Annotated in this window: 120 protein-coding genes (2 of these 120 running past the window's edge); 57 read left to right on the forward strand and 63 right to left on the reverse strand. The window is 41.0% G+C overall.

Annotation, left to right across the window (positions count from 1 at the left end; all coding sequences use genetic code 11):
• The 5 genes in view from J0X14_RS06445 to J0X14_RS06465 are tightly spaced (at most 35 nt apart) and all read left to right on the forward strand, a layout consistent with a single transcriptional unit that may run on beyond the window.
• Positions 1-187 carry the 3' portion of a ubiquinol-cytochrome c reductase iron-sulfur subunit gene (locus J0X14_RS06445; protein ID WP_207096946.1) on the forward strand. Its footprint begins 269 nt before the window's first position, so only the last 187 of its 456 coding nucleotides appear in the window; the start codon falls outside the window, past its left edge; its stop codon occupies positions 185-187.
• Between the two features lie 20 nt (positions 188-207).
• On the forward strand, positions 208-645 hold the full coding sequence (locus J0X14_RS06450; RefSeq protein ID WP_207096947.1) for a thioredoxin family protein: 438 nt from the start codon (positions 208-210) through the stop codon (positions 643-645).
• Between the two features lie 35 nt (positions 646-680).
• Positions 681-1,640 (forward strand): FAD:protein FMN transferase, encoded by a 960-nt coding sequence (locus J0X14_RS06455; RefSeq protein WP_242527940.1) that lies wholly within the window; start codon positions 681-683, stop codon positions 1,638-1,640.
• Positions 1,641-1,649: 9 nt separating this feature from the next.
• The gene (locus J0X14_RS06460; protein ID WP_207096949.1) at positions 1,650-1,859 is read left to right on the forward strand and encodes a DUF4266 domain-containing protein; all 210 of its coding nucleotides are present in this window, start codon (positions 1,650-1,652) and stop codon (positions 1,857-1,859) included.
• 16 nt (positions 1,860-1,875) lie between these two features.
• A complete protein-coding gene (locus tag J0X14_RS06465; RefSeq protein ID WP_410548701.1) occupies positions 1,876-3,189 on the forward strand; it encodes a DUF3570 domain-containing protein in 1,314 nt (437 codons plus the stop codon).
• Here the strand turns inward: J0X14_RS06465 and J0X14_RS06470 are convergent.
• Entirely contained in the window at positions 3,176-3,835 is a 660-nt protein-coding gene (locus tag J0X14_RS06470) for an ATP-binding cassette domain-containing protein (protein WP_207096950.1), read from the reverse strand. The genes J0X14_RS06465 and J0X14_RS06470 overlap by 14 nt on opposite strands.
• A gap of 350 nt (positions 3,836-4,185) precedes the next feature.
• Here J0X14_RS06470 and prfA point away from each other — a divergent pair, with 350 nt between their 5' ends.
• On the forward strand, positions 4,186-5,262 hold the full coding sequence (gene prfA, locus J0X14_RS06475) for a peptide chain release factor 1 (protein ID WP_207096951.1): 1,077 nt from the start codon (positions 4,186-4,188) through the stop codon (positions 5,260-5,262).
• A gap of 77 nt (positions 5,263-5,339) precedes the next feature.
• Complete coding sequence (gene pyrF, locus J0X14_RS06480) at positions 5,340-6,164, forward strand: orotidine-5'-phosphate decarboxylase (RefSeq protein WP_207096952.1); 825 nt, start codon at positions 5,340-5,342, stop codon at positions 6,162-6,164.
• A 1-nt stretch (position 6,165) separates the two neighbouring features.
• Here pyrF and J0X14_RS06485 read toward each other — a convergent pair whose 3' ends face one another.
• From J0X14_RS06485 to purU, 5 genes are all read right to left on the reverse strand, one after another.
• Entirely contained in the window at positions 6,166-6,351 is a 186-nt protein-coding gene (locus tag J0X14_RS06485) for a hypothetical protein (protein ID WP_207096953.1), read from the reverse strand.
• 470 nt (positions 6,352-6,821) lie between these two features.
• On the reverse strand, positions 6,822-7,526 hold the full coding sequence (locus J0X14_RS06490) for a DUF4197 domain-containing protein (RefSeq protein ID WP_207096954.1): 705 nt from the start codon (positions 7,524-7,526) through the stop codon (positions 6,822-6,824).
• 122 nt (positions 7,527-7,648) lie between these two features.
• Complete coding sequence (locus J0X14_RS06495; RefSeq protein ID WP_207096955.1) at positions 7,649-9,757, reverse strand: IPT/TIG domain-containing protein; 2,109 nt, start codon at positions 9,755-9,757, stop codon at positions 7,649-7,651.
• 133 nt (positions 9,758-9,890) lie between these two features.
• On the reverse strand, positions 9,891-12,827 hold the full coding sequence (locus J0X14_RS06500) for a tetratricopeptide repeat protein (RefSeq protein ID WP_207096956.1): 2,937 nt from the start codon (positions 12,825-12,827) through the stop codon (positions 9,891-9,893).
• A 110-nt stretch (positions 12,828-12,937) separates the two neighbouring features.
• Positions 12,938-13,786 carry a formyltetrahydrofolate deformylase gene (gene purU / locus J0X14_RS06505; RefSeq protein ID WP_207096957.1) on the reverse strand — a complete coding sequence of 283 codons (849 nt, stop codon included), beginning with the start codon at positions 13,784-13,786 and terminating at the stop codon, positions 12,938-12,940.
• Positions 13,787-13,928: 142 nt separating this feature from the next.
• On the opposite strand from purU, the gene J0X14_RS06510 reads away from it, so the two are divergent.
• Complete coding sequence (locus J0X14_RS06510) at positions 13,929-17,387, forward strand: methylmalonyl-CoA mutase family protein (RefSeq protein ID WP_207096958.1); 3,459 nt, start codon at positions 13,929-13,931, stop codon at positions 17,385-17,387.
• A gap of 6 nt (positions 17,388-17,393) precedes the next feature.
• Here the strand turns inward: J0X14_RS06510 and J0X14_RS06515 are convergent, their stop codons facing one another.
• The gene (locus J0X14_RS06515) at positions 17,394-17,795 is read right to left on the reverse strand and encodes a hypothetical protein (protein WP_207096959.1); all 402 of its coding nucleotides are present in this window, start codon (positions 17,793-17,795) and stop codon (positions 17,394-17,396) included.
• Between the two features lie 122 nt (positions 17,796-17,917).
• Here J0X14_RS06515 and J0X14_RS06520 point away from each other — a divergent pair, with 122 nt between their 5' ends.
• Together J0X14_RS06520 and J0X14_RS06525 are read left to right on the forward strand one after the other, a co-directional pair.
• Positions 17,918-18,370, forward strand: coding sequence for an Lrp/AsnC family transcriptional regulator (locus tag J0X14_RS06520; RefSeq protein WP_207096960.1), 453 nt, complete (start codon positions 17,918-17,920; stop codon positions 18,368-18,370).
• Positions 18,371-18,436: 66 nt separating this feature from the next.
• A complete protein-coding gene (locus tag J0X14_RS06525; RefSeq protein ID WP_207096961.1) occupies positions 18,437-19,852 on the forward strand; it encodes an alpha/beta hydrolase in 1,416 nt (471 codons plus the stop codon).
• Here the strand turns inward: J0X14_RS06525 and J0X14_RS06530 are convergent.
• On the reverse strand, positions 19,839-20,576 hold the full coding sequence (locus J0X14_RS06530) for a DJ-1/PfpI family protein (RefSeq protein WP_207097506.1): 738 nt from the start codon (positions 20,574-20,576) through the stop codon (positions 19,839-19,841). The genes J0X14_RS06525 and J0X14_RS06530 overlap by 14 nt on opposite strands.
• Before the next feature lie 59 nt (positions 20,577-20,635).
• Between J0X14_RS06530 and J0X14_RS06535 the strand changes: the two genes are divergently transcribed.
• Positions 20,636-21,274, forward strand: a complete 639-nt coding sequence (locus tag J0X14_RS06535) for a DUF1684 domain-containing protein (RefSeq protein WP_207096962.1) — start codon at positions 20,636-20,638, stop codon at positions 21,272-21,274.
• Between the two features lie 61 nt (positions 21,275-21,335).
• On the opposite strand, the gene J0X14_RS06540 is transcribed toward J0X14_RS06535, so the two are convergent.
• The 5 genes from J0X14_RS06540 to J0X14_RS06560 form a co-directional block, all read right to left on the reverse strand.
• The gene (locus tag J0X14_RS06540; protein ID WP_207096963.1) at positions 21,336-22,376 is read right to left on the reverse strand and encodes an outer membrane beta-barrel protein; all 1,041 of its coding nucleotides are present in this window, start codon (positions 22,374-22,376) and stop codon (positions 21,336-21,338) included.
• A gap of 133 nt (positions 22,377-22,509) precedes the next feature.
• Positions 22,510-23,790 carry an ammonium transporter gene (locus J0X14_RS06545; RefSeq protein ID WP_207096964.1) on the reverse strand — a complete coding sequence of 427 codons (1,281 nt, stop codon included), beginning with the start codon at positions 23,788-23,790 and terminating at the stop codon, positions 22,510-22,512.
• 32 nt (positions 23,791-23,822) lie between these two features.
• Positions 23,823-24,161, reverse strand: coding sequence for a P-II family nitrogen regulator (locus J0X14_RS06550; RefSeq protein WP_067037582.1), 339 nt, complete (start codon positions 24,159-24,161; stop codon positions 23,823-23,825).
• Positions 24,162-24,430: 269 nt separating this feature from the next.
• Positions 24,431-24,805, reverse strand: a complete 375-nt coding sequence (gene crcB / locus J0X14_RS06555; protein ID WP_207096965.1) for a fluoride efflux transporter CrcB — start codon at positions 24,803-24,805, stop codon at positions 24,431-24,433.
• 16 nt (positions 24,806-24,821) lie between these two features.
• A complete protein-coding gene (locus J0X14_RS06560; protein ID WP_207096966.1) occupies positions 24,822-25,001 on the reverse strand; it encodes a hypothetical protein in 180 nt (59 codons plus the stop codon).
• 342 nt (positions 25,002-25,343) lie between these two features.
• Here J0X14_RS06560 and J0X14_RS06565 point away from each other — a divergent pair, with 342 nt between their 5' ends.
• Positions 25,344-25,730 (forward strand): nucleoside triphosphate pyrophosphohydrolase family protein, encoded by a 387-nt coding sequence (locus tag J0X14_RS06565; protein WP_207096967.1) that lies wholly within the window; start codon positions 25,344-25,346, stop codon positions 25,728-25,730.
• Between the two features lie 34 nt (positions 25,731-25,764).
• Here J0X14_RS06565 and J0X14_RS06570 read toward each other — a convergent pair whose 3' ends face one another.
• The gene (locus tag J0X14_RS06570) at positions 25,765-26,832 is read right to left on the reverse strand and encodes a branched-chain amino acid aminotransferase (RefSeq protein WP_207096968.1); all 1,068 of its coding nucleotides are present in this window, start codon (positions 26,830-26,832) and stop codon (positions 25,765-25,767) included.
• A gap of 106 nt (positions 26,833-26,938) precedes the next feature.
• Here J0X14_RS06570 and J0X14_RS06575 point away from each other — a divergent pair, with 106 nt between their 5' ends.
• The 10 genes from J0X14_RS06575 to J0X14_RS06620 all read left to right on the forward strand — a co-directional run bounded on the left by J0X14_RS06575 (position 26,939) and on the right by J0X14_RS06620 (position 36,416).
• Positions 26,939-27,409, forward strand: coding sequence for a DUF4920 domain-containing protein (locus tag J0X14_RS06575; RefSeq protein WP_207096969.1), 471 nt, complete (start codon positions 26,939-26,941; stop codon positions 27,407-27,409).
• 2 nt (positions 27,410-27,411) lie between these two features.
• Positions 27,412-28,074, forward strand: a complete 663-nt coding sequence (gene mnmD / locus J0X14_RS06580) for a tRNA (5-methylaminomethyl-2-thiouridine)(34)-methyltransferase MnmD (protein ID WP_207096970.1) — start codon at positions 27,412-27,414, stop codon at positions 28,072-28,074.
• Between the two features lie 137 nt (positions 28,075-28,211).
• Positions 28,212-29,174, forward strand: coding sequence for a TIGR01777 family oxidoreductase (locus J0X14_RS06585; protein WP_207096971.1), 963 nt, complete (start codon positions 28,212-28,214; stop codon positions 29,172-29,174).
• A gap of 131 nt (positions 29,175-29,305) precedes the next feature.
• Complete coding sequence (locus J0X14_RS06590) at positions 29,306-29,881, forward strand: nucleotide exchange factor GrpE (RefSeq protein ID WP_207096972.1); 576 nt, start codon at positions 29,306-29,308, stop codon at positions 29,879-29,881.
• A 6-nt stretch (positions 29,882-29,887) separates the two neighbouring features.
• The gene (gene dnaJ, locus J0X14_RS06595) at positions 29,888-31,006 is read left to right on the forward strand and encodes a molecular chaperone DnaJ (RefSeq protein ID WP_207096973.1); all 1,119 of its coding nucleotides are present in this window, start codon (positions 29,888-29,890) and stop codon (positions 31,004-31,006) included.
• 183 nt (positions 31,007-31,189) lie between these two features.
• Positions 31,190-32,128 (forward strand): ABC transporter ATP-binding protein, encoded by a 939-nt coding sequence (locus J0X14_RS06600; protein ID WP_207096974.1) that lies wholly within the window; start codon positions 31,190-31,192, stop codon positions 32,126-32,128.
• The gene (locus J0X14_RS06605; RefSeq protein WP_207096975.1) at positions 32,118-33,449 is read left to right on the forward strand and encodes an ABC transporter permease; all 1,332 of its coding nucleotides are present in this window, start codon (positions 32,118-32,120) and stop codon (positions 33,447-33,449) included. The genes J0X14_RS06600 and J0X14_RS06605 overlap by 11 nt, the downstream gene beginning before the upstream one ends.
• A 3-nt stretch (positions 33,450-33,452) precedes the next feature.
• The gene (locus J0X14_RS06610) at positions 33,453-34,340 is read left to right on the forward strand and encodes a mechanosensitive ion channel family protein (RefSeq protein ID WP_207096976.1); all 888 of its coding nucleotides are present in this window, start codon (positions 33,453-33,455) and stop codon (positions 34,338-34,340) included.
• Between the two features lie 43 nt (positions 34,341-34,383).
• Positions 34,384-35,241, forward strand: coding sequence for a DUF6268 family outer membrane beta-barrel protein (locus J0X14_RS06615; protein WP_242527942.1), 858 nt, complete (start codon positions 34,384-34,386; stop codon positions 35,239-35,241).
• Positions 35,242-35,252: 11 nt separating this feature from the next.
• A complete protein-coding gene (locus tag J0X14_RS06620) occupies positions 35,253-36,416 on the forward strand; it encodes a sigma-54-dependent transcriptional regulator (protein ID WP_207096978.1) in 1,164 nt (387 codons plus the stop codon).
• Positions 36,417-36,418: 2 nt separating this feature from the next.
• Here the strand turns inward: J0X14_RS06620 and J0X14_RS06625 are convergent, their stop codons facing one another.
• Positions 36,419-37,132, reverse strand: coding sequence for a hypothetical protein (locus J0X14_RS06625; RefSeq protein ID WP_207096979.1), 714 nt, complete (start codon positions 37,130-37,132; stop codon positions 36,419-36,421).
• A gap of 181 nt (positions 37,133-37,313) precedes the next feature.
• On the opposite strand from J0X14_RS06625, the gene J0X14_RS06630 reads away from it, so the two are divergent.
• Both J0X14_RS06630 and J0X14_RS06635 read left to right on the forward strand, forming a co-directional pair.
• Entirely contained in the window at positions 37,314-38,198 is an 885-nt protein-coding gene (locus J0X14_RS06630) for a PPK2 family polyphosphate kinase (protein WP_207096981.1), read from the forward strand.
• Positions 38,195-39,592 carry a M20/M25/M40 family metallo-hydrolase gene (locus J0X14_RS06635; protein WP_207096982.1) on the forward strand — a complete coding sequence of 466 codons (1,398 nt, stop codon included), beginning with the start codon at positions 38,195-38,197 and terminating at the stop codon, positions 39,590-39,592. Before J0X14_RS06630 ends, J0X14_RS06635 begins: the two co-directional genes overlap by 4 nt.
• 5 nt (positions 39,593-39,597) lie before the next feature.
• Here J0X14_RS06635 and J0X14_RS06640 read toward each other — a convergent pair whose 3' ends face one another.
• The 12 genes from J0X14_RS06640 to J0X14_RS06695 all read right to left on the reverse strand — a co-directional run bounded on the left by J0X14_RS06640 (position 39,598) and on the right by J0X14_RS06695 (position 49,742).
• The gene (locus J0X14_RS06640; RefSeq protein ID WP_207096984.1) at positions 39,598-40,029 is read right to left on the reverse strand and encodes a DUF1801 domain-containing protein; all 432 of its coding nucleotides are present in this window, start codon (positions 40,027-40,029) and stop codon (positions 39,598-39,600) included.
• A 5-nt stretch (positions 40,030-40,034) separates the two neighbouring features.
• Entirely contained in the window at positions 40,035-40,412 is a 378-nt protein-coding gene (locus J0X14_RS06645) for an iron chaperone (RefSeq protein ID WP_207096985.1), read from the reverse strand.
• A gap of 15 nt (positions 40,413-40,427) precedes the next feature.
• A complete protein-coding gene (locus tag J0X14_RS06650) occupies positions 40,428-41,036 on the reverse strand; it encodes a PepSY-associated TM helix domain-containing protein (RefSeq protein WP_207096986.1) in 609 nt (202 codons plus the stop codon).
• A gap of 170 nt (positions 41,037-41,206) precedes the next feature.
• Positions 41,207-41,761, reverse strand: coding sequence for a hypothetical protein (locus tag J0X14_RS06655; protein ID WP_207096987.1), 555 nt, complete (start codon positions 41,759-41,761; stop codon positions 41,207-41,209).
• A gap of 188 nt (positions 41,762-41,949) precedes the next feature.
• The gene (locus J0X14_RS06660; RefSeq protein WP_207096988.1) at positions 41,950-42,495 is read right to left on the reverse strand and encodes a DUF7010 family protein; all 546 of its coding nucleotides are present in this window, start codon (positions 42,493-42,495) and stop codon (positions 41,950-41,952) included.
• Positions 42,496-42,638: 143 nt separating this feature from the next.
• On the reverse strand, positions 42,639-43,208 hold the full coding sequence (locus J0X14_RS06665) for a GNAT family N-acetyltransferase (RefSeq protein ID WP_207096989.1): 570 nt from the start codon (positions 43,206-43,208) through the stop codon (positions 42,639-42,641).
• Positions 43,209-43,348: 140 nt separating this feature from the next.
• Positions 43,349-43,900: a hypothetical protein gene (locus tag J0X14_RS06670; RefSeq protein WP_207096990.1), complete on the reverse strand. Its 552-nt coding sequence runs from the start codon at positions 43,898-43,900 to the stop codon at positions 43,349-43,351.
• A 161-nt stretch (positions 43,901-44,061) separates the two neighbouring features.
• Positions 44,062-44,505, reverse strand: coding sequence for a DUF6326 family protein (locus tag J0X14_RS06675; RefSeq protein ID WP_207096991.1), 444 nt, complete (start codon positions 44,503-44,505; stop codon positions 44,062-44,064).
• 165 nt (positions 44,506-44,670) lie between these two features.
• Positions 44,671-46,803 carry a hypothetical protein gene (locus tag J0X14_RS06680; protein WP_207096992.1) on the reverse strand — a complete coding sequence of 711 codons (2,133 nt, stop codon included), beginning with the start codon at positions 46,801-46,803 and terminating at the stop codon, positions 44,671-44,673.
• Between the two features lie 74 nt (positions 46,804-46,877).
• Positions 46,878-48,146: a glycoside hydrolase family 27 protein gene (locus tag J0X14_RS06685; RefSeq protein WP_207096993.1), complete on the reverse strand. Its 1,269-nt coding sequence runs from the start codon at positions 48,144-48,146 to the stop codon at positions 46,878-46,880.
• Positions 48,147-48,281: 135 nt separating this feature from the next.
• Positions 48,282-48,722 carry a hypothetical protein gene (locus J0X14_RS06690; RefSeq protein WP_207096994.1) on the reverse strand — a complete coding sequence of 147 codons (441 nt, stop codon included), beginning with the start codon at positions 48,720-48,722 and terminating at the stop codon, positions 48,282-48,284.
• A gap of 159 nt (positions 48,723-48,881) precedes the next feature.
• A complete protein-coding gene (locus J0X14_RS06695; protein ID WP_207096995.1) occupies positions 48,882-49,742 on the reverse strand; it encodes an alpha/beta hydrolase in 861 nt (286 codons plus the stop codon).
• Positions 49,743-49,937: 195 nt separating this feature from the next.
• Here J0X14_RS06695 and J0X14_RS06700 point away from each other — a divergent pair, with 195 nt between their 5' ends.
• A complete protein-coding gene (locus J0X14_RS06700) occupies positions 49,938-50,870 on the forward strand; it encodes a peptidylprolyl isomerase (RefSeq protein WP_207096996.1) in 933 nt (310 codons plus the stop codon).
• 467 nt (positions 50,871-51,337) lie between these two features.
• On the opposite strand, the gene J0X14_RS06705 is transcribed toward J0X14_RS06700, so the two are convergent.
• On the reverse strand, positions 51,338-51,532 hold the full coding sequence (locus tag J0X14_RS06705) for a cold-shock protein (protein ID WP_036379291.1): 195 nt from the start codon (positions 51,530-51,532) through the stop codon (positions 51,338-51,340).
• A gap of 88 nt (positions 51,533-51,620) precedes the next feature.
• Complete coding sequence (locus J0X14_RS06710; RefSeq protein WP_207096997.1) at positions 51,621-52,259, reverse strand: peroxiredoxin; 639 nt, start codon at positions 52,257-52,259, stop codon at positions 51,621-51,623.
• A gap of 165 nt (positions 52,260-52,424) precedes the next feature.
• Here J0X14_RS06710 and J0X14_RS06715 point away from each other — a divergent pair, with 165 nt between their 5' ends.
• On the forward strand, positions 52,425-52,967 hold the full coding sequence (locus J0X14_RS06715) for a YfiT family bacillithiol transferase (RefSeq protein ID WP_207096998.1): 543 nt from the start codon (positions 52,425-52,427) through the stop codon (positions 52,965-52,967).
• A 1-nt stretch (position 52,968) separates the two neighbouring features.
• Here J0X14_RS06715 and J0X14_RS06720 read toward each other — a convergent pair whose 3' ends face one another.
• From J0X14_RS06720 to J0X14_RS06745, 6 genes are all read right to left on the reverse strand, one after another.
• Positions 52,969-53,496 carry a GNAT family N-acetyltransferase gene (locus J0X14_RS06720; RefSeq protein ID WP_207096999.1) on the reverse strand — a complete coding sequence of 176 codons (528 nt, stop codon included), beginning with the start codon at positions 53,494-53,496 and terminating at the stop codon, positions 52,969-52,971.
• Positions 53,493-53,816, reverse strand: a complete 324-nt coding sequence (locus tag J0X14_RS06725) for a cupin domain-containing protein (protein ID WP_207097000.1) — start codon at positions 53,814-53,816, stop codon at positions 53,493-53,495. The genes J0X14_RS06720 and J0X14_RS06725 overlap by 4 nt, the downstream gene beginning before the upstream one ends.
• A gap of 15 nt (positions 53,817-53,831) precedes the next feature.
• Entirely contained in the window at positions 53,832-54,392 is a 561-nt protein-coding gene (locus J0X14_RS06730) for a thioredoxin family protein (RefSeq protein WP_207097001.1), read from the reverse strand.
• Between the two features lie 61 nt (positions 54,393-54,453).
• A complete protein-coding gene (locus J0X14_RS06735) occupies positions 54,454-56,982 on the reverse strand; it encodes a M14 family metallopeptidase (RefSeq protein ID WP_207097002.1) in 2,529 nt (842 codons plus the stop codon).
• An 87-nt stretch (positions 56,983-57,069) separates the two neighbouring features.
• Positions 57,070-57,444 (reverse strand): PUR family DNA/RNA-binding protein, encoded by a 375-nt coding sequence (locus J0X14_RS06740; protein WP_207097003.1) that lies wholly within the window; start codon positions 57,442-57,444, stop codon positions 57,070-57,072.
• 78 nt (positions 57,445-57,522) lie between these two features.
• Positions 57,523-59,274, reverse strand: a complete 1,752-nt coding sequence (locus J0X14_RS06745; protein ID WP_207097004.1) for an ABC transporter ATP-binding protein — start codon at positions 59,272-59,274, stop codon at positions 57,523-57,525.
• A gap of 180 nt (positions 59,275-59,454) precedes the next feature.
• Here J0X14_RS06745 and nusB point away from each other — a divergent pair, with 180 nt between their 5' ends.
• The 5 genes from nusB to J0X14_RS06770 all read left to right on the forward strand — a co-directional run bounded on the left by nusB (position 59,455) and on the right by J0X14_RS06770 (position 63,563).
• On the forward strand, positions 59,455-60,402 hold the full coding sequence (gene nusB, locus J0X14_RS06750; RefSeq protein WP_207097005.1) for a transcription antitermination factor NusB: 948 nt from the start codon (positions 59,455-59,457) through the stop codon (positions 60,400-60,402).
• A gap of 38 nt (positions 60,403-60,440) precedes the next feature.
• Entirely contained in the window at positions 60,441-60,920 is a 480-nt protein-coding gene (locus J0X14_RS06755; RefSeq protein WP_207097006.1) for a DUF1573 domain-containing protein, read from the forward strand.
• Positions 60,921-60,932: 12 nt separating this feature from the next.
• Positions 60,933-61,223 (forward strand): preprotein translocase subunit YajC, encoded by a 291-nt coding sequence (gene yajC, locus J0X14_RS06760; RefSeq protein ID WP_207097007.1) that lies wholly within the window; start codon positions 60,933-60,935, stop codon positions 61,221-61,223.
• Between the two features lie 91 nt (positions 61,224-61,314).
• On the forward strand, positions 61,315-62,664 hold the full coding sequence (locus J0X14_RS06765) for a Gfo/Idh/MocA family protein (RefSeq protein ID WP_207097008.1): 1,350 nt from the start codon (positions 61,315-61,317) through the stop codon (positions 62,662-62,664).
• Between the two features lie 146 nt (positions 62,665-62,810).
• Positions 62,811-63,563: a type 1 glutamine amidotransferase domain-containing protein gene (locus J0X14_RS06770; RefSeq protein ID WP_207097009.1), complete on the forward strand. Its 753-nt coding sequence runs from the start codon at positions 62,811-62,813 to the stop codon at positions 63,561-63,563.
• A 63-nt stretch (positions 63,564-63,626) separates the two neighbouring features.
• On the opposite strand, the gene J0X14_RS06775 is transcribed toward J0X14_RS06770, so the two are convergent.
• Both J0X14_RS06775 and pepT read right to left on the reverse strand, forming a co-directional pair.
• The gene (locus tag J0X14_RS06775) at positions 63,627-64,217 is read right to left on the reverse strand and encodes a YdeI/OmpD-associated family protein (protein ID WP_207097010.1); all 591 of its coding nucleotides are present in this window, start codon (positions 64,215-64,217) and stop codon (positions 63,627-63,629) included.
• A gap of 2 nt (positions 64,218-64,219) precedes the next feature.
• On the reverse strand, positions 64,220-65,449 hold the full coding sequence (gene pepT / locus J0X14_RS06780; RefSeq protein WP_207097011.1) for a peptidase T: 1,230 nt from the start codon (positions 65,447-65,449) through the stop codon (positions 64,220-64,222).
• Positions 65,450-65,546: 97 nt separating this feature from the next.
• Here pepT and J0X14_RS06785 point away from each other — a divergent pair, with 97 nt between their 5' ends.
• The 6 genes from J0X14_RS06785 to J0X14_RS06810 all read left to right on the forward strand — a co-directional run bounded on the left by J0X14_RS06785 (position 65,547) and on the right by J0X14_RS06810 (position 70,401).
• Complete coding sequence (locus J0X14_RS06785; protein WP_207097012.1) at positions 65,547-65,966, forward strand: hypothetical protein; 420 nt, start codon at positions 65,547-65,549, stop codon at positions 65,964-65,966.
• 54 nt (positions 65,967-66,020) lie between these two features.
• On the forward strand, positions 66,021-67,061 hold the full coding sequence (locus J0X14_RS06790; protein ID WP_207097013.1) for a quinone-dependent dihydroorotate dehydrogenase: 1,041 nt from the start codon (positions 66,021-66,023) through the stop codon (positions 67,059-67,061).
• A gap of 76 nt (positions 67,062-67,137) precedes the next feature.
• Positions 67,138-68,001 (forward strand): hydroxymethylglutaryl-CoA lyase, encoded by an 864-nt coding sequence (locus tag J0X14_RS06795; protein ID WP_207097014.1) that lies wholly within the window; start codon positions 67,138-67,140, stop codon positions 67,999-68,001.
• Positions 68,002-68,121: 120 nt separating this feature from the next.
• Positions 68,122-69,300 carry a hypothetical protein gene (locus J0X14_RS06800; RefSeq protein WP_207097015.1) on the forward strand — a complete coding sequence of 393 codons (1,179 nt, stop codon included), beginning with the start codon at positions 68,122-68,124 and terminating at the stop codon, positions 69,298-69,300.
• A gap of 76 nt (positions 69,301-69,376) precedes the next feature.
• The gene (locus J0X14_RS06805) at positions 69,377-69,907 is read left to right on the forward strand and encodes an FMN-binding protein (protein ID WP_207097016.1); all 531 of its coding nucleotides are present in this window, start codon (positions 69,377-69,379) and stop codon (positions 69,905-69,907) included.
• On the forward strand, positions 69,907-70,401 hold the full coding sequence (locus tag J0X14_RS06810) for a hypothetical protein (protein WP_207097017.1): 495 nt from the start codon (positions 69,907-69,909) through the stop codon (positions 70,399-70,401). Before J0X14_RS06805 ends, J0X14_RS06810 begins: the two co-directional genes overlap by 1 nt.
• Positions 70,402-70,408: 7 nt before the next feature.
• On the opposite strand, the gene J0X14_RS06815 is transcribed toward J0X14_RS06810, so the two are convergent.
• Positions 70,409-70,759 carry a DUF6686 family protein gene (locus J0X14_RS06815; protein ID WP_242527944.1) on the reverse strand — a complete coding sequence of 117 codons (351 nt, stop codon included), beginning with the start codon at positions 70,757-70,759 and terminating at the stop codon, positions 70,409-70,411.
• Between the two features lie 145 nt (positions 70,760-70,904).
• Here J0X14_RS06815 and guaB point away from each other — a divergent pair, with 145 nt between their 5' ends.
• Complete coding sequence (gene guaB, locus J0X14_RS06820) at positions 70,905-72,377, forward strand: IMP dehydrogenase (RefSeq protein WP_207097019.1); 1,473 nt, start codon at positions 70,905-70,907, stop codon at positions 72,375-72,377.
• Between the two features lie 312 nt (positions 72,378-72,689).
• On the opposite strand, the gene J0X14_RS06825 is transcribed toward guaB, so the two are convergent.
• The 3 genes from J0X14_RS06825 to lysA all read right to left on the reverse strand — a co-directional run bounded on the left by J0X14_RS06825 (position 72,690) and on the right by lysA (position 74,937).
• The gene (locus tag J0X14_RS06825; RefSeq protein ID WP_207097020.1) at positions 72,690-73,205 is read right to left on the reverse strand and encodes a thioredoxin family protein; all 516 of its coding nucleotides are present in this window, start codon (positions 73,203-73,205) and stop codon (positions 72,690-72,692) included.
• A 69-nt stretch (positions 73,206-73,274) separates the two neighbouring features.
• Positions 73,275-73,688 (reverse strand): DUF3995 domain-containing protein, encoded by a 414-nt coding sequence (locus J0X14_RS06830; RefSeq protein WP_207097021.1) that lies wholly within the window; start codon positions 73,686-73,688, stop codon positions 73,275-73,277.
• 10 nt (positions 73,689-73,698) lie between these two features.
• Positions 73,699-74,937, reverse strand: coding sequence for a diaminopimelate decarboxylase (gene lysA, locus J0X14_RS06835; RefSeq protein WP_207097022.1), 1,239 nt, complete (start codon positions 74,935-74,937; stop codon positions 73,699-73,701).
• A 161-nt stretch (positions 74,938-75,098) separates the two neighbouring features.
• On the opposite strand from lysA, the gene J0X14_RS06840 reads away from it, so the two are divergent.
• From J0X14_RS06840 to J0X14_RS06855, 4 genes are all read left to right on the forward strand, one after another.
• Positions 75,099-75,737 carry an LON peptidase substrate-binding domain-containing protein gene (locus tag J0X14_RS06840; protein ID WP_207097023.1) on the forward strand — a complete coding sequence of 213 codons (639 nt, stop codon included), beginning with the start codon at positions 75,099-75,101 and terminating at the stop codon, positions 75,735-75,737.
• A gap of 129 nt (positions 75,738-75,866) precedes the next feature.
• A complete protein-coding gene (sucC, locus tag J0X14_RS06845; protein ID WP_207097024.1) occupies positions 75,867-77,060 on the forward strand; it encodes an ADP-forming succinate--CoA ligase subunit beta in 1,194 nt (397 codons plus the stop codon).
• Between the two features lie 168 nt (positions 77,061-77,228).
• Positions 77,229-77,630, forward strand: coding sequence for a TerB family tellurite resistance protein (locus J0X14_RS06850; RefSeq protein WP_207097025.1), 402 nt, complete (start codon positions 77,229-77,231; stop codon positions 77,628-77,630).
• Between the two features lie 120 nt (positions 77,631-77,750).
• Positions 77,751-78,176, forward strand: coding sequence for an Hsp20/alpha crystallin family protein (locus tag J0X14_RS06855; RefSeq protein WP_207097026.1), 426 nt, complete (start codon positions 77,751-77,753; stop codon positions 78,174-78,176).
• Positions 78,177-78,275: 99 nt separating this feature from the next.
• Here the strand turns inward: J0X14_RS06855 and J0X14_RS06860 are convergent, their stop codons facing one another.
• The 6 genes from J0X14_RS06860 to J0X14_RS06885 are packed head-to-tail and all read right to left on the reverse strand — an operon-like array spanning position 78,276 to position 88,074.
• A complete protein-coding gene (locus tag J0X14_RS06860) occupies positions 78,276-79,811 on the reverse strand; it encodes a M20/M25/M40 family metallo-hydrolase (protein WP_207097027.1) in 1,536 nt (511 codons plus the stop codon).
• A complete protein-coding gene (gene uvrB / locus J0X14_RS06865) occupies positions 79,808-81,793 on the reverse strand; it encodes an excinuclease ABC subunit UvrB (protein ID WP_207097028.1) in 1,986 nt (661 codons plus the stop codon). The genes J0X14_RS06860 and uvrB overlap by 4 nt, the downstream gene beginning before the upstream one ends.
• Positions 81,794-81,842: 49 nt before the next feature.
• A complete protein-coding gene (locus J0X14_RS06870; RefSeq protein WP_207097029.1) occupies positions 81,843-83,576 on the reverse strand; it encodes a T9SS type B sorting domain-containing protein in 1,734 nt (577 codons plus the stop codon).
• Between the two features lie 13 nt (positions 83,577-83,589).
• Positions 83,590-86,304 carry a T9SS type B sorting domain-containing protein gene (locus J0X14_RS06875; protein WP_207097030.1) on the reverse strand — a complete coding sequence of 905 codons (2,715 nt, stop codon included), beginning with the start codon at positions 86,302-86,304 and terminating at the stop codon, positions 83,590-83,592.
• A gap of 28 nt (positions 86,305-86,332) precedes the next feature.
• On the reverse strand, positions 86,333-87,166 hold the full coding sequence (locus tag J0X14_RS06880) for an ABC transporter permease (protein WP_207097031.1): 834 nt from the start codon (positions 87,164-87,166) through the stop codon (positions 86,333-86,335).
• A gap of 11 nt (positions 87,167-87,177) precedes the next feature.
• Entirely contained in the window at positions 87,178-88,074 is an 897-nt protein-coding gene (locus J0X14_RS06885) for an ABC transporter ATP-binding protein (protein ID WP_207097032.1), read from the reverse strand.
• A 74-nt stretch (positions 88,075-88,148) separates the two neighbouring features.
• Between J0X14_RS06885 and J0X14_RS06890 the strand changes: the two genes are divergently transcribed.
• Positions 88,149-89,225 (forward strand): hypothetical protein, encoded by a 1,077-nt coding sequence (locus tag J0X14_RS06890; protein ID WP_207097033.1) that lies wholly within the window; start codon positions 88,149-88,151, stop codon positions 89,223-89,225.
• An 86-nt stretch (positions 89,226-89,311) separates the two neighbouring features.
• On the opposite strand, the gene J0X14_RS06895 is transcribed toward J0X14_RS06890, so the two are convergent.
• Genes J0X14_RS06895 through J0X14_RS06920 form a run of 6 tightly spaced genes read right to left on the reverse strand, consistent with a single transcriptional unit; the run spans position 89,312 to position 94,779 of the window.
• Positions 89,312-90,370 carry a nucleoid-associated protein gene (locus J0X14_RS06895; protein WP_207097034.1) on the reverse strand — a complete coding sequence of 353 codons (1,059 nt, stop codon included), beginning with the start codon at positions 90,368-90,370 and terminating at the stop codon, positions 89,312-89,314.
• 46 nt (positions 90,371-90,416) lie between these two features.
• Positions 90,417-90,914, reverse strand: a complete 498-nt coding sequence (locus J0X14_RS06900; RefSeq protein WP_207097035.1) for an IS1096 element passenger TnpR family protein — start codon at positions 90,912-90,914, stop codon at positions 90,417-90,419.
• Between the two features lie 43 nt (positions 90,915-90,957).
• Positions 90,958-91,971 (reverse strand): COX15/CtaA family protein, encoded by a 1,014-nt coding sequence (locus J0X14_RS06905; RefSeq protein ID WP_207097036.1) that lies wholly within the window; start codon positions 91,969-91,971, stop codon positions 90,958-90,960.
• Positions 91,968-93,398 (reverse strand): CCA tRNA nucleotidyltransferase, encoded by a 1,431-nt coding sequence (locus J0X14_RS06910; protein ID WP_207097037.1) that lies wholly within the window; start codon positions 93,396-93,398, stop codon positions 91,968-91,970. The genes J0X14_RS06905 and J0X14_RS06910 overlap by 4 nt, the downstream gene beginning before the upstream one ends.
• A 1-nt stretch (position 93,399) precedes the next feature.
• Positions 93,400-93,960, reverse strand: a complete 561-nt coding sequence (locus J0X14_RS06915; RefSeq protein WP_207097038.1) for an L-threonylcarbamoyladenylate synthase — start codon at positions 93,958-93,960, stop codon at positions 93,400-93,402.
• A 3-nt stretch (positions 93,961-93,963) separates the two neighbouring features.
• Positions 93,964-94,779, reverse strand: a complete 816-nt coding sequence (locus J0X14_RS06920) for a glycosyltransferase family A protein (RefSeq protein WP_207097039.1) — start codon at positions 94,777-94,779, stop codon at positions 93,964-93,966.
• Between the two features lie 66 nt (positions 94,780-94,845).
• Between J0X14_RS06920 and J0X14_RS06925 the strand changes: the two genes are divergently transcribed.
• A complete protein-coding gene (locus tag J0X14_RS06925; protein ID WP_207097040.1) occupies positions 94,846-95,679 on the forward strand; it encodes a glycosyltransferase family 2 protein in 834 nt (277 codons plus the stop codon).
• On the opposite strand, the gene J0X14_RS06930 is transcribed toward J0X14_RS06925, so the two are convergent.
• Entirely contained in the window at positions 95,661-96,464 is an 804-nt protein-coding gene (locus J0X14_RS06930) for a glycosyltransferase family 2 protein (RefSeq protein ID WP_207097041.1), read from the reverse strand. The two genes, J0X14_RS06925 and J0X14_RS06930, sit on opposite strands and share 19 nt — an antisense overlap.
• 212 nt (positions 96,465-96,676) lie before the next feature.
• On the opposite strand from J0X14_RS06930, the gene J0X14_RS06935 reads away from it, so the two are divergent.
• Positions 96,677-97,351 (forward strand): class I SAM-dependent methyltransferase, encoded by a 675-nt coding sequence (locus J0X14_RS06935; RefSeq protein ID WP_207097042.1) that lies wholly within the window; start codon positions 96,677-96,679, stop codon positions 97,349-97,351.
• Here the strand turns inward: J0X14_RS06935 and J0X14_RS06940 are convergent.
• Both J0X14_RS06940 and J0X14_RS06945 read right to left on the reverse strand, forming a co-directional pair.
• Positions 97,310-98,386: a glycosyltransferase family 9 protein gene (locus J0X14_RS06940; protein WP_207097043.1), complete on the reverse strand. Its 1,077-nt coding sequence runs from the start codon at positions 98,384-98,386 to the stop codon at positions 97,310-97,312. The genes J0X14_RS06935 and J0X14_RS06940 overlap by 42 nt on opposite strands.
• A gap of 9 nt (positions 98,387-98,395) precedes the next feature.
• Positions 98,396-99,211 (reverse strand): 2,3,4,5-tetrahydropyridine-2,6-dicarboxylate N-succinyltransferase, encoded by an 816-nt coding sequence (locus J0X14_RS06945; protein WP_207097044.1) that lies wholly within the window; start codon positions 99,209-99,211, stop codon positions 98,396-98,398.
• A 100-nt stretch (positions 99,212-99,311) separates the two neighbouring features.
• Between J0X14_RS06945 and ruvX the strand changes: the two genes are divergently transcribed.
• From ruvX to J0X14_RS06960, 3 genes are read left to right on the forward strand one after another with little or no spacing between them, the layout of a single operon-like run.
• Positions 99,312-99,722 carry a Holliday junction resolvase RuvX gene (gene ruvX, locus J0X14_RS06950; RefSeq protein WP_207097045.1) on the forward strand — a complete coding sequence of 137 codons (411 nt, stop codon included), beginning with the start codon at positions 99,312-99,314 and terminating at the stop codon, positions 99,720-99,722.
• A gap of 3 nt (positions 99,723-99,725) precedes the next feature.
• Positions 99,726-100,316 (forward strand): peptide deformylase, encoded by a 591-nt coding sequence (def, locus tag J0X14_RS06955; RefSeq protein WP_207097046.1) that lies wholly within the window; start codon positions 99,726-99,728, stop codon positions 100,314-100,316.
• A 53-nt stretch (positions 100,317-100,369) separates the two neighbouring features.
• On the forward strand, positions 100,370-100,816 hold the full coding sequence (locus tag J0X14_RS06960; protein WP_207097047.1) for a DUF5606 domain-containing protein: 447 nt from the start codon (positions 100,370-100,372) through the stop codon (positions 100,814-100,816).
• Here J0X14_RS06960 and J0X14_RS06965 read toward each other — a convergent pair whose 3' ends face one another.
• Genes J0X14_RS06965 through J0X14_RS06975 form a run of 3 tightly spaced genes read right to left on the reverse strand, consistent with a single transcriptional unit; the run spans position 100,817 to position 103,951 of the window.
• On the reverse strand, positions 100,817-102,391 hold the full coding sequence (locus J0X14_RS06965; RefSeq protein WP_207097048.1) for a family 20 glycosylhydrolase: 1,575 nt from the start codon (positions 102,389-102,391) through the stop codon (positions 100,817-100,819).
• 14 nt (positions 102,392-102,405) lie between these two features.
• Complete coding sequence (locus J0X14_RS06970) at positions 102,406-103,050, reverse strand: GDSL-type esterase/lipase family protein (protein WP_207097049.1); 645 nt, start codon at positions 103,048-103,050, stop codon at positions 102,406-102,408.
• Between the two features lie 25 nt (positions 103,051-103,075).
• Positions 103,076-103,951, reverse strand: a complete 876-nt coding sequence (locus J0X14_RS06975; protein ID WP_207097050.1) for an alpha/beta hydrolase — start codon at positions 103,949-103,951, stop codon at positions 103,076-103,078.
• Positions 103,952-104,113: 162 nt separating this feature from the next.
• On the opposite strand from J0X14_RS06975, the gene mazG reads away from it, so the two are divergent.
• Positions 104,114-104,896 (forward strand): nucleoside triphosphate pyrophosphohydrolase, encoded by a 783-nt coding sequence (gene mazG / locus J0X14_RS06980; RefSeq protein WP_207097051.1) that lies wholly within the window; start codon positions 104,114-104,116, stop codon positions 104,894-104,896.
• A gap of 19 nt (positions 104,897-104,915) precedes the next feature.
• Here mazG and J0X14_RS06985 read toward each other — a convergent pair whose 3' ends face one another.
• Entirely contained in the window at positions 104,916-105,560 is a 645-nt protein-coding gene (locus J0X14_RS06985) for a hypothetical protein (protein ID WP_207097052.1), read from the reverse strand.
• Between the two features lie 252 nt (positions 105,561-105,812).
• Between J0X14_RS06985 and J0X14_RS06990 the strand changes: the two genes are divergently transcribed.
• From J0X14_RS06990 to J0X14_RS07005, 4 genes are read left to right on the forward strand one after another with little or no spacing between them, the layout of a single operon-like run.
• The gene (locus J0X14_RS06990) at positions 105,813-107,213 is read left to right on the forward strand and encodes an MATE family efflux transporter (RefSeq protein ID WP_207097053.1); all 1,401 of its coding nucleotides are present in this window, start codon (positions 105,813-105,815) and stop codon (positions 107,211-107,213) included.
• Positions 107,214-107,216: 3 nt separating this feature from the next.
• Positions 107,217-107,444 carry a hypothetical protein gene (locus J0X14_RS06995; protein ID WP_207097054.1) on the forward strand — a complete coding sequence of 76 codons (228 nt, stop codon included), beginning with the start codon at positions 107,217-107,219 and terminating at the stop codon, positions 107,442-107,444.
• Positions 107,444-108,013 (forward strand): phosphatase PAP2 family protein, encoded by a 570-nt coding sequence (locus J0X14_RS07000; protein ID WP_207097055.1) that lies wholly within the window; start codon positions 107,444-107,446, stop codon positions 108,011-108,013. Before J0X14_RS06995 ends, J0X14_RS07000 begins: the two co-directional genes overlap by 1 nt.
• Positions 108,010-109,668 carry an ArnT family glycosyltransferase gene (locus tag J0X14_RS07005; protein ID WP_207097056.1) on the forward strand — a complete coding sequence of 553 codons (1,659 nt, stop codon included), beginning with the start codon at positions 108,010-108,012 and terminating at the stop codon, positions 109,666-109,668. Before J0X14_RS07000 ends, J0X14_RS07005 begins: the two co-directional genes overlap by 4 nt.
• On the opposite strand, the gene J0X14_RS07010 is transcribed toward J0X14_RS07005, so the two are convergent.
• From J0X14_RS07010 to meaB, 3 genes are read right to left on the reverse strand one after another with little or no spacing between them, the layout of a single operon-like run.
• The gene (locus J0X14_RS07010; RefSeq protein ID WP_207097057.1) at positions 109,665-110,537 is read right to left on the reverse strand and encodes a lysylphosphatidylglycerol synthase transmembrane domain-containing protein; all 873 of its coding nucleotides are present in this window, start codon (positions 110,535-110,537) and stop codon (positions 109,665-109,667) included. The genes J0X14_RS07005 and J0X14_RS07010 overlap by 4 nt on opposite strands.
• Positions 110,518-111,480 (reverse strand): glycosyltransferase family 2 protein, encoded by a 963-nt coding sequence (locus J0X14_RS07015; RefSeq protein ID WP_207097058.1) that lies wholly within the window; start codon positions 111,478-111,480, stop codon positions 110,518-110,520. Before J0X14_RS07015 ends, J0X14_RS07010 begins: the two co-directional genes overlap by 20 nt.
• A gap of 35 nt (positions 111,481-111,515) precedes the next feature.
• Entirely contained in the window at positions 111,516-112,559 is a 1,044-nt protein-coding gene (gene meaB, locus J0X14_RS07020) for a methylmalonyl Co-A mutase-associated GTPase MeaB (protein WP_207097059.1), read from the reverse strand.
• Positions 112,560-112,767: 208 nt separating this feature from the next.
• Between meaB and J0X14_RS07025 the strand changes: the two genes are divergently transcribed.
• The 4 genes from J0X14_RS07025 to J0X14_RS07040 all read left to right on the forward strand — a co-directional run.
• The gene (locus tag J0X14_RS07025) at positions 112,768-113,193 is read left to right on the forward strand and encodes an organic hydroperoxide resistance protein (protein ID WP_207097507.1); all 426 of its coding nucleotides are present in this window, start codon (positions 112,768-112,770) and stop codon (positions 113,191-113,193) included.
• A 152-nt stretch (positions 113,194-113,345) separates the two neighbouring features.
• Positions 113,346-113,888, forward strand: coding sequence for an RNA polymerase sigma factor (locus J0X14_RS07030; protein ID WP_207097060.1), 543 nt, complete (start codon positions 113,346-113,348; stop codon positions 113,886-113,888).
• Positions 113,872-114,477, forward strand: a complete 606-nt coding sequence (locus tag J0X14_RS07035) for a hypothetical protein (protein WP_207097061.1) — start codon at positions 113,872-113,874, stop codon at positions 114,475-114,477. The genes J0X14_RS07030 and J0X14_RS07035 overlap by 17 nt, the downstream gene beginning before the upstream one ends.
• Positions 114,449-115,343 carry the 5' portion of a hypothetical protein gene (locus J0X14_RS07040; RefSeq protein ID WP_207097062.1) on the forward strand. 560 nt of this gene lie beyond the right edge of the window, so only the first 895 of its 1,455 coding nucleotides appear in the window; the start codon lies at positions 114,449-114,451; the stop codon falls past the right edge of the window. Before J0X14_RS07035 ends, J0X14_RS07040 begins: the two co-directional genes overlap by 29 nt.

A 115,343-nucleotide genomic window follows, 5' to 3' on the forward strand; every position in this document is an offset into this window, starting at 1 on the left:
GATCTGTAGCCATCAAGGAACCGAGGAAATCCGTTTTATATCTGAAGATGGCGGCGTATTTCATTGCACCACACATCAATCCAGATTTGCTCAAGATGGCACATCTCTTAATTTGAACACTACCAGCAACCCGTTGAAAATTTTTAGCACAGAACTCGACGGTACCATACTTCGGGTTTTTGAGTAATCGGGTTTGACCAAAATCGTATGAAGAAGTTCTTAACCATAGTATTTTTATGTTTCGTTGGCGTTATGCATGCCCAAGAGTGGCAAGATAATTTCAACGATGCTGTGGATTTGGCCATTCAGGAAGACAAACCCATTGTTTTGGTCTTTTCAGGGTCTGATTGGTGTGCTCCCTGCATCCGGCTAAAACGAAATATTTTGGATTCGGATGAGTTCAAAAGCTATGCTTTTTCCCATTATGTGCTCTATAATGCCGATTTTCCCCGAAAGAAAAAGAACCAACTTCCCGAAGATAAAACAGCAGTCAATAAAACCTTAGCTGAAAAGTACAATCCAAAGGGATATTTTCCTTTGGTAGTAGTGTTGGATAAGAACCAATCTGTTTTGGGCAAGACAGGTTTTAATGTAAGGGCCACCCCAGAAAAATATATTGCAGTACTCAATGATTTTGTAAAATGAAAACGCTCACAGTCCTTTTTTGCAGCCTGTTTTGTATGCTGTCGCAAGGACAGTTGGTGCAGCGTGATATTACGGTAAAAAAGACCCTGAAACTGATGGGTACCCGGTTTGAAATTACCGTTGTAGCCCCAAATGAGGAAATTGGCTATCTGGATATTGATGAAGCGGTTTCGGAAATAGAGCGGATAGAAAGAATGATCTCCTCATGGGATGAAGCTTCCGAAACTTCCAAAATCAACAAAAATGCAGGAATACAAGCTGTAAAGGTGAGCCCAGAATTATTTCGTTTGATAGAGAGAGCGATAAAAATTTCCGAAATCACAGATGGAGCCTTTGATATTACCTACGCATCCATGGATAACATCTGGAAGTTTGATGGCACCATGGACTGTATGCCTGCAGAAGTGGATATTAAAAATTCCATCGCAAAAATTGGATATAAGAAAATAGTATTGGACCCAGAAGCGCAAACTGTGTTTTTAAGTGAACCCGGTATGAAAATAGGCTTCGGCGCTATTGGTAAGGGGTACGCTGCGGACAAGGCCAAGGAGCTTTTAACCTCCAAACAGGTTAAGGGGGGCATTATCAATGCTTCGGGCGATTTAACCACTTGGGGCACCAAAGTAACCGGGGAAAAATGGTTGGTCGGTATTGCCAATCCCTTGAGCAAGGAAAAGGTGTTTAGTTGGTTACCTGTAGTGGAATCTTCAGTGGCCACATCGGGCAATTATGAAAAATACATCACCCTAAATGGCAAAAAGTACTCCCATATTATTGACCCACGTACCGGATACCCTACTAATGGTATCAATAGTGTATCGGTTTTTGCCAAGCATGCCGAATTATGCGATGCCTTGGCCACAGCAGTCTTTATCATGGGAAAGGACACAGGGATACACATGATTAACCAGATTGATGGGGTAGAGGTCGTTGTAGTGGATTCAGACAATAAAATACACAAGAGTTCAGGAATCATTTTCGATACGAATCCGTAAATTTATTCCATGGGAAAACTTCTTTTTTTCTTTCTTCTTTTAATTTTTTCCAGTTCCTGTGTTGCGGTTCGGGAATATGAAAAGGTGTATGTAAGTGATGCTGAGATGCAACTGGGAGCGAGACCTTGTGAACGCTTTGAGACCAACTTTCATATCTATCGCGAAGCTTCATCCGGAGCCAACGGGGGAAAAACAGGTGGGGGCTGTGGATGTAACTAAAATGATAGCCCTTGAGATGGAGAACAATCCAAAAATTCAACATTCCAACAACTTAAAAAATGCATTGATACTGATTGTATGTGCTTTGGGTATGGTTACGGGATGGGCACAACAAACCGATACTTCCTACAAGCGACGCGTGTTGGAGACCAGTGAGGTTGATGTGCTGTTCAGTTATTACGACCAAGATGGGCGACATGCCGCCGTAACGGGTGGAGAAGGTACGGAAGATTTAACCGACGCCACTTCAACCTTGGTATTACGCATGCCCATGAACGAAGATGACATCCTTACGGTAGATGTGGGATTGTCAGCCTATACCTCAGCATCTTCCAGTAATGTCAACCCTTGGGATGGGCGTAGGGAAGGCAACCCTTTTGATGCTTCATCAGGCGAATCCAGAAAGGATTTGTTGGCCTACATTAACCCTAGTTACCAGCATAGTTCAGAGGATCGGAATACCATTTGGAGTGGCAATATCTATTTTTCTTCGGAATACGATTATTTTTCTTTTGGTTTTGGCGGAAGTTATACAAGACTCTTCAATGAAAAGAACACCGAATTTACATTCAGCAGTCGTGTTTTCCTAGATAAATGGAATGCCATATATCCAATAGAACTTAGAGATGGCTTTTTTGATGATAGAATCACAGGTATCGGAACCTATAATCCAAATTTTACCGAATTTGGAAAGGAAAATCGGAATTCCTACTCCTTATCATTTAGTTTTTCCCAGATTTTGAGCCGGAAATTGCAAGGCGCTCTTTTTGTGGATCTTGTAACTCAAAATGGGTTGTTGAGTACGCCATTTCAACGGGTGTATTTTGCAGATAACAACGATTTTTTCATTGAGGATTTTCAATTGGCGGACAATGTAGAGCAACTACCCGACAAGAGGTTAAAGGTTCCTGTTGGTGGGCGCCTTAACTATTATGTGAACGATTTGTTGGTGCTGCGGTCCTATTATCGCTATTATTGGGATGATTGGGGGATTACTTCGCATACCGCCAGTCTTGAAACTCCCTTTAAGTTGACGGACAGGTTTACGCTGTATCCTTCGTACCGCTACTACACCCAAACTGCGGCAGATTATTTTTATCCCAAGGAGGCAGCTTTGTCATCTTACGAGTTTTATACTTCAGATTATGATTTATCCGAATATGATGCCCATCAATATGGGTTTGGTGTTCAATACAAGGATATTTTTGCAAGTGCCTCTATTTTCAATTTTGGACTCAAGACCATTGACCTCCGCTTTAGTCAGTATGACCGCAGTGATGGGTTGAATGCCTTTATCATCACTTTGGGAACTACATTTATCGCGAATTAGGCCTTACATAACCTTCGCTTACCAAATCTTCAACACTCTTAATCGATTTGGAACATCCGTTAGCAAGAAAATAAATGTTGTCACTGACCTCTAGAATATCTTTATAAAAATGGTCTGTTATTAGGATTGCACTGTTCTTTTTTCGTACTTCAATTATGGATTTTATCTTCTGTATATAAAGCGGCGAGATAAATGAAAAAGGTTCATCAAGTAAGATGATCTCTTTGTTCTGATGTAAAATAAGATAGGTCTCCAAAACCTTGATTTCCCCACTTGAAAGCTCAGATATAGTTAGGTTTTGGTAAACTTTAAAGCTTTCAAACTCCTTTTTAAATTTATTCCAATCCACATCAAAAAGATTGAAGGCGGTTTGGATTTTCATGGAATTTGGCAAAAGTTGATGTTGTGGAAGATATGCCACTTTATTGGTTTGGAAGAGCTTTTTTTGAATGACTTTACCGTCAATGCGAACCGATTTATATTTTGATGCCAAACACCCGAAGATAATCTTTAAAAGAGAAGTCTTTCTAGAACCGTTCCTTCCCAATATGCCAGTCACATTTCCATGCTGTGCACGAAGATAAATGCCAAAAAGAATCCGTTTGGCACCAAAATTCAGTTCTATGTTGTCTACCTCAAGAATCATTGAAAGAAAACGAAATAAATAAGGATAGAGGTAAGAAGTTCCATCAAAAAAGAAAGGCAAAAAAGATGCGTTTTGGAGAGGCCAAAATTGTTGTAGAAAACTAGGCTCTGTTTTGACTCACCATCTTGTAATTTCAGAAAATAAATTCCCAATAGCATCAATTTAAAGCACATCACTGAGAAAAAGGAAACCTTGAAGACAAACAGGAAAATTGTGATGGTATTGGATAGAACAAAAATCGTCTTATAGAACAGAAAGACAAGCCGATACGTTTTAAGGCGGAACAATAACCAAGGCATTTACTAAATGTACAAATTAATCGTAAATTCGCAGTCTTAGTGGAAGGAGATATGCTCGATAAACTCAACATTGTAAAACAACGTTTTGATGAGGTCGCAGACCTTATCATTCAGCCTGATATCATTTCGGACCAACAGCGGTATGTAAAACTGAACAAGGAGTACAAGGACCTTAAAGTATTGGTTGATAAGCGGGATCAATACATTGAACTTACCAATAATATTAACGAGGCAGAGGAAATTATTGCAGATGGCAGTGATGCCGAGATGGTGGAAATGGCCAAGATGCAACTGGAAGAGGCCAAAGGTGCCTTGCCCCAATTGGAAGAAGAAATAAAGTTTCTGTTGATTCCGAAAGACCCTGAAGATGCAAAGGATGTGGTTATGGAGGTCAGGGCAGGAACTGGAGGCGATGAGGCCAGTATTTTTGCTGGGGACCTATTCCGAATGTATACCAAATACTGCGAATCCAAAGGCTGGAAGACCAATATTATCGATTTAAGTGAGGGAACCAGCGGTGGATATAAAGAAATCCATTTTGAAGTAAGTGGGGAAGATGTGTACGGCACCTTAAAGTTTGAAGCTGGAGTGCACCGCGTACAACGGGTGCCGCAAACCGAAACCCAAGGCCGGGTACACACCAGTGCTGCCACCGTCATGGTAATCCCGGAGGCAGAGGAATTTGATGTTCAAATTGACCCAAAAGATGTACGGATAGATTATTTCTGTTCTTCAGGACCTGGAGGACAGTCCGTGAACACCACCTATTCCGCGGTACGATTGACACACGTTCCAACAGGGATTGTAGCCCAATGTCAGGATGAAAAATCGCAGCACAAAAACAAGGATAAAGCCTTTAAAGTGTTACGTTCCCGTTTGTACGACATGGAATTAGCCAAGAAGCAGGCAGAAGATGCGGCCAAAAGAAATTCGCAGGTGAGCAGTGGAGATCGCTCGGCAAAGATTAGAACGTACAACTATCCACAAGGTAGGGTCACGGACCACAGAATTGGACTTACACTTTACGATTTGCAGAACATCATGAATGGCGATATCCAAAAAATTATTGACGAGCTAATGTTGGTGGAGAATACTGAGAAATTGAAAGAGGCTTCTGAGATATTTTAGTTTTCAGAAGTCAGAAGTCAGAAGTCAGAAGTCGGGAGTCAGTGGTCAGTTTGAGCGCGGTCAAGAACCCTCAATAAATGAAAATAGAACAATTAATTTCCCAAATCCATCAAAAGAAATCCTTTCTCTGTGTAGGGTTGGATACAGATTTGGAAAAAGTTCCCAAACACCTTCTAAAGGAAGAAGACCCCATTTTTGCTTTCAACAAAGCCATTATTGATGCTACCCATCCCTATTGTGTGGCTTATAAGCCCAATATTGCGTTTTATGAAGCCTATGGCCTGCAAGGTTGGAAATCTTTGGAGCGTACCATGGTGTATTTGAATGAGAAACATCCTGAAATCTTTACCATTGCTGATGCCAAACGGGGGGACATTGGCAACACCTCCACCCGATACGCCAAAGCTTTCTTTGAAACCTTAAATTTTGACTCGATCACCATTGCGCCTTATATGGGTAAGGATTCGGTTGAGCCCTTTTTGGAATTTGAGGACAAGCATACCATTTTATTGGCGTTGACGTCCAATCAGGGAGCTTTCGATTTTCAAACCAAAAAAATTGAAGGGAATGAGCTCTACAAAGAAGTTTTGAAAATTTCCAAAACGTATAAAAATACAGAGCGATTGATGTATGTTGTGGGAGCTACCAAAGCATCGTACCTCAAAGAAATCAGGGAGATTGTTCCAAACAGTTTTCTGTTGGTTCCTGGAGTAGGGGCCCAAGGTGGTAACTTGCAAGATGTATGTGCTTATGGAATGACCAAGGAAGTGGGATTATTGGTCAATTCCTCACGCGGAATATTGTACGCTTCAACAGACCGCGATTTTGCGGATGCTGCAGCGGAGCAAGCCAAAAAAATACAGATTGAAATGAAGGTTGAATTGGGGAAAGTCCACAAATAATTCAGCCTAAGCTTTCCAGTACTTTTTTGATGCTCTGCGCCTTCCTTTTGAAAAATTCAACCAAGTGGGAGTCACCATTGGCCGCTTTTTCAATAAAATTTTTATATCTGAACTCCAAAATGGTAATCGCTTGACTACCGCTGGTGATTGGAGTCACTGTTCCAACTCTACAATACTGATTATTCATAACTCAAGATTTGTTATATCAAAGATACGTTGAAAACTCAGGGATGGATTACAAGGAAATAGGGTATACGTCTAGAAATCAGGTTATTTATCTAAAATTTAACAGAATCGCTGCCTTCTTGATCATTCCCTTACCTTTTGGGTGTAAAAACTTAACTTACATTTGGGAAAACAATTTTGTTGGGCACATGACTTAGTTCATGTCTTAAGAATTTGTGCTGGGAACCTTTTTCTTTGCCTACGAAGCCAACCAAAATAACACTTTTACCCACAAAAAAACCGGTGCGAACACCGGTTTAAACTAACTAACTCAAAAAAATGCTAACTCAGATAATTTCTGTTTACAAAATTCCTGTTTAACCTTCAGGTCAAGGTTAATTTAACTTTAGGAATTTGTTATAATTGTCTCGTATAATTGATTTTATAACGACAACATTTTTAACTTATTGCACTATTCTGAAAAAATTATGATTAATCTTGCAAAGCGAACACTTTTTTTAACAAATCTGTTGTTCTGGAAGAAATTTTAGTCCTGATTTCTTTCTCTTCCACCGCGATCATGGTGTAAACACCTTCCAATGCTTCATTGGTGGTATAGTCTGTTAAATCTGGATTTACATCGTTGGTGAGCGGCAAACTGTTGTAACGGGTTATAATGTTGCTCCATATTTGGTCCGCCCCAACCTTTTGGAACGAATTTTTAATGATCGGATTGAATTTATCGTACAGTCTAGCCTTTGTGGACGACTCCAAATATTGTGTTGCAGCATTGTCATTCCCCAACAAAATTTGTCTCGCGTCATTAAATGTAATTCCTTTAACAGCGTCAACAAAAATGGGAGTGGCCTCGCCAACAGCATCTTCGGCAGCCCTGTTGATGATTCTAAGTCCTTCATCAGCCAAATTTCCAAGGCCTACATCCCGAAGGGTCTTGTCCACCTTTTGTAGCTCTTCTGGAAGCAGAATTTTAACCAACTCATTTCTAAAGAATCCGTTTTCCAGGGCCAGTTTGTTCACCTGTTTTTCAATCCCCATATTCAAGGCTTCCCTGAGTCCTTGGGCAATTTCAGCATTTCCGATTCCAGTAGGTCCTTGGGGCAATTGGTTCACAACTTGCTGCAGTTCTGTGCATCCAGCAAGCTGAAAAACCAATACGCATAGCAGTATTCGTTTCATGGTAAATTTTTTATAGTTAGGGTGAAATTTACTACGAAACCTTAAAACATCTTGGGATATACAATTTTAATTGCGGTCTTTTTTAAAATCCAATTGGATATTACTGGAAAATCATAGCTTGATCAATTTGAGGCAGTATTACCCGATGAATTGTTCTCAAATGTGTTATTGGACTGTGATAGGCTGTTGCCTCCCTGAACAAAATCGATACCCCACCCGGCACTGTCTTTTATGGTACTGTTTTCAATGGTAAGGCTTCCTTCACAATGAATAACGATGTTTCCTTGGCCACCGGCATTGTACATTTGCTCTGCACCACCACCCGAAACAACACAGTAATTCATAAAATTTGTTCCTGTACTGGAGTTGATGCCTATTCCCAACCAAGTACCCTGACCTTCCGTAGTTCCCCTGAACAGTATTGGTTCATCTGAAGTCCCCTGGGCATTCAAAGAACCAGTGGTGGGAATACAATCCACTCCAGGACTTCCCAAGACCAGGCCTGCCCCAGTTTCAAACTCCAATATTGTTCCCGCTTCTATGGTAATGGCTTTTTCCACATAGGTTTCCCTTCCTGATTCCTCTGTTTCTATTCGGTAAGGGACTTCCAATTTTTTGATTAGGAGATCCGCTTCGGTAATAGCATCTCCTTCTACTTGAATGTAGGGTCTTCCGTTACCTTCGGCATAAGTTGATGCTCCATCCAATTGATCCACTTGAGGAAGATGCATCCAAATCGGGGCCAATTCATTATTGATTAATGTATTCTCTTGAAAATCCTCCAGTAGGGCATCATCATCCAACATGTAAATGCCAAATCCACCACTGTCCGTTATTTCTGAGTTTTGAATAGTCGCCCTGCTATCGCATTGTAAAGTAATATTGGCATTGAAGTCGGATGCATTGTATAACTTACTACTGCCTCCACCCGAGATATTGCAATAAATCAATTTGTTATTTGGGCTGGATGAGTTGAAACCGATTCCCAGCCAAGTGCCTTTCCCAGCTGTTACACCACGGAAGGTTATGGGATTTTCCATGGTTCCTGAAGCATCCAAAGATCCTGATGTGTTTGCGCAATCAGAAGATTGTTCTCCTAATCGAAACCCAGCTCCATTGGAAAATTCCAAGACATTCCCTGCAGCGATTACCAACGCATTTTTGATGTTGTATTTTTTGCTTTCCACAAACCGATACGGAACGTTTAAGAAAGGCATGTTTACACCATCATCCTCAATTTCATTCTCGCGGACCTCCACATAATCATTTCCGTTACCCTGATAATCAGAATCATCATCCAAAGCTCCCAACTGATTGAAGAAAAGTCCAACCGGTGCATCATCATTGTCCGAAATCATATTATTGGAGAAAACCTCAAGATCGCTTTCATCGGTCACAAAAAGTCCATACCCGTCATTATCCATAATGGTACAGTTTACAATGGCGGCTTTGGAGTCTTCCTGTCTCGACAATTGTACGGCTCCTTTTTCTCCAGATTGACCTGAGGCTGAACGACCAGCATGCATTACGGTTACATATTCCAAACGATTTTCAGGATGGTTGGAACCGAAATAGACACCCTTCCACACCCCTTTGTTTTCAGATGTTCCGATAAACTTGATAGGGTCTGACTCGGTGCCGATGGCTTTTAAACCTCCTCCTTCACTGGTGAAAATCCCGCTATTGTCACCTTCAAAAGCTATAATTACTCCTGGTGCTATGGTCAATAGGGCGTTGTCCATTATCGAAATTTCACATTGTACCACGTAATCAATTTCATTCCCTGGAACCACATCTTCCCATGTAGTATTTTCAGTAATGGTACTTTGGTCGCACAACGAAGCGTTTGCTGTTATTACAGTGAAGGATGGCCCATTTGCGGTTTCACCATCAACCATAACTGAAATAGGTCCCGAAGTGGCATTATCAGGTACATTAACTACCAATTGCGTTGTTGAACTGGATGTAACAGTGGTGTTTGTACCATTGAACGAAACAGTATTTTCACTAGTGGTATTACTAAAATTGGTGCCGGTTATGGTGACTTCAGTACCTACCAACCCATTTGTAGGGGATATCCCAGTAACAGTAGGAGTGGTGTTTACAGGTTCATCATCTACTACAGGCTCGCTATCACCGCTGGAACTACAACTCACTATAATAAAGCTAATTATAAAGCCCATCAATTTGCCAAGTCCAAACCTTCTCCTTTTTACTAATGAATTTTTCATAATTATAGTATTTGTTAAATGGAGGGGACTTTTTACTTCCTTACCAAAGCTATGGTGATGGAAGCTTTTTGACTGACAGTACAGTTCCAAAAAATAACACTGGGGTGCCAAATAATGTACTTACCCTTCAAAATCAATAGGAAGATGGGGGTACACCGTACAGGTCTTTGAAGCATTTGGCAAAATAGGAAAGGTTGCTGAACCCTACTTGGTAGGCCACTTGAGTAACGGTATCTGCTTTTTGTGATAATAACTGAGCCGCACGTTTTAATCGAAAATTTCGGAGCAATTCCCCTGGGGATTCATTGGTAAGTGCTTTTAATTTTCTATGGAGCTGTGTTTTGCTCAAGGCCAATTCTTGTTGCATTTGAGGTACTCCAAAATTACTGTCAGTATGATTTTCCTCCAACAGACTGATAACCTGCTCCAGGAACTTTCTATCCAGCGAAGTGATTGTAATTTTTTCCGGATTAACAGTAAGATGGCTACTTTTATAATGTTCCCACAGACGTTCCCGTTGATGGATAAGATTATCCACTCTTGCCAACAGTTCCTTGGCATCAAAAGGTTTTGTTAAATACTCATCGGCACCAGTTTCCAGCCCTTCAATTTTGTTTTGGACACCTGCGCGGGCCGTTAACATGATGACGGGAATATGGCTGGTTTCCAAATTGGTCTTTAAAGTTTTGCACAGCTCCATACCATCCATTTTGGGCATCATCAAATCGGTGATGAGCAGGTCAGGTATTTCTGAAGTTGCCATTTTTAATCCTTCCATCCCGTTTTCCGCCTCAAGGATTTGATACTTTTTAAAAAGTTGGTTTTTAATCAACTGGCGCATGTCATCATTGTCTTCAACAAGTAAAATTTTTGGGAGCTTTCGCAGATCTTTCTTTGGTAATTCAAAGGTTTTTCTTTTGGAGATGGATATGGGCTCACCGCGCTCGGCCAAGTGCTCTTGTATTTGGGGCGCCTTTATTTTTACAATAGGAATTTGTACCGTAAAATAGGTACCCTTGCCCACTTCACTGGAAACCGTAATCGTTCCATCCATTAATTCCACCAAATCTTTTGAAAGGGACAGCCCAATGCCTGAACCTTCTTGGTCTTTTGTAGGACTACTGTCCACTTGATAGAATCGGTCAAAAATAAAAGGTAATTTATCTTCAGCGATACCACGACCAGAATCAAAAACTTGAACGACGAGTTCTTCTCCATTATGCGATACGTTTAAGGATACCAATTCACCATCATCACTGAATTTAAAGGCATTACTCAAGAGGTTGTATATGATTTTCTCCAATTTATCACGATCAAACGCAGCCCATAAAGTTTCATGGGGGATTTCTACCCGGTAGTCCATGTTTCGCTGCGCCGCATGTGAATTAAAAGAGGATGCGGCAGTCCTCAAGCATTTAAAGACATCGCCTTCTGTGGATTTTAGCTGTAGTTTACCTTGATCTATTCTGGATAGATCTAACAGTTGGTTTACCAGTCCCAAAACCTTGTTGGTATTGCGCCTGATCATTTTAACCTCTTCGACACTAAGTTTTTCCTCTGGGTTTTGCTCCAAATGTTCAATAGGATTCTTAATTAAGGTCAATGGTGTTCTAAACTCGTGGGAAATGTTGGCAAAAAAGTTGGATTTCATATGATCCAACTCCTGAAGTTCTTTATTGGCCCTTTGCTTGATTCGATATTGATTGTAAATAAGACCGGCCAGCAACAGAATAAATATGGCCAGTACAATAATGCCGTTTCTCTCGTTCTTCCTTTTGCTCAGTTGTAGGGCTTGTACCTCTTTCTCGGAGGCCAATAAAGATATTTCCCTGGTTTTTTGGTCGTTCTGATATTTGGCCTCTATTTCCTCTGCTAGATCTCGCTTTTCTATATTATAAAGACTATCCCTTGCAGTTTGGTACTTAATGATGTAATCGTAGGCACTTTTATGGTTGGAATTAGCATGATAGACCTGGGCAAGTGTTTTATAACCATCCATGGCAGTAAGGTTTGCCCCAATCGCTTCTGCCACTTCAATCGCCTTTTTTGCGTATGTTTCCGAACTGTCCAACTTTTGTATACGTAAATATTCCAAGCCCAAGGATTGACTGGCCATACCAATGTTAATGGAATCGGATATTCCTTTTGCAATTTGAAGGGATTGCTTGTAGTGTTGGATGGCCTCTTGTGATTGCCCTTTGTCTGAATAAATATTACCAATGTTCTGGTATACTTGGCTCATCTCTCGTTTTCTATCCATTTTTTCATAGCTCTTGAGCGCAAGATTGTACTGTTCAATAGCATCGTTGTAATTGCCTAGATTCCTGTATACAATGCCCATGTTTTTGAGAACAAAGGTCCGTCCCGGCAAAAAATCAAATTTTTTGAAGAGACTGTCACTTTTCTTGTAGTAAGCAATGGCTTCCTCATAATTGTTTAATTTCTGATGGATAAGCCCAATATTTGCCATGTTTATTCCTGAATTTTTCTCATTTCCAATTTCGCTGTTCATTTGGGCCGCAAATGTGTAGGACTCCATGGCTTTTTTGTATTCCCCTTTTTCATTATAGATGTTTCCTAAATTATTGTAGGAACTGGCCATGCCTTCTCGATCACCAATTTCTTTGGCAAACTCAATATTGAGCCTGTGAAACTCTTCCGCTTTTTCTAAGTTCCCTTTGCTCAGATAGGCATTCCCCAAGCCAATCAGGGCAATAGCTTTGCCCGAATTATATTGGATACGATTGGAAATGGTCAAAGCATTTTGGTAAACTGATATTGAAGAATCATTACTTGACCTATTGTTGAGAAGATCTGCAAAACTGTTCAATGCCATTACATGATATTTCTTAGCGCTAATATTTGAAGCAATATCTATGGCCTTAAGAACATTTTCTTCGGCCTTTATCGGATTTTCATAGCGATAAGCATCGAATAGACCCAAAAGAAGATTGACCTTTAGAGAGTCTACTTTTTCTACTTGGAGCCTTTCCTCCAAACTGTCAATCTTTGATTGCGAATAGCCTGCAAAAAAGGATAGTAGTACAATGGATAACAGAAGTCTTGCCATTGTTAAATTTAGGAATTATCGTCTGTATCACAAGTGATTACGGAGAAGTATTTACATTATTTTCTCTAGTTTGTCAGCGAAGTGGAAATGCGGTGGAAGTAGCAATGAAATTAGGAGAAAATAACAGTCTTATTGTTGTAAACCATGGTTTTTCGGGCCACATGGAGTTGTACCGCCCGTGAAAGCACAATTCGTTCCAAATCCCTTCCTTTGGCAATAAAATCCGTAATGGAATGCGAGTGCGAAACTGCGGTCACGTCCTGTTCAATAATAGGCCCAGCATCCAATTCCGAAGTGACATAATGGCTGGTGGCTCCAATGATTTTCACCCCTCGTTCAAACGCAGCATGATAGGGCTTTGCCCCCACAAAAGCAGGAAGAAAGGAATGGTGAATATTGATGATTTTCTGCGGATATACATCAATCAATTTTGGAGACACAATCTGCATATATCGAGCGAGCACAATAAAATCCACTTCGTGCTTTTTGAGCAATTCCAGTTGTTTGCTTTCGGCTTCTTCTTTGGTTTGCTTGGTCACCGGCACATGGTAAAACGGAATCTGAAACTGTTCTGCTACATATTCCAAATCTCGGTGATTGCTCAAAATAAACGGAATGTCCACAGATAGTTCCTCAGAATTGTATCGACTTAAAAGGTCATACAAACAATGGTTGTATTTGGACACGAAAATGGCCATTTTTGGTTTGTAGGCCCCCAAATAAATGTCCCACTCCATGTGAAATTTTAAGGCGAGTTCCTGCTCGAAACCCTTTTTAAATTCCTCCAAAGAAACTTCCTTTTCAAACTCACTTTCCAACCGCATAAAAAAGACTCCGGCCTGTTTGTCCACATGTTGATCTAAATAAACCACGTTGCCCACTTGCTGATGCACAAAAGTGGTGACGGATCGTATAATGCCAGATTGGTCTGGGCAATGGATAAGAATAGTTAGCTTCATGATGCAATTTTGGCCGAGTAAAATTAGGGTATTCAAAAAAGGATGGCCAAGCTTTTTCAATTTTTTGTAATATCCTGAACAAAATCTAATTTGACTTGCATTTTCTGTAAATTGCAGGGCGAAAACAGACCTTTTATTGCAAATGGAACAACAGAAGCCCCACAAGCCTAAGTATAAAATCAGAATAGTGACAGCAGCCTCCCTTTTCGATGGGCATGATGCCGCCATTAATATTATGAGGCGTATCATTCAGGCCACAGGTGTTGAGGTGATTCACTTGGGGCATGATAGAAGTGTTGCCGAGGTGGTGGATTGTGCCATTCAAGAAGATGCCAATGCCATCGCTATGACTTCCTACCAAGGTGGACATAACGAGTATTTTAGATATATGTTCGATTTGCTTCAGGAAAGGGGCGCAGGGCACATCAAAATTTTTGGTGGAGGTGGAGGTGTAATCCTGCCAGAAGAAATCAAGGAATTGATGGATTATGGCATCGAACGGATTTATTCTCCAGATGATGGCAGGCAAATGGGGTTGCAGGGAATGATCAATGATTTGGTAGAGCGATGCGATACAGCAGTGCCCGATTTGCAAATCCCAAAAGGTGAAAAATTGGAAGGTTTGTTGAGTGATAAAGATTCAAACACCATTGCTCGATTGATTTCCCTCGCCGAAAATCGTCATACAGAATTTGAAAAATATCAAGATGGAATTCAAAATTCCCAAAGCACTATTCCCGTGCTCGGCATTACAGGTACTGGAGGTGCCGGAAAATCCAGTTTGGTAGACGAACTGGTGCGCCGATTTTTGATTGATTTTCCCGAAAAGCATATAGGGATTATCTCTGTGGACCCTTCCAAACGAAAAACAGGTGGGGCGTTGTTGGGGGACCGAATCAGGATGAACTCCATCAACAATGAGCGGGTGTACATGCGCTCCTTGGCTACCCGCCAATCCAATTTGGCCTTGTCCAAACATGTTTCGGAAGCCGTGCAAGTGCTCAAAGCGGCACAATACGACTTAATTATTTTGGAAACCTCGGGAATAGGACAATCCGATACTGAAATCTTGGAACATAGCGATGTGTCTCTTTATGTAATGACCCCCGAGTTTGGTGCAGCTACCCAACTGGAGAAAATTGATATGCTGGATTTTGCAGATTTGGTAGCTATCAATAAGTTCGATAAGAGAGGGGCGTTGGATGCACTTCGGGATGTGAAAAAGCAATATGCCCGAAATCATGGATTGTGGCATGCTTCGGAGGATGAGTTGCCCATTTATGGGACCATCGCATCCCAATTCAACGACCCAGGAATGAACAATCTCTACAAAAAAGTCATGGATACCTTGGTTGAAAAAGCAGATTCCAAATTGGTATCCACTTTAAAGGTGAGTAAGGAAATGGCGGAGAAGATCTACGTGATTCCACCATCACGGACCCGTTATTTATCCGAAATCGCCGAAAACAACAGGTCGTATGACGCTAAGGCCGAAGAGCAATCCAAAGTAGCACAACAACTTTATGGTATTTTCTTGACACTAACTTCCATTTTAGGAATGGAAGCTGAAAAAGCTGAAGAACATTTTTTGGATAAATCTGGTTTAAAGGAGAATGAAGTTCTTTCCAAAATCAAAAGTGTCAATGAAAAAGAGTTGGTGGGTCTACTGGTCAAAGAATTTGATAAAATCAAAATGAATTTGCTGCCCCAGCATTGGGGCATCCTTTTAAAATGGAAAGAAAAAGTAAATCGATACAAGTCTGATGTGTATTCTTTCAAGGTGCGGGATCGTGAAGTTAACATAAAAACGCATACGGAATCCTTATCCCACAGCCAAATTCCTAAGGTGGCCTTGCCCAAATACAAAGCGTGGGGCGATATTCTTCAATGGATATTACAAGAAAATGTACCAGGGGAGTTTCCCTATACCGCTGGATTATACCCGTTCAAAAGGGAAGGGGAGGACCCCACACGAATGTTTGCTGGTGAAGGAGGTCCTGAACGTACCAATAGACGGTTTCACTACGTGAGTTTAGACATGCCTGCAAAGCGATTGTCCACAGCATTCGATTCGGTGACCCTTTATGGCAATGACCCGGACCACAGACCGGATATTTATGGTAAAATTGGAAATGCAGGAGTTTCCATTTGCTGTTTGGATGACGCCAAAAAACTGTATTCCGGTTTTGATCTCAGCAATCCCATGACTTCGGTGAGTATGACCATTAATGGTCCGGCACCGATGCTGCTGGCTTTTTTTATGAATGCGGCCATTGACCAGAATTGTGAGAAATACATTCAAGAAAATGGGTTGGAAAATGAGGTGAAAAAGAAAATCGAAGCACTATATCAAAAGAAAGGGGTTCCACGTCCCACCTATTTTGGAAAACTTCCCGAAGGGAATAATGGCTTAGGTCTTATGCTTTTGGGGGTAACTGGAGGCCAAGTGTTGCCCAAGGGAGTATATGCCAAAATAAAGGAAGAAACCTTAAAGCAAGTTCGGGGAACGGTCCAGGCCGATATTTTAAAAGAGGACCAAGCTCAAAACACTTGTATTTTTTCCACGGAATTTGCACTGAAGTTGATGGGTGACGTGCAAGAATATTTTATTGAGCAGCAGGTTCGGAATTTCTACTCGGTTTCCATATCAGGCTATCACATTGCAGAAGCTGGAGCCAATCCCATTACGCAATTGGCATTTACCCTTTCCAATGGTTTTACTTATGTGGAGTATTATCTGAGTCGAGGGATGGATATCAACAAATTTGGTCCCAATCTGTCCTTCTTTTTTTCCAATGGAGTTGACCCAGAATACGCCGTAATTGGAAGGGTGGCAAGGCGAATTTGGGCCAAGGCCTTAAAAGAAAAATACGGAGCAGACCCACGAGCACAAATGTTAAAATATCACATTCAGACCTCGGGGAGGAGCCTACATGCGCAAGAAATTGACTTTAATGACATCCGAACCACTTTGCAGGCACTTTATGCCATTTACGACAATTGCAATTCCTTGCACACCAATGCCTATGATGAGGCCATTACCACGCCCACGGAAGAATCAGTGCGGAGGGCTATGGCTATTCAGTTGATCATTAATAAGGAATTGGGATTGGCCAAAAATGAAAACCCCTTGCAGGGCTCGTTCATCATTGAGGAGCTTACCGATTTGGTAGAAGAGGCGGTTTTATTGGAGTTTGACCGAATCACGGAGCGAGGTGGCGTATTGGGCGCCATGGAAACCATGTATCAGCGCTCCAAAATTCAGGAAGAAAGTTTGCATTATGAAACCTTAAAACATTCAGGGGATTATCCCATTATCGGGGTAAACACCTTTTTGAGTTCCAAAGGTTCTCCCACAATTTTACCTGCTGAGGTGATCAGGGCCACGGAGCAGGAAAAGAAAAATCAAATTAAGACCTTGCAAAATTTGCATCAACGGGAAAAAGATGCAGCCGAAAAACAGCTGAAGGAATTGCAGCAGACAGCCATCAACAATGAAAATATCTTTGAGAAATTGATGGAAGTGGCCAAACATTGCTCATTGGGACAAATCACCAAAGCCCTCTTCGAGGTTGGAGGTCAGTACAGAAGAAATATGTAGAAGGGGTTAGTCGTTTCTGTTGTGAAAGGACTTTCTCCATTTTTTAAAAGAGGTTCTAAAGATTTTGATTTCCCTACGGAGGAGGTTGAGATATTCCTTCTCCTTAACACCATCACGTTCCAAGCCATTGCAATAGGCCAGAATATTTCGTGTCATAATGTTGATGAAAGTTAAACTTCTCATTCGTACGGAGTAGGAATTGCTTAAGGCCGCTTGCTCCACCTCTTTAGTAATCAAGGAAGCATCATTGAGCAATGATGCAGTGATGTCATCACGAAAACTATCAATTTTTCGCCAGGACAATTTTTCCCGGTTATGTGAGAAATAAGAGGCCACGGCTTCGCTCATGTCTCGAAGAGCCAACGATTTGCGGTACACAACCAAGGAATTAAGAGAGTTTCTCTCCATGATTTCAAAGCAATTTTGAATTATAAAATTACATACGAAATCAAAATTTCGACTTTAGTTTTAAAATTAAAAAATAGATTATACCTTTAAATATAAATTTTTATGAAGTTATTTCCTTTAATATGAAGATAGATGCACTTAATTGGCAAATTTTAGACCACTTACAGAAAAATGCAAGGGAATCTTTTACTCATATAGGCCGAGAAGTGGGCCTTACGCCACCTGCAGTGGCCGAGCGTGTAAAGAAGATGGAAGACTTGGGAATTATAGAGGGTTATGGAGCCAAAATTTCATATGTGAAGGCTGGTCACCAGTTTAAGGCAATCATTATGTTGAGGGCCTTTATGGGAAAACTCAAACCCTTTTTGGATAAGGTGAAATCGCTTCACGAAGTGGTGAATTGTTACCGAATCACGGGGAACGAGAACATTATTATGGAGGTGGTGCTCCGCGATCAATCCCACTTAGAAAAGTTTATTGATGAGCTTATCGTCTACGGTGAGTGCAGGACCCACATTGTGCTGTCCAACGTGGTGGCCCATGCCCCAATTAAAAGTGGCACGCAGGGAAAATAAATTCCACTAACTTTATATGACCAAAGCAGTAACTTGTTTTGGCTAGATTTTTGCTATGATAGAATTATGAAAAAAAAACAGCTACTATTTTTTCTCTCCTTGGTTTGTTTGACTTCAGCTTCGGCTCAGCAAATGGTTCTAAAAAAAGGGGAGATCATGGATTCCATTCCTGTTCAAGATTCCATTCCAAGTTCATTTTCGTTGTATTTGCCCAGAGATTTTTCCACAGATAAAAAGTGGCCCTTGCTGCTGGTTTTTGATTTGGAGGGTAAGGAAAGACAAACCATGTCCATATTTGTAGGCCCTGCGGAAAAGGAGGGCTATATTTTGGCGGCACCAAAAGTGAAAGATACGGTGTCGTTGACCAACAATATGATCGTTACCAATAACGTACTGGAAGAAATTGTAAATCTATTGCCCATTCAAAGGGAGCGAATATACACAGCGGGTGCTTCGGGTGGGGGACGCTTTGCGGGCTTGGTCCCAATTTTTATTAGGGGCGTTTCCGGGACCATTTCAATAGGAGCTTCCCTGACCAATACGGACTTGTTGAATGTGAGGCAGCCGTTTCATTTTATTGGGATGGTCAGTAAAGAGGATTACAACTATCCCACTATGTTGGAGGATGAAAAGCTATTGGACCGGTACAAATTTCCCAACCAAATAGTGTTGCATGAGGAAAAGAACACCTGGCCGCAAATAGAAGATCTGCAAAAAGGATTACAGCTGTTTACCTTGGCCGCAATGGGTAGAAAGTTGGTTCCTATGGATTCCATGTATGTCGATACGGCTTATAAAGAGGATATTGCGAAAGTGAATCTGTTGAAAAATTCGGGCCGTTTAATTTGGGCAGAGCAGTATCTTGGAGAAATGATGTCCATGTACGGTGCCCATAAGAATTTGGATTCCCTACGGGAAGTCCAAAAAGAATTACGAAGGGACAAACAGTTTAGGGCTATGAGACGTTCAGAAAATGCGGCTTTTTCCAAAGAGATATTGCTCAAGGAAAATTATCAGTACGATATGGAAGAGGATATGTTTGCCCATAACTTTAAAAACTTGGGTTGGTGGAATTATCAGATGGACGAGATTGATAAGTTCATCAACGGTTCCAATATCCATGAACAAGAGATGGGGCATCGGCTAGTGGGCTTTTTGAATGCATTGGCGGAGGATAATATTGCGCTGGTACAGTCAGGGCAGGTGATTGATGAGGACGCCTTGGCCTTTATGTATATGTTGAAAACCATCTTGGAGCCTGAAAATTTTGAGTTTTATTTAAAGACCATTTCGCTGAGTGCCAAGAATGAAGATTTTGGAACCGCGCTGTTTTATTTGGAAGAAGCTTTTCAAAAAGGATTCAAGGATAGGGATAAACTATACAGTTTGGAGGATACCGCACTGCTTCGGATTACCCCAGAGTTCAATAAAATGGTGGAAAAGTATCTAAAAGATGCCCGGTACGATATTATTGAGCAATAAACTTGGGGACTTCGTCCAGGTTCCAATCAATGACCAATCCACCGGCTATGGACTGGGCAATCTCCTTTCCATATAAATATTCGCAAAGATAAAGAGCGGCTTCAAAGCTTTTGGCTCCACCCGCTGAAGTGATGAATTTGCCATCATGGACAAATAACACACTGTCCTTTACGTTTAGGTGGGGGAACATCTCTTTATAGGTTACAATGTCACTCGGGAAGGTGGTGGAAGCCACTTCATTCAACAATCCGGCTTTGGCTAAAACAAAGGCGCCATCACAATGGGAAGTTACAAAAAGCGCGTCCTTGGCCACTTTTTCCACGAAATTCAACATGACCGTGTCCTTTAAATCACTATCCAAGTGGTGTTCAGCACTTGGCACCACCAAAATATCGATTTTGGGAATGGAGTCTTGGGTATAATCAAAATCAGGGAGGATTCGGATACCTTCAAATGAAGTAATGGGCTCTAGCGTATTGGCTACGGTGAAGGTGTTCATGGCTTTGATTCCTTTTCGATATTGGGTATGTTGAAAAATATCAAAAGGAGCGGTAAATTCAGTATTGTACACCCCGTCCATGATCAAAAAGGCAGTGTTGTAACGGTTGGGCTGTATTTGAGGAAGTGTTCGCTCCGCTGTTTTTGCATGTTTCTCGGAATTTTTCTTTTCTGAACAAGCCAATAGCAAAACAAGTAGACCAAATAAGAGTACGTTTTTCTTCATCATGGTACTAAGGTAGCATTAAGAATGATTTCTGCTACTTTTGCAATAAAATTACACGTATGAAATATCCAATTTTGGTTTTTGCTTTGTTGATACTGTCCTGTGGAAGAGGTAAAAAGTATCATGATGAAATATCAGAAGAACAACCAAAATCTGTACTGGTAGCCGATATTTTGGAGTTTCAAAAGGAGATGAACGAAAGCATGAAAGATCCTGAAAGTTCTCCATTGCCCGATAGACATCGAAAGGATTTTGAATCATTGGATTTTTTTGAACCTGATACCTCGTATGTGGTCAAGGCCAAGTTTGTCCGAACTCCAGATGCCATCCCTTTTTTAAATCCCACTACAACCGATAGAAAAACAGAGGAAGTGGTTTATGGCGTTGCCCATTTTACTTTGAATGGAAAGGAACACCAGTTGGAAGTGTACCAAAGTTTGGGTTTGTTGGATCAAGAGGAATATAAGGACTATCTGTTTTTGCCTTTTTTAGACGACACCAATGGAAATGAAACCTATGGTGGTGGGCGTTATATAGATTTGTCTATTCCCGAGGGTGATACGTTGGTCATCGACTTTAATAAGGCCTATAACCCATACTGTGTGTATAATAAAAAGTACTCCTGCCCTCTAGTGCCAAGGCAAAATTATTTGAGAACTAATGTGAGAGCAGGAGTGAAAAACTTTTTAAAAGACTAAAAAAGCCTTAATCCCGGGGGAGTAAGGCTTTCTATTAGCATTAAAATTTAATTTCTTGGGCCTAGAAAGAGTAGATTGCTGCAATCAAGAAAGAAGCCTGATTGCTAGTTACGGCTCCGTCGCTATCAAAATAGGGCTCAACATCATTACCCCAAGTGTCCAAACGAACTTCAGGTTTTATGATCAGATTGTCCTTTGTAAAGCTGCCAGTAAGTGTCAATCCAAGAACAGGAGCATCTTCATCACTTGCATCATCAGTAAAGGTCATATACTCCCCACGTAGTCCAAGAGCAAAGCTGTCAGATGTGGTAATCTGTGGGTAAATGGCTGCGCCATAAAATCCGGTTCCAGTTTCTGAGTTATCGTTATAGGCAGCGTTGATTCCAAAGAAAAAGTCCTCAGTAATATCAAATCCACCGGTGTAATCGATTTCAAAACCAAGACCACCGCTTTTTCCGCTGTCGTAATACAGGTTCAAGAATTGGCCATAAAAACCTAATTGACCACCTAAGGAATACTCCCCGGTACCACTAATGTCGTTAGTATCCCATGGATTCATTACGGCAAGCATAAGGCTTACATCATCAGATAGTGCAAAATCTGCTTTTACCCCCAAATGTGAAAAAGGTCCGTTGGAGAATAAGTAAGAAACACTATAGTTGAAGTTAGCCTGAGGCGCTATTACCTCATATCCTAAAAATGTATTGAAACGACCCATGGTAAGAGTAGTTCCTTCAGATACATTCCAGTATACATAGGCCTGATTGATGATACCGTTAAGAACATCGTTTTCAAAAGTGGCTTCGGTACCTCTAGGTCCAAAAACCAAGTCAACTACAACACCCGTATCTCCCATGTCGTAGGTACCTACCAAATTGGCCATACCCAATGCAAAACCAGTTTGATTTGCGAATGAAGTAAAGCTGCCAGTTGTAGCTTCACCAGCATCATGGAACGTTGTTCTAAAGTAGGCATCTACAGAGCCACCGATGGATAGTTTTGGTGATTCTTCCTCTTCTTGTGCAAAAGCACTAACAGAAATCAATGCCAATGCGGCGAAAGCTAATTTTTTTACGAAATTTGTTTTTATAATCGTTTTCATATCATAATCATTTTAAGTTGTCCCTTTGGGACAGAGTTGTTTAAACTGTGAGTTGTGTTTGAAAAGGTTATACAACGGAGCGTTTGGCAGAACGCTCCGTTACCTTTTATACTTATTGAGTTGTGTTTGAATTTTATTTGTCCTGTGAAATGTGCTCAGGATAGGCTTCGATTCCGTGTTCATGGATATCCAACCCTTCAACTTCTTCTTTTTCAGAAACACGTAGTCCGATGGTCTTTTTCAAGATGAACAGTACAACGAATGAAGCTGCAGCAGCCCAAAGGATGTATGACAAGGAACCATAGGTCTGTACCCAAAGAAGTTTTGCACCTCCTCCGTAGAACAATCCGCCGTCCAAGGCAAAAAGTCCGATCAATACGGTTCCTAGGAAACCACATACACCGTGTACGGAAATAGCACCTACAGGATCATCGATTTTTAATTTCTTATCGATGAATTCAATGGACAATACCACTACAATACCGCATGCCAATCCTATGGCCAATGCGCCCCATGCGCTTACAGAACCACAGCCAGCGGTAATACCTACCAATCCGGCCAAAGCACCGTTCAAAGTCATGGAAATATCAGCCTTACCATATCTTGCCCATGTAAAGAATAGAGCACCAATGGCGCCAATGGCAGCGGCAAGGTTAGTGTTGATGATCACGCTGGTTGCACCAACAGTGTCACTTCCGCCCCAAGCCAATTGCGATCCTCCGTTAAATCCAAACCATCCCAACCAAAGGATAAATACACCCAAGGCGCCAAAGGCCATATTGTGACCTGGAATGGCTTTCGCTTCTCCATCTACATATTTTCCAATTCTTGGACCCACCAAAATGGCAGCCACCAATGCAGCAGCACCACCAACGGCGTGTACTACGGATGAACCTGCAAAATCAACGAAACCAGCTACGTTCAACCAAGCATCGTCATCAAAAGGCCAGTACCAGCTACCAGAAATTGGGTAAATCAATGTGGTCAATACTGCCGAAAAAATCAGATAGGTTGAAAATTTGGTTCTTCCAGCGATGGCTCCAGAAACAATGGTTGCTGCTGTAGCACAGAATACGGTCTGGAAGAATAGGTTGTACCAATCATCGGCACTAAAAAACCAATAACCTTGGTCTGCGGGGCTTGAACGGAAGAATCCACCGCCCACTAAATCGCTACCGTACATAATGGCATATCCAAATGCCCAAAACATTACTGAACCTACGGCCAGATCCATAACGTTCTTCATAATAATGTTCCCGGTATTTTTGCTACGGGTAAACCCTATTTCCAACAAGGTGAACCCAGCTTGCATGAAGAATACCAAAATGGCAGCTAAGGTAATCCAAAGCGCTCCCATATCGCCGGTGATTGCTTCCACGGCTTTATCTATTGCTTCTTGTTCTTGTACAATCATAATCTAAGTTTTTTGAGTTTTTGGTTATACTTTTAATTGATTCCAGCACTACCGCTTTCCTTGGTTCTGATTCTGTACGCTTGGATCACATCTGAGACGAAAATTTTTCCATCTCCCACATTTCCTGTGCTTGCTGTGTCCAACAATACATTTACGGTCTTGTCTAGAAAGTCATCTGATACTACGATAACCAAATACCTCCGCTGTATATCGCTGGTACTATAGGAAATACCACGATACACATGTCCTTGTTTCTCATTTCCAACCCCAGTTACATCCCAGTAACTGAAGAAGTTAACCTCAATTTGATGAAGGGCTTTTTTCACCTCATCAAATTTGGATTTTCTAATAATTGCCTCGACTTTTTTCATAATTAAGTAGTTAATTGATCACTCAAATATATGTTAATTCAATCAAGACCATGAAAAAATGGAGGGTATTGATGGGATTTTTATGGTTATAAAAAAAATACCCCACATATTTTAGGGGTATCGGATTTTAATCTATTGTTTGTTAAAAATTTTTTGATTTTTTCTTAACATTTAGATTATATGCATTATGATTTCATATCAAAATCATCGATTTCGATACTTTATGTTTAGTTTTTAACAAAAATTAACTATAAAAATGAAATTTATAACTATTCCCCAAGTTTGGAGAGCCATAATCCCAAAACAACGGCTAAAATGCCAATGACAATACTTGAGATCATGTAAATGGAGAAATGGAACAGTTCACTGTTCTTCAGAAGAAAGTGTTTTTCAAAAGCAAAGGCAGAGAATGTTGTAAAGCCACCACAAAATCCTGTGGCTAAAAACAGCGTACTGTTATAGGAAAGAATATTACCTCTTGCCGACAGCCCTAAAACGAGCCCAATGAGAAGGCATCCAATGATGTTAACCAAGAAAGTTCCAAAGAAGAAATTTGGAGATAAAATATTTAGGGGTTTGGAAATCAAGTAACGTAGTACGCTACCAAATCCCCCACCCAGAAAAACAAGAAGAGCCTGTTTCATCCCCTAAAGGTACAAACTATACGGCTTCTTTGTATTCGGTTTCGGAGGCCTCGCGGGGGAAGAGTTTGGTAATCGTAGTCTCCGAAATTTTCTGAATTGGTTTTCTAAACCTTTCGCCAGCTCCGTTGACGCTAAAAATCAACAGAAGTGCATTAATAGCAAGCAAAATGAAAAGAACGCTAAAAATTGTGGTCATTTGATGTGCTAAATTAATGTTAAACAAAAGTACGTTTTTTCCTATAGTTTGCGAACAAAAGTGATAGTATAGTTGTGAAACCCATCATTTTTGTTGCGTATGCAATCTGGCTGTTAATTTTTGAGGAAGTACTTAATCAAAAAGAGAATAATTATAAAAGTCACAAACGAAACGAGTATCCACAGAACACCTTTGTAGTTTTTTTTGTGCAGCTTTTTGTCCTTTTTATACGAAAAAGAGATGATTGCAATAAAGACGATCAAAAAAAGTGCTGCAAAAATTAACTGCCCGGTGCTGAACATATTTTATATTTTTACGCAAAGCTAAATCAAAATACCTGCAATGGAAAGTAAAATAAAAGCGGTTGAACTGTTTCACAACTCCTTTGGTCTTGGCGTTTCGCAACAACCCAAAGCCAACTTAGGTGAAGAAAAGAACCAATTGCGGTTCAATTTAATGGATGAGGAGAACAAAGAATATCTGGAAGCTGCCAATGAGGGCGACTTAATTGAGGTGGCCGATGCCCTGGGGGATATGTTGTACATTCTTTGTGGAACCATACTGGAACATGGCATGCAATATAAAATTGAAGAGGTCTTTGAAGAAATCCAACGCAGCAACATGAGTAAACTGGGAGCCGATGGAAAACCTATTTATCGTGAAGATGGAAAAGTACTGAAGGGCCCGAATTATTTTAAACCGGACATTCAAACCATAATGGACAGATAAAAAAAGCACCTTATATATAAGGTGCTTTTTTGTTTTAGACGACTTCGTGTCGCCATCCAAATTTATCTTCAGCCCTATTATATTGAATATCGGTGATGCGTTTTTTCAGCAAAGCGGCGTAGCTATCCTCTAATTCAGGAAGGTCATAATCCACCCCTTCATAACCAAAGGCTGATATGGGCGATACCACCGCAGCGGTACCCGCACCGAACATTTCTTTAAGTGAGCCATTCTTGGCAGCTTCCACCACTTCCTTCACAGAAACTTTTCGAATCTCGGTCTTGATGCCTTCATCTTCGGCAATGTCCAAGATGCTTTTACGAGTAATCCCATCTAGGATACGGTCATTAGTGGGAGCAGTCAATAAAGTATCATTGATTCTAATGAAAACATTCATGGCACCGGCCTCTTCAATAAACTCGTGGTTGTTGTCATCGGTCCAAATCACCTGTTGGTACCCTTTTTCGGCAGCCAAACGAGTTGGATAGAACTGACCCGCATAATTTCCGCCAGTCTTGGCAAATCCAACACCACCATTAGCGGCTCTTGAATATTGTTTTTCGATAAGTACCTTCACTTTTCCAGAGAAATAGGAGCCAGAAGGTGCAAGGGCTATAATAAATTTGTATTCATCGGCAGGAGAGGCATGAAAACCGTTACCCGATGCAAACATAAATGGTCTAATATATAAGGAACTTCCAGCGCTCTGAGGAATCCAGTCACTGTCCACTTGCAAAAGTGCTGTGAGCCCATCCATAAAAGACGATTCAGGAAGTTCTGGCATGGCCATTCTTTTGGCCGACTTGTTCAGGCGCTTAAAATTTTCCAATGGTCGAAACAACCAAACACTGCCACTTTCATCTTTGTAAGCCTTCATTCCTTCAAAAATGGATTGACCGTAATGGAAAATTTTTGAAGAGGGATCTAGCGTAATGGGCTGGTAAGGAACAACCTTTGGCGCTTGCCACTGCCCGTTCTTATAATCACAGACGAGCATATGGTCGGTAAAAATGCTTCCAAAGGAAAGGTTATCAAAATCTACATCTTTAATTTTTGATGTTTTGGCTTTCTCGATTGTTACGTTGTTCATTACTGCTTCCATATCACTAACTTTTGGAAGGTTAAAATTAGCTATTTATCACTAGTTTTTGTTATTTCATGTTTGTAATTTCAATTCTTGACGAAGAATTTCTCAAAAGCTGATAAAAATGAGACCTTTTAACATATATCCTGTCGTTTTCTTACTGTTTTTGATGAATATGGCAATGGCCCAAGAGACTGTATCGGGGAATTATTATGGCGAAGCCTTTAAAATTCAGGAAAGTATAAAGGAAAGAGCAACCATTTATAATCACCTGGCGGTTACTGATACGCTCATGACCCAAATGACGGGAACAATTAAAGAAGTTTGTCAAGTGAAAGGTTGCTGGATGAACATTACCTTGGATTCTGGGGACGAAGTTTTTGTGCGATTCAAGGACTATGGCTTTTTTGTTCCTACCGACGCTACCGAAAAGACCGTTTTTATGAACGGACTGGCTTTTTTGGAAGAAATGTCAGTGGAGGACCAAAAACACTATGCAAAAGACAGTGGTGCATCGGAAGAAGAAATAGCCCAGATTAAAGAGCCGGCCCATATTCTTCGTTTTGAAGCGGACGGTGTACTCATCAAAGATTGAGTTTGAAACGTAGAATCATTACCACAGGCGACGGCTCAAAAACCATCCAAATAGAGGATTGGGATGAGCAGTATCATTCCAAGCATGGTGCCATTCAAGAAGCCTACCACGTTTTTATAGAACACGGTCTTCGATTGTTCAAAAATGACCATATCAAACTCTTGGAAATAGGTTTTGGTACTGGACTGAATGCCCTTATCACTTTTTTGGAAGCTCATAAGCAACAACTCAAAATAGACTATGTTGGTGTAGAGGCCTTTCCGGTTTCCATGGATGAAGTCAACCAATTGGATTATAGTGCACAGCTGCATGCAAATGAACATCAACAGCTGTTTAAAAAAATGCATCAATCCCCTTGGGAAGAGAACATATCCATTTCCGAGGCTTTTTCATTGCTAAAACAACAAAAGGATTTTATGGAAATAAGTGAGGATGATTTGTTCAACCTTATCTATTTTGATGCGTTTGGCGCTCGTGTGCAGCCTGAGCTTTGGACTGAGGAACTTTTTGAAAAAATGTTTAGGGCATTAAAAAAAGACGGGATATTGGTCACCTATGCTGCCAAAGGCAGTGTAAGAAGGGCATTGCAAGCTGTAGGCTTTGCCGTGGAGCGCTTACCCGGTCCACCGGGCAAACGAGAGATGCTCAGGGCGACAAAAAAGTAAGGTTTTGCCAATGTTGTGTTAATAGCACACGCATGGACACTCTTAAAATCATTTAAAGTTTAAACATTTGTGTTAAACCTAAATTAATACCTCAAAAACAGTCACTTAAACCGCTAAATTTGTATCAAAATGACTGTATGAAGGTGTTGATCACAGGGGCAACGGGGTTAGTAGGACAGGCAATTGTCGGTGTCCTGCACTCTAAAGGTATAGCCGTTAATTATTTGACTACCCAAAAAGATAAAATATCCCATTCTGAAACCTACCAAGGATTTTATTGGAATCCCAAAAAGGGAAAAATTGACCTAGATTGTTTCAAGAATGTTGGCGCTATCATCAATTTGGCAGGTGCCAGCATTGCCAAACGATGGACACCTATTCGCAAAAAGAAAATACTTTCCAGCAGGATCAATAGTCTCAGAACATTGTATCGAGGTATGGAACAGGTGGACATATCTTTAATGGATTCATTTGTCTCCGCTTCCGCCATTGGTATTTATCCCGATTCCCTTTCCAAGTTTTATGATGAAAATATAACAGAAGTGGACGATAGTTTTGTGGGAGAAGTGGCCCAAAAATGGGAAAAAGAGGTTGATGTCTTCGAAAAATTTGACATTAACGTTTCCAAAGTGCGCATCGGTATTGTTTTGTCTATGGACGGTGGGGCATTACCACAAATGATGGCGCCCATTAAAAATTTTGTAGGGGCCCCTTTGGGAAGTGGTGATCAATGGCAATCTTGGATACATATTGAAGATTTGGCCCAAATGTTTGTATTTATTCTAGAGAATGATTTAAAAGGCACCTATAATGCCGTGGCTCCAAACCCTATCACCAATGCCAAAATGACCAAGGAATTGGCAAGGGTAATGGACAGACCGTTATGGATGCCCAATGTCCCAAAGTTTGTGCTGAAGACGCTCTTGGGAGAAATGGCGTATTTATTGTTTTCCAGCCAGCGGGTGAGTAGTAAAAAAATTGAAAACGAGGGATTTGGTTTTCAATATCCCAATATATGTGTGGCCCTTCAGGAGCTTTACGCTGAGAAAGATGAAAAGGAAAACGCTCCCATAGATTCCACGAAAAAAGAATTTGTCTAGGCACTGTCATTACAATTCTTTCGATACAAAATCCGCCTAGGCGGGTTTTTTTATGTTTTGTGGTGACATTTTGACATTTTTGGACAATTGGCAGTACTTTTGCCACTTCAAAAAGGATAAAATAAACGTATATGAGCAAGAAAAGTAAGGTTGAGGAAATGGATGAGGCAGCACAAGAGGCCCAAACAGTAGAAAATCCTGAGCTGAACGAGAAACATATAGATACGGAAAACGCGACGGAAGAAAAGGAGGAAATTTCAGTGGAAGATCAGTTGCGTGAAGATTTGGCCAAGGAAAAGGATAAGTTTTTGCGACTTTTTGCTGAATTCGAGAATTTTAAGAGAAGAACTTCCAAAGAACGTATGGAGTTGTTCAAAACAGCAGGGCAGGAAGTAATGGTCTCATTATTGCCCATTCTTGATGATTTTGACCGTGCGCTGAAAGAACTCTCCAAATCTGAGGACAAGGAAATGTTCAAAGGGGTGGAACTCATCAGCAATAAGTTCAAGGAAACCCTAAAAGCGAAAGGACTGGAGCAAATAGAAGTTGGGGAGGGCGATACTTTTGATGCCGAAGTACACGATGCCATCACCCAAATCCCAGCACCCAATAAAAAGATGAAGGGAAAGATTATTGATGTCGTTGAGAAAGGATTCAAACTGGGCGACCGTATTATTAGACATCCCAAGGTTGTTGTTGGAAACTAAGATTTTATGAAAGAGGATTTTTACGACATATTAGGCGTTTCAAAAGGGGCATCCGCAGCCGAGATAAAAAAGGCCTACAGGAAAAAAGCCATTGAATTCCACCCCGATAAAAACCCGGGTGATGCCAAGGCAGAGGAGATGTTCAAAAAGTCGGCCGAGGCCTATGAAGTGTTGAGCGACCCTGACAAACGCGCTAAATACGACCAATTTGGTCATGCGGCCTTTGATGGAAGTGGCGGCTTTGGCGGTGGAGGCATGAACATGGAAGACATTTTCAGTCAGTTTGGGGACATCTTTGGTAGTGCTTTTGGTGGTGGATTCAGCGGATTTGGTGGATTTGGCGGTGGCGGACAACGTCGCGTTAAAGGAAGCAATCTCCGTATCCGCGTAAAATTGACCTTGGATGAAGTGGCCAATGGTGTTGAAAAGAAAGTAAAGGTACGCAGAAAAGTTCAGGCTGAAGGGGTGACGTATAAAACCTGTTCAACCTGTAACGGTAGCGGCCAAATCACCAAGATTACCAATACCATTTTAGGTCGAATGCAAACGGCAACTACCTGTACCACATGCGGAGGGTCTGGTCAATCCATAGACAACAGGCCAGCTGGGGCAGACGCCCAAGGGTTGAAAGTGGAGGAGGAGACCGTTTCCATAAAAATCCCACCAGGTGTGGAAGATGGTATGCAGCTAAAGGTAGCCGGTAAAGGTAACGGAGCACCAGGGAATGGAATTCCGGGCGATTTATTGGTGGCCATTGAGACCATTGAGCATGATACCTTAAAAAGAGAAGGCGATAACCTGCATTACGATTTATACGTCAGTATTTCTGAAGCGGTTCTGGGCTGTTCCAAGGAAATAGATGCCATAGGAGGAAAGGTTCGCATTAAATTGGAAGCTGGAATTCAATCCGGAAAAATATTAAGATTGCGTGGCAAGGGAATCACCAGTATTAATGGATATGGTAGTGGGGATTTATTGGTTCACGTCAACGTTTGGACCCCAAAAGAGCTAAATAAAGAGCAGAAAGAATTTTTTGAGCGGATGCAAAATGATGAAAATTTCATCCCAAAGCCCGAAAAATCAGATAAATCCTTCTTCGAGAAGGTAAAAGATATGTTCTCATAACAATAAATATTATTCTGTTTAAATAAAAAACGTATATTTGAGACTGATGTTGGGTGACCAATATCTAATTTTCTTTTTCATAGCAATTTTTTTCCCATCCTTGAATTTTTTAAGGGTGGGTTTTTGTTTTTATGGGATAAGGGTCTTTTTGACCAAATACATATCTTTGAAAAAATAGTTTACATGGATCATATCCTTGTTGCCAAAAATGTTTCCAAAATGTACGGAAACTATACTGCGCTGAGCAACATCTCACTCAACATACCTAAAAATTGCATTTATGGTCTCTTGGGACCCAATGGTGCTGGAAAAACCTCATTTATTCGCATCATTAACCAAATTATCTACCAAGATTCCGGGGAAATTTTGTTTGATGGAGAACCTTTGGCACCCAAACACATATCCCTAATCGGTTATCTGCCGGAAGAACGCGGTCTATACAAAAGCATGAAGGTGGGAGAACAGGCATTATACCTGGCTCAATTGAAAGGATTGACCAAACCTGAAGCCAAAACCCGATTAAAATATTGGTTCGATCGTTTGGATATTGCCGATTGGTGGAACAAAAAAGTCCAAGAGCTTTCCAAAGGAATGGCTCAAAAAGTACAGTTTATTGTTACGGTGCTCCATCAACCTAAACTTTTGATTTTTGATGAGCCTTTCAGTGGTTTTGACCCCATAAATGCCAATATTATCAAAGATGAGATTCTTCAGCTAAAAGAACAGGGAACTTCCATTATATTTTCCACCCACCGAATGGAATCTGTGGAAGAGCTTTGTGAATATATAGCACTGATTCATAAATCAGAGAAAATATTGGATGGAAAACTGTCCGACATTAAAAAAGCGTACAAGAACAATATTTTTGATGTGGGACTTCGGGTGCAGCAAAACGAAGATACATTGATGAAGAATTTGGAAGAAAAATTCAACATTATAGGGCCAAAGTTTGATGGTGAGGAGCATCAATTGGATTTTAAGATTCAATTACCATCCGAGGAGACCGCGGGCATATTGGCCGAACTATCTAAAATGGCCAACATAAACCGTTTTGAAGAAACCATTCCTTCGGCCAACGATATCTTTATTCAAACCGTAAATAATAAGGATAATGGTAAGTAAGCTCGGTTTGATTATAAAGCGGGAGTATTTAGCCAAGGTGCGGAACCGCTCTTTTATTGTCATGACCATTTTGAGTCCGTTGTTAATTGTGGGCATGATCGTTCTTATTGCGTATCTCACCAAAATAAATTCGGATGAGGTGCGGGTAGTCTCAATTCTGAACGAAAGCAGTTTTTTTCAGCATCAGTTCAAACCCACCAAAGGGATTTCCTATCTCTATTTGGACGGCATTAGTTTGGATGAGGCCAAGGATTCCACCAAAGCACTCGAGTACGATGGTCTATTGCACCTTCCCAATGAAAAAGATGCGGAGAAAGTGGCAAACTCAGCCTATCTCTACACAAAGGATAATCCCAACACCACAATCATCCAACAATTGGAATCCGTTTTTCAACGGCAGCTGCGCCAAGACCGATTGCAAAAACTGGGTGTTTCTTCGGACCAATTCTCACAGATAGAGCAACCTTTTGACCTGCAACTGGCTACTTTTGATGGTGAGAAAAGTGTAAAGGGCATCAATGAGATCAAAGCGTTCATTGGAGGAGGGTTTGGTTATGCCATAATGATGTTCATTATTATTTATGGTGGTTTTGTGATGCGCAGTGTCATCGAAGAAAAGACCAGTCGAATTATTGAAGTGATCATTTCTTCCGTAAAACCTTTTCAATTGATGTTGGGGAAGATTATTGGAACGTCCTTGGCGGGCATCACCCAATTTACCATTTGGCTTATCTCTGCATCCGCTTTGCTATTGTTGGCCGTTACATTTTTGGGGATTGATTTGGGTGAACTTTCCGGTAGCTCCACAGCCATGCCCGGCATGTCGCAATACGCGTCCATGGACAGTGATATGCTCATGTATGCCCGGGAGATATTGGACATTCCTTGGGCTCTTTTAATTATCTCTTTTTTCATTTATTTTGTATTGGGGTATTTGATCTATAGTTCCATTTATGCAGCTATAGGAGCAGCGGTGGACAATGAAACCGATACACAGCAATTTATTTTTCCTATAATACTTCCATTAATGTTGGCCATTTATGTAGGTTTCTTTTCGGTTTTTAGCAATCCGCATGGTCCCATAGCCGTCGGGTTTTCGTTATTTCCCTTAACTTCACCTATAGTTATGCTTATGCGTCTCCCCGGAGGGGTGGGTGAAGGAGGAGTGCCGCTTTGGCAATTATTGTCGTCCATAGCTTTGCTTGCCTTGACCTTTTTGGGAATTGTGTCGCTGGCATCACGAATTTACAAGGTTGGAATTTTAATGTATGGCAAAAAACCTACCTACAAAGAACTGGTCAAATGGTTAAGATATAAATAGCAGATGCAGCAAGAGACAAAAGAAATAAAGGAAATCATTGAAAACGATATCTGGGGAACCCTAAAGGACTTTTTGGATCTTGGTTTTCATCTGGGTTCCGGTGAAAAATCCATCCATTTAACGGTTGGGTTGTTATTGCTTTTGACTGTTGCTTTGTTTGGAGCCAATTTCATCCTAAAGTGGCTCAGGCATTTGCTCACTCGGAAGATGGAGCGGGAAGACAAGCAGAAGTTTGTCAGTATTTTTAAGTTTATCAACTATGTGGTCTATTTGGTGGCCGTGTTGGTAACCCTCAGTGCCGCAGGAATTGACATTACCTTGATCATAACCGCTTCCGCAGCTCTTTTTGTTGGTTTGGGGTTGGCTTTGCAGGAACTCTTCAAGGATATTTTGGGAGGCATCTTCATCATTGTGGATAAATCCCTGCAAGTGGGTGATATTGTTGAGGTTGATGGTAAAGTAGGGAAGGTCTTTGAAATAAAACTGAGAACAACCCGTGCCATAACCAGAGACGATAAAGTCTTGATTTTGCCCAACCACAAGTTTATAAGTGACATTGTTTACAACTATACCCAAAATCACAAGACCACCCGCGAAAGTGTAAGCGTTGGGGTAGCCTATGGTAGTAATGTTGAATTGGTGACCCAGATTTTGGAGCAAGTGGCGGCAGAACAAAAGCAAGTGCTTAAAAACCCCAAGCCTTTCGTGCTTTTTGATGACTTTGGGGATTCGGCCCTAGTATTTTCCATTCACTTTTTTACCAACGATAGTTTTAGCGATCCCCGGATAAAAAGTGAAATGCGTTATAAGATCAATACAAAATTCAAAGAAAATAACGTTACTATACCGTTCCCACAACGCGACGTACATATTTTTCAGCAAAAACCTTAAGAAAATAAAAACCTTTATATATCATACTGCAACTAGGGGATTGTTGGTTTCCCTTGCAATACTCTACTGCCATATTGGATCAGGACAGAGCACCGATGTTTTTAGGATTGATTACTTGAACATTCCAGAAAATGACCAGGGAATAAAAACCCAGCGCTATAAGCTGCTTTTTAACCTTCCCATACAATTGAACCAAAAAAAAGACTACCTCATTACTGGGTTGGAATACAATAGGTTCGATATGGACTATTCACAAAATTTACCTTTTGATAAAAGTGAACTGATTCGTTTTCATGTCATTGACTTGAACTTGGGACTTATCACCAAATGGAATGAGAATTGGAACTTGGTTACCATTCTTACACCACGCATGGCCTCCAACTTTATTACAGGAACCATCACCGATGATTTTTTCCTGAACGCCACGGCCGCTTTTTGGAAAGAGAAGCCCAATGCGGATAGACCCTATAGGATTGTATTGGGATTGACCTATAACAGTACCACCGGATTACCCGTTCCCTTGCCCTTGATCAATTATTACCGAAAATTTCATCCCAAGTGGTCTTATACCCTTGGTATACCCCGTTCCAATTTTAAACATCACATCAACGAAAAGCATTCTTTGGAAATGGCATTATTCTTGGATGGGTACTTTATAAATATCCAGAATAATATTGCTTTGCCCAATGATCAAGTAGCATCCAAAATATCATTGACCGCTTTGGTGGCTTCCGTGGGATATCAGTATAACGTAACAAAGAACATGTCGCTCTTTCTGATGGCTGGACGCTCCATTGAACAAGAAGGAAAGTTGCGGGATGACGATGAAGATGATGTATTTTCGTTGAATGACGAGGCAAATTTTTATATTAGGACTGGCTTCAAAATAGGAATTTTTTAAAACAGAAAATTATGCCGAAGATTTTGGTTATTGAGGACGAATCCGCCATTAGAAGGGTTTTGGTGAAAATTTTGGTAGAAGAAAGTGACACTTACGATGTCCAAGAAGCCGAAGATGGCCTAAGTGGTATCGATGCCATCAAAAAAGATGACTTTGATTTGGTGCTTTGCGATATAAAAATGCCAAAAATGGACGGTGTTGAAGTTTTGGAAGCCGCTAAAAAGATAAAACCCGAAATTCCCTTCATCATGATTTCAGGGCATGGTGATTTGGACACAGCAGTGAATACCATGCGGATGGGTGCTTTTGATTATATCTCTAAACCCCCAGATTTAAACCGTTTGTTGACCACCGTTCGTAATGCTTTGGACAAAAAGGAACTTGTTGTGGAAAACAAAAATCTGAAGAAGAAAGTCTCCAAAAATTATGATATGATTGGGGACAGTCAGGAGATAGGTACTATTAAGGACATGATTGAAAAGGTAGCGCCCACCGATGCCCGGGTTTTGATCACAGGTTCCAATGGTACGGGAAAAGAATTGGTGGCACATTGGCTCCATCAAAAAAGCAATCGTTCTTCTGCTCCTTTTATTGAGGTGAATTGTGCCGCAATTCCTTCGGAATTAATAGAAAGTGAACTCTTTGGCCATGTAAAAGGCGCCTTTACCTCCGCTGTAAAAGATAGGGCGGGAAAATTTGAAACCGCCAACAAGGGTACCATCTTTTTGGATGAAATAGGGGATATGAGCCTTTCGGCCCAAGCCAAAGTACTTAGGGCCTTGCAAGAAAATAAGATTTCCCGGGTGGGTTCCGATAAAGACATTAAAGTTGATGTGCGGGTTTTGGCTGCCACTAATAAAGATTTGAAAAAAGAGATTGAAGACGGCAAGTTTAGGGAGGATCTCTATCACCGTTTGGCCGTTATCTTGATCAAAGTTCCTGCATTGAACGAGAGACGTGATGATATTCCGTTGCTTGTTGAACATTTCTCGGCCAAAGTCGCTTCAGAACAGGGCATTGCACAGAAAAACTTTTCCAAAAAGGCCATAGAATTACTCAAAAAGTACGACTGGACCGGAAATGTGCGTGAGCTTCGCAATGTGGTGGAACGATTGATTATTTTAGGAGGAAAAGAAGTTTCCGAAGAGGATGTAAAACTCTTTGCCAGTAAGTAAAATTACTTTGCATCGCATTTGCCTAATCGGTTAAGGGCTTCCTGTGCCAATGTTTTTACCCGTTGGTGATATTGTTTTTTATGTTTCGAAAGTTCAGTGTTTAGCAACACCAGCCTAGCTTCTTCATGAATGTTATTGATGAATCTATGCGCTTCTTCGCATTCCACTTCACTAACTACTTTGTCCAAGGATGATTCAAAACCTAGAAGACAACTATGCACTTGTTCTCTAATGGTATGCGTAGGAGTTAAAAATAATCCGTCTTGGTCATTTAGGGCATCTTTGGTGTTCAGAACCAAAATATCATTGCCATAGGTGCTGGCAACTTCCTGTTCAAATATTCGAAGCACCTTTATTCCGATTAAAGTGGTTTCCAAAGCCAAGTGCAATGCTTTTTTTGAAGTTTCAAGAGTTTCCGCCTTTGTCGCCTGTTTAAGCTCGTAAGTAGCACCTTCCAGACTTTCAATGGTGCCTTCGCAACCACAATCCAAAAAATTCGCCTTGGTTTTTTCAATGCCGTTTAATGCTTTATATGCATTGTATTTTGAGACTTGCAAGTCATCGGTTACAATGGCAGCCTCTATCTTACTTTTAATGTACTCTAAATTGGAGTTGGCATATTCGCAGGCGTTGCGAATAGTAAAAGAAGACATGAACCATAATAGAATCATGCCTAATACAAAGACTACAAGTAGGATAATAGTTCTTGTTTTCATAACGCTTAATGATTTGGGACAGTGCGTCATTGATTTCCACGAAGTTAGGTCAAGGGGTCAGCCAAGTGCGAATAAAATCGATAAAAATACATTCTATGTCCATAAGTGGTAAAAGTATCGATGAACGGCACTTTTTTATTCGGGGTTGAAGGAGTGGCCAAAAAGAATTATATTCATTCCTATGGAAAAAATCGATACAGATTCATATCAGGTTAAAGGCGAAATAAAAATAGCCGAACTAAACACCCACGAAGATTTTGGAGCTTCAGAGAAGGAACTCAAAAAAGAATTGAAGGACATCCGTAAAAAATTGGGCGAATTTCAGGACACCTTGTACGCCCATGGAAAATATGGTGTCTTATTTTGTTTGCAGGGCATGGATGCCGCAGGAAAGGATAGTCTTATACGCGAAGTCTTCAAAGATTTTAATGCAAGAGGGGTGGTGGTTCACAGCTTTAAAGTGCCCACTTCCTTGGAATTAAGGCACGATTATCTATGGCGTCATTATATTGCTCTTCCGGAACGGGGTAAATTTTCAGTCTTTAATCGCACCCATTATGAGAATGTGTTGGTCACCAAGGTGCACCCAGAATACATCTTGAGTGAAAATCTTCCTGGGATTGAGTCCGTCTCAGACATTGATGATGTTTTTTGGGAAAAACGGTATCAACAAATCAACGATTTTGAAAGACATGTGGCTCAAAACGGGACCATCATTTTCAAGTTTTTTCTTCATTTGTCCAAAGAAGAACAACGCCAACGCTTATTGCGCAGGTTGCGGTTAAAGCGGAAAAATTGGAAATTTTCCCCTGGGGATCTTAAAGAGCGAAAAATTTGGGATGTCTATGAAAAGTGTTATGAAGAAGCCCTGAGCAAGACTTCGAAAGCACATGCGCCTTGGTATGTAATTCCTGCTGATAATAAACCAGCGGCCAGGGTCATTGTGGCCTCCATTCTGCTGGAAGCGTTAAAAAAGTACAAAGATATTCAGGAACCCGAGCTTGACGAGGAAATAAAGGCTAATTTAGAAACCTTTAAACAGGAACTGGAAAAAGAGACCCCATGAGAATCGCGTTGCTTTGTACCTTTTTATTGGTAAACACCTTATTTTTTGCACAATCTTCGGATGAAAAACAGATGAAGGCCATTTATGACATGGCTTTGACTGAAGGTAAGGCCTATGACTGGCTAAACTATCTTTCCAATCAGATAGGAGGGCGACTTTCAGGGTCAGTGCAGGCTCAACATGCGGTGGAATACACCAAGGACCAACTGGATTCTTTGGGATTGGATCGGGTATGGCTGCAACCGGTTATGGTGCCCAAGTGGGTAAGAGGTACTCCTGAGTTCGCATTTATAGAGACCAAGCCTGGACTTACCACCAATGTACCCATCTGTGCTTTGGGTGGTTCTGTGGGTACCCCAGATGGCGGTCTAAAGGCTAATATTGTTGAGGTACAAGGAATCGAAGACCTGGAAAGATTGGGACGAAAAAAGATTGAAGGTAAAATTGTCTTTTACAATCGGCCCATGGAGCCAACTTTGGTAAACACCTTTGCCGCTTATTCCAATTGTGTGGACCAGCGCTATTCTGGTGCGGCCGAAGCTGCCAAGTACGGTGCTTTGGGTGTAATCGTTAGATCTATGAATCTGCGGTTGGACGATTATCCGCACACGGGATCCATGGGTTATGGTGATACACCTGTAAAAAACAGGATTCCTGCGGCGGCCATTAGTACCAATGGAGCCGAATTATTGAGCACCACCTTAAAATTGAATCCCGACATCAAGTTTTATTTTAGACAAAATTGCAAACAGTTGGAAGATGTACAATCCTATAATGTAATCGGTGAAATTACAGGAAGTACCTATCCCAATGAAGTTATGGTCGTTGGCGGGCATTTGGACTCGTGGGATTTGGGTGATGGCTCCCATGATGATGGTGCAGGTTGTGTTCAGAGCATGGATGTATTGCGACTTTTAAAGGAAACAGGTTACAAACCCAAACGAACGCTGCGTGTGGTATTGTTTATGAATGAGGAAAATGGCCTTCGAGGTGGGAACAAATATGCCGAAGTGGCCCAAAACAAAGGTGAAAACCATGTGTTTGCCTTGGAAAGCGATTCGGGAGGGTTTACGCCCAGAGGGTTTTCCTTTGACTGTTCCGAAGAAAATTTTGAGCAAGTACAAAGCTGGAAAGGCTTGTTTGAACCTTATCTGATCCACCTTTTTGAAAAAGGATTCAGTGGAGCAGACATCGGTCCCATGAAGAATGAGAGTATTGTGCTAGCCGGACTTGTACCGGATTCACAACGGTATTTTGACCATCACCATGCCGAAAACGATACATTTGAACATGTAAACAAACGGGAATTGGAATTGGGGGCCGCTACTATGGCCAGTTTGGTCTATCTTGTTGACAAATATGGAATCGTTCCATCACAGAAAATAAAAGGGTAAAGAATCTATATTCCCAAAGTGGGCAAGTGTTTTACTTTATGGTACATAAGGGCTGCGCCAATACAGTTTTTCAGTTCCTCTGTGGGAACAGTGTCATCCATTCCAAAAACAATGGCTCTACTTCCTTCAAAAACAAATAGGTCGTTATAGACCATTTTAAAAGTGGGTACCAATTTGCTGGTACATTGAAAATACAAAGCGTATTGATTGGGTTTTTTGGGCTTCCAATCCATCCTGATCGTACTTCCATTTTTGGTCACGTAGCTGGGTTCGCCCCATTTTAAAGTTTCGCCCATACGGTTGATTTCTTTGTTTTCCTGAGCCACCTCAATAATCAATTCTCTCAGCGCTTCCAATTTTTTCCGAACCGGGTCTGGGTAGTTTTTGAAAATGGCTTCAACCTCTGGATTAGTGCTTATTTGTAGACCCTCCTCCATGGAAATTATAATGTTTTGTTCAACATTTCATTTCTATACTGAATCATTTCAATGATAAGGCTTTTTGGTAGGGGTTGGTCCAACGGAAATTGCACGGAGCCTTTGCCCTGTTTATAAGCGGAGAGCTTGTCTGTAAATTTCTCCATGACCTTTGGGTGGGGATAAAGGCCAACATGTTTTTTATAGCCCGCTATCATGATTTGTTGATCTCTTTTTCCTCCTTCAACTAGGGCATAAGCCGGAATGTTGTAATTGATCATCTCAATAGCCTGTGGAGCGGCACTTAAAATACATTCCCGTAATTCCATCAATGCTTTTTGGGTTGCTTCGGGCTGATGCTCAAAGTATTCCGCAGCTGTGGTGAATTCATAGGAGGTCTTCATAGAGAGACGGATTTGTTACACTACTGTACCAAAAGTACCTTTTTTTGGGATAGCCTTTTGGCTGTTCTTACTTTCTTTTCGCATGCGTTTGGGTCCGTACCAAAGCCAAAACCCAGTAATAGTAAACATCAATAATGAAACTCCCATTACCGAAGTGTAAACCAGCTTTATCGCTCCAGAGGTGCCCAAATATCGGTCAAGGATAGAGCCGTCGTGCACATTTTCAAGAAAGTCCGATCTTCTTTGCCCAATGGAAAGGACATTTCCAGTGGCGCCATCCAATTGGATTTCATAGAAATGGTCAACAAAAACAAACTTCACCGAACCCTTGTCCTTTCGTAGGTCTATTCGATCTAATTCCAAGGATAGGTTTGGGGATACTGACGTATGTAATGTGTTACAGGCAATGGTGTGCAAGCTATCCACGGGGAGCCATTCCTGTAAATTGGATGTGGTTCCTTCTTGGGTTTTGGGTAAGATGTACCCATCGGTGTTCTTTTTCCAACCTAATAATAGTCCGGTCACCGATATAAAAAAGAAAAAAACAAAAAGTAATGCTCCTGTGGTTCTGTGAATCTTTCTAAAAATGCGCAACACTCTCGCCTGCTTCTTTCTTTTCCCCATGTAAATCTCAACTAATCGGTATAAAACAATCTTGTAAAAATCGCTAAAATTACCGAGAAAGGGGAAGTTGGGAAAATAATTGTGAATGCTTTAAGAGTCTGTTTACCTTGACCGAACGAGCGCGTGAATAGATAGATTTAAATATTCAGGGTCGTGGTTAACGCTGGTTTTTAGGAGTACTTTTTTAGTTGTTCATTAATCCACCCATGAAATTCTTTATTGCTGAAATCTGCAATTTCATTTCCCTTTTTCGGCACTTTTACCTGGAATTCTTGTTCGACCCAATTCATGAATTTGGGATTGATTCCCTCATTTTTGTCATTTCCAACGTTCAAATTCCATTCCTCAACAGTTAGATTCATATCGGCAAATCCAATTTCATCATATCCGATGGCCAACAATTTTAAAAACCCAATAAAATTATCGGCAAGAATATATATGGCATCTCCTTCAGAGCCCAAGTGGACTATTTTCTGGTTTCCGGTATCATCTAACCAAAAGGCATAAATATCTCCAGACGCGCCTGCTCCAAAGAGTCCAAATCTATCGGAGACATCATCAAAGCCAAGCCAATATCGCATGGTTTCCCCGTCATCTCCCCTCAATTCAAAACACCCACTTATAGGGTATCCATTTTTTTCGGTCCATTCGCATAATTTCTTTAATTCTTCTGGAATGCGGATGTTTTTTGGTATTCCTTTTTTAATGTTTTCGAAAATATTCATTGGTCTTTTGCTTTGGTATAGAAATGGGAATGGGTGACTTGAATTTCATTTAGAGTGAAGCCATTGAATCATTGGGCATAAGTTAAAAAAGTGCCAGAATTGCCAGAAGGCAGTATAATATTGACTTCATGGGTTGGTTCTTACTTATGATTCCATATATATATATAGCCCATGTTATGGTGTCGCTTTTATTCAGTTTTCTTTCTATTATTTAAGACAATTAATGTAATAATATAAATCAAAACGATTGCAAAAGGAATAGCTGTAAACCTATATTCGGGTAAGAGATACCAAAGAGCTAGAACTACAATTATTCTCGTCAGTGTATGAAAAATTCCAATCCAATGTTTTATGATCCAAGAGAATGGCAGCCACATTAGTCCAGTTAAAATTCCCACAGTCATTGGAAGGGAAGAATAGTCAACGATAAAAAATGGTATTGCAATTGAATAGACAAGAATCGCTTGTCCGGCTGTAAAAAGAAAGAGAGTGTCGAATTCGTTTTTTGGTTTGTTTTTATCTAGAAAATTTTCACCTGTGAATTTTGAGAGAAACAGACCTAGATATACAATACTCCCAGTTCCAATAAAAATTGACCAAACTGCAATAAAGTCCGAGAAAAAGATTCCGATTAATCCAATTAAAGTCCAAATAATCAATCCAGCTAATGGTGTAGCCAGAAATTTTTGATTGATAAATTCAATCCGCTGTTGTTCAAGTGTTCTGTTGTTCATCGGTTAATTCAGTCAGTTTTTATAGATTCTGAAATTGTTTTACAAATTTTAATAGTTCCTCGTGAGCCTTTTTTAACTGAAGAAAGACAAAACACGAAATTTGAACCATGCATTAATTAGTACAGGTTGTTGGCTAGCGTCCTTTATAGTTTATCACTACTTGGTTTTCGTTGTAGATGTTTCATTTTCTTCTCTGCTATAACTTTTCTTCCTACGATTTTAAAACCAAGATTTACGTATAATTTTTCGGCATTTGGGTTATCCTCATCAACCAATAAACCCAGAGTCTGTTGGTTGGAACCATACGTATGAATCACATACTGTAATAATTTTGTGCCTACTCCTTTGCCTTGGCTATTGGGACTTACCCCAAAAGTATCAATATAATATTCCCCTTGTTGCGTTTCATCTTCAGGTGTAAACCCTGAATTGAAATGCTCTCTAATATAGCGTACAACAGGCCTTCTTAACATATCCAGTTCTCCTCCGTTGTAAATGTTGATGGAACCTTCAACTCCATCAGCACTTTCAGCGACCAAACAATTTTGATAGGAATATTGATTGTTTTCTCTTTCAACAAAGTGAAGTAGAAATTCCTTTGCCTTTTTGGCATCTTCTACTCCAATAAATTGATATAGGATATCCTCCATTGCGAGAAATAAGTGTTCTGCAATGATTATGGAATCTTCTTTTTTTGCTTTTCTAATGAGCATTCCTTTTAACCCTGATTAACGGTCTTGTATATGAAAAGTATTACATTCAAAAGTGACACCCTTAACTTGTCGAAGGGTAGGTGAGAACCTTTCAGCCGACATGCAGGCTAGCAATTACTTAAAGCGAATTTTATGCTTAGTTATTCTTCAAATTCAAAATCTATTCTGAAAAGTTCGGGTTGATTTTCTGAATACATGATAGGTACATAATGTCCGACTACGTACCTGTTGTCATAATCAGAAAGTCTTTGAATGATTTTCTGCCCTTTATCAAAATATTGAATGGTTGCATAAACTCTAATGCGATTCCGACCTCTACCACCAAATCTCCGTACCTTTTCTTTTCCTATAATTTTGGCAAGAGTTGGAATTTTTGCCTGTTGTTCATAAAACTTGCCCCTATTTGTTATCATTAGAAAAATTGCACCTAAAGCAAGTAATACCGATGGGAGATAGAATATAAAGCTTTTCGTTTGGTACCATTTGGTTTTGTATGGGCTATCAACAAAAGTCATGAATGCCAAGATAATACCCATCATTACCATTACCCCTCCAATTATATCATTCCATGATTTATATCCATAAGATTTATAAACAAAGAGGTAATATCCGATTCCAATCATAGCCACTTGGGTTAGAACCCAGACTATTTTCCAATTTTTTGAAAGATTTCTTGGATAAAATGACTTCATAATTAAACACAACGGTTTCGTATAACCATGAGTTATCGACTTTAAATTACTCAATTTTTCGGTTTAGGACTGATGTTAGTAATTCCAATCTGCCGTAACTGGCATCACACCCTGTTGTGAAAATTTATAACGAGTAAGCCCAGCTTTTGCACTTCTTCCGACTAATTTTCCTTTCTGGACCATTTACATGCTTGTGATATGATCATTGCAAAGACTAAAATTTCCACGAAGTTGAAAATAACAAAGAAGGTCTGCCATTCCTTGTTAATGCTGGAAACTATAATTAGAATCGAAATACAGGCATATATCAATGCAATAATGATGTTCAACCATTTATTGATTTGTGGTTTTAGAAAAATGGAAAGAAATATCATTAGGGCTGGAATAATTAGAAGTACAGAAAAAATCACCAAAATCCCTGGTGATGTCGGACCCATTGGAGATTGAAGCTTTATCATATGCTCCAACTTTCCAGGGGTCATTAACCGAAAATAGTCTGCATATATGTACAGAAACATCAGCGTAGTCCAAAGAGATGCTAGTTTAATTTTTACGTTGATTCCGTAATCGGTCAATGAATTGGGACTTTCCTTTTTAATACTCATATTTCATGGCTTTATTAATTGGTTTTGAGCGGCAGGGATTTTGATGCACCACCTATGAAACCATCGTTAAACGCATTCCTATTTCAATTCAAACTTTACCTTGCTTTGCTTATGACTGCGTGTTGGTCCAATGGTTTATTTATAGGTCTATATATTTATGTTAAATTAAAATATTTGTTTGACCCCTTTTATTCCAACCTGATAAATTGCTAAGGATTTAGTGGGCTTTACGGTCACTTTTTGTCCATTGCATTTTATAACACCTCCAACCTGAGAATTAGGGACTACGGGCATAATCATCACAAAGTTATTTTCATTTTCACCCGGAACAACCGTAACATACGCACCCTCTAATTTGGTGACCGGAGAAGGTAACTGAAGCTTTTCGATATCAGAAGCAAGAACTGACATGTCCTCACCTATGCTAAAGGCAACATCGTCGTTGGATTTCAATGTTTCACCATTCAGCAGAAGTTGTGGAATTTCATCTATAAAATAGCAAGGAATATGGGCTTGTTTTAATTTTTCTATCACAGCCAAGCATTCTGGGGTTACGATTTTGGCAAAAGGCAACAATACAGCCGAGTATTCTTCATTCCTTATTTTTAATTTCCCATTTTCAACTTTCCCCTCTGCCAAGAGCCAGTCAGAAATGCCATCGGCTTGTATGCCCAATGCGGGCATTATTCCAAGTAATCTGTCGATATGATTTACCATGTGTGTATTATGTGGTTCACGACTTCCTAAAAATGTGGTAATGGGATAAACTATTGCCACATCGGCCAATGGTAGTTTGTACTTTGTTATTTCCCGTACGTTGTTTGTTTTCTTTATGAGTTCCGGTAAAAGTGGCCAAGTTTCGTGATTTGGGAAACCGGGGCCAAAACCACGTGATGCTCCTAAAATACCGGTATATCCATAAACATGCTGAATCCATTCATTGGAAAAGAGGGACATTAAATCATTCCAATAAACGGGAACTTCCGATGTGTAGTTCACCCCCCATCTGTTATAATTGGCCGTTTGATTCTTCGCATACTTTGCTAAGCTGGATGCAAGTAGCATATACGCTATTTGGCCATATTTTCCGGCCAGATCCTGAGTGAAGTAACGTTCAAAGGCACCGTCATCGGTATACCCGCCGTCAACGCCAACAAGCCCCCGCCAATAATCGGCACAACCAGCGTACATATTATCTGGAAGCGTATGCCAGGTATGGTGTACGCCCATTCGAACCGGGCCAAAAAGTTCCTCTGCTTTTTGCCAGAAACGTTGTTGACCACCAAATACGTAATCCATCAACAATTCAAAATAATCGTACCTGACTTGAAATTGGCTGTCATCATCAAACTCAAGCAAGAGTGCAGCGAGATTTTCTTTTAAATCGTAGCCATATTTTTGTTTAAAATCTTTATAGATCCGATCACTGATTGGATATTGGCCAAAACCAAAATAATAGCCAGGCTCATCCCACCAAAAACCATCAAAATGCACTTCTTGCTCTTTATAATCATCAAGTAAATCAAATATGATTTTTTCATGTTCAGGGGAATCAAAAGCATACATGTTTGTGCCAAATCTGGGAAACGCGAGTACATACCAATCTCCCTCGGGCAAATCAGGTTTTCCAAAGACTTCAACATAATACATGCTTCGATTAATAATCGACTTGCTTTGATCGGTAATATCAACAATGGATGATTTATCTACCTTGCCATTTTTTTTACGGTAAGCAATAACCTTATCCATACCAATTGGATTGAGCCACAAACCCGCTTCTGTTAGCATATGCACATCACGCCGTTGGGGATAATTATAGCGTAAGGAAAAGCTGCCTTTCTCCAATTTGGATTCATTCAACAATGGATTCTCAGGTACCCCATCTCTTTCAGGAATTTTTAGGTTAAAGTCGGAATTTACCATTAGCATTTCTGCCCCATACCCCGTTTTCTGTAAAGAATAACTTGATAAAAAACGGGGGTCAAGCCCCCAAATAAATTCTATATTTTGTTTCTGACATTCTTTACTGGCCACTGTAACGGCATCCATCATTTCCTGATGGTACATATGATACCTAGTAGCCCTTGGCATTGCATAAAGTCCCTGAAATCCAGCATCTTTCATGTCGACAATATTTTTCCTAAGGGTATCTGGATTTTCAATGACGTTATCTTGCCATGTCCAAAAAATGGAAGATATGTGCTTGCTGCCAGGATGTGCCACTTCTTGGGAATTACTAGGTAATGTAAAAATCAAGAAAAGGATAAATACAAATAGCCTGATGTTAAATAGTCTCATAATCTTATTATCTAATGCTAGTATAATATATCGAATTGTCTGTTATTGCTAACACAAAATCTTATGGGCGGAACTCATTCTTGATCCTTATATTGGAATACATTAAACGGTAATGCTTCTCCTTTGATTTTTAGAACAACAACTCCGTGAGGTACAACTAGTCTGCTTATTTCACGCTCTGTTGAGTGTTGAAAAGTTTCTTTTGACCATAAATCCGTCATGGTGTAAGACTTGGATGCGTCCAATCCCACGGACTTAAGGCTAAACGTAATTGTATCAGTATTATCCGACCTGTTTAACATGGCAACTGCTACTTCCCCACTCATTGTTGAGATTAAAGGTTTTGCCCATACCTCTAGATCTCCATAATCAATTAGCCTTCTTGCTTGATATACAAATGAACTCTGATTAAGTGATATTATTTCTTCATTACTTATAATGTCCATTGTTTCTTTGCTCATGTTTGTTAAATCATTACCAAGTAATAATGGAGAGTGCATCATGCACCACATTGTAAAATGAGTTTTATCTTCTTCGTAGCTCATTCCTCTGCCCACCTGCAACATGTCCATATCATTATAATGTCCTTTGGAGCAATACATCCATAAGTCGGCATTCAAATCGATTATTTTTAAAATAGATTCAAAATTATTACCAATATCCCCTGAAATTCTCCAGGAATCGGCTATTTGAGTTACCCATTTCCCTGGAAATTTCCATCTGCAGACGTTATATTTTGCACTAGGTTTTATTGCTTTTATCATTTTTCCAACTTCTGTATAACGCAGCTCTTCATCTAGACCCAACCATTCGCCACCGCACCAATCTATTTTAATAAAATCATAGTTCCATTCGTTTAAAAACAAAGTCAAATCTTTCCGATCGTGACCATACAAGCCCATGCCTGCTCCAATAGTATCTTTATCCCAGTATGAAGCACACGTGTTGATTCCCGCATCCGAGTATATGCCGGCTTTTAATCCTTTGGAGTGAATGTAATCAGAAAGGGATTCCATGCCTTTTGGAAACCGTTCCTTATGAGACAATATTCTACCAGTGCTATCTCGACCACCAAAGAATCCATCGTCAATATTTATAAAAGAGTACCCTGCCTTTACTAACCCAGTAGATATCATAGCATCAGCTTGAGCTTTTATAACCTCCTCATTGATGTTTACTCTATAATTATTCCAACTTGCCCAGCCCATCATTGGACTAAGTTGAGGGTTGTTTACAGTTTCGTTTTCAATATTTTGTGGAGGATCGATTTTTTTGGGATTTCTAGTTTCTGTGTTACAGGATATCAGTAACACCAACAATATGATTGTAATCAGGTAATTCATTTTCCTATTTTGTTTTTGTCCATATTTTACCCAAAACGGTCTCATATAATTGTCAGTTACGGGTATTAAGTCAATGATTTTTGGTTAAGAACTGGCGTAAGCAAATTGCGGTTATACATTGTTGGCAACAGTTATTCATTTTTTCACACCTTTCATTCCGCCATATTTATCAAAAATCCGTTCTAATTGTTCAATTGAATTTTTAAAATATGACTGGTCACTATTGAACTCAAATTCCAATTTATTATCTATTGCTAAATTCTCTTGATAGTTTCCCCAAATTAAAATTTTTCCAAAATCATATTTAACCGTTAATTCTAGATTTTTTTCATAAGAGTCAAATTCCGCAACTCCATTCATTTCCGATTGACAGGTATTTAGTTTTTCATAAAATTTGAACAGCTCGCCTGTCGAAGTATAAAAACTACTTTTTAATGAATAAGAGCCAACTCTAATTTCAATTCCGACAGTACATTCATAACCACCTTTGAAACAAGTTTTATTCGGAAAGTCAAAAGTTTCTTCAATTCTAACAGTAATAATTCCGTTTTCTCCTTTTAGTTCAAATTTTTCCATTATTCATAAAGAGTCGTTTCCGATAATTGTTGCCAACGGTCTCGGCTATGAGTAGTTGCGTGGGTTAGCACTTAACTTTACAAGCCTGCCTGCCGGTAGGCAGGTACACACCAAACTGAAAATCCGCGAGGATTTTCATAAGTAGGTGAGAACAAGCCATTACTTATTGCCATTATTGTGTGCAGTTTTATTTTTAGTTAAGTGTTCAATAATCCCTTTTTCTACCTCTTGGTAGTTTGTTTGAATTAGCCAATGACCTCCCTCTAATTCTAGAAAGGTATAATCTCCTTTAATGTACTTGTAATTATTTTCAGTTGCTACTTTGCCTACGGCTAAATCATTTTTACCCCAAATAAATAGTGTAGGTTTAGTAATATCTCCAATTGGTTGTTTTTTCCCTTGCCCAAGATTTGCCCTATAATAATTTAGGGAGGCAGTTAAGGTTCCTTTTCTTCTAAAGACAGTGAGATAGTCATTTAATTCTGCGTCCGAACTGTTTTTCCACAATCTTCTAAATTTTTTAAAATCATTTTTCCGCAATACAATTTCAGGAATAATGGGAAATAAGAACCAGCCTATGTAACGACTTTTCTTTTTTTGTTGTTTATCCGTTTTAATTGCTTTCCAAAATGCTCTTGGGTGAGGTACTGATAAAGCAGTCCAGCTAATTATTCTTTCAGGGTTTTGATAGACAACATTCCATCCAATTCCAGCACCCCAATCATGGCCTATTAGATGAAACTTATTTTTATTAATTACATCGGCAATATTTAAAATATCAAGTACTAATTTTTGAGTTTTATAGTTTTTCACTCCTTTTGGACAAGCATTTTTGCTATAACCTCTCATGTTTGGTGCGACACAATAAAACCCAATAGAAGATAGCTTTTCCATTAAATCAATCCACATATAAGATGTTTCCGGAAATCCATGAAGAAGGATTATTAGTTCGTTTTCTTTGTTGCCGGAAATTCTACAGTCAAATTCAAAGTCTCCAGTATTTATTTTTCTTATTTGCATGATTTAAGGTAATTGCGCCTAACGGTTCGTATAACCGTCAGTTACGGGTTTAAAGTACTGTTTTTTGACATAAATTGGTTGGCCGACTAAAATGTTGGTCTTGTTCTAGGGCTTTCACCCTTGCCTATAAACCCCTATCTTTGCAGCCTTAAAAAACGGATGTCGAACAATCGATTCATCCCATAATCTAAAAAGATGCAAGACGGAATCTACGCTAAATTCAATACCACCAAAGGTGAGATATTGGTAAAACTTACCCACGATAAAACACCTGGTACGGTGGGGAACTTTGTGGCCCTCGCCGAAGGCAACATGGAAAATACTGCAAAACCTCAGGGCAAACCGTATTATGATGGCCTCAAGTTCCATAGGGTCATAGCCGATTTTATGGTTCAGGGAGGGTGTCCCCAAGGAACGGGAACAGGAGACCCCGGTTATAAGTTTGACGATGAGTTCCACCCAGACCTTACCCATGAGGGACCTGGAGTGCTTTCCATGGCCAATGCGGGACCTGGCACCAATGGAAGCCAGTTTTTTATCACCCATGTGGCCACACCGTGGTTGGACAATAAGCATACGGTTTTCGGACATGTGGAACACGGTCAGGAAGTGGTGGATGCCATTGCCCAAGGCGATGCCATTGAAAGTTTGGAGATTGTTCGCGTTGGCGATGAAGCTGAAAAATGGAATGCCATTGAAGCGTTCAGAACTTTTGAAGGCGCCCGTGAAAGACGAATCGCAGAAGCCAAGGCCCAGGCTGAGGCTGAAATGGAAGAACTAGCTGCCGGTTTTGAAAAGACCAACAGTGGGCTACGCTACAAAATCATACAAAAAGGAAATGGAGCCAAGGCCGAAAAAGGAAAAACGGTTTCTGTGCACTATGAGGGTTGCTTGTCCAACGGGCAGGTTTTTGACTCTTCCTATAAAAGAAACCAACCCATTGATTTTACCATTGGTGTGGGCCAGGTGATTCCAGGATGGGACGAAGGCATTGGATTATTGCAGGTAGGCGACAAGGCTCGCTTAGTGATACCATCGCATTTGGCCTATGGAAGTGCAGGTGCTGGAGGGGTAATTCCACCAAACGCCACCCTTATTTTTGATGTGGAACTGATGGATGTGAAATAGAATCAGTACTATTAAATAAAGAAAAGCTTCCAGAAATGGGAGCTTTTTTATTTAGTGCGATTCACACTTATCAAAAGAAGACAAAGGTTAAGAGCAAGCAAAAAGAATAAAATGCTAATAAAAGTATTCATTGGGTATTGGTCTTTTTATGGATAACAATTCAACGCTTAAAAACCCTACCTATTGCCCCAATTAGCATCTGATGGGTTTCAATTTTTCTCCAAAAAGCTCTTTTTGGAACCGTTAACACTTAAAACGAGCAATAATACATTAATGACCAGAAGAAGAAGAAGGACTCCAAAGAATGTGTTCATGCCAATGTTTGTTTACTGGTTATGGGGAACAGTTGTCTAGAGAGTAGATATGAAAATAGGAAGAGGTTGCGTTGCCTTTAGGAAAAATTTTAAACAAAAAAACCCGGGCAATGCCCGGGCCTGATCTGATCTATAAAAAAGTATACTGTTACCTTAATCTATAACTTGTACGTTTACGGCGTTCAATCCTTTTTTACCTTGCTGTAGTTCAAATTCTACAGCATCACCTTCCCTAATTTCATCGATTAAACCTGAAACGTGTACAAAGTGATCTGTTTGTGAACCTTCTTCAGTAATAAAGCCGTAGCCTTTAGAATCGTTGAAGAATTTTACTGTTCCTTTACTCATAATAAAAATTAAAAAAATTAAATAAAGCGCGAAGGTACATTTAATTTATTGGGAATTAGGGTTTTTGCACTTTTTTCTCAAAAAATAATTATGCCGTGGGGTCTGGGGTCAAACGTAAATACGGTTTTACCTCCTCAACACCTTTGGTAAAAATTTTCTTGGCCTCATCTGTGGGTATGGCGGGACTTACCACAACTTTTTCCCCATGCTTCCAATTGGCCGGTGTGGCCACTTTGTGGTTGGCCGTCAATTGCAGCGAGTCTACAACACGCAAAAGCTCATAAAAATTACGTCCAGTTGAGGCAGGATAGGTCAGAATCAATTTTATCTTCTTGTCCGCACCAACAATAAATACAGAGCGTACCGTAAGGGTATCATCTGCATTGGGGTGAATCATATCATACAAATCGGAAACCTTTCGGTCCTCATCCGCAATAATGGGGAAGTTGACATTGGTAGCTTGGGTCTCGTTGATGTCCTTGATCCACTCTTTGTGCGATTCGGCACCATCCACACTCAATGCCATCATTTTTACATTGCGCTTGGCAAATTCATCCTTGAATTTGGCCGCAGTGCCCAATTCGGTAGTACATACCGGAGTGAAGTCGGCAGGGTGAGAGAAAAGAATACCCCAACCATCACCCAAATAGTCATAGAAATTCAGTGTTCCTTCTGAGGTTACCGCAGTAAAATCCGGAGCGGTATCGCCTAATCTTAGTGTAGCCATATATGTTGTTTTTTAGGATTATAGAATGATTACTCTACAAAGTTAGTAGATAAATCAATCCCATGATTTTAGCACAGTTAAAAGTGTATTAAAATTACTGATGTTTTTTATGAATTCAGAAGAAAGACAAGAACATTTCAACCTGAAGTTCACTACCTTTAAAACATGGAAAAAGAAACTTTGGAACAACTGAAATATCCCATTGGTCATTACCAAATCCCGGAGATCATTACGGACCAACAATTACAGGAATGGATCACTGTTTTGGAAGAATTGCCCCAAAAATTGGAGGTCATGGTAAGCCCACTTTCAGCAAAACAATTGGAAACCCCATACCGACCCGGCGGTTGGACGGTACGGCAATTGGTGCACCATATTGCAGACAGCCACCACCATAGCTATATTAGATTCAAATGGGCATTGACGGAAGAAAACCCATTGATTAAGCCTTATGATGAAAAGGCATGGTCAGAGCTGTTTGATGCCCGGACAGCACCTATCCAAATATCTTTGGATCATCTAAAGGCGGTTCATGCCAAGTTGGTGTATCTGCTAAAAGGATTGTCAAAAGAAGATTTGCAACGTACCTTCACCCATCCAGATGGGAACGAGGTAACGACTTTGGACGTAAATATAGGTCGCTATGCTTGGCACGGAAGTCATCATTTTGCACACATTGCAAATTTGATACAGCGCGAAGGGTGGTAATCTAGAGACGCTTGGTCAAAATCCACATGGCTTTTTCTGATGGTTTGGCACCGGGAAGACTGAGTTCACTCTCCCGTTTGATCACATATCCATTTTTTTGATAAAATTGAATAGGGCCTCCCTTTTGCATGGTATCCAACCAAATTACTTTTTTGTTCAATTTTCGAGCATAATCTTCTATGAGGTGCAGCACCTTTTTCCCAATGCCCATCCCGGCATAAGCTTTTAGAAGATAAATTTTTTGCGCCAATAACGATTCCTTCTCCGATAGATCATCCAAGGCTTGATTTTTGATGAGTTTGACAATACCCACAACGGAATCTCCCATTTTTACTAAATAGTGGATTACATTGGGGTCGGCCAAGTCGCGTTGCATAATCTGTGGAGCAAAGCTGTTGGAGAGGTAGGGTGTGGGATCCTCATTTTCCCAAAGATGCAGATAATGTTCTTGGTAGGATGTTTTTCCTACGGAAACATACGTGTCCAAAGTTGAGGGTTGGACTTTTTCCAGAATGACTTCTCGGCTCATGGATTATTTTCACCTCCCTCCGGCCCATAGAAAAATACCCAAGTGGCAAAATCTTCCGTAAAGTTTTCAAACCGATGCTCCACGCCCGCTGGAACGAACAAAAAATCTCCTTGCGAAAAGGTAGTTCGCTTGCCGCCGTTCAAAAATTCACCACTACCAGAAACAACCACATAGATCTCGTCCCGGGAATGGGGTTGTTGCAAGTCCACTTTTTCCGGCTTGTAGATTTCAACCGCCAACGAACCATGTTTAAAAAGGGTCCGAAATGGTGAATCCACTTCCGAGAGTTTCTCCAATGCTTCTTTTGGACTTATTTTCATAGCCCGAGTATTAAATTAGCTTTCCTTCCATTTAATGTTGCACCCAATGCTGGGTTTTTGGTCAGGGTCAATGGGGTTGCCCTCTAAAAGGGCATCCATCGCATTCCTAAGGTCTGTTCCTGTAAGAGGCAGTCCATTTCCTGGTCTGGAATCGTCCAATTGACCACGATAAACCAATTTAGAATCCCCGTCAAAAAGATAAAAATCTGGTGTGCAGGCCGCATCGTATGCCTTGGCTGCTTCTTGAGTCTCATCATACAAATAAGGAAAGGTATACTCCATTTCCTGGGCTTTTTCCTTCATGAGGTGCGGAGCATCCTGCGGATAATTTTCTACATCGTTACTGGAAATCGCTACAAAGTTGATGCCCTTGGCTTGATACTCCTTTCCCAATTTGGCAATCTCTGGATTCACATGAATCACAAAAGGGCAGTGGTTGCAAATAAATAGGACCACCGTTCCTTTTTCACCCTGTAATGTATTCAGAGAAAGCATTTCGTTGGAAACAGTGTCCAATAATTCAAAATCCGGGGCTTTGGTGCCCAAGGGCAACATATTGCTTGGGGTTCTGGCCATGGTTTTTATTTTTTTTTGATTAAAACTTTATTACTTCTTTGTTGATGCAGATTGGCATCCCTTACATCATCTGTCCAAAGAAAATAGCATTCATCAACAGTTTGTTGGTGCCGTACCAAAACGCCCTAAAGTTGGTGTTGTCCGTAAAGAGAATCACTCTTCCTTTACCCAAACGTTGCACCTTAAAAGGCACACTATTTTTGATGAGTTCTGCATTTTCTTCAGAAATATAACCACTCAGCAACGGGTCACTGGTATACTGAATGGGATTGTCGTAGCTGTTTTTTTCCGGGTCCAAATAAATGTTGGTGTTTCGGAAAAGAGCCAACTTATCATTTTTATATCCATAATTAATCGGGTGGGAGCGATCCAAATCGGCTTCAAAAATGGCACCACCGGTTACTTGTGCCCCTGTAAAATCCTCTTTTTGGTCAAAGGCGATGTTTTTGGCAACCAAGGTGTCCTTCCGCATTTTAAGGCTCATGAGTTCATTGCTCAAAAACCAGTTGGCTGTTGTTCTATACCCAATAACACTACCTCCATTTTTTACCCACTCCTTGATTTTTTCAGCACCTTTTTTGTCGAGCATGATACCGCCTCCCCAACCAGTACCTGGCAGTATCAAATCGGTATACGAATCTAAGTCTACACTGTTGAAATATTTGGTGTCGATTTTGGTGATTTTCATATCATATCGAGTATCAAACAAATGCCAGATTTCACCAGCGTCATAGGAGCGGGTGCCATCACCCACCAAAATGGCCACTTTTTGTTTTTTGAGCGGTTCAAAATCCCCACTTCCCAAATCAATTCCTTCAGTAACCCCAGTGGATACCCCATTTATAGTGACACCACTTTCTTGGGCAATGCCATTTAAAAAGCCATAGAGTTCAGTGGCATCCAATTTTTGATTTTGAACGGGAATCATTATGGACCCATAGTCGTACCGTTTGCCTTCCAAAATGAATGGGGTCCGTGCGGTTTTGGCACGAAGGCCTTTTTCCAAAATGGCGTTCAACACTTTAGGGGTATAGTATTCATGCCATTCAAACACATAGGCATAATTACTCTTTTTATCCACTCCGCCTGTTGGGCGTTGAAAATCCATCACCTCCGGTCCGGCATTGGGCAAAGAGGACAGTTCGGCATAATCAACATTAAAGGCTAGGGGAAAGGTCCAAGCTGAGATGTCATAAAATAGACTGTCCGCAAAAGTGGTTCGCTTCTCAAACATGGCGTTGATGAGCCTTGGGTTTTTCTGATCCATAGGCACCACATAGCTATACCCTTTTTTGTAATTCTTTCCACCAATGGTAGCATCTGAAGCCAATTCGTGGAACTTTATTTTGTGCCTTTTCAAGATTTCTGCCAAATGCCAGGTTTTGGAGGCATCCTTGCTATCACCAAAAATAATGGCCTTGGTTTTGCTCCGTGCACCTTCATTACGCAGGTCTGCATAGTACTTTTTCTGGAAGTCCAACAGTTTTGTCCGCATGTTTTTGGCCGCATCAATGGTGGACAATGCCGTGGTAAATTGATTTCGAATGGTAAAGGGAAACGTCAACAATCCATTCTCACTTTCTTGAATATGCCCACGTGAGCTGGCCTGTTCAAACAATATTCCAATACTTCCATTCACATCAGGAAACGTGGAGCCCTTACCGTAGTAATAGTCATCATAATTTTCCTCCGAAAAATACAGTGACCCAATTTTATCCAATGCTTTGGCATGATAGGTTCCAATTTCTGCGGTCAGCTCTTGGGTCATTTTGGGAGTCAATGGATGTACCCGTGTTGGTTCACCAGGCTGAAAAAAGAAAGTGGAATTGGTTCCCATCTCGTGGTGGTCCGTTAAAATATTGGGCATCCACTTGTGGAATGTCTCCACACGGGCCCTACTGGCGGGTAACTGAGCAGGCAACCAGTCGCGATTGAGATCAAACCAATAATGATTGGTACGCCCGCCGGGCCATACCTCATGGTATTCCCGCTCATTGTTATCAGGGTTTAGGTTTTCACTTTTGTTGACATTGGCCCAGTAGGCAAAGCGTTGCAAACCGTCTGGATTAAAACTGGGATCCATAAGAATGACCATGTTGTCCAACATGGACTCAATTTCCGGACCTTGGGCAGCGGCTAAATAATACGCATAAGCCAAACCAGCATTGGCACCACTGGGTTCATTTCCATGGATGGAAAAGCCTTGGTACACAATAATGGGCATTTCTGAAGTGTCCAAACTTGAATTTCCTTCGGAAAGGGCAACATGCTGTTGCCGTATGGTCTCTATGTTTTGATGGTTTTCTGGTGTGGTTATGGTAAGCAATAGGATGGGCCTGCCCTCAAAAGTGGTTCCTCTATTCTCAATGGTGATTCTGTCACTGGATTCTGCAAGTTGATGCATGTAGTACACCAACTTGTCATGGGTAACATGCCATTCGCCAACTTCATGCCCGATCACATCCACTGGTTTTGGGATATTGGGATCGTAAGAGATGCCATCCGGTAAATAATAATCCAATGTTACTTGTTGCGCCGAAAGGGTTAAAACCGCAAATAGGGCCAAGAATACAAGGTTGCTTTTTTTCATGAGTTGAAACTTGAGTTAGTAGGGTTAAAAATAAAAAACGACCCGCTGAATACGGGTCGTTTTTACTATTTTTTAAGGGAATCTTATCTAAATGTCATCAAAATCAACATCGGTGAAACTGCCAGATGCGGTTCCGTTCTCACTGAAGTCTTCATTATCTTCTTTTTTGAAATCTTTTTGGTGACGTTCCGAAATTACTTCTTGCCCTTTTTCATCAATGATGTAGTCCATCATTTCTTCCATAATTTCCCTAAATGCGGTAAAATCTTCTTTGTAGAGATAGATTTTGTGCTTTTTGTAATGGAAGGAGCCATCATCATGTGTAAACTTCTTGCTTTCTGTGATGGTTAAGTAGTAATCACCGGCCTTGGTACTTCTTACATCAAAAAAATAAGTTCTTCTTCCTGCTCGTAAGACTTTCGAATAAATCTCTTCCTGATCCATTATATCTTTCTCGCCCATTTGGTCTAGTGTGTTTTAAACTTTGGTTGTTTATTCTCCCAAAAATGGAAAAAAAAAGCTAATCCAGCAACTTTTTTATCATTCTTTCCCAGAGAGCTGGTTGAGATAGAGTTCTTTATAGTATCCATCAATGTTGTTCAATTCCTCATGGGTGCCCTCTTGGAGTATGGTTCCATTTTCCAATACAATGATCTTATCGGCATTTTTGGCGGAAGAGACTCGGTGGCTTACAATCAAGGTGGTCCTGTCTTGGGATTCTCGTTTTAGATTGTTCAGGATTTCCTCTTCGGTTTCGGTATCCACAGCGGACAAACAGTCATCGAAAAGATAGATTTTTGGGTCTTTGAGCAGGGCTCTCGCAATGGATACCCGCTGCTTTTGACCACCACTTAATGTAATGCCACGTTCCCCCAATATGGTATTGTACTTTTTGGCAAAACCTTGAATGTTTTTATGTACCACTGCCTTTTTGGCCACGTCCACAATCTCTTCATGGGTAGCATTTTCATTACCAAAACGGATGTTGTTCTCAATAGTATCTGAAAACAGGAAGGCATCTTGGGGCACAGCGCCGATGGAACTCCGCAAGCTGTTCAGGTTCAATTTTTGAAGAGGTACACCATCAATCAATATCTCACCAGAACTTACGTCGTAAAGACGGGCCACCAAATCCAGGATAGTGGATTTTCCCGAACCTGTTTTTCCTAAAAATGCCACAGTTTCCCCAGCTTGTATGGTAAAGGAAACCTTGTTAAGGGCGGTAATATTGGTATCCTCGTAGGTAAAGGTCACATTTTTAAACTCGATGTTTCCTTTAATGGGCGTGTCTTGCGCTACTTCATTTTTAATGGAAGGCTCCTCCTTTAAAAACTCATTGATTCGTTTTTGGGAAGCTTCTGCCCTTTGAATGATGGAGGTGAGCCATCCCACAATGGCAACGGGCCACGTAAGCATGTTCACATAAAGGATGAATTCGGCAATAATGCCAATGGATTCAATTTGACCGCTGATGTACTGTCTTCCCCCAATGTAAATCACAAAAATGTTACTGATGCCAATGAGCAGAATCATCAATGGAAAAAACCAAGCGTTTACCTTGGCCAGTGCCATACTGGTATCTTTGCCCTCTTGGGCCAAGTCCTGTAATTCCGAATTTATCTTGGGTTCAAGACTATATGCTTTGATCACGGCCACCCCCGAGAAAGATTCTTGGGTAAAGGTGGACAGCGTGGACAAATATTCCTGCACTTTGGTGCTTCTTTTATGGATGACCTTACTGATCTGATAGATCAAAACCGATAAAATGGGTAAGGGAAGCAATGTGTACATGGCCAAGGTGGGAGCCTTAATGAACATCAGTGGAATTAAACAAGCAAAAAGGGTCAGTGTCTGTATACCATACATAATGGCAGGACCTGCATATAACCGCACCTGATTAATATCCTCACTAATTCGGTTCATGAGGTCACCAATCCTGTTTTTTTTGTAAAAATTAAGGCTGAGCAATTGATAATGGTCAAAGACTTCATTTTTTAGATCATATTCAATGTACCGGGATACATTGATGATGGTCTGCCGCATTAAAAAGGTAAAAAGTCCAGATAAAAGCGCGGCACCGACAATGATCAGAATGTATTGGAAGAGCATCCCTTTGGCATCCGATAGGGTAATTACGTTTGACATAAAATCCTCCACCGCCTGTATGGATTTGTTCACATAGGAAGGCATGATCAAGGAAAAAACACGGGCAATGATGGTGATCAAAATCCCCATCAACAGCTTAAACAAGTATTTTTTAAAGTATTTATTTAGGTGTTTTAATTCCTTCATAAAAGGGAAAGATGGTTTGTGAACGTCATTTTTTTAATGACAATCCAGCAAATATATGCCATAGAATACAAACTAAATGTTATAAAACTGATAAGAAAACAACTTTGGTAGGTAAGATTCAAATATAAGATTACTTTTGCGGGGTGAAAGCCAATCAACGACTTTAAAGTTCTTTTAAAAATGCTTACCCGCAGGCATATCAGAGTAAAAGTGATGCAGTGCATTTATGCATTGATCCAATCCAAGGACGATTCCCTGGAAAAACAGGAAAAGTTCCTCAGAGTGAGTATAGAGAACATGTATGTGCTCTATCTACTTGTTCTTAGCCTTTTGCCCGAACTGCACCAAATGGCCAACAGGCATGTGAACCGTGCTTCAAAAAAATATCTCGCCACCGAAGAGGACAACTATCCCGATCGTGAAAAATTTGTAAAGAACAGACTGCTCTTGCAAATTGTCAACAATGAATCTTTAAAGGCCGCCCTGTCCAAAAGAAAACTGAACAATTGGTACTTGAACGAGGAGTATGTAAAGATCATCTACAAAGAGGTGATAGGCAGTAAAATTTACAAAGACTACATGACCAATGGTAAGGACAGCTACGAGGATGATCGGGATGTGGTTCTGGAACTTTTTAAGGAAATAATAGCCCCCAACGACAAGATCTACGAATATTTTGAGGATGACAAACTCACTTGGGTGGACGACTTTCCTATTGTAAACACCTATTTGATGAAACGTTTGCGGAAGGCCAATGAAAACTCCAATGAAAAGTTTTTTCTTCCAGCCTTGCTCAAAGACCAGCAGGATATGGAATATGCGAACAACCTATTGACCAAAACCCTTCTCAACGATGCTAAATGGGAAAAGGAGATAGAGGGGAAGACCCCAAATTGGGACAATGACCGTATAGCCGAGATTGATTCCATCATCCTGAAAATGGCCATTTGCGAGTTGCTTAATTTCCCGTCCATCCCCGAAAAAGTGACTTTGAATGAGTATTTGGAGATAGCCAAAGAATACTCCACACCCAAGAGCAGTATCTTTATCAATGGGGTGTTGGATAAGTTGGCCAAGGAATATAAATCCACGGGAAGACTGCAAAAAATAGGCAGAGGTCTCCAATAAACAATATTTGCTTAATTTTGGAAAAACAAATTTTTATCATGAAAAGAATAACAGCAATTTTTAGTCTGCTCTTTGTGGTGGCCTTAGTAAGTTTTTCTTGCAAGGACAAAGCCTCCAACAAAATTGTAGCGGACAACGTTGAAAGTGCAACCAATAGGGATGAAGCACAAAAGAAACTCCCTGTAATGAACTTTGAGAAGTCGGAGCATGACTTTGGAACCATTGCGCAAGGTACCCCACAAGAAACAACCTTTAAATTTACCAATACCGGAGATGCCCCTTTGATCATCACCGATGCCAAAAGTAGCTGTGGCTGTACAGTTCCTGAATATCCAAAGAACACGCCCATTGCTCCAGGAGAGACAGGCGAGTTGTTGGTAAAGTTCAATGGTTCTGGACAAAACCAGGTGACCAAGACCATCACCGTTACCGCCAATACCGAAAAAGGAACAGAAATGCTAAGGATCAAGGCTTTTGTCAACCCTGCAGGTGCGACTCCAGCTGGTCCTGTTAAATAGTTTACAGCCTGAATGGAAAACATAGGACAGTTTTTACCGCTGATATTGATTTTTGCCGTGGCGTATTTTTTTATGATTCGCCCGCAGATCAAACGTCAGAAGGATGAGAAAAAATTTACTTCAGAGTTAAAAAAAGGAGATAAGATCATCACCAAAAGTGGTCTTCACGGCAAGATTGTGGAATTGAACGACAAGGATTTCTCCTGTGTCATTGAAACCATGGCTGGTCGTTTAAAGTTTGACCGCTCTGCCATTTCCATGGAAATGAGCAAAAAGTTGAATGTTCCCGACGATAAGAAGTAATAGATAGTACATACATTAAAATTTAGAACGCCCCTATGGTACAGGATAACCAAGGGGCGTTTTTTTGTATCTTATCCAAAATTTAAAAAAAATGGGTACACGAAGACAGTTTGTAAAAAAAGGATCCTTGTTCATGGCCGGAATGGGAGCCACTGTGATTTTTCCAATGGAATTATTGGGCGCTATGCGCAAAACCATAAGCCCCAACGACAAAATACAAGTGGGACTCATTGGCTGTAAGGGGATGGGATTCTCCGATTTGTCTTCCATGCTCAAGAATAGTGAAGTGGAAGTAGTTGCCCTTTGCGATGTGGATGAAAATGTGCTTCAACAACGCACCGCCGATTTGGAGAAAGCGGGCATCAAGAAGCCCAAATGGTATTCGGATTATAGAAAGTTGTTGGAAGATAAGGATATTGACATTGCCATCATTGGTACGCCAGACCATTGGCATTGTTTGTTGCTGGTGGATGCCATTGATGCTGGAAAGGATGTGTACTGCGAAAAACCGATTGCCAACTCCATTGCAGAATGCGATATCATGCTGAACAAAGTAGATGCCAGTGACCGCATGGTGCAAATTGGGCAATGGCAACGCAGTCAGCCCCATTTTGTGGATGCCATCAACTATGTGCACTCCGGAAAGTTGGGTCAGATACGCTTGGCCAAGACCTGGGCGTATCAAGGATGGATGCAATCCATTCCCACCGTTCCCGATAGTCCAGTGCCTGCAGGGGTGGATTACAAAATGTGGTTGGGCCCGGCCCAAGACCGACCTTTCAATAAAAACCGCTTTCATTTTGACTTTAGATGGTTTTGGGACTATGCTGGTGGCTTGATGACCGATTGGGGCGTACACTTGATAGATTATGCCCTTTACGGTATGAAAGCCTCCACACCAAAGTCTGTGATGGCCATGGGTGGAAAATTTGCCTACCCCAATGATGCCGCAGAAACCCCGGATACCCTACAAACGGTATATGAATTTGACGGATTTTCCCTTTTGTGGGAACATGCTACTGGAATTGATGGGGGCAACTATGGCCGAAATCATGGAATCGCTTTCATTGGCAACAACGGCACCTTGGTATTGGATCGTGGCGGATGGGAAGTCATCCCGGAAAACGACAGACCACATTGGAGCCAAAACAATGGCCCAAAAATAGAGGCAGTACCACTACAACAGGTTGACGCTAATGGATTGGACTTGCATACCACCAACTTTTTGGATGCGGTTAAATCACGGGATAAATCCATTCTTAATGCGCCGATAAAAGTAGGGTATGATGCCGCAGTGGTTAGCCACATGGGGAACATTGCCTATAAAACTGGGGAGCGGTTGTTTTGGGATGCTAACCAAAACCAATTTACAAATGCTACAGCCAACGCACATTTACAAAATGCATACCATAATGGCTGGGAGTTGCCAAAGGTGGGGTAGGCAGTTTTGACTTTAAATATGTATTGCAGTTTTTGGGATATCACTCCTGTCAGCCGACTGGTAGATATCCTTATTGTTGGGATTAATTCAAAAAAACTGTAACATTATCTTCCGTTTATTGACTTACCATAAAAATCAAACAAAAAATGAAAAAAAGATTCTTGGCTTTGTTGGTATTGTTCATTTTTATTTCTTGTAACAATGACAAAAATGAAAAGGGAAGTATATTGATTATCGTTTCAAATACAGAAGATATGGGTGACCCGGAAAAACACTTTGCCGGGAACAATCTTTGGGAAGTAGCTCCTCCCTACCATATTTTTGTTTCTCACGGATATACAGTGGATTTTGTTTCGCCAACAGGTGGAAAAGTACCCTTCTCAATGGATCCTGTTGGAATAAGTAGTTATACTATAAAGTATGAAAATTTTAATGGCAATGTTGAAAATTCATTGACACCTGATGCAGTAGATTATAAAAACTATAAAGCCGTTTTTATTGGTGGTGGATATGGACCCTTATTCGATGTGGCTAATAATGAAGAGTTACTTTCCATAATCGCTAAAATTTATGAAAATGGAGGAATAGTGGGAGGTTGTGGACATGGGCCAGGTGCCTTTGCAAATGTTAAGCTTAGTAATGGCGAGTACATGGTAAGCGGAAAAAAAGTGACTGGTTTCCCAAACTCAACCGAAGTAACAAAAAGCTGGGCCAATGAAGGCACTTTATTGCCCATTATGTTGGAGGATCAATTAAGGCAAAATGGAGCAGTATTTCAAACCAAAGGCGACTTGAATGATAAACACGATGTAGTCATTGACAAGAGAATTGTATCCACCATGTTTCTTCCCTCTTCTGCAATCGTCGCCAAAGAAATGATCCAACAGATAGAAAATTAATGCCAGCCAACAAAAATCGGCTAACTTAAAGAGAAACTTGGTAGGTTGATGAAAATTATAAATCTACCGATACCCGTCATTCAACCCAACCCCTTTCTCAATCATGGGTAGGATTTTTTCCAGTCGCCGTAATTTTGTGGCCTCTTGTTTGGCCTCGGTAATATATTCGCAGAATTCTTTTTGTTTGTAGGGGGTAAACTTTGAAAATGCAGTTTTTAATGCAGTGCTCTTTGCCAATTCAGTTTGAAGCAGTTCAGGAATGGTAACTTTTTTAGTTTTTTCCGCCTTCACTTCCAGTCCCGTTTTTTGGTTGTCCAAGGCCTCGGTCATATAGGCCAAAACTGTTTTATCATCAATTTCGTCGAGAGACTGGAATTTCCAGTGCCGCATGCCCTTGGTTTTACCTTCCTGTGCATTTTCCAGCACTTTTTTAGGGTCTTTCAAAAACACCCCATTAAAAAACCACACTCCAAAATGCTGCTTGAACTTGCAGATACCAAAAACATTTTTTCCATTAAGGGTGTACACAGGAATACTCCATTTAAAATCCTCATCCGCCTCTGTTTTTAGGGCAATTTCCCTGAGATGGGCAATACCCTCTTTAAAGGGATGTTCCTTTTGGTAGTAGGCTTCTAACTTTTTGGATTTTTCCACAACTACTTGATTTGACTGTCGGTAAGTTCGCAAATTTTTACGATTACCTTCACCGCTTTTTCCATACTTTCCAAAGGGACATATTCGTATTTCCCATGAAAATTATGTCCTCCCGCAAAAATATTGGGGCAGGGCAACCCCATAAAACTAAGTTGGGAGCCATCCGTTCCCCCACGAATGGGTTTGATGATAGGTTCTATTTTAAGCTGTTTCATGGCCTCTTCGGCAATCTCAACAATATGAAAAACGGGTTCCACCTTTTCCCGCATGTTTCGGTATTGATCTTCCATTTCCAGAACAACATGGTCTCCATATTTTTTGATGAGTTTTTCGGTAATGTCTTCCAGCATTTCTTTCCGAGCCTTAAAGTGGACCGCATCGTGGTCACGGATAATGAGTTCTATCTCGGCCTTTTCAATTTCACCCTTTATTTTATGTACATGGAAAAAACCTTCCATACCGGAGGTATGTTCCGGAACTTCCCGGGGTGGCATCAGGCTTAAAAATTCATTGGCAATACCAATGGCATTCACCATTTTGTTTTTGGCGTATCCAGGGTGCACGCTCTTTCCGGTAACGGTGATTTTGGCCTTAGCGGCATTGAAATTCTCGTACTCCAGTTCGCCCACTTGGCTACCGTCCATGGTGTAGGCCCAATCGGCCCCAAACTTTTTTATGTCAAACTTATGGGCGCCTCTACCAATTTCTTCATCGGGGGTAAAGGCAATCCGAATTTTACCGTGTTTTATCTCTGGATGTTGCACCAAATATTCCATGGCTGTGACAATTTCGGCAACACCCGCCTTATCATCGGCACCCAACAAGGTGTTTCCATCTGTGGTGATCAAGGTCTGCCCTTTATACAGCAGCAAATCCTCAAAATAATCTGGGGAAAGCACAATATTTTTGCTTTTGTTGAGCACAATGTCCTTACCGTCATAATTTTCCACTAGTTGAGGCCTCACATTCCTTCCACTAAAGTCTGGGGACGTGTCTATATGCGAAATAAAACCAATGGTGGGCACTTTTTTGTCCGTATTGCTGGGCAAGGTGGCCATGATATAGGCATTTTCGTCAATGGATACCTCTTGCAATCCAATTTGGTGCAGTTCCATTACCAACTTTTTGGCAAGGTCCCATTGCTTTTCGGTGCTCGGCGTGGTTTTGGAATAGGGGTCGCTCTGGGTATCGATGGTCACATAGTCCAGAAATCGGGATAGTAGTTGCTTCATGGGTAGTGTTTGACCAAAAATAAGGCTTATTCAATCGCAATTTTGATCAAGTAAAGACTTTTACCATTATCTTTCGTTTTTTTAAACCCCATACTCGTTGAGAGCAGCTCTTTTTTGTCTTTTTTTGATGTTGAATTTTACGGCTTTTGCCCAGCAGGAATGTTTGCTCGGTGTAGGTGGTGAAGATGATGAAACTATCGCTAAGGTTTTTCAACTAAATGAGGAACAGCAGGAAAACCTGAAGAATTGGAGTGCCGAGCTCAAAATCAGGAACGAGATTTTGCAGAACCGAGCGGATTATCTTTTAAAACAGCATAAAGAAAGTTCGGTAGATGTTCTTTTGACTGTCTCAAAGGAATATCAAGATATTTTGGACAGCATGAAGCAAAATGTTCGAATGATAGATAAACGTTTGTTGTCTACCCTCAATCCAAAACAATATGAGTTCTATACGGAGTTGTGTAGCAAACTCACACTGCGTCCTATCTATATAAACAGGTCGGTTGACGAAAAATGAATCTTTTCCTTAAAACTGTTTTAAGAGTTTTTATTTTTGTCCAAAATCTGTTGAATGTACAAAATTCTCATTCGCCCAATCCTCTTTTTATTAGACGCTGAAACCGCACACCATTTTTCTTTTTGGGCTATTGGGATACTTTCAAAACTGGGGTTTGGCCCCCTGTTCAGAAAGGCGTTTGAAGTGAAGGACCCAAAGTTGGAACGTGAAGTTTTTGGGTTGAAATTTAAAAATCCGGTGGGTCTTGCTGCTGGGTTTGATAAAGATGCGAAGCTGTACAACGAATTCTCAAATTTTGGTTTTGGTTTTGTTGAGATAGGAACTTTAACCCCAAAACCACAAGCAGGAAATCCTAAAAAACGGTTGTTCCGATTACGGGAGGACAAGGCTATCATTAACCGGATGGGGTTCAACAATAAAGGCGTTTTTGAAGCTGTGGAGCAGTTGAAGAAAGAACACCGGGTCATTATTGGAGGAAACATTGGTAAGAACAAGGTCACGCCCAATGCTGATGCCATCAAGGACTATCTTATTTGTTTTGAGGCCCTTTTTGAACATGTGGACTATTTTGTGGTCAATGTAAGTTCGCCCAACACGCCGGGACTTCGGGAACTGCAAGACAAAAAACCATTGACTGACTTGCTGAATAAATTAAAGCGTCAGAATACCAAACAGGCCAAAAAATCCAAGCAAAAAGAAAAACCCATACTGCTTAAAATTGCGCCTGACCTTACCGACGCGCAGCTTATGGATATCATCGGAATTGTAACAGCAACCAAAATTGACGGTGTTATCGCCACCAATACCACTATTTCCAGAAATGACCTAAAAACCCCTCTTTTTATTGCTGAGGAAAAAGGCGGATTAAGTGGTGAACCTCTGGTGCAAAGAAGCACCGAGGTCATTCGATTTTTGGCCGAAAAGAGCAACAAGGCATTTCCCATTATTGGGGTGGGGGGCATTCACTCCGCAGAAGATGCTCTTGAAAAATTGAAGGCAGGCGCGGATTTAATCCAACTCTACACAGGTTTCATATATGAAGGACCCGGCCTGATAAAAAAAATAAACAAGGCCCTATTGGAAGGTAAACCATAACGCTTATCACGGTTCGGATTCAGGATAATTTTAGCTATTGCCATCAGATAAATAATGGTAATTTTACGGTCGGCCTATGTCAAAGATCAAACTCATAGAATGTCCACGGGATGCCATGCAAGGCATAAAGACCTTTATTCCCTCAGCGGAAAAGGCCAGATATATTCAGTCCCTTTTGGGTTGTGGGTTCGATACTATTGACTTTGGCAGTTTTGTCTCCCCCAAAGCCATTCCCCAAATGCAGGATACTGCAGAAGTTTTAGCCCAATTGGACCTTTCCAAGACCAAGAGCAAACTTTTGGCCATAGTGGCCAATGTCAGAGGAGCAGAGGATGCTTGCCAACACGAGACAATTAATTATTTGGGGTTTCCTTTTTCCATTTCTGAAAACTTTCAAATGCGGAATACGCACAAGACCATTGCGCAATCCGTGGAAACTTTGGAAGGCATACTGGAGTTGGCTAACAAGCACAATAAGGAGGTGGTCACCTATATCTCTATGGGATTTGGAAATCCGTATGGAGATCCTTGGGATGTGGACATTGTAGGGGAGTGGACCGAAAAGTTGGCGGACATGGGAACCCAAATTTTATCGCTTTCCGATACCATTGGAAGTTCCACACCAGAGGTCATAGATTATTTGTTTTCCAATCTCATTCCGAAGTACCCCAACATAGAATTTGGAGCCCATTTGCATACTACACCCACCAAATGGCACGAAAAAGTAGATGCCGCTTACAAGGCAGGATGTCGACGGTTTGATGGGGCAGTACAAGGGTTTGGAGGATGCCCCATGGCCAAGGATGAACTTACCGGAAACATGCCCACAGAAAAAATGCTGTCCTACTTTACGGCAACAAAAGCCGATACTGGTGTAAACTGGATGGTATTTGAAGCTGCCTACAACAAGGCTACTGAACTTTTTTCAGCATATCACTAAGTTTTTATAAAAAGACGGGATATAAATGTTAAATATTAAAATTTATTTAAACCAAGTCTAAATAAATTTGTTTGGTTTGAGGGGTAAAAATATATTTGCCGCACAATTACTCAAACAATTATGAAACAGCTCACTATTCTATTGGCACTTTTGTGTGCTACTTTTGCTTTTGCACAAACCAAAACAGATTCCATCCAACTTGATCCACAGAAACAAATCAACGCTGCACAGCGATTGCTTTCTGGCAATTACGCATCCGCGGTAACCGTTGGGGCTTATGGCGAAATGCTATATAATCAGCCCGAGGCCCAAAATGGGGAATTGGACGTACAGCGCTTGGTACTTCTTTTTGGATATCGATTTGATGACCGCACCCAGTTTGTAACGGAAGTTGAATTTGAACACGTAGAGGAAGTCTTTATAGAACAAGCCTTTGTGAACTATAATGCTGCTCCCAACTTAAATATTAGAGGGGGGTTGATGTTGGTGCCCATGGGTATCATCAATGAATTCCATGAACCCACCACTTTTAATGGAACCGAACGCCCGGCTATGGACAATGCCATTGTACCCACTACATGGCGTGAGCTTGGCGTCGGGATAACCGGTAGGTTTAATTCAATTTCATTGGGATACCAAGCCTATATTTTCAACGGATTCAAATCTACGGAAGCTGATGGCGAAGGAGGGGTTGCTGGTAAGTTGAGCGGCTCCAGTGGACTTCGTGGTGGTAGACAAAAAGGAATTCAATCCACCATTGACAGCCCCAACCTTTCCACAAAATTGGATTATTATGGTATCCCGGGCCTTCGATTGGGCTTTTCAACCTACTTTGGTCGTACCCAAGCCGAAGATGATGTGGAGCAGTTTGATGGCGCGGATATTGGCATTGCCATGTTCGGTTTGGATGCGAGATATGCCTACCAAAAATTTACAGCCCGTGGACAGTTTATCCATGCCTCACTTTCAGATACGGACGATTACAACACTTTAACCGGAAGTAATTTGGGAAGTGCCTTGCAAGGATGGTATTTGGAAGGAGCTTATAATGTACTTCCCGTGGGGAACCGCCAAAAATTGTTTGCTTTTTGCAGGTATGAAACCTATGATACCCATGCCAATACTGATGGTACCTTAACAGCAAACGAAGCTTATGATAGAACCGATGTTACCACTGGATTGACCTACCACATTGCGCCAGGGGTTGTGGTCAAGGGCGACTATCAGTTTAGAAGCAATGCAGCAGACGATGCTGATGTGTCAGACCGCCTTAATTTTGGTATAGGAGTTTGGTTCTAAGACACTCTGAATGGTTTCAATAGGGATAAATCACAAAGCTTTATCCCTATTGAGTCTAAATTAATATATTTGGTGTATGAAACTGGGAAAATCAATATCTCTGGTACTTGGCTTTTTTGTGCTGCTCGCATTTTCACTTCCCAAGGAGGTGAACAAAAGGGTCTTGAAAGAGGTTGAAAAGACCTTTGAAGTATCGGATTTTACCTTAGAACCCATTACAGTTTCAGAAGAATTGAATGCCGAGCTCCCGGCTAAGATTTCTGGGGAAAATTTATTCCGCATCCAGGCTGGTCAATCCGTTTTGGGATATGCGTTTGCGGACCAGGCACCCAGCAAGACGGCCGTATTTGATTACTTGGTGCTTTTTGATGAGAATGTAGAGGTCATACATACCAAAGTTTTGGTCTACCGTGAAGAGTATGGCGGTGAGATTGGCAGTAAGCGCTGGTTAAAGCAATTTTTAGGAAAAACCGGCGGAGATCGTGTTGACAGCGACACCAATATCGACGTCATTTCCGGAGCCACCATCTCTGTGAATTCCATGACCAAGGCTATGGATAATCTTTTTCAGACTATCGGGGTACTTCAGCAAAACGGAAAACTGTAATGGAGTACAATGGACTGCTAACCCGTTTTCCTAGCGAAATCCGACTTTTTATCGCAACGTTTGTAATTATTCTTTCAGTAGGATTTTTTACTGGACTGCTGTTCATTAAAGAAACCGAATCCACAACCCCGGCGGGAATAGAAGAAAATTATTTGGGAAATGAAGAAGATGAGGACGCGGAAGTGATGAAATTCAAAAAGGGTGACCGGGAAATGCTCACTATTGTGCACACCCACATCCTTTCCATGTCTATGATCTTCTTTTTGTTGGGTGGATTGGTCTGGATAACCCGTTGCTCCAAAAAATGGAAACTTTTTTTGACGATTGAACCTTTTCTATCCGTCATTTTGACCTTTGGAGGGATTTATTTGATGTGGAAGGGCATTTCATGGTTCAAGTACATTGTCATCTTTTCCGGGATTTTGATGACGCTTACCTTTACCGGTTCAGCTTCTTTGGTGTTGTGGCAATGTGTAAAGCCTAGCAGAAAATAGGCACAGCTTAATTTTCAATGAATCGGTAATCGATATCCTGGTATTCCAAAAATTTAATGTGTGGTTTTTTGAAGGATAATAGGTGCAGTATTTCGTGAACCTCTTCCTTGTTCACCAAGATGATGAAATGCTTCTTTCCTACCGAAATGGGGATTTTCCGTTGTTGTGTCCAATGTTTCAGTTGATTTTCCCAATAGGGGATATCAATTTCATCCACATATTCTTTAAAAGCTTCCAATTCCCATTCATACAATTCAAAACAAAGATTGTTGAAGATCAGTTGAAAGAGTTTGGTTTTATCGCAAAAGGTCAATAAGCCGTTTTTGGATTGACTCAAAATATATAGAGAATTGCACATTAAATCTTGATTTTGCATAAAGATATAAATTATTTAAAATAAGTCTAAATAAAAATAAAATGATTGTGTTTTAATCAGAATAGGGGAAGGAATAGAAATCAATTAAAATAGTGGTATATTTGCACGCAATTAATCCGTAATTGCAATGGAAGCCCACCTAAATAAAATTGTTGGCGAAGGACTTACTTACGACGATGTTCTTCTTGTGCCAGCATATTCCGAAGTACTCCCGAGAGAAGTCAATATTCAGTCCAAATTTACAAGGAACATTACCATTAATGTACCCATTGTTTCTGCGGCTATGGATACCGTTACCGAATCCCGAATGGCCATTGCCATGGCTCGTGAAGGAGGTATTGGGGTGTTGCACAAAAATATGACTGTTGAACAGCAGGCTATGAAAGTCCGAAAGGTAAAACGGGCCGAAAGTGGTATGATCATGGATCCCGTGACCCTTCCGCTGGAATCTACCGTACGTGATGCCAAAGCAAATATGAAAGAGCATAGCATTGGCGGAATTCCGATTGTGGATACCAACAAAAAATTATTGGGAATAGTTACCAACCGTGACCTTCGCTTCGAAAAAAATGATAATAGACCTATAGCTGAGGTAATGACTTCAGAAAATTTGGTCACTGTTGGGGAAGGTACCTCCTTGCAGCAAGCTGAAGTGATTCTTCAGGAAAACAAGATTGAAAAGCTTCCCGTGGTCAATGAAAAGGATGAACTGATTGGGCTTATCACTTTTAGGGATATCACCAAATTGACCCAAAAACCCATTGCCAACAAAGACCAATATGGGCGTTTACGGGTAGCCGCAGCCGTTGGAGTAACCGCAGATGCTGTGGAAAGGGCTGGTGCATTGGTTGCTGCTGGAGTGGATGCCATTATTATTGATACAGCCCACGGACACACCAAAGGTGTGGTTGGTATTTTAAAAGAAGTGAAAAAGAATTACCCAGAGTTGGAAGTGGTGGTGGGTAATATTGCCACAGCCGAAGCTGCCAAATATTTGGTAGAGGCCGGCGCAGATGCCGTCAAGGTCGGAATTGGGCCTGGCTCCATTTGTACCACCCGTGTAGTAGCTGGGGTTGGTTTTCCGCAGTTTTCTGCTGTATTAGAAGTAGCGGCTGCCATAAAAGGAACGGGGGTTCCTGTGATTGCCGATGGAGGAATCCGTTATACCGGGGATATTCCCAAAGCGATTGCCGCCGGAGCCGATACGGTGATGTTGGGTTCCTTGTTGGCCGGGACTAAAGAATCGCCGGGAGAGACCATCATTTATGAAGGCCGAAAATTCAAATCCTACCGTGGAATGGGCTCTGTTGAGGCTATGAAACAAGGGAGTAAGGACCGTTATTTCCAAGATGTGGAGGATGACATCAAAAAATTGGTTCCCGAAGGAATCGTGGGTCGTGTACCGTATAAAGGTGATCTTTACGAAAGTATGCATCAATTTATCGGTGGACTCCGTGCTGGAATGGGCTATTGTGGTGCAAAGGATATTGCCACTTTAAAAGAAAATGGTCGGTTTGTAAAGATTACTTCCAGCGGTATCCATGAAAGTCATCCCCATGATGTCACCATCACTAAGGAAAGTCCAAATTATAGTAGGTAAACTCCTAGTTATAAGTTGTTGGTTGTTAGTTCGATACTTCGTTATATCACACCGCTAAGAGTTTGTGGTGTTTATTTAACTATTGTCACTATAAAATGGAGTACCATCATTGATACTTCGCTTGAAAGTGCGCATAACCCTGAACTCGGAGGACTTATCCCTTTTATTTCTGGTGGCCTTGCATTATTAGCCCTAATTTTGGACTTAGTGCTTTCCCTTACACTAAAACCCAAAATTAATTGGGTTATCCAATCAATTATAGTGTTGATAGGAGTTTTTCTCTATAATTAGGGGAATAGTTGCATGGATTAATTACTTCCCAGCATACGTCTGCCAATCCTTGTCTTTGTAGATATTGTCGCCAAAATAACGGGCAATCTGTAGAAATGGCTCCACTTTTTGGTAACCAGGAACAGGAGAGAGCATATTCAATTGTTCATCCAAAAAGACTACAGTGGGATAGCTCATTTTACCTTGTAGAAGCGCTGCAGCCAATTCATGATAACCACGTCTTCCCGAAGGGACAAACTTGAAGGTTTTTCCTTTGTATTCAATGGGGTCTTTTCCTTCGGCATCCATCTTTACCATATAAAAATTCTCCTGCATGTATTGGGAAACTTCAGGATTTTGGAAGGTATCCTTATCCATTTTTTTGCACCATCCGCACCAATCGGTGTAGACATCAATAAACATTTTCTTAGGCTGTGCATCGGTTTGGGCCAGTTCCACTGCTTCTTCCCAAGAAATCCAATTAATGTCCTGGGCTTGGGCTTGAAATCCTACAAGCAGTAAAAAAAGTAAGCTAATCTGGGTAAAAATTGCGCGCATAGTTCCTTTTTTTAGGACATTGGTCGTCCTATCCATACAAAAATAACGAAAATTGTGCCAGAAAAGTATTTATCCCAAAAACTCCAAAATAAAGATCAGTGCGCCTAAAAATAGACATAGCGGGGAGTAATACCGAGTGTCCAAAGCCGAAAATTTACTGTTCTTCGCCGTTTTAAAAAAACCGATGTATTTAAAATCTCCAAAAGCTCGCAAAATAAAAATGATTCCGATGACCAATGGGATATAGCTTACCCAAGGCTTGTCCACATAAATAAGAACTTTATTGATAAAGACAAAGGCAAAAAATAAGAGTATGAAGCCTACCAAAACCGATACTAGTTTTCCCGGGGATTTTACTTTGGAACTTCCTATTTCCGTAGGCAGCACTGCTTCGGGTTCTTTAATCCCAAAAATGGCCCAATAGAAATGAAGTCCCGCCAAGAAAATAAAAACTATGGAAAGTAATAGGGCTATGATTTCCATCCATCCTATTTTACTTTACTACTTCTTTTTTGGGTACTTCAAACAGTTCTTTCACATCAACTTGATTTCGAAGGATATCATCAAAGGTCTCCCGTTGCCGAATCAAATGGGCCTTGCCGTTGTACCAAAGTACCTCTGCCGGTCTAAACCTTGAATTGTAGTTGCTGGCCATAGTGAAACAGTAAGCACCTGCATTTCTAAAGCACAGGATATCGCCTTCGGAAATTTCATTGATCCTGCGGTTACTGCCAAACGTATCGGTTTCACAGATATACCCTACAACCGAGTAGTACCGTTCCCTTCCTTTGGGATTGGAGAGGTTGATAATCTCATGGTTGGCACCATAAAGCATGGGGCGTATCAAATGGTTGAAACCAGAATCTATACTTGCAAATACCGTGGATGTGGTCTGTTTTACCACATTTACCTTGGCCAAAAAGTGTCCCGCTTGGCTGACCAAAAACTTACCGGGTTCAAAGGCCAATGTCAAGCTTTTGCCATATTCTTCGCAGAATTGGTTGAAGCGGGTGGTCAATTTTTTACCCAGCTCCTCTATGTTGGTCTCAATATCCCCTGTTTTATAGGGAACCTTGAATCCACTACCAAAGTCGATGAATTCCAAATCCTTGAAATTTTTGGCAGTTTCAAACAAGATTTCAGAAGCGTACAGGAACACATCAATATCCAGAATATCACTTCCAGTGTGCATGTGGATACCATTGATGTTCATGTTGGTCAGTTCTACAATGCGCAACAAATGTGGAATCTGGTGTATGCTGATTCCAAATTTGGAATCGATATGCCCCACAGAAATTTTGGAATTTCCTCCAGCCATCACATGCGGATTGATACGAATGCAAACAGGGATATCTGGATGTTTGCTGCCAAACTGCTCCAAAATGGAGAGATTGTCAATATTCACCTGAACACCAAGCGCAGCAGCTTCCTCAATTTCCTCCAAAGAAACCCCGTTGGGTGTGTAAATGATGGATTCCGGTTTAAATCCGGCCATAAGTCCCAACTTCACTTCTTGAATGGAAACGGTGTCCAAACCACTTCCCAAGTGGTTCATCAATCTAAGAATGCTTATGTTTGAAAGCGCTTTGGCGGCATAATTCAAACGCAATTGGGGCACGCCTTCAAAAGCTTTCGTCAATCTTTGGTATTGAGAAGCAATTTTGTCGGCATCATATACGTAGAGTGGAGCTCCAAACTGCTCCGTAAGTTTTAAAAGGTCTTTGGAGTTCATTATGTTCAGTCTTTCGAGCAAATCTACAGGAACTACGCGGGTTCTACAAGAATAAAAAACAAAATCATTTATTTGTAACAAATTGTTTTAAAACCAACAATTAAAAACAAAGGTACTTGCTCTTTTGCATTTGGGATTGTACATTTAGGCAAACTTCAACAATGAAATTACCGCTATTTCCCTTGCAATCGGTTTTTTATCCGGGAGAAACCGTCCCTCTTCATATTTTTGAGGAGCGCTACAAACAGTTGATTAATGATTGTAGGAAAGAGGCCATCACCTTTGGAATTCCTGTTTTTATCAACGATGCTATGCTTTATGGAACTGAAGTACAGTTGGTTGAGGTGGTCAATACCTATAAAAACGGTGAAATGGATGTGGTCTGTGTGGGGCGACAAGTATTTAAGGTGCTTTCGTTTGAACGCCAATTGAAGGGTAAGTTATATTCTGGCGGTGAGGTGGAGTTTATAGATGTCGAGAATGATGCGGATGAAGACCTTCGGGATGAAGTGCTGCAAAAAGTTGAGGTATTGTACGATCTTATGGATGTGCCCTTCACCAAAACGTCCCCAAAACAGTTCAACAGCTACGCTTTGGCTCATAAGATGGGACTTTCTTTTGAGCAGGAGTACGAATTGCTTCAGATTCCCAAAGAGAAAGATCGTTTGTTATATATCAAAGAACATTTAGATTCCACAACCTCACTTCTGAGTCAGGTGAACCGGACAAAAGCTGTCATTGAAATGAACGGTCACTTTAAAAATTTTGACCCTTTGGACTTTGAGGATTTTAAAATATAGCGAGAGATTTGTTACGAATGGTACGCGTATTGTGTCAGGAGGCCTTTGGGAAGGCAATTAATCCCTTTTCACCTAGAATTTGTCGATGGGGTTTTCTATTTTTGTCGGCAAACAAAAGTTAATTCACAGATGAACCTTCACGAATATCAAGGAAAAGAAATTTTGGCCAGCTTTGGGGTTAGGATCCAACGTGGAATCGTGGCTCGAAATGCTAAGGAAGCGGTTGATGCCGCCAAACAATTGACACAAGAAACCGGAACAGGTTGGCACGTTATAAAGGCGCAGGTACATGCGGGTGGCCGAGGTAAAGGTGGCGGTGTAAAATTGGCCAAAAACTTGAAAGAAGTTGAAGAGTTGGCAGGGAATATCATCGGAATGAACCTGATTACCCCACAAACATCTGCAGAAGGTAAAAAAGTGCACCAAGTATTGGTGGCTGAGGATGTATACTATCCTGGCGATAGTGAAACGAACGAGTTTTACATGTCTGTTTTGTTGAATAGGGGAACTGGAAGAAACATGGTGATGTACTCCACCGAAGGTGGAATGGACATTGAGGAAGTGGCTGAAAAGACCCCGCATCTGATTTTTACCGAAGAAATTGATCCAGGAACTGGGCTTTTACCTTTTCAGGCAAGACGTATCGCCTTTAACTTGGGATTGTCCGGTACTGCATTTAAGGAGATGGTAAAATTTGTTTCTGCTCTGTATAAAGCATACGAAGAAAGTGATGCCAGTCTTTTTGAAATTAATCCTGTATTGAAAACCTCTGATGATAAGATTATGGCCGTGGATGCGAAGGTGTCCATTGACGATAATGCCCTTTACCGAAGAAAGACCTATGCCGAAATGCGCGACCTTCGCGAAGAAAACCCAATTGAGGTTGAAGCCCGTGAGGTTGGATTGAACTATGTGGACTTGGATGGAAACGTAGGTTGTATGGTAAACGGTGCTGGATTGGCCATGGCTACTATGGATTTGATCAAGATGGCGGGTGGTGAACCAGCAAACTTTTTGGATGTGGGAGGTACTGCAGATGCCAAAAGGGTGGAGGAAGCTTTCCGAATCATTCTAAAGGACCCCAATGTAAAAGCGATATTGATTAATATCTTTGGAGGTATTGTACGTTGTGACCGTGTGGCGCAAGGTGTTGTGGATGCTTATAAAAATATGGGCGATGCCATTAAGGTGCCAATTATTGTTCGTCTTCAAGGGACCAATGCCGAGTTGGCCAAAGAAATTATTGACAATTCTGGATTGGCGGTGCATTCTGCTGTTCAGTTCCAGGAAGCTGCCGACAAAGTAAAAGAGGTTTTGAGCTAATAAGCCTTACAATCTATACTAACAAAGGGCGATATATTTATGTCGCTCTTTTTTTATTTTAAAATAGCCTTGTTGGGATAGGGTTGATAAATTCAGGGCTTCTCGATGTACTAAAATGGGTTGTTTTGGAGTTATCTATACAGAAGAAGTTACATCAAAACCAAACCCATGGGCACTTACGAGGAAAAATTGAGCATTCTTTCGGAAATGATTGCCTTTGCCAGGGTGGATCATTCCCTGAAGGAATCGGAATATGGTTTTTTGCTCAAGGTAGCTTCAAACTTAGGCATTGATAGGGAAACTTTTGAAGGTCTTTTAAAAGAAAAATCCCCAAAAGTGATATTAAAATCCCAAGCCGAGCGAATCGTCCAGTTTCATAGATTGTTATTGTTGATGAATGTAGACCAACACCAACATAAGAAAGAAGTGGACACGCTGTATAACATTGGCCTTAGAATGGGACTCCCGCCCGCTGCAATAAGTCAAGTCCTACAGGTTATGCACAATTATCCCAACAATGTCATTCCGCCGAGTGTGTTGATCAATATCTTCAAGGCACACTACAATTAATGTCATTTTGACATAATATTTTGTTAAAAACATGTCACATCGACATGATTTCTGTGTTGGTACATGATTTGTCTATATGTTGGTGATTTAGAAGTTTAACCTTATAAAAAATAAATCGCCATGAGTTTAGTAAAAAGAAACAACCTGTTTTTTCCATCCTTGATGAATGATTTTATGGGACCAGATTGGTTCGGTGGAACAGATAAGTGGAATACTTCTGTTCCCGCAGTAAATATTAAGGACAATGAAGAAAATTTTGAACTGGAACTAGCTGTTCCTGGAGTAAAGAAAGATGATTTCACTGTAGAAATGGACAATGATATCTTGACCATTTCCAGCGAAGTCAAATCTGAAAATGAAGAGAACAGGGACAATTATACCAGAAAAGAGTTCTCATATTCTTCCTTTAAAAGGGCCTTTACATTGCCCGAAACCGTAGATGGTTCTAAAATTGATGCCAAGTACGAAGATGGAATATTGAAATTAACCTTGCCTAAAAGGCAAGAGGCATTACCAAAACCAAAACGATTGATTTCAATCGGATAAAAAATTGAAGAGGACACCAACTTAGGTGTTTCATGATGGTTGATTAGTTGGTTAGTTTGTTTGCGCGCTCCCTCAGCAATGTAGGAGCGCGCTTTCGTTTTAGTCCATGGGTTCGGTCAACACAGCCAAACAGGACATAATGCCCTCCAGATAATTTCCAATCCTAAGATTTTCATTTGGCGCATGGATACTGTTATCTGGATTGGGAATGCGAAGAGCGACAGCAGGCACACCGAGCGTATTGATAAAGGGACCTATGGGTTGAGATCCCCCCGTGGTTCGCATGTTGACAAATCTGTCATCAAAAAGTCGGGTCATGGCACGATTCAACATGTGGCCCATGGAAGAGTCAAAATTGGTGCGAAAGGGTTTGGATCCCAGTTTGTAGGTAAATGAAGCCAATTTTGGGTATGTTGCACGCTCCTCGTCAGTTGGAATGGAGTCCACCAGATGAAATCCATTGTCCATAATGTATTGTTTTAGCGACTCCATCAATCGCTTTCCGTCGGATTCTGGGACTAATCGCATATCAATCTCAGCAACTACTTCAGAAGGTATAATCGTTCGGACCTCTTTGCCAACCCAAGCGGCCTTTAGCCCCCGAATGTTCAAAGAAGGATATTGCAGAGCTTCTTGGTACGTTTCTCCAACTTTATCAGGCTGGGAAATGCCAAGTCCGGTTTTTATTTCATTTAAGTCTTCTGGAACTTGGTTGAGTTTCTCTTTTTCTGTTTCTGTCAACTCAATTCCATCATAGAATCCTGGAATTTGAACTAGGCCTTCTTCATTTTTAAGAGAACCCAAAAAGCGCGAAGCCTCAAAAACTGGATTAGGGGAGAAATTCCCGTATTGACCGCTGTGCAGGGAACGTTTTGCACCGAAAACAGTCAAAGTGGCTGTAGCAATTCCTCTTGCCCCATAGGTTAGTGTTGGCCAATTGGAGAGATGACGGGTTCCATCCATGATGAGGATGCCATCTGCAGAGAGCAGGTCTCCAAATTTTTTAACCACCTCCGGTAGGTCAGGAGAACCCAATTCTTCCTGAAAATCCATAATGACCTTGATGTTGTACTCTGGGGTTTCGCCCATCTCTGTCAATATCTGTAATCCAGAAATAAAAGCCATGGCAGGCCCTTTGGAGTCCGATGCGGATCGGGCAAAAATCCGCCAATCCAGATCCAATGGCATTTTATGGGCCTCGTATGATATGATTTCCCATTCACCATCTTTGTTTTCTTGCTTTAAAACAGGAAGGTAAGGACTTGGTTGATACCACTCCGTAGAATCCACTGGTTGTCCATCAATCTGCAAATAAAATAAGAGGGTTTTCGTGTTTTTTGGATACCTCTTTTCAGCAAAAAGCAAGGGAGCTCCATTGGTTTCCAAACGTTGGATTTTGAAACCCATTTCCGAAAAAATAATGGTACAGCGCTCTAAATTGGCCTCAATTTGATCGGGATAGTTTCCATCATTGGGGATTTTTAGAAACTCCATCAGATTTTCAACAGCATTGGGCAATGCTTTTTTGGAGGCAGTTTCAATTTGCTCCTTCGTCAACTTTTGAGCATGGATGCCCATGACCATCAAAAGATTGAATAAGATGGTCAGAAAAAAGGTGTGGCCAAATGATTTCATGATTCTTGCAGTGATTTTATTTCATCGCGTAGTTTGGCTGCTTCCATAAAATTAAGTTCTTTGGCTGCTTTCTCCATGGCTTTTCGTTTCTCCCGAATCAGTTTTTCCTTTTGGTCTTCGGTAAGATATTCCAAATCAGGTTCAGCGGCACGAAGTTCCTCTTTTTGAAAGTGATACGTTGAAACCGAATTCTTGGCCAGCGCATTATCCAAATTTTTATTCAGTGCTTTTGGCGTGATATTGTTCGCCAAGTTATAGTCCATTTGTTTTTCCCTGCGGTAGTTGGTTTCGTCAATGGTCTTTTGCATGCTTTCTGTGATGGTATCGGCATACATAATGGCCTTTCCATTCAAATTACGTGCAGCACGACCCACAGTTTGGGTCAAGGAACGGTTACTCCGTAAAAAACCCTCTTTGTCGGCATCCAAAATGGCCACTAGTGAAACCTCAGGCAAATCCAATCCTTCCCGTAACAGGTTTACACCAATCAAGACATCAAATAAACCTTTTCGCAGATCTTGCATGATCTCCACCCGCTCCAACGTATCCACATCACTATGAATGTAACGGCAACGCACATCAATTCGAGCCAAATATTTGGCAAGTTCCTCGGCCATTCGTTTAGTCAAAGTGGTTACCAGCGTCCGTTCATCCAGTTCCACCCGTTGCTGGATTTCCTCCACCAAATCATCAATCTGATTGGCACTTGGCCGTACCTCAATGACAGGGTCCAAAAGTCCTGTTGGGCGAATTACCTGCTCCACATACACCCCTTGGCTCAGTTCCAATTCGTAATCCGCAGGTGTGGCACTAACGTAAATCACCTGATTTTGCAAGGTTTCAAACTCTTCAAATTTAAGTGGTCGGTTGTCCATGGCCGCGGGAAGTCGGAACCCATATTCTACCAAATTTTCCTTTCTGGAACGATCCCCACCGTACATGGCATGTACCTGAGGGATGGTTACGTGGCTCTCGTCAATTATCATCAAATAGTCATCGGGAAAATAATCCAATAAGCAGAAGGGTCGTGTTCCTGGTTCCCGACCGTCCAAATAGCGGGAATAGTTTTCAATTCCGGAACAATAGCCCAGTTCGCGGATCATTTCCAAATCAAAATTGGTGCGCTCTTCCAAGCGTTTGGCTTCCAGAGGTCGACCTATTTCCTTAAAGTAATCCACTTGTTTCACCAAATCATCCTGGATTTGTCGGATCGCATTCTGGAGGATATCCGGTGAGGTCACGAACATATTGGCAGGGTAGATGTTCAGTGAATCGTAAATTTCGATTACCTTATTGTTGAAGGGGTCCAGTGCTTCAATTTCCTCAATTTCATCTCCGAAAAAGTGAATGCGAAAGGCATGGTCAGCATAACCTGGAAACACATCCACCACATCACCTTTTACTCTAAAATTTCCATTTCTGAAATCCGCAGTGGTTCTCGAATATAGACTTTGCACCAATTGTTTTAGGAATTTGGTGCGTGAAATCACCTGATCCCTATGGATGGAAATCACGTTCTTTTGAAATTCAATCGGGTTTCCAATACCATACAAGCAAGAAACCGAAGCGACCACCAGCACATCCCTTCGACCTGAAAGTAGCGAAGAAGTGGCACTCAATCGTAGTTTTTCAATATCCTCGTTGATGGAGAGGTCTTTTTCTATATACAACCCACTGGTGGGAATGTAGGCTTCGGGCTGGTAGTAATCATAATAGGAAACAAAATATTCCACGGCATTCTTGGGAAAAAACTGTTTGAACTCCGAATACAACTGGGCCGCCAACGTCTTGTTGTGGGCCAACACCAAAGTGGGCCGTTGCACGGATTCCACCACATTGGCCACGGTAAATGTTTTTCCCGAACCCGTTACTCCGAGCAGGGTTTGGTGGGGATCTCCCGCTTCAATCCCGCCCACTAATTGTTTGATGGCCCCTGGCTGGTCACCTGTCGGTTTGAACTCTGATACTACCTGAAACTTCATCTGATAAAAATAGTAAAGGCCGGCACCAAATTAAAGCAAAGCGGAAAGATTATCGTTTAAGGGTAAAATGGCCTTTAATTTCTCTATTTGACTCATCGAAGGCTCGAAACCAATACTCTCCTTCAGGAACGGGCTGTCCTTGGAAATTGCCATCCCAACCATTGGAATTTTGGAGTATTTCCTTTAGGAAAAATCCATAGCGATTAAAAATTTGGATGCTTTGCAAGACGATTACCTCCCCATTTGGGGGTTGAATAAATTGCCAATAATCATTGATGTTGTCCCCATTTGGAGTGAAAAATTTGGGAAATCCTTCCACTGTCAAGTCTTGTACCAAACTTTTCTCTGCAATGCCACAGCCATTTTTGTCCCTCACATAAAAGGTATGGGTGACCGGTTCAAGGTTGGGGAAGGTGTTGTTGTCTGAATAAGGGCCGTCCCGGTTGTCCACAGCATATTCATAGTCCCCATTACCCGAAGCTACCACCGTAACCTGTAATTGGTCCGTTCCATTACCAGAGAAATCTAGCCGGCTGATGATTGGTGCCTCGGATGAAACCACAGTAAATTCCTGAATGGAGGGGCATTCAATAATGTTTCCTGATTGGGACACCAGATTATAGGCTTCATAACGATACCTGCCATTTTCTTGGATTGAAACCTGATTTGTATCTGAAATTACCGTCTCATTATCAAATTCGTCAATTTGGTACCATCGGTAGCCGTCGGCCGTGTCTTCGGAAGTGACAATTAGGGGAGATTCATTCTCGCAGAAGGATAGTGTTTCTGGAAAATCAATCTCCGGATTAATAATGACGTATTCTCCAGTATCAAAATCCAAGTATGGTCCACAACCCAATAGGGTACTGAAACTGGTTTGCAGGCAGTTTTCTGCCTCACCGGCATCATTAAAAGGCACAATGGTGATAAAAAAGGTTTTGTTGGGTTCGAAATTCAGCACCGGAGTAGAATTGTTATAAAAAGTAGAATTATTTAAGATGTCACTGTTGGAAGGTGTTGTTCCAATGTTTACAACATATCCTGTGGCATCTGGTATGGCCGTCCATTCAAGTATGGGTGATAGGGCAACATTTGTTTCTCCATCCATCGGATAAACGATGGTAGTACAATCTGGAATTTCTGATTCAGCCCGGGTTCTGAACTGTTGTGAGATACATCCAGTTGCGGAACCAATGCCATTATATGGAATTATAGTTACAAAAATATCAGCTTCTGTAGGAAGATTTGTTGGAGGATTCAAGGTTAAGGAATTGCCTACATCTTGTTCCAGAATATCATTGTTTCCCACAGTAGTTCCCAGTCTAACCACGTATCCTGATGCACCGTAAACATAATCCCACGAGATGTTGGTGTTGGGGTTTATATCCGTGGCCAAATCCATGGGGCTGGTCATTTGGGTGCAATTTGGGCTGGATGTCAATGCCTCAGTTGTAAAACTAAAACTAGGACAAGTGATATTTGGGCTATTAAAGAAGAATAGTGTTATAGTGACATATATGGTGGTATTCGATGGTAAACCCAAAGTAGGGGTAAAGGAAGAACCGTTGGTAAATTGAGAAGCTAATATATCATCATCACCTGGACTCGTACCTAAAATTATGTTGTACGCGGGTACCCCATCCACTGTTTCCCATGAAATGGTGGCATCCACAGGTACATTGGTAGCGCCATTGGTTGGAGCCAATAAATCCGGACATTCTTGTGCTTTTAGCCCAAGGGCGAGTAAAAGTGACAAAAGCAATAAGAATACCCTATTTTTCATTTTCAATCTCTTATTATCGCTTTAGGGCAAAATGACCTTTAAAGATTCTTCCGCTCTGTAACGAAACACTGAACCAGTAATCCGAAGCAGGTAGCTCGCTATTATTATGTGAGCCATTCCAACCTTCACTCCCAGGGCTTATTTGGGCAACCAATTTTCCGTAGCGGTCATAGATTGAAATAATGCTCTCGGGCTGAAATTGCTCATTTACCCCAATAATCTGCCAAAAATCATTGACATTGTCCCCATTGGGGGTAAAGAATTTGGGATACCCAATCACGGAAATCAGTTCTTCGGACAATCCGCAGCCATTTTTGTCCCTAACATAGGCTGTAATTATCCCCGGAGATACATTGTCAAACAAAGCTGAATCCTGATAAAAAAAACCATCCAATGAAAATTCATATTCCCCATCCCCCGAAACCAAAATCTCAACCGTATTGTTCTCTGAAATATCCTCGATTAAAATATCGTCAATCTGTGCCTTGTTGGAGGGCACCACTTCAAAAATGGCGGTATTGGTGCATTCAAAAGCACCTTCATTGGACGTGTATACATATCCTACTTCCAGAACATAATTCCCAAGCGCCTCAATTTGAAGGTCTTGTTGGTTTCCAATTTCTGCCAATCCCCCTGATTGGTCCTTATACCATCTATACAAATCAAAACCATCAGGGGCAGTCACAGAAATGGGCGGGCCATCCGTACACCAAGTCAATTCATCCATAAAGTTGAGCGTTGGGGTTTGGGTAACCGTAAGGTTGATGATATCAACATCCTCACATTCATTGTTCTCCTCAATTCTGGCATAAATTAGAGTAGACGATGAGGCATAATCCCCTGATATTGGATTTTGCTCAAGACTGGCATCTTCCAAAGTGGTATATAGGGTAACATCCCTATTTCTATAAGCTGAATCCAGCATACTGTTCAAGTCAAAAATTCCTTCCAGTAACTCATCTTCGGGGTTTTCATCACAGGCATAGAATGTTTTTTCATCCTCGGTCAACACAATGGAAAGGACCTGTAGTTGTAATTCTCCAGTATCCTCACAACCATTGCTATTTAAAATCTTGTAATACAGGGTTTGGTTAAAAGGGGTTGAGTTGGTGTATCCAATTGGATTGGGAATGGGGTTTTCTGATGCCAAATCGGACAGGGACTCATAAAAATAGAAGGTGTAGGAGGTGTCAAAAATGGCCTGCTCCAAATTAAAAGTAGTGAGCCCATCCGCAGAATTGGTCGCTGCGGCATCGCACTGTACCAAGAGAAGGGGTTTGGGTTCAGGGAGCGGGTCCACCATAATAAAAGCTTCTCCGAGTATGGGACATTCATTGGGATCTTCGGGAGTAATTTGCAAACTATAACGACCTGAATCCACTGCACTTGATGAGGCAATGGCTAAATTATAACTGGAATTAGCCAAGGGAACCCCATCTTTTTCCCAAGTATAGGTTGCATTGGGAAGATTTTCACCTTCCAAGACAAACGCTTCCCCTGCACATAAGGTGAGGGTGGAACTTGAGGTGCCATCTGCATTCTGTACAAGGTCGACCTGGTTGAAGAAAGATTGCACAAAGGGCGGAAGACCTTGGGTAGCATTTTTACCTTCAAGGTAAACGGCATTATGAATGTAATTGGAAGCAACTCCCATTTCATTGGGATTTTCTATAACGCCCAAATAGGGAGATCCTTCGAAGTAATTTTCTGCAACGGTACGATATATTTTTCCATTTTGGGCAAGCTGTAAGGCTCCTCGATAAATAGGTCTCCTATCAATTTCAATCTCCGAGGCGGAGATGTCCAGTGCCTCTAGATCAAATTGCAGTAATGAGGTGGAGAGCAATTGAGGGTCGTTTTGAGGAGGGATATCGGTGGTGTTTACATATAAAAAGTTTTGGTTGGGTGAAAATTCTATACCATACACTGTTGTAAAGGGGTTTGAGGTTTGCAGCTTTTGTTGATTGGACAAAAGGCCGGTGTCGGTATCAAAATCATACAGGTAGAGTCCGGAGTTACCGTTGGCACTTGCCAAGATGCTGCCATCTGGTGAAAACTTCAAATAACCTCTTGGGTCAAATATTTGGATGTCGTTGAACGTACTTTTTACGGGAACGGGATTGACCCCTGTCGTATTGACCTCGAAGGCATAATAAGTATTGAAGAATTGACCCGGCTCTTCGTTCTCGGAAGCTAGGGTGACCACCCAAATGGATTTGTCAAAACAATCTTTTATAACGGCGGACAACTTTTCCGAGCCATCAGCCAAAAGGTTTATGTTTTTCTGTATAACCGCCCCATTTCCGCCGTTCAAAGTAATATCTACCACGGAATAATTAAACCCCCAATCGGGATCCCCCTCAAAGGTTATGGTATCCATGGTAAAAATGTAGAAAATAGTGGGATCTTCAGGTTTTTGTACGATTATGGCAGATTGGGTGCTGGAAGGGTCTCCATACAATCCTGTCCCATTTTGCATGATGTTGTGGTTACGGTCATAAACCACAATACCATCAGTGTAAAACAAGAGGTTGCCTGTTGTGTCTGATATGGTAGTGCAGCCTTCAAACGTGTTTAACTTACCATCGGTAAGGGCCACCACAGTCCCATCATCTTTAAATTTTAAGCCAGCTCCGTTTCCAAAATACCAATTGGAGGTTTCCCCTTGTGCAAAAAGAGAAAGGGAAAAAAGGCTGAAAAATCCAAAAAAGAGGTGTTTCAATGCCATTTAGCTTGATTCAGTATCTGACAAGATACTATAAATCACGCTTTTTCAATAATGCATAGGATAAGTAGATAAAAAGAGCCGTCCAAAAGAGAACGATTAAGAACTCATACCAGTAGACATGATAGTCGAATCGCATGTTCTCCCCAATCTGGTCTCCAATGTTCTGTACTGCTGAGAGCCTTGAGAACGGTTCCTTGATCAAATTCATCATGGATTCTAGCGGAAAAAAGTCTTTCACTCTTTTTGCAGCGGGCCAACTCATTACTTTCCAGCCTAACAATCCAAAGGTGACCTGTTCCAAAATGGTCCAGAGAATCAGAAAACCAAGTGCAAAGGCAGATCGCTTTACAAAAATCCCCAAAAAGAGACAGAAGGAGAAAAAACCAACCAGCTTTACAAAAAAGGCCAGTAAAAATTCCAAGTCCGAAAAGATGATGGACAGTTCGTTATAATCGGAATAAACCAACCCCAAAATCATGGAAACCACAAACACAAAAACCGTTGATATCAATGCAAAAGAAATAACAGTCAGTACTTTGGAAAGGATAAATTCCTTTTTGGAGAGCCCATCTATCAAATTTTGTTTGATGGTCTTATTGCTGTATTCATTGGACATCATGGAGACAATGACGATGGCCAAAAAGAGTTTAAAAATAGCGGTAACAAAAGTGTTAAAGTGCCAGATATAGGGAAAGTTGAAAATTCCCTGGTCGGCCAAATGAAATTGCACTGGGCCAATATCGAACTTTATGGCTGCGACCAATGCAATTGAGGTCAGAAGCACAAAATAAGATGTGATTAAAATCTTACTGGCCCTGTTGTTCCAAAGTTTTATAAATTCTATTTGAAGTAGACGTACCATTCGTTTTTTGATTAGTTGTTTTTGGTCAGAGTTAAAAATTGCTCTTCCAGACTTTCCTTACGTTTCACCAGATGCGAAAGCACAATACCTTTTTCAAACAGGAGTTTGTTTAGTGCCTCGGCATCCATCTCTTCCTTTAAATAGGCGGTAAGTGTTCCGTTGAAGTTTTCAATCTTTCCAAAACTGGCATTCTTTTCCAGAAGGGCTTGTAGTTTTTCCATATCGATGGAGCGAAGCTCAAAAAAGCCATGACTGGCCAACATACTGTCCACGGGACCAGAATAGAGTTTTTCACCCTTCCGAAGAATGACCACATGGGAACATACTTTTTCAACCTCGTCCAGTAAGTGCGAGGCCAGTAGAATGGTGGTGCCTTGGCTGGCAATTTTTTTAATGATTTCCCTGATTTGATGAATACCCTGCGGGTCCAATCCGTTGGTAGGTTCATCCAGAATAAGAATTTCGGGGTCGTTGAGTAGGGCAGAGGCAATGGCCAAACGCTGCTTCATTCCCAAAGAGTAGGTCTTGAACTTACTGTTTCTTCGGTCCCACAACCCAACCAGTTCCAGTTTTTCCTGAATGCGGGTCTCTGGCACTTCCTTGATCTTACAGACCAATTTCAGGTTTTGAATGGCGGTCATGTAGGGGTAAAAATTGGGTCGCTCAATAATGGCCCCCACTTTTTTCAAGGCCTGGTGGGTAGAGGTATTGCCATCGAACCAGCTAAAATCGCCCGATGTGCGGTTCACTACGTTCAAAATAATACCCAAAGTGGTCGATTTTCCACTACCATTCGGGCCCAAAATGCCATACACATTGCCCTTTTCAATGGTAAAGGACAAGTCTTTGACTGCAGTGAGGTATCCAAATTTTTTGGTGAGTTGATTTACGGTCAGTATAGTTTCCAAGACGGAATCGTTTTTTGATTTGTTTATAGTAACTTGACGAGGTATTATGGAATTTGTTACAAAATAGGGAAAGAATGACTGAGGAAAAACTGATGTCCAAGAAAAAACCGGCCTATCCGGTCCAAAAAAAGCTGGATGCGTATTTACACCGATATAATCGGAAAATAGAGATTCCCATTTTTTATGAGGACTTGCTCCGTTTTGCCGGTTCTGTGGTGGTTTATGATTCGGATGGGGAGGACACTTTGTGGGTGCGCGTCTATTATTCGGATTCTGATCGTAAGGAAATCGATATCAGTTTAAAAAAAGTCTATTCCATTTTGCATTCTGATGGTAGTGACCGTATTCAGGAGTATTTGAATGTGGACGCGGTTGATTTCTGCACGTTTGGGAACTCCAAACCCTTCCGAATCAAGGTACGGAACATCCTGAATGACAACTACACCTATTTCTATGTAAAAAAAACCGATGCTTCCCGTATTTATGGTTTGGAACTGGAGCACATGCTTTCGCCTTATAACCTTAACTTTTTGGTGTACAAGGATACCCTTATTGAGGAACATATTGCAGGTATTCCCGGGGATGTTTTTATAAAGGATATGCTGCCCAAATGTTCTGAATCTGAAAAGGCCCAATTGGCCAAAGAATTTGTAAAGTTCAACGAGCGTTGTATGATTCGTTTGTTGGGCGATATGCGCTCGTATAACTACGTTATTGTTCCTGTTCACGATTTTGACCATGTGGTGTACAAGATCAGGGCTATTGATTTTGACCAACAGAGTTTTGAGGGAAATCTAAAAGTGTATCGCCCCCAATTTTTTAAGGAAAACTATAAAATGGTGGAATTGGTCCGTCACAAATTACAGAAGGATTCTGTTGATCAATACAAAATTGAGGAGCGTTCCATTGTGGCCAAACGGATTTTGAGCTCCGGGAATCGAATAAGACGTTTGGTTTCGGCGGTTAAACCGGATACCATTTCGCTTCCAGAGAATATTGAGCGGTTAAAGCTTGAAATCTATGATCTAACCAAGGATATGGATTTTAAAAAGAGTACCACCATGGGCGAAGTACTTTCACTTGCTCTTGATTTCGTTAAGCGAAATTACGAAGATGTCAGTATGAAACAGATTATAGAAAAGAAGTTCTAGTTCTCGATACCTGCCTGCGGCAGGCAGGCAAAATCCCTTCAGGATTTCACTCGAACTGACAAAGTTCAGTCAAACGCACTACGGGCTTAACTCTTCTGTTCCTTGTTGAAATACACCAAATAATAGTACATCTGGCGTTCCTCGTCCCAGCCTTTTTCTACAAACTTTTGTGCAGAATCGGGGTTGATGAAATCCAACTTTATCTGGATGTTGGTATCCAAGTTAATGACATTCTTGATTTTCTTCCGGGCATCAGAAACGGCCTTGTTGGCAATATCAAAATTGGAAACGTCCTCAATACTGTATTTGGGTCCTTTTTCAACCTTGTAATGTTTAAACTCCGGAATCAACTCGGGGTTTTCCATGACCTCATTTAAAAAAGAGGTTTCCTCAAAATTGTCGTTTTTAGCGAAGTGGTTCACCGCTCGGTTCATAAAGAGCACCTCTTGTTGCTTGTCTTCAGCAGGTAACACGACATCCTTGGCAAAGTTTTGACAGAATTTCAGATAGTTTTTGGTGTAGAAGTTCTCATCGGTCAGAGGAATCAACCCTAAAAAGTTCTCCAACCAATATTTGGCATCATAACGGTTACTATCTACCGACAACACTTTATAACCTTCCTCTTTTTGCGTATTGAAAACGATACAACCCTTGTCCAATTTATTGATGTTGATGCCTTGTTTGATTAGAATCTCCAAATTTTGTTCTTTTTCCTTAAACTGAAGGAAATCATGCTTCAACTCACTTTTAAAAATCCCAACGGCATCCAATTTTTGGTTGTCGATGACCATATCCGAAAAATGAACCACATAAACCTCCCCATTTTTAATGTGCGGGTGGTTGGATTGTTCAAACAGATGTGTGGTTATTTTTTTGGAAACTTCATGGGTTTTGGAGCTGTCATCAAAAATCGCGCTAATAGCGTTGTAGATTTCATTGAACTCCAAATCGACATCATTGTAAAACTTGTAGTAGTTCTCCTCCTTCTCCCTGAACGGCTTAAAGAAATATTCCTTGAGCAATCCTGACATTTCATCATTTAGTGTGAAGGGCTCCGCAGATAAAAATGCGTTTTCGTTTTTGCTCTTGTTGCCTACACGGTGGAGCGAAATACTTTCTATTTGGGCGTGATATAGGTTTAGCATTTTTTGGTTAAGGGTTAAAGGTTTATGGGTGAAAGGTTAAGGGTTTTTAATTCCAGTTTTCGTCAAAATCCATGTCGTCATAGCTGTCCAGAAAGTCATCGTCAAATTCCGTTGAAGGTTTGGACTCGAAGTTTTTTTCAGGTGGAGCGTCGGGCAGTTCACCAAAACTGAACAACACATTGGGATAGGTTCTTCCATCTTCTTTGTCCACAACATCTGCCAATTCCACAAAAAAGGTCCACATGCTAAAAAAATCATACACATAGATCATTTTGGGATTGTCTTCGGTCAATACATCATCCAGAATGGTTTCATTCATCAATCGGATATCGGAACCATTTTCGCTCATATCAAAAAGGGCAATTTCCTCATCTTGGTTCCATTCTTCATCACAGGTATAAAATGATGCCATCTCAGAACCTTCAAATCCAAAAGCTTGGGTAATGGTGTTATGAAATTCTTCCAATGTATTGCTATCCTCAATCTCAACATCCCTAAAGATATCTTCCTCAGCATCAAGAATAATCCTGATTTTATAAATCATCCATCAAATTTTAGAGTGGGCACAAATTTACGACAATTCAATCTTATTTGGTGAATCGGTGCAAGGTAAACGTCATGCCGGCCAATAAGAAAAATGCCCCAATTTGGTGCGCGATGCCCAGCCACAGGGGAACGGCGTAGATTAGGGTTAATACACCCAGCAAAAATTGAACAAAGACCAAAATTACTATTGATTGTAGTCCTTTATCTTGTAATGAAGTTCGTTCTATTTTTCGAGTCCGTACCCATATCAAGGCAATCAATCCCACCACAATATAGGCAATGTAACGGTGCACAAACTGAACGCCACTTTTTCCTTCAAAAAAGTTCTTGATGATGGGCTGTTGCTCAATATATACGGTTTCGTGAATCAGTTTTCCCTCACTCATCAGGGGCCAGTGGTTGTGGATAAAACCTGCATCCAGTCCGGCTACAAAAGCCCCCCAGATAATTTGAACCAATAAAACAGCGTAGGTAACGCGAATGAGGTTTCGGATAGGTTTTAGTACTTCTTTTTTGGATGGATAAATGAGGTCCAATGCCACCCAAAGGCTATATGCAAAGGTGATGAAAGCGGTGGTCAAGTGTGCGGCTAATCTAAAATGGGATACATCAGGACGGTCCACTAGGCCACTTTTTACCATGTACCACCCTAAAAACCCTTGAAATCCTCCCAGAAAAAGTAAGACTACACATTTTTTGATGGTGGGTCTATCCAATTTCTTGGTAAATAAAAAATATAGGAAGGGTAGAATAAAAACGATTCCGATAAATCGACCTATGAATCGGTGCAGCCATTCCCAAAAGTAAATGTCCTTAAAATCCTCTAGGTCAAAGTGGGAATTCAGTTTTTGGTACTCTGGGTATTGTTTGTACAGTTCAAAGGCTTCTTCCCAGGCTTGCTCGTTCATAGGAGGCAAAGTGCCGTGAATCAATTTGTAGTCCGATATGGAAAGTCCAGAATGGGTGAGCCGGGTAATTCCACCCACCAAAACCATCATAAAGATGAGCGCACAACCGGTCAACAACCAGTATACCACATACTTGTTTTTTTTCATTCTGAATGGACTTTTAAGTTCAGTTGCTTGCCTTTTTCCAGCATAAATTGATAAGCAGCTTCGTGTTCATTGGGAATCTCACCTTCCAAAATGGCTTCTTTGATAGCATCCTTGATAATTCCAATTTCCTTGGAAGGCTTCAAATTGAAGGTCTGCATGATTTCCTCACCAGAAACCGGGGGTTGAAAGTTACGGACATGATCTCGCTCTTCAACTTCCACTATTTTTTGACGCACCAGCTGAAAATTGTTCTTGTACTTCCGTTGTTTTTTGGGATTCTTGGTGGTGATATCCGCTTCGCATAAGGTCATAAGGTCATCCACATAATCGCCAGCATCAAAAACCAATCGACGCACTGCGGAATCGGTTACATGCTCTTCGGCCAAAATGATGGGCCGGGAGCTCATCAAAACCATTTTTTGAACAAACTTCATCTTGTCGTTCAAAGGCATGCGCATCCGTTTAAATAGTTTGTATGTCATTTTGGAACCCACAAACTCATGCCCGTGAAAAGTCCAACCAATTCTCTTTTGAAATTTTTTGGTGGGTGCCTTGCCGATGTCATGCAATAACGCAGCCCAACGCAACCAAAGGTTATCCGTAGTTTCAGAAATATTGTCGACCACTTCCAAGGTATGCCAAAAATTGTCCTTGTGGCGTTGTCCTTCAATCTCCTCGATGCCCTGTAGTGCGGTCAATTCAGGAAGAATAAGAGGCAACAGTCCCGTTTGGTGCATTAATTTAAAGCCCAATGAAGGTTTTGGACTCATCAAAATTTTATGCAGCTCATCCACGATACGTTCGTTGGAAATGATCTTGATTCGGCCCTTATTTTCAGTAATGGCCTGGAGTGACTTCAGCTCTATGGTAAAATGCAATTGGGTGGCAAACCGAATAGCGCGCATCATCCGCAAGGGGTCATCTGAATAGGTAATGCCTGGCTCCAAAGGAGTCCGAATGATTTTTTTATCAAGGTCGGCCAGTCCATCAAAAGGGTCCAAAAGCTGTCCAAAATTGGCTTTGTTTAGAGCCAATGCCATGGCGTTTATGGTAAAATCACGTCGGTTTTGGTCGTCTTCCAATGTGCCATCTTCCACAACAGGTTTTCGGCTATCGTGATGGTAACTTTCTTTTCGAGCGCCTACAAATTCCAATTCCAGACCATTGTTCTTGACCATGGCCGTGCCAAAATTTTTGAAAATGGAAACCTCAGGTTTCCCTTTGAGTTTGGAAGCCACTTTTTTGGCTAGCTGAATACCACTTCCAATGGCTACCACATCAATATCTTTGGGCGTACCTCTTTTTAAGAAATAATCCCTTACAAATCCACCAATTACATAGGCGTTCATACCTAATTCATCGGCAGTTTCTCCGATAAGCTGAAAAATAGGATGTTGAATAGCTTCTTTGTAAAATTCCTGCGTCATTTTATTCCCTGATGACCTTCACCTGTCCGTCGTTGCTCAATTTGATGATGGACGAAGGAGAAGCGTCGTTGTTTTGATCCTGCAAATTTACCACATAGTCCACTCCTTTTAAAATTTCGGGTTGGATATCCTTGAACCGATTCGGAGTTGGTTCTCCTGAAATATTGGCTGAAGTGGATACAATGGGCTTTCCAAATTTGTTGATGAGGTACTGGCAAAATTTATCCGATGCCACCCGAATGGCCAATGTATTGTCTTCAGCAATGAGATTTTTCGCTACACCCACCGGTTCATCAAAAACGATGGTGGTGGGTTTGGTAGCCAAATCTATGATGTCGTAGGCCACTTCGGGCACTTCTTTTACATGGCGCTCCAGCATAGCTTGGTGGGCCACAAGACAAATCAATGCTTTGGTATCTTCCCGTTTTTTGAGGGCATACACTTTTTTTACAGCTTCGGGGTTGGTAGCATCGCAACCTATGCCCCAAACGGTGTCGGTAGGGTATAGGATTAGGTTTCCGGCCTTTAGTTCTTTAATGCAGTTGTTGATCTCTTCGGTCAAGGGCTAAAATTTAAGTTTAAAATAATGGGTAAGGGCCAACCATTGGGTTCTATTTTTGTCCCCTTCAATATTCGTTTTTTTAAGGGAAACCTTTTGCGAGCCCCAAATAGGAATTGGTTCTTCAATTGGGTATGTTGATTTAATTGACCTGGTTTCTTTTAATAGACTCATGGCTTTGAACCATAGGTCATCAGCTTTTGGGGTTAATTTTAAAAAAAGTTCTTGATCGAAAACCTGACCATCCAATGAATTTGGTGGATAAAGGGTGCCACCAGCGCCAATGGGAAGAATTGCTTTGGGATTTGGGCATGTAACAGTTCCTGAACTCCAATTTTTGTAGGGCAGTAATTCATTTTTCCCATCATAGGTGATGCATCGGGTTTGATTGCCAATGACGCAGTCTGGGTTTTCTAAATGAGCTTTGTACAAATTGGACAACCAGTTTTTTCGATACATCATGTCATCATCGCAGGTAATGATGACCTTGTTGGGATATATCTGTAACGGCTCAACCAGTTTTCTGTGGGAGCTGGAATAGCTGGTAAACTGGATGGAAAACCGTTCCCCGGTTAATTCTGATAGCTTTTTTGGAATACTGCTCTTTAAATCCTGATGAAGCCACAGGACAATTTTTTCGGGAAGTACAATTTGGTCAAGAATGCTTCGGACAGTGATATGGACAATTCCCAATCTGGATGGGATTGAAGCCAAAGAGACCACAACGGGGATGATTTCCTTGCCCGCTTCCAGTTTTTTTCGTGATTGCCATGTAAGTCGAGCCTGATTGAATAGGGAAACGGGTATTTCTTTGACTTTCATTATAGGATTTTGAATAAGCTAAAGTAAGGATATGCGATAACATTTAATATTTCTATTTTTGCCAAGATGAACCAGAATGAACGGGAAGCACCCAAAATATCCGTAATTGTTAGCACCTATAACGCCGAGGAATGGCTAAAAAAAGTGCTTTGGGGCTTTAACTGTCAGATTTTCAAGGATTTTGAGGTTGTTGTGGCAGATGATGGATCCGGCCCAAAGACCAAGGAGCTTTTGGACGAACTATCCAAAAAAGTGTTCTATCCCATTATCCATGTATGGCAAGAGGATGACGGTTTTCAAAAATCCCGCATTCTCAACAAGGCTGTGGAAGCTTGTAGTGCGGAGTACATCATCATGACCGATGGGGATTGCATTCCCCGCGAAGATTTTGTAGAGGTGCACTACATTAATAAAGAAAATGGATATTTCATTTCGGGGGGATATTATATGCTTCCCATGAACATTTCCAAAATGATAAGCTTGGAGGATATTGAAAAGCAGAATTGCTTCAATATCCATTGGCTCAAAGAAAAGGGTATTCCAAAAACCTTTAAAAACAATAAGCTTACCGCAAGTGGTGTCATTTCCAAACTTTTAAATACGTTTACGCCCACCAATGCCAGTTGGAATGGTCATAACTCGTCTGGCTGGAAAAAGGACATTTTAAATGTTAACGGGTTTGATGAACGCATGCAATATGGGGGGCAAGATCGTGAGTTGGGCGAACGTTTGTTCAATTTTGGGATTAAATCCAAGCAATTGCGGTATAGTGCTGTTTGTGTGCATCTAGATCATAAACGAGGGTATAAGACTCCAGAATCCATTGCCAAGAACCAGTCTATCCGGAAAGAGACACGATCAAACAAAGTGGTTTGGACCCACTATGGCATCACCAAATAATAGGCAAGCTCATTTTTCTTTTCTAAGCGCTTAAGTTCCTTGTAACGCTCCAAAACTCCTAAAGCATTCAGGTAGCAAATGGTAATTCCTTTTTTTCCATCTAAAAAACCGAGCCGCAGTACATAGTGGTTAAAGAATTTCCAAGCTGGCTTAATCCACATCAATAGGTAATTAAAATGCTTTTCCTTGTAGAAATCCTCTTTGGCCTTTAACTGACCATAGCGGAGCATTTTCCCTTTGTAGTCTTCGTAGTTTTTGTAGCAGTAGTGGGTGAGCTTTTCCTTTAGGATGCAAGATGTACCATCCACTTCCAATGTTTCATGAACAATTTTTTTGTCGGTAAAATACGCTTTACTTTTTCGGAATAGCCTATGATTTTTATCCGTTTGCCAACCACTGAAATTTAAGGTGCTGTTTTGGAACATGAACTTGCGGTAAAACCAATAGGCTTCGCAAGCATTTGGGTTACTGACAGTTTCCAGGATTTCTTTTTGAAGCGCTTCACTTACCACTTCATCGGCATCCAAAAAAAGAATCCAATCATTGGATGCTTGTTTAAGTGTAAAAGATTTTTGAGCCGTAAAATTCTCAAAAGGATTTTGAATTGCCTTTACTTTTGGATGATTAAACAGATACTCATAAGTACCGTCGGTACTGTAGGAATCAACTACAATAATCTCATCGGCAAATGAAACGGAATCGATACATTTTTCAATATATCCCATTTCGTTGTAGGTGATGATGAGTGCTGATATTTTTTGCTTTGGGGTGCTCAATCCAGCCATAATATTATTTTGGTACGAGGTTTGGTTTTACAAAACTATAACAAAAAAACAGGGCAAAAATTGTTTGGCTGTTTATTTTTCTTACAACAACTAAAAATCAGAATACCCTACTTTTTACCCGTTAAAATTGATGTGTTACTATCATTTCTAAGAATTAGATAAGAAAAAAGGGGATGGTTGCTTTATATTTGAAAAATTTTGAAAAAGCTTGAATGAAGATAGCAATCACCGTACTTCTCCTGGGAATAGCCAGTTTTTTAATAGGAAAATGGGTCAAACATAAATCCCTTTATCCCTTTATGCCTTTCAAATACGATTTTAGAAAAAGAAGGAACACTTTTCTAAAAATGATGGAACTCATGAAAAGGACCAATGCCAAACTCATTATTGAAACGGGAACCTCACGCGAAGGTCTGCGTGGGGCCAAGAGCAATGGGGCGGCCACTATTGTTTTTGGCAAGTGGGCAAAAGAGAACAACGCATTTGTGCATTCTGTGGACATCAACGAAGAATCGGTAAAAAATGCACAGGCAGAGGTGGATAGACAGTATCTTCAAGAATTTGTGCAAATACATCATTCAGATTCACTTATTTTTTTGGAGGACTTTAATCAAAAGGTTGATGTATTGTACTTGGACAGTTACGATTACAGCAACGACCCCGAGGTCCAGAAAAAAAGCCAGCAACACCACTTGGAGGAGTTTCAGCGAATTGAAGAGCAACTCCATGACAACTCAATTGTGCTGATTGACGATTGTGATTTGCCCAACGGGGGCAAAGGCAAACTTGTTATTGCCTATATGTTGGAACATGGATGGAAAATTTTGGTAGAATCCTACCAAGTGTTATTGGTTCGGGATGACTTCAGTCTCAATGAAGCGCTCTAGCTGTTTTTGAAAGAATATAGGTTTAAAAGTTTGATATAAGTCTGCGGCAGCTTTTTTTCGTTGTTTTTTAGGTATGCTGAGAATTTCTGGCTTGAAATCTGCCAGATGCACCGCTTGGTTCTTGCTGTTTTCATTAAAAGTAAACCATGCAGTTTTGGAAATCCAAGGAGAGAAAATGGAAAAATTTGGAAGGCCGAGTGCCTTTGAGATGTTGCTGCACCCCCCTTCATTCCCAATATACGCATTACATTGTCCAAACAGACCAATAACCGAACGAAGGGAAGGGCAGAAAACATCCTCCCTAATGCGATTTCTGGTTTTTGGCGTGCAGTGTGAAAGGAATTCAGTTACGCTATCTTTTTGATCGGGCATATAATTGAGCAAAAAAGTGGCAGGGCACTTTTCGGAAATAAAATCAAGAGTCTTTGCCAAATAATCCAAGGGATAGCTTTTACAGGGTTGGCTTCCCAATAATCCCACCATAATAATGGGATTGGAAGTATCAACATCGTGTTCTTGGAGGAATTGTCTCGCCTCTTCATTTTCGGAATCCAACAAATGAATTTTAGGGGCCAAATCCGGTTTTTCCAACTCTTTAATCAAGGGAGAAAGTAATAAAAGTCGATTTTCAATGGCATGGCCTAAAGTGGTTTTCTCATTGTGGGAATAGGAGAACAAATGCGTGTAAATGAACTTGGAATACCACTTTCTGTAGGAAATTTTTAAATCAGCCTTAGAAAAATAGCTGATGAGGTTACTTTCCAATTTGCAGTACACGTCGATAGTGGCATAATAGTCTTCCTTTTTTATGGACTTTAAAAACCTGTAAAAAGCAAGCTTGCTCTCTCGATTTTTTTTCTCAAACAGAATGATTTTGTCCACGAATGGATTCCCTTCCACAACTGCCAAAGTGGAATCATTAATCACATAATGTACCTCGGAATCAGGAAAATGAATTTTAAGATGTTCACAAAGGATGGTGCTTGCGAGCACATCGCCGACCATCTTTTGTTGTATGACCAAGAATTTCTTCAAATTATGTATTTACACGGCTACGTCGTGTTCCCGTAATGCATTATTTAGCGAGGTCTTTTTATCTGTACTTTCTTTTCGTTTTCCAATAATCAATGCACAGGGCACCTGATATTCTCCTGCTGGGAACTTTTTGGTATAGCTTCCGGGTATAACAACCGATCTAGCAGGAACCCTACCTTTTAGTTCAATAGGTTCATCGCCGGTCACATCAATAATCTTGGTAGAACCGGTGAGTACCACATTGGCTCCAAGAACCGCTTCTTTTTCAACGCGAACTCCTTCAACAACAATACAACGTGAACCAATAAAAGCATTATCCTCAATAATAACAGGCGCTGCCTGTAAAGGTTCCAAAACACCACCAATTCCAACACCACCGCTTAAATGGACATTTTTGCCAATCTGTGCGCAGCTACCTACAGTGGCCCAAGTGTCCACCATGGTACCTTCATCCACATAAGCTCCAATATTTACATAGCTGGGCATGAGGATGGTTCCTTTGGAAATATATGCACCATGCCGAGCAACCGCATGGGGAACTACCCGAACTCCCTTTTCTTGATACCCTTTTTTCAAAGGAATTTTATCGTGATATTCAAAAATGCCAGCTTCAAGAACCTCCATTTTTTGAATGGGAAAATAGAGCACCACCGCTTTTTTGACCCACTCATTGATTTGCCAACCATCATCCGTAGGTTCGGCACAGCGCAACTCACCCACATCAATCAAATCAATTACTTCCTTAATGGCTGTTTGGGTTTTTTCCTCTGTCAACAATTCCCGGTTGTCCCAGGCTTTTTCAATAAGTCCCCTTAAATCTGTCATTTTTCTTGAAATTTAGGCAAAGATAGTCCCCTCATCAGAATAATGAAGCTTATTTTAAGGGCATAACATTTTTAAGGTTATTTTTGCCAAAAATTTTGGTTTGGCTAGAATCTTGGCGTTGGATTATGGAAAAGTGCGAACTGGAATTGCGGTTACTGATGAACTTCAGTTGATTGCTTCCGGATTGACCACAGTTGAAACCAAGGAATTGATTCCCTTTCTTGTCGACTATATTGAAAAGGAGTCTGTGGAACGATTTGTGGTGGGATTGCCCAAACAAATGGACAATACACCATCGGAATCGGAAGAGTTGATTCAGTCTTTTTTAAAGAAGTTGACAGGAAATTTTCCTGCAATACCTGTGGAACGCCAAGACGAACGATTTACCTCCAAAATGGCATTCCAGTCCATGTTGGACAGTGGAATGAAAAAGAAAAAGCGCCAAGACAAAGGCTTGGTGGATGAAATAAGTGCCACGCTGATTTTGCAGGCCTATCTTAACAGAATGTAGTTTATGATTTTACCCATTATTGCATACGGAGACCCCGTTTTACGAAAAATGGCGAAGGATATCACCCCAGAATATCCAAAACTTGATGAATTGATCACCAATATGTGGGAGACCATGTACAATGCTCATGGGGTTGGATTGGCAGCTCCTCAGGTTGGGTTGCCCATTCGCTTGTTTTTGGTGGATACCACGCCTTTTTCCGATGATGAGGATTTGAGCAAAGAAGATCAGGAGGCCCTGAAAGGCTTTAAAAGGGTTTTTATCAATGCAAAAATTGAAGAAGAAGAGGGCAAGGAATGGGATTTTAATGAAGGTTGCTTGAGTATTCCAGATATCCGGGAAGATGTGAAAAGAAAACCCGAAATCACCATTAGCTATCTGGATGAGAATTTTAAACCTCAAAGGGAAACTTATGGCGGATTGTTGGCAAGGGTGATTCAGCATGAATACGACCACATCCAAGGAATTTTGTTTACGGATAAGCTTTCTTCTTTGAAGAAACGCTTGTTGAAGAGCAGGTTGGAGAAAATTTCAAAAGGAAAAATCGCAGTGGACTACAAAATGCGGTTCCCCAATATCAAAAAAGGACGTTAAAAAAATTGGCGTTTCCGAGAATACTATATTTTTGCGCGCATAAATCTTATTGAATGGCATTGGACAAAATTTTATCGATTGGCGGTAAGCCCGGACTTTACAAATTATTGACCCAGACAAGAAGTGGTTTTGTTGGGGAATCCCTTTTGGATGGAAAACGAGTAACCGTAGGGATTAGAAGTAATGTCAGTGTCCTTTCTGAAATAGCCATCTACACTTTGGAAGAGGAAGTGCCGCTTCGTGAAGTTTTCCAGAAAATAAAGGAAAAGGAAGACGGTAAAAAAACAGGCATCAGTCACAAGGCCGAAAAAATCGAGCTGGAGGAATATTTCTTTGAAATTCTGCCCAACTACGATGAGGACCGTGTATATGCCAGTGACATCAAAAAAATCATCCAGTGGTACAACATCCTCCTCGATAACAACATTTCAGACTTTGTTACAGAAGAGGATGCTGAGGAAGAACCTACTTCCGTGGCTTCCAGTGAAGAGGAGGAATAATTATTCTTTCTCCCAGTCTATCAAAGGGCTCGGATAATAGTTGACTTCCATTTGATTTAAATAGGGAACTTGCTGTGCCAAGCGCGCTTTGTAATCTTCCCAAGTACAGTGTTCTGCTGGTGACCACCCCAATTCGGCAATCCCAATAACCCGTGGAAAGGCCAGATATTCCAGTTCAGCGCTATTGCTTATGGTCTCTGACCATAGAGGAGTTTCAATACCTAAGATGCTTTCCCTAGGAAGCCCTTCCACATAGGTTTCTGGGTTCCAATTATAGGCTACATCCACTGGAATAAGCCCAGCCCAAGTGAGCCCATATTCCGAAATGGAATCGTATTTCATGTCCACATAAGTCTTTTCTGCTGGTGAAAGAATCACTTTTAACCCATTTTCAGCAGCTTTTATGGCGCTATGCGATTCATTCCAAAGTTGGGCGATAGAAGATGGGTCAAGATTGGCCTGGGCAATCTCGTTCCACCCAATCATTTGTTTCCCATGCTTTTGGACAATCTTTTCCACTTTTTCCACAAAATGAATGTAATCCTTCTTTTTTGTGACATGACTTTCATCTCCACCGGCATGAAAATAGGGTCCAGGGGTAATGGCGGCGATTTCGCCGATGACATCATCCAAAAAGCTGTAGACGGTGTCTTTTTGTGCATCAAATGTGCTAAAACCCACTCTGGTACCTGTGTAAGGTTTTAGAGGTTTTCCATTTCCATTGAGGAAGGGATAGCTCAAGGAGGCAGCATTACTGTGCCCAGGCATGTCTATTTCAGGAATTAGAGTCATATGTCTATCTGCAGCGTATTGCACAATATCTTTGTACTCTTCTTGTGTATAGAAACCACCTTCACCACCACCGACCTCGGTTTTGCTACCCACTTCGGTCAGTTTGGGCCAAGACTTGATTTCAATTCGCCAACCTTGGTCATCAGATAGGTGTAAATGAATGGTGTTGTATTTGTAGTAGGCCAGTATATCGATATACTTTTTGACCTCTTCCACAGTGAAGAAATGTCGGGCTACATCCAACATGGCGCCACGATACCCAAACTTGGGGGCATCTTCTATTTTTCCCGATGGAATCAACCAAAGGGGATGGTCTGTAAGGGTATCATTGCTTTTTTCAGGAATAAGTTGCCGCAAAGTCTGGATTCCCCTAAAGGCTCCTGCAGCTGTTTTCGCGTTCACAAAAATGGAGTCCTTTTTAATATACAACTGATAGGATTCGGGAGTTTCCAAATCTACACTGTCTGATTGATTAATATAGATCAGTCGTTCTACGTTTTCACCGTTCGAGGCATTTACTGCAAGGTCCAACCCCAGTTTACCCTTTATTGTTTCTGAAAGAAATTGTCCCACTTTTTCAAATGCCGGATCTTGGGTAGAAGTAAAGATGACCGTCGTGGAATCAAGCCCGAACGCACTGTGTGTTGCCACAGTTTTTATGGGTTTTGGAATTAGTGGAGCTGTTGCTAAGTCAGTTTTGGGATATAGAATTTCTTTTTTTTCAGATTGGCACGCCGCTAGACAAATTATAGCGGAAAAGAGCAGTAATGTCCTTGTGATCACAGTGTTTTGATTAGTTATTTAACATGGTTTTTCAATACCTCAAACCAAATATCATAGCCCTTGGTATTCATATGGAGGCCATCTTCAATGAAAATGTCCTGTTTTACTTTTCGTTTATCGAGCATGGGGTACCACACATCCACAAAATCAACCCCATTGGTTTTTTCAGCCAATCGACTGAGCTTTCGGTTTAAGCGCCTATACTTTCCTCTCAATTTCCATCTAGAAATGCTCGGTTTTGGAGAAATCAAGACAATCTCCATGTCCTCTGCTTTTTGTTGGAGCACCTCTATTATGCGTTCCGAGGTATCCATAATGGTTCTGAGCCTCACTTTGGCACTGACATCATTGTCCCCTTCATAAATAAAGACTTTTACAGGCTTGTAATTGAGGATCAATTCATCCAAATAGAGCTCTAAATCCGAGAATTGGGAGCCACCGAACCCAGTATTTAAAACCTGCTGGTCTGGGAATCTCTCTTGAAGGTCTTTCCACATTCTAATACTGGAACTACCCGTAAAGACAAGAGTAGGTTTTGAAGCATCCCAGAGCGAATCGTTCTTTTTTTGGATTTCCATGACCTCATTGTCAAAACGATTGGGAGCCTGTGTGTAACTTAGGATTGGGAGTAATAGCAGAAGGAATAAGAATTTTTTCATGGCGACAGTTTTTGCGTGATACGAACTAGTTTTCATTGACTAAATTTTGAGTTTTACTCCAATCATAAAAACGTTCTATCCACGAATCTGAAGGCAATCCTTGTTTTCGCATTCCAAAGCCATGTCCACCCTTACTGTACATGTGCAAGGCAACACTTTTATCCGCTTCCAACCAAGAAGAATACAGTGCAATAGTTCCCGGAGCCAATCCTAAGGGGTCATCAGAGGCACAGACCAAAAACATGGGAGGGGCATCTTCCTTTGGCTTTTCCAATGGAACTACACTGGACCAATAATAAACGGGTACTAAAAAATTGGGCTTGCTTGCTTTCGTATAGTTATAGCCCACACCAACCGTTACCGCTCCTCCTGCAGAAAAGCCCATAAAGCCTATTTTGTTAGGGTCAATTCCATAAGCATCAGCATTTTCGCGAACATGTTCTATGGCATTGAGGCCATCTTTTATGGAATAGGGGAGAACGGTATGTACACGCTCCATAAATTTTTCAGGTTCTTTTGGAGCATCATTTTCAATTTCGGCTACCCCATCTTTTCCAGTGGGGACCAATCGATATTTAAGGACAAAAGCAGTGATTCCTTTTTCGTTCAGCCATTTGGCCACATCATTGCCTTCACTGTTGATGCTAAGGGCGAACAATCCGCCTCCGGGAGCGATAATTACAGAAGTGCCCGTATTGATTTCTTCTTTGGGTCTAAAAACCTGCATAGTAGGTTCAGAAACATTGGTGACAACCTGGGTGTTCCAGATGTTTGAAAAGTATTCATTTTCAGGTGTTTCCCAAGTTACTGGAGGCCCTTCGGTGTTGGGTAGTTTCACAATTTCTTGGGCATTTAAGAAAAGCCCACAGCATAAAAGTGCCAAGGATGAGAGTGCTTTCATAATTATTGGTGTTTTCTCAAATGTACAATTTTCAATAGAGCACTAGGGTTAACTACCGTGACCCTCATTTTATCTTTTTGCCAATCATAGTCTTTATAACTATGGATAAAAAATCAGCTTATGCTATTTACGGTCTTTGTACTTTTAAATAAAATTTTATAGATGAACGCAAGATCTGAGCAGCTGAAGGCAGTGGAACGACTTCTAAACATCATGGACGAATTACGGGAGAAATGCCCGTGGGACAAAAAACAGACCATGCAAACACTTCGCCATTTGACCATTGAGGAAACTTACGAACTGGGTGATGCTATTCTAGACAATGACCTTGATGAAGTGAAGAAGGAACTGGGTGATTTGCTCTTGCATATAGTCTTCTATGCTAAGATAGGTTCGGAAACACAAGACTTTGATATTGCGGATGTTGCGAATGGAATTTGTGAGAAATTGATTAATCGGCATCCTCATATTTATGGTGATGTTAAGGTGCAGGACGAAAATGAAGTCAAACAAAACTGGGAGAATATCAAGCTCAAAGAAGGCAAGAAAAGTGTTTTGGAAGGCGTCCCCAATAGTTTGCCGTCATTGGTTAAGGCTAACCGAATCCAAGAAAAAGTGGCCGGCGTGGGATTTGACTGGGAACATCCCGAGCAGGTTTTTGAAAAATTAAAGGAGGAATTGGGAGAGTTGCAGGTTGAAGTGGAGTCCAACAATGCAGATAAAATTGAATCGGAGTTTGGTGATGTGCTGTTTTCCATGGTCAACTACGCCCGATTTTTAAATGTAAATCCCGAAAATGCCTTGGAACGCACCAATAAAAAGTTCATCAAACGCTTTCAATATTTAGAGGGCAAAGCCAAGGAATCCGGCAAGACCCTCAAAGAAATGACTTTGGCGGAAATGGATATTTTCTGGGAAGAGGCCAAGAAGCTGCCTTCTGCCTAATTGTTTTTAGTGGGTATTTTCAGATTACTTTAATGTTGCCACTTTCTCCTCTAATTTCCAAAAATCGAAAATTGAAGTAAAAAGTGTCCTTTTCAGCCTGAACGATACGAATTTCCTTGGCCATTTCTCCGTATTCACTCTCTACCCATCTATCATAAATCAATTCAATAGTCTGAGTGGTATCTTTAGGATTGCGGAATTCAATTTTGGAAATCAATTTTTCATCAGGCTTGTAAAAAAGCTGAACAGAATTCCCTAACCTATCCACTCCTTGGTATAATTCAAGTTCCTTTTTTTGTTCCGTTACTTTCTTTTTATAGCGAAGGCCGGTATAGTAATGATTAGGGGCAATACTCATTTTATGGATTTCATGACTTCGAATCATTTCCACATCCTCTTGTGATAAGGTGTCAGTAACATTGTTGTTCTCATCTATTAAATAACCTTGGTAGACGGAATCGACGCTAACCCTAAAAGGGGCTTCGTCTTCACTGAATTGCTGAATGAAATAACAACTTCCATTAGATAAAGAGTGAACTTCTGTGGTATAGGCACCAAATGGGCTGTGGCAATCTGCGATTGAAATAATATCGTGAATCTGTCCGTAGTTTTCATGAAGCGTTAGAATTCCTTTTTTGGTTTCCTTCTCTGAGCAAGACCCCATGATTAGAACAACAAACATCAAAAAAAGGTATGGAGCTGAAATTTTCATTTTCGAATTGAAATTGGTACTCAAAATTTACGCATTCTAAACGTACGCTCAAAGGAATTAATTGGCTTAAAGTCTGTTGCTTATAATTTTAACAGGATGTCACACAGTTGACCAAGATAAGTTTGGTTAAAAAACTACGACTGTGTCCTGAATAGGATTATTTCCAAAGGTTCTATATTTGTTCACTGCTTAAGATGCATTATAATGCTTCAACAATACACTAAAGAATTTTCATATAATCTTAGATTGGCCTATCCCGTAATCTTGGGCATGTTGGGGCACACTTTTGTAGCTTTTGCTGATAACATTATGGTGGGGCAATTGGGTACCGCGGAACTGGCAGCGGTCTCTTTGGGAAACAGTTTTGTGTTCATAGCCATGTCGCTTGGTATAGGCTTTTCCACAGCAATCACCCCTTTAGTGGCTGAGGCCGATGGAGCAAGAAACCCTGCTGACGCAAAAAAAGCCCTAAAACATGGACTGGTACTCTGTACCCTTTTGGGGCTTTCCCTGTTTGGGGCAATAATGTTGTGCAAGCCGTTGCTGTACCACATGGAGCAACCCCCAGAAGTGGTGGAATTGGCCATTCCCTATTTGGAACTCGTCGCTTTTTCATTGGTGCCCTTGGTCATTTTTCAGGCTTTTAAACAGTTCTCAGAAGGCTTATCCCAGACCAAATATCCCATGTATGCTACCATTTTAGCCAATGTGGTGAACATCTCCATCAATTATTTGCTCATTTTTGGTTCCTTCGGATTTCCGAAGTTGGGCATTGTAGGGGCAGCCATTGGTACGTTGGCCTCACGTTTCATCATGGTGGGATATATCTGGTTTTTGTTGAAGCGCAAAGAGAAATTTAAAACCTATGTAACCCATTTCAATTTTAGGGAAATTGAGAAAAAAGTGATGAAAAAGATCATTAGTTTGGGTTTCCCTTCCGCCATGCAGATGTTTTTTGAAGTAGCCATTTTCACGGCGGCCATTTGGTTGAGTGGAGTCCTTGGAAAAAATGCACAGGCGGCCAATCAGATTGCGTTAAACCTGAGCAGTATGACCTTTATGGTAGGTATGGGGCTCAGTGTTGCGGCCATGGTACGTGTTGGAAATCAAAAAGGGTTGCAAAATTTTAGAGAGTTGCGAAGGATTGCAGAGTCTATTTTCTTCCTGACCTTTATTTTGGAAGTGGCCTTTGCCATACTGTTCCTTTTGGGAAGACATTGGTTTCCCACTATTTATTTGGATGTGGATGATATTGCCAATCAGGCAGACAATACCGAAGTAATTATTATTGCGGCTAAATTGCTGTTGGTCGCTGCATTTTTTCAGATTTCCGATGGGTTGCAGGTCGTTGTTTTAGGTGCACTCCGGGGGTTGCAGGATGTAAAAATCCCCACCTTCATCACTTTTGTGGCTTACTGGTTGATTGGATTTCCAGTATGTTATTACCTTGGATTGCATACGAGTTTTTCCAGTACGGGAATTTGGATAGGATTGCTATTGGGATTGACAGCATCGGCAGTATTGTTGTATATTCGATTCCACTATTTGACAAAAAAACTGATCAGAACTAAACATGATTCCAACCTTTTGGAATCCAACGCATAACATATGGAACTACCCAAATTTCTGTTGGCCGATAATACCGATTACCCTGAGGGCATCTTTATTGTTCATACTGAATATCCGCGGTTCATTATCAATCTAGAAAATGATGAAGTGGAATGGATGGAAGAATTCTCCAAAGAAGATGAGGCAGACTTAATGGAAGAAGCAGAAAGTCTGATTGAAGCCGCAACAGCTTTCTACGATAGGGAGGTTTCCAGATACGACGAGTAATGCTTGAACAGCTCTTACAGCACGATACAGACCTTTTTTTATTCCTGAACGGACTGGGAACCCCAACTTGGGACGGGTTTTGGATGTTCATGACGAATACAAAGAGCTCTTTTCCGCTGTATGTGCTGCTGCTCTATCTTTCCTACAAAAACTTCGGGTGGAAGCGAACGGGCATCATTTTGGTATCTGTTGCGTTAATGATTACCTGCACTGACCAATTGTCCAACTTTTTTAAATATGGAATTGGACGACTTCGACCTTGTCACGACCCAGAAGTGAGTTCGGTTATGCGTTTGGTGAAAAGTTATTGCGGTGGGCAGTACGGGTATTTTTCGGCGCATGCCGCCAATTCTTTTGGTCCCGCAATCTTCTTTTCCATTTTGTTTCGAGGGAAAGTAAGGTTTATTGGTATTATCATGATCCTTTGGGCATGCATAGTGGCCTATAGCCGAATTTATATCGGAGTTCATTATCCGCTGGATGTGCTAACAGGTGCCTTGGTTGGTACTTTGTTCGGATGGTTGTTTGTCAAGTTGGCTATATTTGCATTCCAAAAATTGGGTACATGATATCAACGGCCAGATACTGGTTTTTACTAGCCCTTATTGTTCTGGTGTATATCGCTGGAATCTTCGTGACCCTTTTTGAAAACGATTCCGCCCAATTTGCGGTCATGGCCATGCGGATGGTTCAAGAGAACGATTGGCTTACCTTGATTAAAGGAACGGAGGAATATCTGGATAAACCCCACATGCACTATTGGTTAGCCGCCTTGTCCTACAAGATTTTTGGTATTCATGATTGGGCTTATCGGATTCCAGGTATTTTGGCAACCTTGTTGGGCGCATATAGCTGTTATGGACTTGGTAAGTTACTCTACAATCAGGATGTTGGACGATTTGCGTCACTGATTTTCATGACGGCCCAAACCATTGTATTGGCCAATATCGATGTTCGTACCGATGCCGTTTTAACCGGATTTTCCATTTTTGCCATTTGGCAATTGGTAGCCTATGTGGAGAAAAACACACTTAAAAATATTGCTTTGGGAGCCTTTGGGGCAGGTATGGCTTTTTCCACCAAAGGACAGATTGCCTTGGTGGTGATTGGCGTCTCCTTACTTTGTCATTTGGCCTACACCCGAAAATGGCAGCGATTGCTCAATTGGAAGGTGCTAGTGGCTCTTTTGGTATTTGGAATCACCATTACGCCCATGTTGTATGCCTATTATCACCAGTTTGATTTACATCCAGAAAAGGTAATTCGGGGAAAGGATAACAGAAGCGGCATCTTTTTTATTTTCTGGGAGCAGAGTTTTGAACGGATGAGCGGGGAAGGCATCGGGAAGAACAGTAGTGATTTCTTTTTCTTTTTTCATACATTTTTATGGGTCTTTTTGCCATGGACCGTTTTGGCCTTGATTGCTTATTGGAAAAGACTAAAGACCTTTTGGAAACAGAAATTTGCGTACAATCCAAAAATGGAATTTTTGACCTTAGGCGGTATTACCATACTCTTTGGTTTAATAAGCTTTGCCCAATTCAAACTGCCGCATTACATGAATATCCTTATTCCGTTGTATGCTCTACTTTCTGCATCGTACTTATATAGTTTACAGGAAAAGGAAAACCGGGGCGTCACCAAAATAATTCTCATTTTCCAATATTTTATATTGAGCTTGGTCTTTGTCTTCACCATATTGGTCTGCTTTTATGTGTTCAAATTCAAGTATTATCATGGCTATTTTGTGCTGCTGGCCATATTGGGGGTAATCATCTATTTCTGTTTAAAACGCGAAGCGCCCTATTTAAGAATCATTACCATTTCGGTTTGCAGTTCGTTGTTGTTAAATGGATTGTTGAACACCCATTTTTACCCCAGACTGCTTCGGTATCAAGCAGGTTCTACCATGGCTGAAAAAGTAGCAGAACATCAAATTCCTGTCGATAAAATCGTTAAAATTTCCAAAAGACTTACTTGGGGGTTGGATTTTTACAACAAAAAACCTGTGGACATTGTTCCTGTTTCGGATTTGGAGGACAAAGGTGATATTTGGGTATATGCCACGGACCAAGAATTGGAAAAAATAGCCAATGAAGGCTATCATTGGCACGAACAGATTACCGTGGACCAGTTTCGAATTACCCGATTACAAATTAAGTTTTTGAACCCCAATACCCGTCAGAAGAAATTGGAACAGATGCATCTGGTGCATTTGGATTAGGAAACCGTTTCCAATTTGGGCTTTTTAAAATGATAGACAATCCCAAAAAGGGAAATCAAGGCCGTGATTAAGAAAAAAGTAAAACTGATTCCAATAGAGGTACTGGCATCCAATCCCAACCATTTGGCACCATAGAGAAAAGTGACTTCCCTACTTCCGATACCACCTATTGTAAGTGGAATGACGGATACAATGGAAGAAATTAAAAACACAAAAAGGTATTCAATAGTGTCCAAAGTAATGGAAAGCGATTGCAAAATACACCATACACACACCAACTGCGCCAATTGTACCAAGGCCGAATATCCAATGGATTTCCAAAAAATGGGAAGGGTGTAGGAAAAGAATTTCCAATTCATCCACCAGAAAACCACTAGGCTCAATGGAATTACTGCAATGATCAACCCCATTAAACCTGTGAAAAATGAGTTGGCCGAAATCAAAGCCAAAGTACAGGCGTAGAGAAAAAGCAATAGCATTCCGCTTAAACGGTCCAAGAGCAAAACGGAAACCACTTTCTTGGTTCCGGTTTGATATTCTTTTTGGATGATGTACCCTTTGTAGGCATCACCTCCAATCCCTCCGGGAAGAAAAAGATTGTAGAACATTCCCTGCAGGTACAACTTAAGGTTGCTCATTTGGGTGATTTTTGCCCCAATCTGATGAAAAAATAAGTTCAATCGAAGTGCAGCGATTCCTTTGGAAAGCACAAAGAACACCAGGGCCAAGGCCAAGTAAAGAGGATTGCTCTTTTGTAATGTCTGTAGAACGTCCTTTAGATCTATTTTGGTAAAAATAAAGTAGATCAGGGCCGCACTGATAATGAATTTCAGTACCGTGATGAGCCTTTTACGCCGCTTTTCCGTCACCTACAGTAATTTTTTTGATGCGATACGGTCTTTTTTGTTGGGATTCGTAGTAGGTTCTGATGAGCAGTTCCATAACAATACCAATGGTAAACAACTGAATTCCTCCTAAAATAAACATCATTCCAAAAATGAGTAAGGGTCGACTCCCAATATCCTCCCCAAAGCCAAGCTTTACAATCAACAAATAAAGGTTGATGAAGATGCCCAAAATAATCAGTAACACTCCAAAAATCCCAAAAAGGTGAATGGGTCGCTGAAAATATTTTCGGATAAAGAGTAGCAACATCATATCGGCTACTACCTTAAATACCCTTTCCAAACCGTACTTGGAAACCCCTGCATGACGGGCATGGTGCTTTACCGGAACCTGCTTGATTTGTCCCCCCTCCAAATAAGCTAAAAGTGTAATAAAACGGTGCATTTCGCCATAAAGGTTCAAGCCTTTGGCAATGTCCCTGGTAAAGACCTTCAAAGCACAGCCGTTGTCCTTAATGTCCAATTTGGTCACCCTTCGGACCAAGAAATTGGCAATCTTGGAAGGTATTTTTTTGACCAGGGAATCCTTTCTTTTCTGACGGATACCGGTAACCACATCATATTCACCGCTCACGGCATATTCCAACATTTGCGGAATATCCGAAGGGTCGTTTTGCAAATCTCCATCCATGGTGATGATGTATTCTCCTTCCGCATAATCAAGTCCAGCGGCCAAGGCTAAACTTTGGCCGTAATTTTTCTTTAACTCAATTAAATGGACTTTGTCATCATCCATTTCCTTGACCCGTTGACGTGTTTTATCGGTGGAAAAGTCATCCACGTAAACAATTTGGTAGTTGTAACCCACAAGACTTTCATGAATTTTTTGGGTCAACAGGACCACATTGTCCTCCTCATTGTACAAAGGAACCACTATGGAAAGGAGAGAATCGGTGACGGTGCTCATTCGGTTTTGAATCTGTGCAAATTTATTGCTTTTATTTAAAGTTCCTTGGTGATTTTGTCCAAGAGGAGTTTGGCAGCGTAAAAAGGGGAGATTTCATTGTTTTCAATAGCGGCGAGCATTTTGTCCTGTTCCTTTTTAAAAGACTCTTTTTGATGAAAAAATTGCTTGAGATACTCGTCCACGGTCTGAAGAAACCAATTTTTGTTCTGAATCTTTCGATTTTGTTCAAAATGACCATTTTCCTTGTTTTGGGTTACGAATTGTTCCACTAACTCCCAAATTTCATGGATTCCGGTGTTCTCGGTGGCAGAGCAGCGCAGCACCTTAGGAATCCACCCATTTTTTTTGGGAGGATAAAGGTGTAACGCACGGGAAAATTCGGTTTCAGCCAATTTGGCCCGTTCCAGATTGGTGCCATCAGCCTTATTGATGGCGATGGCATCAGCCATTTCCATAATCCCCCGTTTAATGCCTTGGAGCTCATCGCCTGCACCGGAAAGTTTCAAGAGTAGAAAGAAGTCCACCATGCTGTGCACAGCAATTTCACTTTGACCCACGCCCACGGTTTCCACTAAAATGACATCATAGCCCGCCGCTTCGCAAAGCATAATGCTCTCTCTGGTCTTTTGGGCAACGCCACCCAAAGAAGTCCCTGAAGGAGAAGGCCTAATAAACGCATTGGGATTTGTGGAAAGTGCCTGCATGCGGGTCTTATCGCCCAAAATACTACCCTTACTTAAAGAACTAGTGGGATCCACGGCCAAAACGGCTACTTTTTTGCCCATGGCAGTCAAGGTGGTGCCCAATGTCTCGATGAACGAGCTTTTTCCCACTCCAGGAACACCGGTAATTCCCAATCGGATGCTGGAATTGGGTACGGACAGACATTTTTCGATTACTGCGTTGGCTTTTTCAAAATGCTCGGGTTTGGTACTTTCCAATAGGGTAATGGACTTGGCCAAAATGGCTTTGTCACCCTTGAGGATGCCATCAGTCAAGGCTTTAACGGAAATCTCCTGTTTACGAAGTGCCTTGATTTTGGAAATGGTGTCGGGTGGTGTACTTTTTTTGGCTGCCAAGGGTTACAGTAATCGGATTTTATACTAAGGTATAAAGTTTTTGTGGGTTATGGTGAATGTACGCCTGTAGGGCATTGCGATGTTTCTTCATTTCACAAAAATTTAATGACCAATTTGATGGTGTTCCAGAATCAAAATGGTATTTTTCATCTTATGTACGGTTGATTTAAGCCAACCGGTGCATTCGAACCCTATAAACATTTAGATGATGAAGACAATTTTTGAAGCTAAGGCCACAAATACAGGAGGTAGGTCCGGACATGTGGAAAGTGAGGACGGTGTTCTCGATTTTAGTATCAGTATGCCAAATTCCAAAGGAAAGCCCGACCCAAAATCCACTAACCCAGAGGAGCTTTTTGCTGCTGCCTATTCCACTTGTTTTGCAGGAGCCTTGGAAGTAGTGGCCAAAGAACATGGTGTTGATGATCTTGGGGATTTTAATGTTACTGCCACCATTTCCTTCAATAAGGAAGAGGAAGGTTTCTTTTTAGAGGCCACTTTAGATGCTTATTTGCCTACTGTGGATCAGGATATGGGTGAAAATATAATCAATGCGGCCCATGAAATATGTCCATATAGCAAGGCTACCCGGGACAATATTACGGTACATCTCAACCTGTTGATGGACGAGTAAACGTTTCGTAAATTGTATGCAAAATGAAATCCCGTTGATACTTCAGCGGGATTTTTTTGTTAAAAATCAAGAAAAAGAGAACGATTTTGAAACGTTCCATTTTTTTCATCGTCTTTATGGAGAACCACTAGAAATCAAACAACAAACTGACCGTGTTTCAAATTGAACTGGTAGAAAAATGTAAACGCAACGACCGTGGGGCGCAGCTAAAACTGTATCGTCAATATTGTGATGGTATGTTCGGGGTTGCCATGCGTTTCTTGAAAAATTCCAATGATGCTGAGGATGTGGTTCAGGAATCCTTCATTAAGGCGTTTCAGCGGATTGAGCAGTTTAAGGGAGAGGTTACGTTTGGGGCATGGTTGAAACGAATAGTGGTAAACGGGAGCATCGATTTTTTAAAATCGAAAAACCAACGAACTGTGGAGTTGAATGAAAATTTCCTTCACATTACCGATGAAGAAGATTGGTATGTTGAAGAGGGCATTTCCTTGGAAGAGGTGAAAAAGACTATTGCCGAATTGCCAGATAAATATAGATATGTGGTGCAATTGTTTTTGGTGGAAGGCTATGACCATAGTGAGATTGCCCAAATTTTAAACATTACCGAAGCTGCTTCACGAACCAGATTGTTACGGGGCAAATTACAACTAAAGGAATCATTAAAAGATAGCGCGTATGGCACGGGATCTTAGAAAATTGTTTGAAAAGGAACGGGAAGAGAAGACCTACTCCATGAAAAAGGGGCATGAGGCCCGGTTTCTGTCAAAATTGGATGAAAAAATGCCATTGGAAGAACCCCCAGTAAAAAAGAAAGGGTATTCGGTGTGGTGGCAGATGGCAGCTTCCGTGGTGGTGGCTTTGGGATTGACCTTCTATTATTTTTCGAGTCAGGAGGAAGAAGGCGGTTCTACAGATACCCAGCTTGTGGACACCCAAAAAGAAGAGGGGGGGAACCAAGGTATCTCATTGGGTGATCTTTCCCCAGATTTAAAGAAGGTGGAAAATTACTACCTCACCAATATCAATCTTGAATTGTCCGACTTAGAAGTCGATGCCAACAATAAAGAGGTGATGGACAGCTATATGGACCGATTGTCCGAATTGGATACAGAATATCAGCGATTGAACAAAGAACTGAATGAAATGGGCCCCAACGACCAAACTATCGGTGCTCTGGTAAAGAATCTGCAGTTGCGATTGCAGCTATTGCAAAAATTAAAATCAAAGTTGAACCAATTAAAATCATCAAAAAATGAACAGGAGACATCAAATATTATTTAGTGGGCTACTTTTTGTGCTGACAGGCTTGGTCTGTCATGCGCAGGAGAAATCAAAGACCTACAAGGAAACGTTCAATGTAGACGAGGATGCCGTGATTAACATCAACACCAGTTATGCGGACATTGAATTTGAAACATGGAACAAGAACCAAGTGGAAATTACCGCTGTGGTGGAATTGGAGGGAGCTACGGATGAGGAAGTAAAAGCGTATTTTGAAAAAGATCAGATTACGATTAAAGGAAACAGTAAAGAGATTGAGGTCAGCACACAGGGCAATACATTTTGGGGAGGAAATTCCTCATTTGTATATGACTTTGACGTTCCTGTAGAGATACCCAATATCGAGTTTGTCATGCCGGAGATTCCAGAAATCCCTCAGATTCCAGAGATTATTGTAATCCCCAATCTACCTCCCATGCCGCCCATGCCTCCAATGCCTCACATGGACTTTGATTATGACGCCTACAAAAAAGATGGTGACAAATACTTAAAGGAGTGGAAAAAGAACTTCGATAAAAATTTTGATAAGGAGTACAAAGAGCGTTTTAAAGAGTGGAGTGAGGAGATGGGGGAAATGGCCAAGGAAATGGCCGAAAACAGGAAAGAAATGGAGGAGAACCGAAAGCTGCTCATGGAAGAACGCAAAGAAATGATGGAGGAGCAACAGGAACAGCGAAAAGAGGCCCGAGAAGAGATGCAAAAGCACCGTGAGGAAGCAAGGAAACATCAAGAAGAAGTAAAGCGACATGTCATCAGCATCAATAATGGTGAACCCAATGTGTTTTATTTTTCCTCTGATGATGGGGAACGAAAAAAATACAAGGTCAAAAAGCGCATCAAGATAAAAATGCCTAAAAACGTCAAAC

The organism is Allomuricauda sp. CAU 1633, assembly GCF_017313225.1.
Lineage (GTDB): Bacteria > Bacteroidota > Bacteroidia > Flavobacteriales > Flavobacteriaceae > Flagellimonas.

Coding starts and splice junctions, on each gene's coding strand:
- J0X14_RS06935 (WP_207097042.1), top strand. CDS start 96,677: ATGAAGATAGCAATCACCGTACTTCTCCTGGGAATAGCCAGTTTTTTA.
- J0X14_RS06645 (WP_207096985.1), bottom strand. CDS start 40,412: ATGAAGACCTCCTATGAATTCACCACAGCTGCGGAATACTTTGAGCAT.
- J0X14_RS06810 (WP_207097017.1), top strand. CDS start 69,907: ATGGAGTACAATGGACTGCTAACCCGTTTTCCTAGCGAAATCCGACTT.
- J0X14_RS06765 (WP_207097008.1), top strand. CDS start 61,315: ATGGGTACACGAAGACAGTTTGTAAAAAAAGGATCCTTGTTCATGGCC.
- J0X14_RS06840 (WP_207097023.1), top strand. CDS start 75,099: ATGAAATTACCGCTATTTCCCTTGCAATCGGTTTTTTATCCGGGAGAA.
- J0X14_RS06805 (WP_207097016.1), top strand. CDS start 69,377: ATGAAACTGGGAAAATCAATATCTCTGGTACTTGGCTTTTTTGTGCTG.
- uvrB (WP_207097028.1), bottom strand. CDS start 81,793: ATGAAGTTTCAGGTAGTATCAGAGTTCAAACCGACAGGTGACCAGCCA.
- J0X14_RS06725 (WP_207097000.1), bottom strand. CDS start 53,816: ATGAAAATAAGTCCAAAAGAAGCATTGGAGAAACTCTCGGAAGTGGAT.
- J0X14_RS06605 (WP_207096975.1), top strand. CDS start 32,118: ATGGTAAGTAAGCTCGGTTTGATTATAAAGCGGGAGTATTTAGCCAAG.
- J0X14_RS06450 (WP_207096947.1), top strand. CDS start 208: ATGAAGAAGTTCTTAACCATAGTATTTTTATGTTTCGTTGGCGTTATG.
- J0X14_RS06740 (WP_207097003.1), bottom strand. CDS start 57,444: ATGGGCGAGAAAGATATAATGGATCAGGAAGAGATTTATTCGAAAGTC.
- J0X14_RS06755 (WP_207097006.1), top strand. CDS start 60,441: ATGAAAAGAATAACAGCAATTTTTAGTCTGCTCTTTGTGGTGGCCTTA.
- J0X14_RS06625 (WP_207096979.1), bottom strand. CDS start 37,132: ATGAAAACAAGAACTATTATCCTACTTGTAGTCTTTGTATTAGGCATG.
- J0X14_RS06960 (WP_207097047.1), top strand. CDS start 100,370: ATGGCATTGGACAAAATTTTATCGATTGGCGGTAAGCCCGGACTTTAC.
- J0X14_RS06665 (WP_207096989.1), bottom strand. CDS start 43,208: ATGCTCATTAGAAAAGCAAAAAAAGAAGATTCCATAATCATTGCAGAA.
- J0X14_RS06685 (WP_207096993.1), bottom strand. CDS start 48,146: ATGAATTACCTGATTACAATCATATTGTTGGTGTTACTGATATCCTGT.
- J0X14_RS06860 (WP_207097027.1), bottom strand. CDS start 79,811: ATGAAATCATTTGGCCACACCTTTTTTCTGACCATCTTATTCAATCTT.
- J0X14_RS06465 (WP_410548701.1), top strand. CDS start 1,876: ATGGAGAACAATCCAAAAATTCAACATTCCAACAACTTAAAAAATGCA.
- J0X14_RS06700 (WP_207096996.1), top strand. CDS start 49,938: ATGCAAGACGGAATCTACGCTAAATTCAATACCACCAAAGGTGAGATA.
- J0X14_RS06855 (WP_207097026.1), top strand. CDS start 77,751: ATGAGTTTAGTAAAAAGAAACAACCTGTTTTTTCCATCCTTGATGAAT.
- J0X14_RS06975 (WP_207097050.1), bottom strand. CDS start 103,951: ATGAAAGCACTCTCATCCTTGGCACTTTTATGCTGTGGGCTTTTCTTA.
- J0X14_RS06565 (WP_207096967.1), top strand. CDS start 25,344: ATGGAAAGTAAAATAAAAGCGGTTGAACTGTTTCACAACTCCTTTGGT.
- J0X14_RS07005 (WP_207097056.1), top strand. CDS start 108,010: ATGATATCAACGGCCAGATACTGGTTTTTACTAGCCCTTATTGTTCTG.
- J0X14_RS06660 (WP_207096988.1), bottom strand. CDS start 42,495: ATGAACAACAGAACACTTGAACAACAGCGGATTGAATTTATCAATCAA.
- purU (WP_207096957.1), bottom strand. CDS start 13,786: ATGAAGCTAACTATTCTTATCCATTGCCCAGACCAATCTGGCATTATA.
- mazG (WP_207097051.1), top strand. CDS start 104,114: ATGAACGCAAGATCTGAGCAGCTGAAGGCAGTGGAACGACTTCTAAAC.
- J0X14_RS06985 (WP_207097052.1), bottom strand. CDS start 105,560: ATGGGGTCTTGCTCAGAGAAGGAAACCAAAAAAGGAATTCTAACGCTT.
- J0X14_RS06500 (WP_207096956.1), bottom strand. CDS start 12,827: ATGGCAAGACTTCTGTTATCCATTGTACTACTATCCTTTTTTGCAGGC.
- J0X14_RS06535 (WP_207096962.1), top strand. CDS start 20,636: ATGAAATATCCAATTTTGGTTTTTGCTTTGTTGATACTGTCCTGTGGA.
- J0X14_RS06460 (WP_207096949.1), top strand. CDS start 1,650: ATGGGAAAACTTCTTTTTTTCTTTCTTCTTTTAATTTTTTCCAGTTCC.
- J0X14_RS06720 (WP_207096999.1), bottom strand. CDS start 53,496: ATGAGCCGAGAAGTCATTCTGGAAAAAGTCCAACCCTCAACTTTGGAC.
- J0X14_RS06930 (WP_207097041.1), bottom strand. CDS start 96,464: ATGGCTGGATTGAGCACCCCAAAGCAAAAAATATCAGCACTCATCATC.
- J0X14_RS06620 (WP_207096978.1), top strand. CDS start 35,253: ATGCCGAAGATTTTGGTTATTGAGGACGAATCCGCCATTAGAAGGGTT.
- J0X14_RS06710 (WP_207096997.1), bottom strand. CDS start 52,259: ATGGCTACACTAAGATTAGGCGATACCGCTCCGGATTTTACTGCGGTA.
- J0X14_RS06495 (WP_207096955.1), bottom strand. CDS start 9,757: ATGAAAAATTCATTAGTAAAAAGGAGAAGGTTTGGACTTGGCAAATTG.
- J0X14_RS06585 (WP_207096971.1), top strand. CDS start 28,212: ATGAAGGTGTTGATCACAGGGGCAACGGGGTTAGTAGGACAGGCAATT.
- nusB (WP_207097005.1), top strand. CDS start 59,455: ATGCTTACCCGCAGGCATATCAGAGTAAAAGTGATGCAGTGCATTTAT.
- prfA (WP_207096951.1), top strand. CDS start 4,186: ATGCTCGATAAACTCAACATTGTAAAACAACGTTTTGATGAGGTCGCA.
- J0X14_RS06850 (WP_207097025.1), top strand. CDS start 77,229: ATGGGCACTTACGAGGAAAAATTGAGCATTCTTTCGGAAATGATTGCC.
- J0X14_RS06540 (WP_207096963.1), bottom strand. CDS start 22,376: ATGAAAACGATTATAAAAACAAATTTCGTAAAAAAATTAGCTTTCGCC.
- J0X14_RS06705 (WP_036379291.1), bottom strand. CDS start 51,532: ATGAGTAAAGGAACAGTAAAATTCTTCAACGATTCTAAAGGCTACGGC.
- J0X14_RS06655 (WP_207096987.1), bottom strand. CDS start 41,761: ATGAATATTTTCGAAAACATTAAAAAAGGAATACCAAAAAACATCCGC.
- sucC (WP_207097024.1), top strand. CDS start 75,867: ATGAACCTTCACGAATATCAAGGAAAAGAAATTTTGGCCAGCTTTGGG.
- pepT (WP_207097011.1), bottom strand. CDS start 65,449: ATGAAGCAACTACTATCCCGATTTCTGGACTATGTGACCATCGATACC.
- J0X14_RS06485 (WP_207096953.1), bottom strand. CDS start 6,351: ATGAATAATCAGTATTGTAGAGTTGGAACAGTGACTCCAATCACCAGC.
- crcB (WP_207096965.1), bottom strand. CDS start 24,805: ATGAAACAGGCTCTTCTTGTTTTTCTGGGTGGGGGATTTGGTAGCGTA.
- J0X14_RS07015 (WP_207097058.1), bottom strand. CDS start 111,480: ATGAGCACCGTCACCGATTCTCTCCTTTCCATAGTGGTTCCTTTGTAC.
- J0X14_RS06590 (WP_207096972.1), top strand. CDS start 29,306: ATGAGCAAGAAAAGTAAGGTTGAGGAAATGGATGAGGCAGCACAAGAG.
- J0X14_RS06890 (WP_207097033.1), top strand. CDS start 88,149: ATGACTGAGGAAAAACTGATGTCCAAGAAAAAACCGGCCTATCCGGTC.
- J0X14_RS06570 (WP_207096968.1), bottom strand. CDS start 26,832: ATGGAAGCAGTAATGAACAACGTAACAATCGAGAAAGCCAAAACATCA.
- J0X14_RS07025 (WP_207097507.1), top strand. CDS start 112,768: ATGAAGACAATTTTTGAAGCTAAGGCCACAAATACAGGAGGTAGGTCC.
- J0X14_RS06610 (WP_207096976.1), top strand. CDS start 33,453: ATGCAGCAAGAGACAAAAGAAATAAAGGAAATCATTGAAAACGATATC.
- J0X14_RS06670 (WP_207096990.1), bottom strand. CDS start 43,900: ATGAAGTCATTTTATCCAAGAAATCTTTCAAAAAATTGGAAAATAGTC.
- J0X14_RS06825 (WP_207097020.1), bottom strand. CDS start 73,205: ATGCGCGCAATTTTTACCCAGATTAGCTTACTTTTTTTACTGCTTGTA.
- J0X14_RS06695 (WP_207096995.1), bottom strand. CDS start 49,742: ATGCAAATAAGAAAAATAAATACTGGAGACTTTGAATTTGACTGTAGA.
- J0X14_RS06870 (WP_207097029.1), bottom strand. CDS start 83,576: ATGAAAAATAGGGTATTCTTATTGCTTTTGTCACTTTTACTCGCCCTT.
- J0X14_RS06880 (WP_207097031.1), bottom strand. CDS start 87,166: ATGGTACGTCTACTTCAAATAGAATTTATAAAACTTTGGAACAACAGG.
- J0X14_RS06875 (WP_207097030.1), bottom strand. CDS start 86,304: ATGGCATTGAAACACCTCTTTTTTGGATTTTTCAGCCTTTTTTCCCTT.
- J0X14_RS06530 (WP_207097506.1), bottom strand. CDS start 20,576: ATGAAGAAAAACGTACTCTTATTTGGTCTACTTGTTTTGCTATTGGCT.
- J0X14_RS06690 (WP_207096994.1), bottom strand. CDS start 48,722: ATGGAAAAATTTGAACTAAAAGGAGAAAACGGAATTATTACTGTTAGA.
- lysA (WP_207097022.1), bottom strand. CDS start 74,937: ATGAACTCCAAAGACCTTTTAAAACTTACGGAGCAGTTTGGAGCTCCA.
- J0X14_RS06525 (WP_207096961.1), top strand. CDS start 18,437: ATGAAAAAAAAACAGCTACTATTTTTTCTCTCCTTGGTTTGTTTGACT.
- J0X14_RS06455 (WP_242527940.1), top strand. CDS start 681: ATGCTGTCGCAAGGACAGTTGGTGCAGCGTGATATTACGGTAAAAAAG.
- J0X14_RS06895 (WP_207097034.1), bottom strand. CDS start 90,370: ATGCTAAACCTATATCACGCCCAAATAGAAAGTATTTCGCTCCACCGT.
- J0X14_RS06945 (WP_207097044.1), bottom strand. CDS start 99,211: ATGACAGATTTAAGGGGACTTATTGAAAAAGCCTGGGACAACCGGGAA.
- J0X14_RS06470 (WP_207096950.1), bottom strand. CDS start 3,835: ATGATTCTTGAGGTAGACAACATAGAACTGAATTTTGGTGCCAAACGG.
- J0X14_RS06675 (WP_207096991.1), bottom strand. CDS start 44,505: ATGAGTATTAAAAAGGAAAGTCCCAATTCATTGACCGATTACGGAATC.
- J0X14_RS06995 (WP_207097054.1), top strand. CDS start 107,217: ATGGAACTACCCAAATTTCTGTTGGCCGATAATACCGATTACCCTGAG.
- J0X14_RS06830 (WP_207097021.1), bottom strand. CDS start 73,688: ATGGAAATCATAGCCCTATTACTTTCCATAGTTTTTATTTTCTTGGCG.
- J0X14_RS06990 (WP_207097053.1), top strand. CDS start 105,813: ATGCTTCAACAATACACTAAAGAATTTTCATATAATCTTAGATTGGCC.
- J0X14_RS07000 (WP_207097055.1), top strand. CDS start 107,444: ATGCTTGAACAGCTCTTACAGCACGATACAGACCTTTTTTTATTCCTG.
- J0X14_RS06970 (WP_207097049.1), bottom strand. CDS start 103,050: ATGAAAAAATTCTTATTCCTTCTGCTATTACTCCCAATCCTAAGTTAC.
- J0X14_RS06925 (WP_207097040.1), top strand. CDS start 94,846: ATGAACCAGAATGAACGGGAAGCACCCAAAATATCCGTAATTGTTAGC.
- dnaJ (WP_207096973.1), top strand. CDS start 29,888: ATGAAAGAGGATTTTTACGACATATTAGGCGTTTCAAAAGGGGCATCC.
- J0X14_RS06745 (WP_207097004.1), bottom strand. CDS start 59,274: ATGAAGGAATTAAAACACCTAAATAAATACTTTAAAAAATACTTGTTT.
- J0X14_RS06680 (WP_207096992.1), bottom strand. CDS start 46,803: ATGAGACTATTTAACATCAGGCTATTTGTATTTATCCTTTTCTTGATT.
- J0X14_RS06575 (WP_207096969.1), top strand. CDS start 26,939: ATGAGACCTTTTAACATATATCCTGTCGTTTTCTTACTGTTTTTGATG.
- J0X14_RS06560 (WP_207096966.1), bottom strand. CDS start 25,001: ATGACCACAATTTTTAGCGTTCTTTTCATTTTGCTTGCTATTAATGCA.
- J0X14_RS06635 (WP_207096982.1), top strand. CDS start 38,195: ATGAGAATCGCGTTGCTTTGTACCTTTTTATTGGTAAACACCTTATTT.
- J0X14_RS06770 (WP_207097009.1), top strand. CDS start 62,811: ATGAAAAAAAGATTCTTGGCTTTGTTGGTATTGTTCATTTTTATTTCT.
- J0X14_RS06790 (WP_207097013.1), top strand. CDS start 66,021: ATGTACAAAATTCTCATTCGCCCAATCCTCTTTTTATTAGACGCTGAA.
- J0X14_RS06920 (WP_207097039.1), bottom strand. CDS start 94,779: ATGAAAGTCAAAGAAATACCCGTTTCCCTATTCAATCAGGCTCGACTT.
- guaB (WP_207097019.1), top strand. CDS start 70,905: ATGGAAGCCCACCTAAATAAAATTGTTGGCGAAGGACTTACTTACGAC.
- J0X14_RS06510 (WP_207096958.1), top strand. CDS start 13,929: ATGGAACAACAGAAGCCCCACAAGCCTAAGTATAAAATCAGAATAGTG.
- J0X14_RS06550 (WP_067037582.1), bottom strand. CDS start 24,161: ATGAAAAAAGTCGAGGCAATTATTAGAAAATCCAAATTTGATGAGGTG.
- def (WP_207097046.1), top strand. CDS start 99,726: ATGATTTTACCCATTATTGCATACGGAGACCCCGTTTTACGAAAAATG.
- J0X14_RS06730 (WP_207097001.1), bottom strand. CDS start 54,392: ATGGCCAGAACCCCAAGCAATATGTTGCCCTTGGGCACCAAAGCCCCG.
- J0X14_RS06640 (WP_207096984.1), bottom strand. CDS start 40,029: ATGGAGGAGGGTCTACAAATAAGCACTAATCCAGAGGTTGAAGCCATT.
- J0X14_RS06630 (WP_207096981.1), top strand. CDS start 37,314: ATGGAAAAAATCGATACAGATTCATATCAGGTTAAAGGCGAAATAAAA.
- J0X14_RS06545 (WP_207096964.1), bottom strand. CDS start 23,790: ATGATTGTACAAGAACAAGAAGCAATAGATAAAGCCGTGGAAGCAATC.
- J0X14_RS06795 (WP_207097014.1), top strand. CDS start 67,138: ATGTCAAAGATCAAACTCATAGAATGTCCACGGGATGCCATGCAAGGC.
- J0X14_RS06520 (WP_207096960.1), top strand. CDS start 17,918: ATGAAGATAGATGCACTTAATTGGCAAATTTTAGACCACTTACAGAAA.
- J0X14_RS06800 (WP_207097015.1), top strand. CDS start 68,122: ATGAAACAGCTCACTATTCTATTGGCACTTTTGTGTGCTACTTTTGCT.
- J0X14_RS06515 (WP_207096959.1), bottom strand. CDS start 17,795: ATGGAGAGAAACTCTCTTAATTCCTTGGTTGTGTACCGCAAATCGTTG.
- J0X14_RS06490 (WP_207096954.1), bottom strand. CDS start 7,526: ATGAAACGAATACTGCTATGCGTATTGGTTTTTCAGCTTGCTGGATGC.
- yajC (WP_207097007.1), top strand. CDS start 60,933: ATGGAAAACATAGGACAGTTTTTACCGCTGATATTGATTTTTGCCGTG.
- J0X14_RS06650 (WP_207096986.1), bottom strand. CDS start 41,036: ATGGGGAAAAGAAAGAAGCAGGCGAGAGTGTTGCGCATTTTTAGAAAG.
- J0X14_RS06900 (WP_207097035.1), bottom strand. CDS start 90,914: ATGATTTATAAAATCAGGATTATTCTTGATGCTGAGGAAGATATCTTT.
- J0X14_RS06735 (WP_207097002.1), bottom strand. CDS start 56,982: ATGAAAAAAAGCAACCTTGTATTCTTGGCCCTATTTGCGGTTTTAACC.
- J0X14_RS06715 (WP_207096998.1), top strand. CDS start 52,425: ATGGAAAAAGAAACTTTGGAACAACTGAAATATCCCATTGGTCATTAC.
- J0X14_RS06600 (WP_207096974.1), top strand. CDS start 31,190: ATGGATCATATCCTTGTTGCCAAAAATGTTTCCAAAATGTACGGAAAC.
- pyrF (WP_207096952.1), top strand. CDS start 5,340: ATGAAAATAGAACAATTAATTTCCCAAATCCATCAAAAGAAATCCTTT.
- J0X14_RS06815 (WP_242527944.1), bottom strand. CDS start 70,759: ATGTGCAATTCTCTATATATTTTGAGTCAATCCAAAAACGGCTTATTG.
- J0X14_RS07035 (WP_207097061.1), top strand. CDS start 113,872: ATGGCACGGGATCTTAGAAAATTGTTTGAAAAGGAACGGGAAGAGAAG.
- J0X14_RS06905 (WP_207097036.1), bottom strand. CDS start 91,971: ATGAAAAAAAACAAGTATGTGGTATACTGGTTGTTGACCGGTTGTGCG.
- J0X14_RS06910 (WP_207097037.1), bottom strand. CDS start 93,398: ATGACGCAGGAATTTTACAAAGAAGCTATTCAACATCCTATTTTTCAG.